Origin of the sequence: Mesorhizobium sp. M4B.F.Ca.ET.214.01.1.1 (assembly GCF_004791545.1) — a bacterium.
GTDB lineage: Bacteria > Pseudomonadota > Alphaproteobacteria > Rhizobiales > Rhizobiaceae > Mesorhizobium > Mesorhizobium abyssinicae.
The window spans coordinates 341,082-451,082 of sequence record NZ_SRUX01000003.1 but is presented as its reverse complement, the minus strand read 5'-3'; the positions used below and the strand labels follow the sequence as shown (position 1 = coordinate 451,082).

The 110,001-nt window shown below is 65.2% G+C and carries 122 protein-coding genes and 1 tRNA gene (2 of these 123 running past the window's edge); 59 read left to right on the top strand and 64 right to left on the bottom strand.

What is annotated here, in order from left to right:
* From EN857_RS08610 to EN857_RS08590, 5 genes are all read left to right on the top strand, one after another.
* On the top strand, positions 1-691 hold the 3' portion of the coding sequence (locus tag EN857_RS08610; protein ID WP_127282389.1) for a nitrite/sulfite reductase. 980 nt of this gene lie to the left of the window's left edge; 691 of the gene's 1,671 nt are visible here — the last part of the coding sequence; its start codon lies off the left edge, out of view; the stop codon is at positions 689-691.
* Entirely contained in the window at positions 666-1,430 is a 765-nt protein-coding gene (locus EN857_RS08605) for a phosphoadenylyl-sulfate reductase (protein ID WP_127282390.1), read from the top strand. The genes EN857_RS08610 and EN857_RS08605 overlap by 26 nt, the downstream gene beginning before the upstream one ends.
* 144 nt (positions 1,431-1,574) lie before the next feature.
* Complete coding sequence (locus EN857_RS08600; protein WP_127282391.1) at positions 1,575-2,108, top strand: DUF934 domain-containing protein; 534 nt, start codon at positions 1,575-1,577, stop codon at positions 2,106-2,108.
* An 88-nt stretch (positions 2,109-2,196) separates the two neighbouring features.
* Entirely contained in the window at positions 2,197-3,804 is a 1,608-nt protein-coding gene (locus EN857_RS08595) for a GMC family oxidoreductase N-terminal domain-containing protein (protein WP_127393247.1), read from the top strand.
* A 190-nt stretch (positions 3,805-3,994) separates the two neighbouring features.
* The gene (locus tag EN857_RS08590; protein ID WP_127393246.1) at positions 3,995-4,615 is read left to right on the top strand and encodes a DJ-1/PfpI family protein; all 621 of its coding nucleotides are present in this window, start codon (positions 3,995-3,997) and stop codon (positions 4,613-4,615) included.
* Positions 4,616-4,710: 95 nt separating this feature from the next.
* Here EN857_RS08590 and EN857_RS08585 read toward each other — a convergent pair whose 3' ends face one another.
* Both EN857_RS08585 and EN857_RS08580 read right to left on the bottom strand, forming a co-directional pair.
* Entirely contained in the window at positions 4,711-5,733 is a 1,023-nt protein-coding gene (locus tag EN857_RS08585; RefSeq protein ID WP_135858298.1) for a fatty acid desaturase, read from the bottom strand.
* Positions 5,734-5,828: 95 nt separating this feature from the next.
* Positions 5,829-6,029 carry a hypothetical protein gene (locus tag EN857_RS08580; protein WP_127282395.1) on the bottom strand — a complete coding sequence of 67 codons (201 nt, stop codon included), beginning with the start codon at positions 6,027-6,029 and terminating at the stop codon, positions 5,829-5,831.
* A 227-nt stretch (positions 6,030-6,256) separates the two neighbouring features.
* Between EN857_RS08580 and grpE the strand changes: the two genes are divergently transcribed.
* The gene (gene grpE / locus EN857_RS08575; protein WP_127282396.1) at positions 6,257-6,892 is read left to right on the top strand and encodes a nucleotide exchange factor GrpE; all 636 of its coding nucleotides are present in this window, start codon (positions 6,257-6,259) and stop codon (positions 6,890-6,892) included.
* Positions 6,893-7,006: 114 nt separating this feature from the next.
* Positions 7,007-7,639, top strand: coding sequence for a trimeric intracellular cation channel family protein (locus EN857_RS08570; protein WP_127282397.1), 633 nt, complete (start codon positions 7,007-7,009; stop codon positions 7,637-7,639).
* A 92-nt stretch (positions 7,640-7,731) separates the two neighbouring features.
* Here EN857_RS08570 and EN857_RS08565 read toward each other — a convergent pair whose 3' ends face one another.
* The 6 genes from EN857_RS08565 to EN857_RS08540 form a co-directional block, all read right to left on the bottom strand.
* Complete coding sequence (locus tag EN857_RS08565) at positions 7,732-8,619, bottom strand: GNAT family N-acetyltransferase (RefSeq protein ID WP_127282398.1); 888 nt, start codon at positions 8,617-8,619, stop codon at positions 7,732-7,734.
* Between the two features lie 181 nt (positions 8,620-8,800).
* The gene (locus EN857_RS08560) at positions 8,801-11,092 is read right to left on the bottom strand and encodes a PAS domain-containing hybrid sensor histidine kinase/response regulator (protein WP_127392464.1); all 2,292 of its coding nucleotides are present in this window, start codon (positions 11,090-11,092) and stop codon (positions 8,801-8,803) included.
* 89 nt (positions 11,093-11,181) lie between these two features.
* The gene (locus tag EN857_RS08555) at positions 11,182-12,171 is read right to left on the bottom strand and encodes an MDR family oxidoreductase (RefSeq protein ID WP_127282400.1); all 990 of its coding nucleotides are present in this window, start codon (positions 12,169-12,171) and stop codon (positions 11,182-11,184) included.
* Between the two features lie 53 nt (positions 12,172-12,224).
* The gene (gene lspA, locus EN857_RS08550) at positions 12,225-12,707 is read right to left on the bottom strand and encodes a signal peptidase II (RefSeq protein WP_127282401.1); all 483 of its coding nucleotides are present in this window, start codon (positions 12,705-12,707) and stop codon (positions 12,225-12,227) included.
* A 68-nt stretch (positions 12,708-12,775) separates the two neighbouring features.
* Positions 12,776-13,624, bottom strand: a complete 849-nt coding sequence (locus EN857_RS08545) for an RNA methyltransferase (RefSeq protein ID WP_127282402.1) — start codon at positions 13,622-13,624, stop codon at positions 12,776-12,778.
* Positions 13,625-14,686, bottom strand: a complete 1,062-nt coding sequence (locus EN857_RS08540; RefSeq protein WP_127309355.1) for a class I SAM-dependent rRNA methyltransferase — start codon at positions 14,684-14,686, stop codon at positions 13,625-13,627.
* 111 nt (positions 14,687-14,797) lie between these two features.
* Here EN857_RS08540 and EN857_RS08535 point away from each other — a divergent pair, with 111 nt between their 5' ends.
* The 4 genes from EN857_RS08535 to EN857_RS08520 all read left to right on the top strand — a co-directional run bounded on the left by EN857_RS08535 (position 14,798) and on the right by EN857_RS08520 (position 16,919).
* Complete coding sequence (locus tag EN857_RS08535) at positions 14,798-15,514, top strand: YafY family protein (RefSeq protein ID WP_135858294.1); 717 nt, start codon at positions 14,798-14,800, stop codon at positions 15,512-15,514.
* A gap of 70 nt (positions 15,515-15,584) precedes the next feature.
* A complete protein-coding gene (locus tag EN857_RS08530; RefSeq protein WP_127309353.1) occupies positions 15,585-15,965 on the top strand; it encodes a VOC family protein in 381 nt (126 codons plus the stop codon).
* Positions 15,962-16,396, top strand: coding sequence for an EVE domain-containing protein (locus EN857_RS08525; RefSeq protein WP_135858291.1), 435 nt, complete (start codon positions 15,962-15,964; stop codon positions 16,394-16,396). Before EN857_RS08530 ends, EN857_RS08525 begins: the two co-directional genes overlap by 4 nt.
* A 94-nt stretch (positions 16,397-16,490) precedes the next feature.
* Entirely contained in the window at positions 16,491-16,919 is a 429-nt protein-coding gene (locus EN857_RS08520) for a VOC family protein (RefSeq protein WP_127309351.1), read from the top strand.
* On the opposite strand, the gene EN857_RS08515 is transcribed toward EN857_RS08520, so the two are convergent.
* From EN857_RS08515 to sppA, 4 genes are all read right to left on the bottom strand, one after another.
* Positions 16,909-17,874, bottom strand: coding sequence for an ornithine cyclodeaminase family protein (locus EN857_RS08515; RefSeq protein WP_127392465.1), 966 nt, complete (start codon positions 17,872-17,874; stop codon positions 16,909-16,911). The genes EN857_RS08520 and EN857_RS08515 overlap by 11 nt on opposite strands.
* A 93-nt stretch (positions 17,875-17,967) precedes the next feature.
* Positions 17,968-18,300, bottom strand: a complete 333-nt coding sequence (locus tag EN857_RS08510) for a DUF1049 domain-containing protein (protein ID WP_127392466.1) — start codon at positions 18,298-18,300, stop codon at positions 17,968-17,970.
* Positions 18,301-18,353: 53 nt separating this feature from the next.
* Positions 18,354-18,638: an integration host factor subunit beta gene (locus tag EN857_RS08505; protein WP_006200394.1), complete on the bottom strand. Its 285-nt coding sequence runs from the start codon at positions 18,636-18,638 to the stop codon at positions 18,354-18,356.
* An 80-nt stretch (positions 18,639-18,718) separates the two neighbouring features.
* Entirely contained in the window at positions 18,719-19,675 is a 957-nt protein-coding gene (gene sppA / locus EN857_RS08500) for a signal peptide peptidase SppA (RefSeq protein WP_127309349.1), read from the bottom strand.
* A 300-nt stretch (positions 19,676-19,975) separates the two neighbouring features.
* On the opposite strand from sppA, the gene lptC reads away from it, so the two are divergent.
* The 6 genes from lptC to ptsN all read left to right on the top strand — a co-directional run bounded on the left by lptC (position 19,976) and on the right by ptsN (position 25,199).
* Positions 19,976-20,689, top strand: a complete 714-nt coding sequence (lptC, locus tag EN857_RS08495) for an LPS export ABC transporter periplasmic protein LptC (RefSeq protein WP_127282411.1) — start codon at positions 19,976-19,978, stop codon at positions 20,687-20,689.
* Positions 20,676-21,260, top strand: a complete 585-nt coding sequence (locus tag EN857_RS08490) for an LptA/OstA family protein (RefSeq protein WP_127282412.1) — start codon at positions 20,676-20,678, stop codon at positions 21,258-21,260. Before lptC ends, EN857_RS08490 begins: the two co-directional genes overlap by 14 nt.
* Positions 21,260-22,078 carry an LPS export ABC transporter ATP-binding protein gene (lptB, locus tag EN857_RS08485; protein ID WP_127309347.1) on the top strand — a complete coding sequence of 273 codons (819 nt, stop codon included), beginning with the start codon at positions 21,260-21,262 and terminating at the stop codon, positions 22,076-22,078. The genes EN857_RS08490 and lptB overlap by 1 nt, the downstream gene beginning before the upstream one ends.
* A gap of 196 nt (positions 22,079-22,274) precedes the next feature.
* The gene (rpoN, locus tag EN857_RS08480) at positions 22,275-23,804 is read left to right on the top strand and encodes an RNA polymerase factor sigma-54 (protein WP_135858288.1); all 1,530 of its coding nucleotides are present in this window, start codon (positions 22,275-22,277) and stop codon (positions 23,802-23,804) included.
* A gap of 284 nt (positions 23,805-24,088) precedes the next feature.
* Complete coding sequence (gene raiA / locus EN857_RS08475) at positions 24,089-24,673, top strand: ribosome-associated translation inhibitor RaiA (protein ID WP_127286970.1); 585 nt, start codon at positions 24,089-24,091, stop codon at positions 24,671-24,673.
* Between the two features lie 61 nt (positions 24,674-24,734).
* Positions 24,735-25,199, top strand: a complete 465-nt coding sequence (gene ptsN / locus EN857_RS08470; RefSeq protein ID WP_006200387.1) for a PTS IIA-like nitrogen regulatory protein PtsN — start codon at positions 24,735-24,737, stop codon at positions 25,197-25,199.
* 75 nt (positions 25,200-25,274) lie between these two features.
* Here the strand turns inward: ptsN and EN857_RS08465 are convergent, their stop codons facing one another.
* Positions 25,275-25,532, bottom strand: coding sequence for a DUF1150 family protein (locus tag EN857_RS08465; RefSeq protein ID WP_127286971.1), 258 nt, complete (start codon positions 25,530-25,532; stop codon positions 25,275-25,277).
* A 166-nt stretch (positions 25,533-25,698) separates the two neighbouring features.
* On the bottom strand, positions 25,699-26,124 hold the full coding sequence (locus EN857_RS08460) for an Hsp20 family protein (protein ID WP_126058304.1): 426 nt from the start codon (positions 26,122-26,124) through the stop codon (positions 25,699-25,701).
* 153 nt (positions 26,125-26,277) lie between these two features.
* Here EN857_RS08460 and EN857_RS08455 point away from each other — a divergent pair, with 153 nt between their 5' ends.
* Positions 26,278-27,219 carry a nucleoside hydrolase gene (locus tag EN857_RS08455; RefSeq protein WP_127392277.1) on the top strand — a complete coding sequence of 314 codons (942 nt, stop codon included), beginning with the start codon at positions 26,278-26,280 and terminating at the stop codon, positions 27,217-27,219.
* A gap of 136 nt (positions 27,220-27,355) precedes the next feature.
* Here the strand turns inward: EN857_RS08455 and EN857_RS08450 are convergent, their stop codons facing one another.
* From EN857_RS08450 to EN857_RS08415, 8 genes are all read right to left on the bottom strand, one after another.
* Positions 27,356-27,970 (bottom strand): LysE family translocator, encoded by a 615-nt coding sequence (locus EN857_RS08450; protein ID WP_127392278.1) that lies wholly within the window; start codon positions 27,968-27,970, stop codon positions 27,356-27,358.
* 104 nt (positions 27,971-28,074) lie between these two features.
* Positions 28,075-29,526 (bottom strand): amidase, encoded by a 1,452-nt coding sequence (locus EN857_RS08445; protein WP_127392279.1) that lies wholly within the window; start codon positions 29,524-29,526, stop codon positions 28,075-28,077.
* 5 nt (positions 29,527-29,531) lie between these two features.
* Positions 29,532-30,434 carry a ribokinase gene (locus EN857_RS08440; protein ID WP_127286386.1) on the bottom strand — a complete coding sequence of 301 codons (903 nt, stop codon included), beginning with the start codon at positions 30,432-30,434 and terminating at the stop codon, positions 29,532-29,534.
* Between the two features lie 90 nt (positions 30,435-30,524).
* On the bottom strand, positions 30,525-31,007 hold the full coding sequence (locus tag EN857_RS08435) for a hypothetical protein (RefSeq protein WP_127392280.1): 483 nt from the start codon (positions 31,005-31,007) through the stop codon (positions 30,525-30,527).
* A complete protein-coding gene (locus EN857_RS08430; RefSeq protein WP_127392281.1) occupies positions 30,982-31,521 on the bottom strand; it encodes a hypothetical protein in 540 nt (179 codons plus the stop codon). The genes EN857_RS08435 and EN857_RS08430 overlap by 26 nt, the downstream gene beginning before the upstream one ends.
* Positions 31,488-31,808 carry a hypothetical protein gene (locus EN857_RS08425; RefSeq protein WP_245478317.1) on the bottom strand — a complete coding sequence of 107 codons (321 nt, stop codon included), beginning with the start codon at positions 31,806-31,808 and terminating at the stop codon, positions 31,488-31,490. The genes EN857_RS08430 and EN857_RS08425 overlap by 34 nt, the downstream gene beginning before the upstream one ends.
* Positions 31,809-31,902: 94 nt before the next feature.
* A complete protein-coding gene (locus EN857_RS08420; protein WP_127286382.1) occupies positions 31,903-32,373 on the bottom strand; it encodes a hypothetical protein in 471 nt (156 codons plus the stop codon).
* 234 nt (positions 32,374-32,607) lie between these two features.
* A complete protein-coding gene (locus EN857_RS08415) occupies positions 32,608-33,495 on the bottom strand; it encodes a methylated-DNA--[protein]-cysteine S-methyltransferase (RefSeq protein WP_127286387.1) in 888 nt (295 codons plus the stop codon).
* 130 nt (positions 33,496-33,625) lie between these two features.
* Here EN857_RS08415 and EN857_RS08410 point away from each other — a divergent pair, with 130 nt between their 5' ends.
* Positions 33,626-34,441, top strand: a complete 816-nt coding sequence (locus EN857_RS08410) for a class I SAM-dependent methyltransferase (protein ID WP_127310573.1) — start codon at positions 33,626-33,628, stop codon at positions 34,439-34,441.
* 3 nt (positions 34,442-34,444) lie between these two features.
* On the opposite strand, the gene EN857_RS08405 is transcribed toward EN857_RS08410, so the two are convergent.
* Positions 34,445-34,939 (bottom strand): DUF2244 domain-containing protein, encoded by a 495-nt coding sequence (locus EN857_RS08405; RefSeq protein ID WP_127286380.1) that lies wholly within the window; start codon positions 34,937-34,939, stop codon positions 34,445-34,447.
* A 22-nt stretch (positions 34,940-34,961) separates the two neighbouring features.
* Between EN857_RS08405 and nth the strand changes: the two genes are divergently transcribed.
* Complete coding sequence (nth, locus tag EN857_RS08400) at positions 34,962-35,771, top strand: endonuclease III (protein WP_127286379.1); 810 nt, start codon at positions 34,962-34,964, stop codon at positions 35,769-35,771.
* On the opposite strand, the gene EN857_RS08395 is transcribed toward nth, so the two are convergent.
* On the bottom strand, positions 35,765-36,214 hold the full coding sequence (locus EN857_RS08395; protein ID WP_127286378.1) for a DUF2214 family protein: 450 nt from the start codon (positions 36,212-36,214) through the stop codon (positions 35,765-35,767). The genes nth and EN857_RS08395 overlap by 7 nt on opposite strands.
* A gap of 209 nt (positions 36,215-36,423) precedes the next feature.
* Between EN857_RS08395 and EN857_RS08390 the strand changes: the two genes are divergently transcribed.
* A complete protein-coding gene (locus EN857_RS08390) occupies positions 36,424-36,963 on the top strand; it encodes a GNAT family N-acetyltransferase (protein WP_127310572.1) in 540 nt (179 codons plus the stop codon).
* Between the two features lie 16 nt (positions 36,964-36,979).
* Here EN857_RS08390 and EN857_RS08385 read toward each other — a convergent pair whose 3' ends face one another.
* On the bottom strand, positions 36,980-39,463 hold the full coding sequence (locus EN857_RS08385; RefSeq protein ID WP_127286136.1) for an EAL domain-containing protein: 2,484 nt from the start codon (positions 39,461-39,463) through the stop codon (positions 36,980-36,982).
* 309 nt (positions 39,464-39,772) lie between these two features.
* Positions 39,773-40,543: an IclR family transcriptional regulator gene (locus EN857_RS08380; protein WP_127391440.1), complete on the bottom strand. Its 771-nt coding sequence runs from the start codon at positions 40,541-40,543 to the stop codon at positions 39,773-39,775.
* A 202-nt stretch (positions 40,544-40,745) separates the two neighbouring features.
* Here EN857_RS08380 and EN857_RS08375 point away from each other — a divergent pair, with 202 nt between their 5' ends.
* From EN857_RS08375 to EN857_RS08355, 5 genes are all read left to right on the top strand, one after another.
* Entirely contained in the window at positions 40,746-41,711 is a 966-nt protein-coding gene (locus EN857_RS08375; protein WP_127286134.1) for a tripartite tricarboxylate transporter substrate-binding protein, read from the top strand.
* Positions 41,712-41,843: 132 nt separating this feature from the next.
* Positions 41,844-42,377, top strand: coding sequence for a tripartite tricarboxylate transporter TctB family protein (locus tag EN857_RS08370; protein WP_127286133.1), 534 nt, complete (start codon positions 41,844-41,846; stop codon positions 42,375-42,377).
* Between the two features lie 4 nt (positions 42,378-42,381).
* Complete coding sequence (locus EN857_RS08365; RefSeq protein WP_127310122.1) at positions 42,382-43,905, top strand: tripartite tricarboxylate transporter permease; 1,524 nt, start codon at positions 42,382-42,384, stop codon at positions 43,903-43,905.
* Between the two features lie 15 nt (positions 43,906-43,920).
* Positions 43,921-45,105: a CoA transferase gene (locus EN857_RS08360; RefSeq protein ID WP_127391439.1), complete on the top strand. Its 1,185-nt coding sequence runs from the start codon at positions 43,921-43,923 to the stop codon at positions 45,103-45,105.
* Positions 45,102-45,950 (top strand): citryl-CoA lyase, encoded by an 849-nt coding sequence (locus EN857_RS08355; protein ID WP_127391438.1) that lies wholly within the window; start codon positions 45,102-45,104, stop codon positions 45,948-45,950. Before EN857_RS08360 ends, EN857_RS08355 begins: the two co-directional genes overlap by 4 nt.
* Before the next feature lie 2 nt (positions 45,951-45,952).
* On the opposite strand, the gene EN857_RS08350 is transcribed toward EN857_RS08355, so the two are convergent.
* The 9 genes from EN857_RS08350 to EN857_RS08310 all read right to left on the bottom strand — a co-directional run bounded on the left by EN857_RS08350 (position 45,953) and on the right by EN857_RS08310 (position 55,282).
* Entirely contained in the window at positions 45,953-46,429 is a 477-nt protein-coding gene (locus EN857_RS08350; protein ID WP_127287138.1) for an NUDIX hydrolase, read from the bottom strand.
* A gap of 134 nt (positions 46,430-46,563) precedes the next feature.
* Complete coding sequence (locus tag EN857_RS08345; RefSeq protein ID WP_127391437.1) at positions 46,564-46,863, bottom strand: hypothetical protein; 300 nt, start codon at positions 46,861-46,863, stop codon at positions 46,564-46,566.
* Positions 46,864-47,069: 206 nt separating this feature from the next.
* Entirely contained in the window at positions 47,070-47,762 is a 693-nt protein-coding gene (locus EN857_RS08340) for a response regulator transcription factor (RefSeq protein ID WP_127287136.1), read from the bottom strand.
* Entirely contained in the window at positions 47,759-50,494 is a 2,736-nt protein-coding gene (locus EN857_RS08335) for a sensor histidine kinase KdpD (RefSeq protein ID WP_128346007.1), read from the bottom strand. The genes EN857_RS08340 and EN857_RS08335 overlap by 4 nt, the downstream gene beginning before the upstream one ends.
* Positions 50,495-50,566: 72 nt before the next feature.
* Entirely contained in the window at positions 50,567-51,136 is a 570-nt protein-coding gene (gene kdpC / locus EN857_RS08330) for a potassium-transporting ATPase subunit KdpC (protein ID WP_128346008.1), read from the bottom strand.
* Positions 51,137-51,147: 11 nt separating this feature from the next.
* Positions 51,148-53,241 carry a potassium-transporting ATPase subunit KdpB gene (kdpB, locus tag EN857_RS08325; RefSeq protein ID WP_127391434.1) on the bottom strand — a complete coding sequence of 698 codons (2,094 nt, stop codon included), beginning with the start codon at positions 53,239-53,241 and terminating at the stop codon, positions 51,148-51,150.
* On the bottom strand, positions 53,238-53,447 hold the full coding sequence (locus EN857_RS08320; RefSeq protein ID WP_127283513.1) for a hypothetical protein: 210 nt from the start codon (positions 53,445-53,447) through the stop codon (positions 53,238-53,240). The genes kdpB and EN857_RS08320 overlap by 4 nt, the downstream gene beginning before the upstream one ends.
* A gap of 7 nt (positions 53,448-53,454) precedes the next feature.
* On the bottom strand, positions 53,455-55,158 hold the full coding sequence (kdpA, locus tag EN857_RS08315; protein ID WP_135858284.1) for a potassium-transporting ATPase subunit KdpA: 1,704 nt from the start codon (positions 55,156-55,158) through the stop codon (positions 53,455-53,457).
* 34 nt (positions 55,159-55,192) lie between these two features.
* On the bottom strand, positions 55,193-55,282 hold the full coding sequence (locus EN857_RS08310; RefSeq protein WP_126058331.1) for a K(+)-transporting ATPase subunit F: 90 nt from the start codon (positions 55,280-55,282) through the stop codon (positions 55,193-55,195).
* A gap of 429 nt (positions 55,283-55,711) precedes the next feature.
* On the opposite strand from EN857_RS08310, the gene EN857_RS08305 reads away from it, so the two are divergent.
* Complete coding sequence (locus EN857_RS08305; RefSeq protein WP_127283515.1) at positions 55,712-57,499, top strand: NAD(P)/FAD-dependent oxidoreductase; 1,788 nt, start codon at positions 55,712-55,714, stop codon at positions 57,497-57,499.
* Between the two features lie 220 nt (positions 57,500-57,719).
* Here the strand turns inward: EN857_RS08305 and EN857_RS08300 are convergent, their stop codons facing one another.
* Positions 57,720-58,943, bottom strand: a complete 1,224-nt coding sequence (locus EN857_RS08300) for an amidohydrolase/deacetylase family metallohydrolase (RefSeq protein WP_127391432.1) — start codon at positions 58,941-58,943, stop codon at positions 57,720-57,722.
* Positions 58,944-58,965: 22 nt separating this feature from the next.
* Positions 58,966-59,331, bottom strand: a complete 366-nt coding sequence (locus EN857_RS08295; protein ID WP_127283517.1) for a RidA family protein — start codon at positions 59,329-59,331, stop codon at positions 58,966-58,968.
* A gap of 190 nt (positions 59,332-59,521) precedes the next feature.
* On the opposite strand from EN857_RS08295, the gene EN857_RS08290 reads away from it, so the two are divergent.
* Entirely contained in the window at positions 59,522-60,007 is a 486-nt protein-coding gene (locus EN857_RS08290) for a hypothetical protein (protein ID WP_127283518.1), read from the top strand.
* 21 nt (positions 60,008-60,028) lie between these two features.
* Here EN857_RS08290 and EN857_RS08285 read toward each other — a convergent pair whose 3' ends face one another.
* From EN857_RS08285 to EN857_RS34645, 3 genes are all read right to left on the bottom strand, one after another.
* The gene (locus tag EN857_RS08285) at positions 60,029-60,217 is read right to left on the bottom strand and encodes a DUF3606 domain-containing protein (protein WP_126058336.1); all 189 of its coding nucleotides are present in this window, start codon (positions 60,215-60,217) and stop codon (positions 60,029-60,031) included.
* A gap of 110 nt (positions 60,218-60,327) precedes the next feature.
* Complete coding sequence (locus tag EN857_RS08280; protein ID WP_127391222.1) at positions 60,328-60,558, bottom strand: hypothetical protein; 231 nt, start codon at positions 60,556-60,558, stop codon at positions 60,328-60,330.
* A 148-nt stretch (positions 60,559-60,706) separates the two neighbouring features.
* Complete coding sequence (locus EN857_RS34645) at positions 60,707-60,880, bottom strand: hypothetical protein (RefSeq protein ID WP_187331323.1); 174 nt, start codon at positions 60,878-60,880, stop codon at positions 60,707-60,709.
* 244 nt (positions 60,881-61,124) lie between these two features.
* Between EN857_RS34645 and EN857_RS08275 the strand changes: the two genes are divergently transcribed.
* Positions 61,125-61,559: a hypothetical protein gene (locus EN857_RS08275; RefSeq protein ID WP_127283530.1), complete on the top strand. Its 435-nt coding sequence runs from the start codon at positions 61,125-61,127 to the stop codon at positions 61,557-61,559.
* Between the two features lie 160 nt (positions 61,560-61,719).
* Here EN857_RS08275 and EN857_RS08270 read toward each other — a convergent pair whose 3' ends face one another.
* The gene (locus EN857_RS08270) at positions 61,720-62,109 is read right to left on the bottom strand and encodes a hypothetical protein (protein WP_245493257.1); all 390 of its coding nucleotides are present in this window, start codon (positions 62,107-62,109) and stop codon (positions 61,720-61,722) included.
* Positions 62,110-62,314: 205 nt separating this feature from the next.
* Between EN857_RS08270 and EN857_RS08265 the strand changes: the two genes are divergently transcribed.
* Entirely contained in the window at positions 62,315-62,752 is a 438-nt protein-coding gene (locus EN857_RS08265; protein WP_127391224.1) for a CBS domain-containing protein, read from the top strand.
* Between the two features lie 29 nt (positions 62,753-62,781).
* Here EN857_RS08265 and EN857_RS08260 read toward each other — a convergent pair whose 3' ends face one another.
* Positions 62,782-63,801, bottom strand: coding sequence for an LLM class flavin-dependent oxidoreductase (locus EN857_RS08260; protein ID WP_127283522.1), 1,020 nt, complete (start codon positions 63,799-63,801; stop codon positions 62,782-62,784).
* Positions 63,802-63,924: 123 nt separating this feature from the next.
* Positions 63,925-65,310 (bottom strand): glycosyl hydrolase, encoded by a 1,386-nt coding sequence (locus EN857_RS08255; protein WP_127391225.1) that lies wholly within the window; start codon positions 65,308-65,310, stop codon positions 63,925-63,927.
* A gap of 586 nt (positions 65,311-65,896) precedes the next feature.
* On the opposite strand from EN857_RS08255, the gene EN857_RS08250 reads away from it, so the two are divergent.
* The 9 genes from EN857_RS08250 (at position 65,897) to EN857_RS08210 (ending at position 73,033) form a co-directional block, all read left to right on the top strand.
* The gene (locus EN857_RS08250) at positions 65,897-67,258 is read left to right on the top strand and encodes a site-specific integrase (RefSeq protein ID WP_127391226.1); all 1,362 of its coding nucleotides are present in this window, start codon (positions 65,897-65,899) and stop codon (positions 67,256-67,258) included.
* A gap of 49 nt (positions 67,259-67,307) precedes the next feature.
* Positions 67,308-68,309 (top strand): hypothetical protein, encoded by a 1,002-nt coding sequence (locus EN857_RS08245; RefSeq protein ID WP_135858281.1) that lies wholly within the window; start codon positions 67,308-67,310, stop codon positions 68,307-68,309.
* Positions 68,310-68,812: 503 nt separating this feature from the next.
* Positions 68,813-69,385: a recombinase family protein gene (locus tag EN857_RS08240; protein WP_127391228.1), complete on the top strand. Its 573-nt coding sequence runs from the start codon at positions 68,813-68,815 to the stop codon at positions 69,383-69,385.
* The gene (locus tag EN857_RS08235) at positions 69,382-69,906 is read left to right on the top strand and encodes a hypothetical protein (protein WP_127391229.1); all 525 of its coding nucleotides are present in this window, start codon (positions 69,382-69,384) and stop codon (positions 69,904-69,906) included. Before EN857_RS08240 ends, EN857_RS08235 begins: the two co-directional genes overlap by 4 nt.
* 247 nt (positions 69,907-70,153) lie before the next feature.
* On the top strand, positions 70,154-70,933 hold the full coding sequence (locus EN857_RS08230; RefSeq protein WP_145971927.1) for a ParB/RepB/Spo0J family partition protein: 780 nt from the start codon (positions 70,154-70,156) through the stop codon (positions 70,931-70,933).
* A 107-nt stretch (positions 70,934-71,040) separates the two neighbouring features.
* Positions 71,041-71,238, top strand: a complete 198-nt coding sequence (locus EN857_RS08225; RefSeq protein WP_127391231.1) for a hypothetical protein — start codon at positions 71,041-71,043, stop codon at positions 71,236-71,238.
* Positions 71,231-71,653, top strand: coding sequence for a hypothetical protein (locus EN857_RS08220; RefSeq protein WP_127391232.1), 423 nt, complete (start codon positions 71,231-71,233; stop codon positions 71,651-71,653). Before EN857_RS08225 ends, EN857_RS08220 begins: the two co-directional genes overlap by 8 nt.
* A gap of 469 nt (positions 71,654-72,122) precedes the next feature.
* Positions 72,123-72,566, top strand: coding sequence for a hypothetical protein (locus EN857_RS08215; RefSeq protein ID WP_127391233.1), 444 nt, complete (start codon positions 72,123-72,125; stop codon positions 72,564-72,566).
* 50 nt (positions 72,567-72,616) lie between these two features.
* Positions 72,617-73,033, top strand: coding sequence for a hypothetical protein (locus EN857_RS08210; protein WP_127391234.1), 417 nt, complete (start codon positions 72,617-72,619; stop codon positions 73,031-73,033).
* A gap of 69 nt (positions 73,034-73,102) precedes the next feature.
* Here EN857_RS08210 and EN857_RS08205 read toward each other — a convergent pair whose 3' ends face one another.
* On the bottom strand, positions 73,103-73,348 hold the full coding sequence (locus tag EN857_RS08205; protein WP_127391235.1) for a hypothetical protein: 246 nt from the start codon (positions 73,346-73,348) through the stop codon (positions 73,103-73,105).
* Positions 73,349-73,594: 246 nt separating this feature from the next.
* Positions 73,595-73,684 (bottom strand) — tRNA-Ser (locus EN857_RS08200).
* 372 nt (positions 73,685-74,056) lie between these two features.
* Between EN857_RS08200 and EN857_RS08195 the strand changes: the two genes are divergently transcribed.
* The 3 genes from EN857_RS08195 to EN857_RS08185 all read left to right on the top strand — a co-directional run bounded on the left by EN857_RS08195 (position 74,057) and on the right by EN857_RS08185 (position 76,423).
* On the top strand, positions 74,057-74,755 hold the full coding sequence (locus EN857_RS08195; RefSeq protein WP_127391236.1) for a hypothetical protein: 699 nt from the start codon (positions 74,057-74,059) through the stop codon (positions 74,753-74,755).
* Positions 74,756-74,878: 123 nt separating this feature from the next.
* Positions 74,879-75,202, top strand: a complete 324-nt coding sequence (locus EN857_RS08190; protein ID WP_127391237.1) for a hypothetical protein — start codon at positions 74,879-74,881, stop codon at positions 75,200-75,202.
* 231 nt (positions 75,203-75,433) lie between these two features.
* A complete protein-coding gene (locus tag EN857_RS08185) occupies positions 75,434-76,423 on the top strand; it encodes a BMP family ABC transporter substrate-binding protein (RefSeq protein ID WP_127283526.1) in 990 nt (329 codons plus the stop codon).
* A 136-nt stretch (positions 76,424-76,559) separates the two neighbouring features.
* Here the strand turns inward: EN857_RS08185 and EN857_RS08180 are convergent, their stop codons facing one another.
* Positions 76,560-76,997, bottom strand: a complete 438-nt coding sequence (locus EN857_RS08180) for a hypothetical protein (RefSeq protein WP_127391238.1) — start codon at positions 76,995-76,997, stop codon at positions 76,560-76,562.
* Positions 76,998-77,012: 15 nt separating this feature from the next.
* Entirely contained in the window at positions 77,013-77,219 is a 207-nt protein-coding gene (locus tag EN857_RS08175) for a SlyX family protein (protein WP_189521638.1), read from the bottom strand.
* Positions 77,220-77,428: 209 nt separating this feature from the next.
* On the opposite strand from EN857_RS08175, the gene EN857_RS08170 reads away from it, so the two are divergent.
* Genes EN857_RS08170 through deoA form a run of 6 tightly spaced genes read left to right on the top strand, consistent with a single transcriptional unit; the run spans position 77,429 to position 83,640 of the window.
* On the top strand, positions 77,429-78,961 hold the full coding sequence (locus tag EN857_RS08170; protein ID WP_127283528.1) for an ABC transporter ATP-binding protein: 1,533 nt from the start codon (positions 77,429-77,431) through the stop codon (positions 78,959-78,961).
* Positions 78,958-80,097, top strand: coding sequence for an ABC transporter permease (locus EN857_RS08165; protein ID WP_135858277.1), 1,140 nt, complete (start codon positions 78,958-78,960; stop codon positions 80,095-80,097). The genes EN857_RS08170 and EN857_RS08165 overlap by 4 nt, the downstream gene beginning before the upstream one ends.
* A gap of 1 nt (position 80,098) precedes the next feature.
* The gene (locus tag EN857_RS08160; protein ID WP_127312239.1) at positions 80,099-81,070 is read left to right on the top strand and encodes an ABC transporter permease; all 972 of its coding nucleotides are present in this window, start codon (positions 80,099-80,101) and stop codon (positions 81,068-81,070) included.
* 55 nt (positions 81,071-81,125) lie between these two features.
* Positions 81,126-81,518, top strand: coding sequence for a cytidine deaminase (gene cdd / locus EN857_RS08155; RefSeq protein WP_127286137.1), 393 nt, complete (start codon positions 81,126-81,128; stop codon positions 81,516-81,518).
* Complete coding sequence (locus EN857_RS08150) at positions 81,515-82,324, top strand: purine-nucleoside phosphorylase (protein WP_127391240.1); 810 nt, start codon at positions 81,515-81,517, stop codon at positions 82,322-82,324. The genes cdd and EN857_RS08150 overlap by 4 nt, the downstream gene beginning before the upstream one ends.
* Positions 82,324-83,640 (top strand): thymidine phosphorylase, encoded by a 1,317-nt coding sequence (gene deoA, locus EN857_RS08145; protein ID WP_128346399.1) that lies wholly within the window; start codon positions 82,324-82,326, stop codon positions 83,638-83,640. Before EN857_RS08150 ends, deoA begins: the two co-directional genes overlap by 1 nt.
* 18 nt (positions 83,641-83,658) lie before the next feature.
* Here deoA and EN857_RS08140 read toward each other — a convergent pair whose 3' ends face one another.
* From EN857_RS08140 to EN857_RS08130, 3 genes are all read right to left on the bottom strand, one after another.
* Complete coding sequence (locus EN857_RS08140) at positions 83,659-84,222, bottom strand: TIGR02281 family clan AA aspartic protease (protein ID WP_127393650.1); 564 nt, start codon at positions 84,220-84,222, stop codon at positions 83,659-83,661.
* Between the two features lie 105 nt (positions 84,223-84,327).
* Positions 84,328-84,957, bottom strand: a complete 630-nt coding sequence (upp, locus tag EN857_RS08135; protein ID WP_126058358.1) for a uracil phosphoribosyltransferase — start codon at positions 84,955-84,957, stop codon at positions 84,328-84,330.
* A 114-nt stretch (positions 84,958-85,071) separates the two neighbouring features.
* A complete protein-coding gene (locus EN857_RS08130) occupies positions 85,072-86,046 on the bottom strand; it encodes an adenosine deaminase (protein WP_127393651.1) in 975 nt (324 codons plus the stop codon).
* A 135-nt stretch (positions 86,047-86,181) separates the two neighbouring features.
* Between EN857_RS08130 and ubiE the strand changes: the two genes are divergently transcribed.
* The 3 genes from ubiE to coaBC all read left to right on the top strand — a co-directional run bounded on the left by ubiE (position 86,182) and on the right by coaBC (position 90,118).
* Positions 86,182-86,958: a bifunctional demethylmenaquinone methyltransferase/2-methoxy-6-polyprenyl-1,4-benzoquinol methylase UbiE gene (ubiE, locus tag EN857_RS08125; RefSeq protein ID WP_127308935.1), complete on the top strand. Its 777-nt coding sequence runs from the start codon at positions 86,182-86,184 to the stop codon at positions 86,956-86,958.
* Between the two features lie 42 nt (positions 86,959-87,000).
* Complete coding sequence (gene ubiB, locus EN857_RS08120; RefSeq protein WP_128346400.1) at positions 87,001-88,575, top strand: 2-polyprenylphenol 6-hydroxylase; 1,575 nt, start codon at positions 87,001-87,003, stop codon at positions 88,573-88,575.
* A 70-nt stretch (positions 88,576-88,645) separates the two neighbouring features.
* The gene (gene coaBC, locus EN857_RS08115; protein ID WP_210214026.1) at positions 88,646-90,118 is read left to right on the top strand and encodes a bifunctional phosphopantothenoylcysteine decarboxylase/phosphopantothenate--cysteine ligase CoaBC; all 1,473 of its coding nucleotides are present in this window, start codon (positions 88,646-88,648) and stop codon (positions 90,116-90,118) included.
* Positions 90,119-90,154: 36 nt separating this feature from the next.
* Here the strand turns inward: coaBC and EN857_RS08110 are convergent, their stop codons facing one another.
* Positions 90,155-91,486 (bottom strand): aspartate aminotransferase family protein, encoded by a 1,332-nt coding sequence (locus EN857_RS08110; protein WP_128346401.1) that lies wholly within the window; start codon positions 91,484-91,486, stop codon positions 90,155-90,157.
* A gap of 96 nt (positions 91,487-91,582) precedes the next feature.
* On the opposite strand from EN857_RS08110, the gene EN857_RS08105 reads away from it, so the two are divergent.
* Positions 91,583-92,425 (top strand): LysR family transcriptional regulator, encoded by an 843-nt coding sequence (locus tag EN857_RS08105; protein ID WP_135858274.1) that lies wholly within the window; start codon positions 91,583-91,585, stop codon positions 92,423-92,425.
* Between the two features lie 30 nt (positions 92,426-92,455).
* On the opposite strand, the gene EN857_RS08100 is transcribed toward EN857_RS08105, so the two are convergent.
* The 7 genes from EN857_RS08100 to EN857_RS08070 all read right to left on the bottom strand — a co-directional run bounded on the left by EN857_RS08100 (position 92,456) and on the right by EN857_RS08070 (position 98,119).
* Entirely contained in the window at positions 92,456-93,904 is a 1,449-nt protein-coding gene (locus tag EN857_RS08100; protein WP_127393778.1) for an MFS transporter, read from the bottom strand.
* A 164-nt stretch (positions 93,905-94,068) separates the two neighbouring features.
* Complete coding sequence (locus EN857_RS08095; RefSeq protein ID WP_127393779.1) at positions 94,069-94,551, bottom strand: DUF992 domain-containing protein; 483 nt, start codon at positions 94,549-94,551, stop codon at positions 94,069-94,071.
* A gap of 73 nt (positions 94,552-94,624) precedes the next feature.
* Positions 94,625-95,098 (bottom strand): DUF992 domain-containing protein, encoded by a 474-nt coding sequence (locus EN857_RS08090; protein WP_127287195.1) that lies wholly within the window; start codon positions 95,096-95,098, stop codon positions 94,625-94,627.
* A gap of 275 nt (positions 95,099-95,373) precedes the next feature.
* Complete coding sequence (locus EN857_RS08085; protein ID WP_127287196.1) at positions 95,374-96,228, bottom strand: tetratricopeptide repeat protein; 855 nt, start codon at positions 96,226-96,228, stop codon at positions 95,374-95,376.
* 195 nt (positions 96,229-96,423) lie between these two features.
* Positions 96,424-96,687, bottom strand: coding sequence for a 30S ribosomal protein S21 (gene rpsU, locus EN857_RS08080; RefSeq protein ID WP_126058367.1), 264 nt, complete (start codon positions 96,685-96,687; stop codon positions 96,424-96,426).
* A gap of 177 nt (positions 96,688-96,864) precedes the next feature.
* On the bottom strand, positions 96,865-97,251 hold the full coding sequence (locus EN857_RS08075; RefSeq protein WP_127308941.1) for an SET domain-containing protein-lysine N-methyltransferase: 387 nt from the start codon (positions 97,249-97,251) through the stop codon (positions 96,865-96,867).
* Positions 97,252-97,360: 109 nt separating this feature from the next.
* Positions 97,361-98,119, bottom strand: a complete 759-nt coding sequence (locus tag EN857_RS08070; protein ID WP_127391340.1) for an SDR family oxidoreductase — start codon at positions 98,117-98,119, stop codon at positions 97,361-97,363.
* Positions 98,120-98,389: 270 nt separating this feature from the next.
* On the opposite strand from EN857_RS08070, the gene EN857_RS08065 reads away from it, so the two are divergent.
* The 5 genes from EN857_RS08065 to EN857_RS08045 all read left to right on the top strand — a co-directional run bounded on the left by EN857_RS08065 (position 98,390) and on the right by EN857_RS08045 (position 103,848).
* A complete protein-coding gene (locus EN857_RS08065) occupies positions 98,390-99,643 on the top strand; it encodes a sarcosine oxidase subunit beta (RefSeq protein WP_127286937.1) in 1,254 nt (417 codons plus the stop codon).
* 63 nt (positions 99,644-99,706) lie between these two features.
* On the top strand, positions 99,707-100,003 hold the full coding sequence (locus tag EN857_RS08060) for a sarcosine oxidase subunit delta (protein ID WP_127286935.1): 297 nt from the start codon (positions 99,707-99,709) through the stop codon (positions 100,001-100,003).
* Complete coding sequence (locus EN857_RS08055) at positions 100,000-102,993, top strand: sarcosine oxidase subunit alpha (RefSeq protein ID WP_127308943.1); 2,994 nt, start codon at positions 100,000-100,002, stop codon at positions 102,991-102,993. Before EN857_RS08060 ends, EN857_RS08055 begins: the two co-directional genes overlap by 4 nt.
* Positions 102,986-103,564, top strand: a complete 579-nt coding sequence (locus EN857_RS08050) for a sarcosine oxidase subunit gamma (RefSeq protein ID WP_127391341.1) — start codon at positions 102,986-102,988, stop codon at positions 103,562-103,564. The genes EN857_RS08055 and EN857_RS08050 overlap by 8 nt, the downstream gene beginning before the upstream one ends.
* A 59-nt stretch (positions 103,565-103,623) precedes the next feature.
* A complete protein-coding gene (locus EN857_RS08045; protein ID WP_127308945.1) occupies positions 103,624-103,848 on the top strand; it encodes a hypothetical protein in 225 nt (74 codons plus the stop codon).
* Positions 103,849-103,917: 69 nt separating this feature from the next.
* Here the strand turns inward: EN857_RS08045 and EN857_RS08040 are convergent, their stop codons facing one another.
* The 6 genes from EN857_RS08040 to EN857_RS08015 form a co-directional block, all read right to left on the bottom strand.
* On the bottom strand, positions 103,918-104,163 hold the full coding sequence (locus EN857_RS08040) for a DUF680 domain-containing protein (protein ID WP_127286101.1): 246 nt from the start codon (positions 104,161-104,163) through the stop codon (positions 103,918-103,920).
* Positions 104,164-104,382: 219 nt separating this feature from the next.
* A complete protein-coding gene (locus tag EN857_RS08035) occupies positions 104,383-105,027 on the bottom strand; it encodes a TetR/AcrR family transcriptional regulator (RefSeq protein WP_127391342.1) in 645 nt (214 codons plus the stop codon).
* A gap of 117 nt (positions 105,028-105,144) precedes the next feature.
* Positions 105,145-105,921 carry an SDR family oxidoreductase gene (locus tag EN857_RS08030; protein ID WP_127391343.1) on the bottom strand — a complete coding sequence of 259 codons (777 nt, stop codon included), beginning with the start codon at positions 105,919-105,921 and terminating at the stop codon, positions 105,145-105,147.
* 18 nt (positions 105,922-105,939) lie between these two features.
* Positions 105,940-106,974, bottom strand: a complete 1,035-nt coding sequence (locus EN857_RS08025) for a phosphotransferase (RefSeq protein WP_127391344.1) — start codon at positions 106,972-106,974, stop codon at positions 105,940-105,942.
* Positions 106,971-107,495, bottom strand: coding sequence for a MaoC family dehydratase (locus EN857_RS08020; protein ID WP_281015710.1), 525 nt, complete (start codon positions 107,493-107,495; stop codon positions 106,971-106,973). The genes EN857_RS08025 and EN857_RS08020 overlap by 4 nt, the downstream gene beginning before the upstream one ends.
* Positions 107,496-108,311 carry an SDR family oxidoreductase gene (locus EN857_RS08015; protein WP_127391345.1) on the bottom strand — a complete coding sequence of 272 codons (816 nt, stop codon included), beginning with the start codon at positions 108,309-108,311 and terminating at the stop codon, positions 107,496-107,498.
* 130 nt (positions 108,312-108,441) lie between these two features.
* On the opposite strand from EN857_RS08015, the gene EN857_RS08010 reads away from it, so the two are divergent.
* Positions 108,442-109,683: an acyl-CoA dehydrogenase family protein gene (locus EN857_RS08010; protein ID WP_127391346.1), complete on the top strand. Its 1,242-nt coding sequence runs from the start codon at positions 108,442-108,444 to the stop codon at positions 109,681-109,683.
* A gap of 50 nt (positions 109,684-109,733) precedes the next feature.
* Positions 109,734-110,001, top strand: the 5' portion of a protein-coding gene (locus EN857_RS08005) for a zinc-binding dehydrogenase (protein ID WP_127391347.1). Its footprint extends 770 nt past the window's final position; only the first 268 of its 1,038 coding nucleotides appear in the window; the start codon lies at positions 109,734-109,736; the stop codon falls past the right edge of the window.

Here is a 110,001-nt window from a genome sequence, read left to right as displayed (position 1 = left end):
GACGCATCGCCATCCCGACTATGCGGCGGTGACGATCTCGCTGAAGGGCATCGGCGAGGTGCCGGGCGACGCCACCGACAGCCAGATGGAGGCGGTCGCCGACATCGCCGAGAAATACGCCTTCGACGAACTGCGCGTCAGCCATGAGCAGAACCTGATCCTGCCGCATGTGGCGCGCGCCGATCTGAAGGCCGTCTACGACGCGCTGGTCGACATCGGCCTCGCCACGGCCAACTCCAATCTGATCAGCGACATCATTTCCTGCCCCGGCCTCGACTATTGCGCGCTGGCCACGGCTCGTTCCATTCCGGTGGCGCAGGAGATCTCGCAGCGCTTCGCTTCGCTGGAACGGCAGCGCGAGATCGGCGAATTAAAGCTGAAGATCTCCGGCTGCATCAATGCCTGCGGCCATCATCATGTCGGCCACATCGGCATTCTCGGCGTCGAGAAGAAGGGCTCCGAGCTTTACCAGGTCACCCTCGGCGGCTCGGCCGACGAGAACACCTCCGTCGGCGAGATCATCGGCCGCGGCTTCTCGTCGGAAGAGATCACCGACGCCATCGAGCAGATCGTCGATACCTATCTCGGCCTTCGGCTCAGTCCCTCGGAACGTTTTATCGACGCCTACCGCAGAGTCGGTCCCGCGCCGTTCAAGGAGGCGCTCTATGCTGGCGAAACCAAGGCCGCTTGACCGGGTCGTTGATGTCGAGGCCGGTGTCGCCGCCGAGGCGGCGGGGCTGGACGCGCTTTACGGTCACCTGAGCCCGATCGAGGTCATCGAGCGCTCGGCGAACGAGCTGTTTCGCGGCGGCATCGCCGCGGTTTCCTCCTTCGGCGCCGATTCCGCCGTGCTGCTGCACATGATCGCCAAGGTCGACCGCGCGCTGCCGGTGATCTTCCTCGACACCGGCAAGCATTTCGAAGAAACGCTCGGCTATCGCGATGCGCTGGTCGCCGATTTCGGCTTCACCGACGTCAGGGTGATCAAGCCGGAAGAGGCCGCGCTCGAGCGGGTCGATCCGACCGGCAGGCTGCACGAGACCAACACCGACGCCTGCTGCAACGTGCGCAAGGTCGAGCCGATGGCACGCGGCGTCGAGCCGTTCCGCGCCTGGTTCACCGGGCGCAAGCGCTTCCAGGCCTCGACGCGCGCGGCGCTTCCGGTCTTCGAGGCGGTCGGCTCGCGCATCCGCATCAATCCGCTGGCGCACTGGACGACGGCGGACCAAGCCGACTACATGCGCGCGCACGCGCTGCGCGAAAATCCGCTCGTCGCCTATGGCTATCTGTCGATCGGGTGCTTCCCGTGCACGCAGCCGGTACAGCCGGGCGAGGACGCGCGCAGCGGCCGCTGGGCCGGGCACGCCAAGACAGAGTGCGGCATCCACCTTTCCGGTTTGGAGAAGTCGCTGACCGACGCATCCCTTTAGGCTATGTTGATATTCAGGTGAGGCCGGCCCGCAATCGCCGGTTTCCTGCGTTTCCGGTGCTCATGCACCAGGGGACGCTCCGCTCCGGCTCGGCCTGACCTGAAACGCGATACATCCTTGGATTTTTGGACTTGGGAATTTTTGATGACTGAACCGACCAAATCGGAAACCCGCCTCTGGACCCCGAACGGTTTCCGCGAGGACGAGTGGATCCAGGCTGAGAGCGCCGAGGCGCTCGCCGGCAACGGCCGCTTCATCCTGCCGCTGCAGGCGTTCCTGGGGCTCGACCTTGAGGTGCGCAAGTCGGCCAGGGAACGCATCGGGGTGCTGCTGCAGCCCGGCGACGAGCTCGACAAAATCGTCGGCCTGCTCGACCAGCTGTCGCTGGTGGCGCTGGCCTTCCCGGCGTTCAATGACGGCCGCTCCTTCTCCAAGGGCGAATTGCTGCGCAGCCGCCATCATTTCGAGGGCGCCGTCCGCGCCACCGGCCAGGTGCTGGTCGACCAGCTGCCACATATGCTGCGGGTCGGCTTCGACGAGTTCGAAATCTCGAACCCGGTGCTTTTGAAGCGGCTGGAGGAAGGCCGCACCGGCGGGCTGGGGCTCTACTACCAGCCGACCGCCGAGTCGGAGGCCAAGGGGCCGAAATATTCCTGGCGGCGCAAACGCGCCGGCTGACCCAGAGGTAACTCGTCGACGTCTTTACAACGCGCGCAAGCAGGCTTTCTCTGACCGCACGGACGGAAACATCCGCCGGGAGGAGACCATGCGCTACGACTATGTCATCGCCGGCGGCGGTTCCGCCGGCTGCACGCTTGCCGCCAGGCTTTCCGAGGATGCATCGAAGACGGTCTGCCTGATCGAAGCGGGCGGCGAAGGCAAGGATCTCCTGATCCGCGCGCCGGCGGGCATCATCGCGCTGCTGCCGGGCAGGCCGAAGATCAACAACTGGGGCTTTGAGACGGTGCCGCAGGAAGGGCTTGGCGGCCGCAAGGGCTACCAGCCGCGCGGCAAGGCGCTGGGCGGCTCAAGCGCCATCAACGCCATGCTCTACACGCGCGGCCATCCTTGCGACTATGACGAATGGGCCGATCTCGGCTGCGACGGCTGGTCGTGGAGCGAGGTGCTGCCCTATTTCCGGCGCGCCGAAGGCAACCAGCGCGGCACCGACGCGCTGCACGGCGGCGACGGACCGCTCAGGGTGGCCGAGCAGCAGGAACCGCGTTCGATCTCGAAAGCCTTCGTCGAGGCCTGTGCCGAAAACCAAATCCGCCGCAACGACGATTTCAACGGGCCCGAGCAGGAAGGGGCGGGGCTCTACCAGGTCACGCAATTCTGGGGCGAGCAACGCAATGGCGAGCGCTGCTCGGCCGCGGCAGCCTATCTGCATCCGGCGATGGGCCGGCCGAACCTCACCGTCATCACCGGCGCGCAGGCGACCGGGGTGGTGCTCGACGGCAAGCGCGCGACGGGGGTGCGCTATCGTGCCGGCAAGAGCGAAGCCGTGGCGGAAGCCAGGCGCGAGGTCATCCTGTGCGGTGGCGCCTTCGGCTCGCCGCAAATGCTGCTGCTTTCCGGCATCGGTCCGGCGGTGGAGCTGGCAGTGCACGGCATTCCGCTCGTCCATGAACTGCCCGGTGTCGGCAAGAACCTGCAGGACCATCTCGATTTCATCCTGGCCTGGAAGTCGCGCGAGACCGAGCTGATGGGCATCGGCCTCCGCGGTCTGCCCGGACTGCTCAGGCACATGCTGCGCTGGCGCAAGGACGGCACCGGCATGATTGCCACGCCCTATGCGGAGGCCGGCGCCTTCCTCAAATCCGACGCGGCGGCCGAGCGGCCCGACCTGCAACTGCATTTCTGCATCGCCATCGTCGACGATCACGGCCGCAAGCTGCATATGGGTTATGGCTTCTCCTGCCATGTCTGCGTGCTGAGGCCGCATTCGCGCGGCGAGGTCGGGCTTACGAGCGCGAACCCGCTGGCGCCGCCGCGCATCGACCCGCGCTTCCTCGAGGACGAGCGCGACGCCGAGCTTCTGCTCCGGGGCGTGCGGATGACGCGCGGCATATTGGAGGCGCCGGCGCTGGCCAAATATCGCCAGAAGGAAATCTACACCGCCGGCGCTGCCAGCGACGCCGAGCTGATGGCGCATATCAGGGCCCGCGCCGACACGATCTATCACCCGGCCGGCACCTGCAAGATGGGCATCGACGAGATGGCGGTCGTCGATCCGCAGTTAAAGGTGCGCGGCTTGCAAGGGCTGCGCGTCGTCGACGCCTCGGTGATGCCGACACTCGTCGGCGGCAACACCAATGCGCCGACGATCATGATCGCCGAGAAGGCGGCGGATATGATCCGGGCGGCAGCCTGACGCCATCTTGGTCAGACCAGCCTGCCCGGTTTTGCTCCGGAAGCCCTGCCTTTATCGCTCGCCGGGCGCCACGGAATCAATCTGGTAGGACCAATCGTGCGATTTGCGCTTCCCCTCCGGCCTGCTTGCCCTTACGATAGGGCTATATTTCGTGCCTCGAAATAAATAGCCAGCTAAGGGAGGAACCGGCATGGCAGGCAAAAAGATTTTGATGCTCGTTGGCGAGTTCAGCGAGGAGTATGAGATTTTCGTCTTCGAACAGGCCATGCATGCGGTTGGCCATACGGTGCATGTCGTCTGCCCCGACAAGAAGGCCGGCGACATCTTGAAGACCTCGCTGCACGATTTCGAAGGCCACCAGACCTACACCGAAAAGCTCGGCCACGACTACATCCTCAACAAGAGCTTCGCCGAGGTGAACCCGGCCGATTACGACGCCGTCTATGCGGCCGGTGGGCGCGGGCCGGAATACATCCGCATCGACAAGCGGGTGCAGGCGCTGGTCAGGCATTTCCACGAGACCGGCAAGCCGATCTTCACCATTTGCCACGGCGTACAGATCCTGATCGCCGTCGATGGCGTGGTGCGCGGCCGCCAGGTCGCGGCGCTGCAATATTGCGAGCCGGAGGTGACGCTGGCCGGCGGCATCTACATCGATGTCGCGCCGACCGGCGCCCATGTCGATGGCAATCTGGTATCGGCCAAGGGCTGGCCTGGCCTTGCAGCGTTCATGCGCGAATGCCTGAAGGTGCTCGGCACCGAGATCCGCGACGGCAAGGCGCTGATGCGCGACGAACGCAAGGCGGCCTGAGCAAGGTTTGAAGAAACCCGCCGCATCCCGGTGCGGCGGGCAATGGATATTGAGCCGCTCTTAAGGCGCGCCGAAACGCCCTTGAGCGGCATGCCTCAAGCGGCAAGCCGCGCTTCGCGGAACGACACCAGCTTGCCGCGGTTTTCGTCCCATAGCGCCAGCTTCACGCAGCGCAGGCTGTCGAGAAGCGTGACGCGGCCGATCCGCCGCAGCTCCGGATAATCCCGCAGCACTTCCGGAAGCCGGTAGCACGGCACCTTGGCGGAGAGGTGGTGGACGTGATGGACGCCGATATTGCCGGTGAACCAGTTCAGCACCGGCGGCAGGTCGTAGTAGGACGATCCATGCAGCGCGGCGCGCTGGAATTCCCAATCGGGATCCTTCGCCCATTCGGTCTCCTCGAACTGATGCTGGACATAGAACAGCCAGACGCCGGCCGAGCCCGCGAGGATCACGATCGGCAGGTGGACGACCAGGAACGCGCCCGGCCCGACAAGCCCGATGAGCGTCACCGCGGCGAGCGCGATGCCGAGATTGGTCGCCATGGATGACACCCACGGCGTCAGGCCGCCGCGCATCATGCCGACCGGCAGCCTCTGCTCGAAGATGAAAAGCCATATCGGGCCGAGACCAAACATCACCAGCGGATGGCGATAGAGGCGATAGGCAAGGCGGCCAGGCCAGGATAGCTGCCGGTATTCGGCGACGGTCAGTGTCCTGATGTCGCCCATGCCGCGCTCGTCGAGATTGCCGGCGCTGGCGTGATGGGTGGCATGGGCGCGCCGCCAGCAATCATAAGGCGTCAGCGTGAGCACGCCGAGGGCGCGGCCGATCCAGTCGTCCGCATAACGATTGGCGAAAAAGGAGCCGTGGCCGCAATCGTGCTGGATCATGAATATCCGCACCAGAAAGCCGGCCGCCGGAACGACGAGGGTCAGCCCCCACCAATGGCCGTAGGAATAGGCGGCAGAAGATAGAGCCCAGAGTGCGACGAAAGGGATGAGGGTTATGGCTAGTTCGATGGCGCTGCGCCGCCGGTCAGGCTTCTTGTAGCGCGCCAGGATCTTCAACCAGGCGCGCTTGCTGTTTGCCGCCGTCTCGGGGGAAATCATGTTCATCAGGGAGCATAGGCAGCGCATCCCGCCCCAGCAAGACGGCGATCACGCGAAATTACTGCGCGTAATTGTCGCGCGATGCCCGCGGTTCGTGCGGCCTACTGGCGACGTTCGCCGTTGGCGGCCCTGGTCTCGATGTCATCGAGCTGGTCGAGCAGGTTGCGGAAATGCTCGGGCGTGTTCGTTTCCAGGCGGAATGACGGCAGCGTGCGCAGGAAGCGCTTCGTCGCTTCGCTGCCAAGCTGTCGTCTGATATCGGCGGCGAGTTCCGCGCGCCGTTCGCCTTTGTTGCCGCTCATTGTCCCAAATCCTGTGTCGGCTTCGAAACTCCCTCAACCCGGCAATGGTTCCCTCGCCGTCGCTTTCTCGCAAGCGAAGCCGGCGATTAAGGTAAAATTTGATTTAATGTCGAACGTTCCCTGGAGACGCCGTGAAACTGCGCTGGGTCGCTTGCCCCTTGATTTTTGGCCCTCAAACCTCGATATCGGGCGCAAATCCAAACCATTCGGAATGACGGGAAACGGCGATGAGCGACCAGGCAAAAGACGAACGCGCGCCCGAGGATATCGAGCCTGCCGAGGCCAGTGGCGAGCGTCCGCAGGGCAGCGTCGACGGCGACTATGAGGCGCTGGTGCGGCTGCTGAAGGAAAACGAGGAACTGAAGGACCGCGCGCTGCGCGTGGCGGCCGAGATGGAGAACCTGCGCCGCCGCACCGCGCGCGACGTGCATGACGCGCGCACCTATGCGGTCGCCAATTTCGCCCGCGACATGCTGTCGGTGTCCGACAATCTGCGCCGCGCGCTGGACGCCATTCCGGCCGAGGCAAAGGCTGGCGGAGATGCCGGCTTCAAGGCGCTGATCGAGGGCGTCGATCTCACCGAGCGCGCCATGCTTTCGGCGCTGGAACGGCATGGGGTGAAGAAGCTTGCGCCGGAGGGCGAGAAGTTCGATCCGAACTTCCATCAGGCGATGTTCGAGGTGCCCAATCCCGACGTTGCCGCCGGCACCGTCGTCCAGGTCGTGCAGCCGGGCTATTCGATCGGCGACCGCGTGCTGAGGCCGGCCATGGTCGGCGTCGCCAAGGGCGGCCCGAAGGCCGCGGCCACCGAGGCGCCGGTCGAGCCCGGCCCGGTGAACGAGCAGGCCGAGAAGGATGCGTAGTTAAGGGAGTAGGGCAGTAAGGGAGTAGGGACAGCGGCGGGACTATTCACGCGGCTTGTGCTATCTAGAGGTCCCTATTCCCCTACTCCCTTACTGCCCTATTCCCTTATTCCCATGAACCTCATCGAGCTTCTCGACTATGCCGGCGTCGCCGTCTTCGCGGCGACAGGGGCGCTTGCCGCTTCGCGCAAGCAACTCGACATCATCGGCTTTCTGTTCCTGGCCTGCGTCACCGGTATCGGCGGCGGCACGCTGCGCGACGTCATCCTCAACCTGCCGGTGTTCTGGGTCGGCAACCGCGATTATGTGCTGATCTGCGTGGTGGTCGCGGTGCTAGTCTTCTTCAGCGCCCATCTGGTCGAATCCCGCTACAAATTGCTGCTCTGGCTCGACGCCATCGGTCTCGCCGCCTTCTCGGTGATGGGCGCCGCCAAGGGCCTCGCCATCACCGGGTCCCCGGTCGTCGCCACCATTACGGGCGTGCTGACCGCAACCTTCGGCGGTATCCTGCGCGATCTTCTGGCGGGCGAGCCATCGGTGCTTCTGCGGCCCGAGATCTACGTCACGGCTGCGCTTGCGGGTGCGGCGCTTTTCACCGTCGGCGATCTTGCCGGCCTGCCGCCATTGGCGGCCGGTCTGGTGGGTTTCGCCGCGGCATTCGCGGTGCGCGGCGGCGCGCTCAAATTCGGCTGGGCCTTCCCGGCCTACAAGAGCAGGCCCGGGCGGCGGCCGGAGGATATTCCGTGATGGAGGGATTAGGGAATAGTCAGTAGTCAGGGGAGCGTGAACGTGATGTCTTCCCCTACTGCCTACTGCCTACTGCCTACTGCCTACTCGCGTCAGGCCGCGAAGCGCTGGCCTTCCCCGCCATAATAGTTGACGTAGCGCGCGCCGATCTCCTTGACCGGCATGACGACGAAGACGTCGACGGTCGAGAATTCGTGATCGATGACGCAGCCGTCGCCGATGCGGGCGCCGACGCGCAGGTAACCCTTGACCAGCGGCGGCATGGACGCGATGGCCGCCTTGGCGTTGACCGCTTCGATCGGCATCAGGTCCATGGAGCAGTAGCGGCCGGCAACCGCCTTGACGTCCCACGCCGAATTGGTGCGGCAGTGATGGGCGAGGTAGGTTAGCGCCTCGGCATGCGCCGCCGGCACGATGCCGTGGAAGGAAGCGCAGCCCGTCATCACGCCAATGCCGTAGTGGTTGATATAGGCCCAGATGCCTTGCCACAGCGCCTCGATGGTGCGCTTGGAGCGGTATTCCTTAAGCACGCAGGAGCGGCCGAGCTCGAGAAAACGCTGGCCGGGATGACGGGCGATCAGATTGGTCAGCTCGAATTCGCCCTCGGAATAGAAGCCGCCAGCCGTCGCCGCGATCTCCTGCCGCAGCAGCCGGTAGGTGCCGACGATGCGGCGGTGCTCAGGGCCGGGAAGCGACGTATCGAACACCAAAAGGTGATCGCAGAGCGGATCGAAACGATCGGCGTCGCGCCGGTCCTGCGCCTGGAACAGGTCCTTCCTGGCGCCAAGCTCGTCATAGAACACCCGGTAGCGGACCTCCTGCGCGGCAGCGATCTCGGCTTCGTTGCGGGCAAGCCGGACTTCGAGATTGCCGATGCGGCCGAGAGGGGCGCCTGTTGCGACGGCATCAGCCGTCCGCGTGGCGAGCAGGGCGCCGCCAGCGTTCGGCCGAGTGTCACATTCCGGCATAACTGTATGCACGAGTGATTCTCCTTCGAGCCATCCCTCTTGGCACGGGGATACGGTGTAGGTGCAACAGGATTGTGACAGTACCGTGATACGGCGCGGCGGGCAATACTTCGTCGGCTGGCGAATGCCCTCAACCGGCTACCTTAACGAAGCAAAGCCAAGCGATCCAAGGGCGATTGGCGGGGCAAAAAAATCAGGCAGCGACCTGCGCCTCGACGGCGCTTACCAGAGCATCCGGATCGAGCGGCTTGGTAACGAAGCCGCTGGCGCCGTGCGCCAGCACCGTATGGCGGGTCTTTTCCTGGCTGTCCGCCGACAGCACCATGATCGGAACCGGCGGCACCGCCAGCGCCTCCTCGTGGCGGCGGATGGCGGCGATGGCATCCAGCCCGTCCATGACCGGCATGTGCAGGTCCATCAGCACAACATCGAAGCGATGCTTCAGGCCGGCATCGGTGACGGCCTCGACGGCGGCCTTGCCGTTGCCGACCACCTTGACGCGGTGCCCGGCCTTCAGAAGTGTGGCGCGGGCGAGCATGGCGTTGATGTCGTTGTCCTCGGCGATAAGCACCGACAGGCCGTGCTCGCCGCGGCGGCCGCCGGCGCGCGCGGGCGGTGCGCCCTGCCTGTCCGTCTGCGGCAGCGCGACGGCGGGCGCATGGCTGGTCAAAAGCACGCGCAGCAGCGTCTCGCCGCGCACCGGCCGCGCCAGGAAGGTGGCATAGCCATTGGCGCGGAATTCGCCGAGCATGCCGCGGTCGGTCGGCGCGATCAGCGTGATCGCCTCGCAATCGGCAAAGCCGCCCTGGCGCAAGCGCTTGAGCAGGCGCCCGTCGCCGTTCTCCATCGCGGCGTCGACCAGAAGCGCATCGCAACCCGCCGCGAAAGGCGTTGCCTGGGCGAGGGTCGTCGCCAGTTCGACGGCGCCGCCATGGGCGCGGATGGTGCGCGCGATGGCGTCGGCCTCGACCGCGTTCTTCGACACGATCACGGCACGCCGGCCGGACAGTATGTCCTGCCGGTTTTGCGGCGGCTCGGTCGCCGCCACCGCCGGAAGCTCGAAGACGAATTCGGATCCCTCGCCGAGCCGGCTCGACACGGAGATCGAGCCGCCCATGGCGGTCACCAGGCGCCTGGAGATGGCAAGGCCGAGGCCGGCGCCGCCATGCACCCGGGTCGAGGTGCCGTCGGATTGCTCGAACTCCTCGAAGATGCGTTCCATGTCCTCTTCGCGCAGTCCCGGACCGGTGTCGGCGACGTTGAAGCAGATGCGGTCGGTGGTTTCGGTGCGCGCCCGCGCGACGCTGAGCAGCACGCCGCCGGTGTCGGTGAACTTGATGGCGTTGCCTATCAGGTTGAGCAGCACCTGGCGCACCCGACCCGGATCGGCGGTGATCATCTGCGGAACGTCGGGCTCGACATGGCAACCAAGGCCGATGCTTTTGGTGAAGGCACGTGACGCCATCAGTTCGATGATGTTGTCGGCGATCTCGCGCACAGATGTCGGCTGCGGCTCGGGGTCGAAGCGGCCGGCCTCGATCTTGGAGTAGTCGAGCAGGTCCTCGATCAGGGCGAGCAGCGCGCTGGCCGAGGTCGAGACCGCGCCCACATAGGTGCGCTGCTCGGGCGACAGATCGGTGTCGACCAGGAGCTTGGCCATGCCCATGATGCCGTTCATCGGCGTGCGGATCTCATGGCTGACGGTGGCGAGGAAGCGCGACTTGGCCTGGCTGGCATATTCGGCGCGCTCGCGGGCGGTGATCAGCGAGGATTCGGCGCGCTTGCGGGCGGTGATGTCGCGCGCGATCGCCCGGTGCGAGACGGCGCCGTTGTCCTTGTCGCGCACCGACAGCTCGATCCAGGAAAACCAGCGCGGACCGCTCGGCGTGCGGATGGCGACGTCGGTGGAGCTCAGACACTCATGATCCGAGAAGGCGGCGTCGGGAACGATGCCGACATCGATGCCAAGCTCCGACAAGCTCTTGCCGGCGAGGTCGCGCTGATCGATGTCCACAAGGTCGGCGAAAACCTTGTTGGCGTAGACGATATGGCCGTCGCGATCGCGATGGACGACGAGGTCGCCGAGCGCGTCGATCAGCCCGCGAAACCGCTCCTCGCTTTCCTGCATCTCCCACATGCGGTCAGCGAGCGTCTCGATCTCGGCGCGGTTGCGGGCGGCGGTCTCGTCGAGCAGGGCCGCGGCGCGGCGTTCGTTGCGCTTGCTGCGCAGATGCATGCCGAGGCCGGCAAGGCCCGTCACCAGCAAACCGAGGGTGACGAAGGTCGGCGCGCCGGTCAGGTGAGCCAGCCCGGCCAACACCGCGATGGCGACGACGGTCAGGAAAGGCAGGCCTTCGGGATTGGCCGGGGGGAGCACGGGCGCCAGCGGCGGCGGGGCGACAAGCTGCCGCTTCGGCGCGTCGGGGCCTTGCCCGCCCACGCCTTCGGCAGTCTGCGCCGCCTTGATGCCGGATTCCGCGATCATGCGGAAAGCCTTGCCACAGAGAGATTATGGAAGGCTGCGGCGGATCGTTCGAATTTTAACAGTCGCGCGGTTTTCGCCCTATCCGCGGCTCACATATCGACCACGACGCGGCCCCTGATCCTGCCGTCGACGATGTCGCGCGCGGCGTCGATTATGCCGTCAAAACCGATGGTCCTGGACAGCGTCGCGAGTTTCCTGTGGTCGAGATCGGTGCCGATGCGGCGCCACGCCTCGAGACGCACCGCCTTCGGCGCCATCACCGAATCGATGCCGAGCAGCGAGACGCCGCGCAGGATGAAGGGAGCGACGCTCGCCGGCAGGTCCATGCCGCCGGCAAGCCCGCAGGCGGCCACAGCTCCGCCATAGGCGGTCATCGACAGTACATTGGCGAGCGTGTGGCTGCCGACCGCATCGACGCCGCCGGCCCAGCGTTCCTTGGCGAGCGGCTTTGCCGGCTGCGTGAGCTCGTCGCGCGAGATCACCTCGGCGGCGCCGAGGTCGATCAGATAGGGGCTTTCGGCATTGCGGCCGGTCGAAGCGATGACATGGTAGCCGAGGCTGGAGAGGATCGAGACCGCGACCGAGCCGACGCCGCCGGCCGCACCGGTCACCACGACCGGGCCGCGATCCGGCACGATGCCATGCCGCTCGAGCGCCATGACGCTGAGCATGGCGGTGTAGCCGGCGGTGCCGACCGCCATCGCATCATGCGGGCTCATGCCCTCCGGCAGCGGCACCAGCCAGTCGCCGTTGACACGGGCGCGGCCGGCAAAGGCGCCGAAATGCGTCTCGCCGACGCCCCAGCCGTTGAGGATGACCTTGTCACCCTTGCGCCAGTCGGCATGCGAGGAGGAGATGACGGTGCCGGCGAAATCGATGCCCGGCACCAGCGGCCAGCGGCGGATGACCGGCGCCTTGCCGGTGATGGCCAGCCCATCCTTGTAGTTCACGGTCGTCGCCTCGACCGCGACGGTGACGTCGCCCTCCATCAGGTCGGCTTCGGTGAGGTCGGTGACGGCGACCGACTGCTTCTTGTCGGCGTCGCGCGAAACGAGGATGGCTTTGAAGGTATCGGACACGTTCTTCTCCCGGCTGTGCGGTGCTCGGACTGTGCGGCGACGGCCGCGCGAGGTCAATCTTGCGAGGTCTTGGGCTGGCGCCGCCAGCCGATCAATTCATCGAAGAGGACCAGCGCGGCGCCGACCGAGATGAAGGCATCCGCCAAATTGAAGACGGCGAAGGACCAGACCGGCGTGTGGAACAAAATGTAGTCGATGACATGGCCGTAGGCGACGCGGTCGATGACATTGCCCACCGCGCCGCCGATGATCAGCGCGAAGCCGGTCCGGGCAACCGCGTGGCCCGCCGGCGTGCGGGTTGCGAGGTAGAGCACGAAGGCGACGACGAGGACGGCAATCACCACCAGGCCGGTATCGCCGAAGGACTGGAACATCGAGAAGGCGATGCCGGTGTTGTAGGTGCGGAACAGCGCCAGGAAGGGCAGGAGATCGACCTTCTCCTGGAAGGTGAGGCCGCTTTTCACCAGGTGCTTGATCCACTGGTCGAGCGCGATGGCGACGACGACCAGCAGGGCGTAGGGGGACCACGACTTCACGGTTTGATGCCCTCTTGTTTGACCATGACCCTGTCCGAATACCGGACGCCATTTCTTGGCATCATGGTCTAGTCCGGGCCCAGCTTCAGCGCGGCGCGCCGGATCTCGAACAGCATGATGCCGGTGGCGACCGCCAGATTGAGTGAATCGGCGCGGCCGGCTTGCGGAATCCTGAGCAGACGGTCGCAGCTCTCGGCCAGGCTGTCGGGCAGGCCCTGCTGCTCGTTGCCCATCAAGAGCAGCACCGGCCCCCTGGTAAAATCGACCGAACGGTAATCGACCGCGCCCTTCAGATGGGTGCCGGCGACGAGGCCCGGAAAGCCCTTGCGCCAGGCCAGAAAAGCCTCCGGCGTCGCCCTGGCGACGGGCACGGCGAAGATCGAGCCCATGGTGGCGCGCACGGTCTCGACGGAAAAGGGATCGGTGGTCTCGCCGACCAGGATGACGCCCTTGGCGCCGACGGCATCGACGGTGCGGATGACGGTGCCGAGATTGCCGGGATCGCGCACCCGGTCGAGCGCCACCCAGACGTCGCCATCCGTGGCGCGAATGTCCCTCAGTGGCAGCACCTTCTGGGCAAAGACGCCGACCACCATTTGCGGGTTGTCGCGGCGGGTGATCGCCGCCAGCACCTTTTCGGAGACTTCGAGCACGGTGCCGCCGGCGGCGACGGTGCGCGCCGCGACCTTCTCCACCGCCGCATTGCCGCGTCCGGCCTTGGCGAAGACCAGCGTGCGGATATGCCAGCCGAGATCGACCGCGTCGATGACCAGCTTCAAGCCTTCGGCCATGAAGGCGTTCTGCTGGTCGCGGAATTTCTTCAGCGCCAGCGCCTTGATGTCCTTGACCAGCGGGTTGGCGAGGCTGGTGACCTCCTTCACCTGGCCGACGGCGCGGGAGCTCTCATAAGCGTTCATTCAGGCCACCCAGCGCGAGAACAGCGAGGTCGACAGCGCGCGGCCGGCGGATTTCTCGCGGATGATCAGCTCGCCCGATTCGACCGTGCCGCCCATGCCGGCGAAGGTGTCGCGCATCAGGGCATGGATGGCGAAGAATGAAGCGCGGATCGAATAGGCGGTCAGCACAACGGCGAGCGGCTTCGGCGTCAGGATTGAGCGGCAGAGGTCGGTCAATCCGGGCAGGTCGTCGAACAATTGCCAGACCTCGCCCTTCGGGCCGCGGCCATAGGCGGGCGGGTCGAACAGGACGATATCGTAGCGGCTGCCGCGGCGCTCCTCGCGCTCGGCGAACTTCACGGCGTCCTCGACGATCCAGCGGATCGGCTTGCTGGCGAGCCCGGCCATCTCCTGGTTTTCCCGGGCCCAGCCGATGGCCTTCTTGGACGCATCGACATGGGTGACCTCGGCGCCGGCGCGGGCTGCCACCAGCGAGGCAAGGCCGGTATAACCGAACAAGTTCAGTACCTTGACCGGCCGTTTGGCGGCCATGATCAGCCCGGCCATGTGATCCCAGTGGGAGGCCTGTTCGGGAAAGACGCCGACATGGCGAAACGAGGTGAAGCGGCCAAGATAGTCGATGCCGTCATGCTTCATCGGCCAGGTTTCGCCGAGCGGCGTTTTCGGGAAGCGCCAGCGGCCGATACCCTCCTCGTCGGTGTCGCCGGTGAAGATGGCGTCGGCGCGCTCCCAGTCCCTGGCCGGCAGCGCCCGCTGCCAGATCGCCTGGCCCTCCGGCCGCACGATGCGATAGGGGCCGTACTGCTCGAGTTTTTGGCCGGCGCCGCTATCCAGCAGAGCGTAGTCGGCATTGGGCGCCACTTCGAGGATCAGTGGCAGCCGCTCGGTCGGCAGCGCGCCCTCGCGGCGCGCAAGGACGCGCGGCGCGGATTTGGGTTCGGGGCGGCCCTGTGGCTCCTGCCTCGTTGCCGCGCCGGCCTCGCGGGGATGCGATTGGGCGGCATTGGCTTTGGCGGGCTGGCGCGGACGGTTGTCGCGGTTTCGATCGCGAAAGGATTTCAAGAACACTCTCCGGAACGGCAGGCCGCTTTTGACATAGGGCCATCGGCGGCGCAACAAAATGGTCCGACGTCCGTGATGGACCTCAGCGGGGGAAACGGGCAAATCTGGGCCATGTCCCGCTCCGAACGCCTGCTCGACCTGATCCAGATCCTGCGCCGCCACCGCCGGCCGGTGAGCGGGCGCACGCTCGCGGGCGAAATGGGCGTCTCGATCCGCACGCTCTACCGCGACATCGCAACGCTGCAGGGGCAGGGCGCGCCGATCGAGGGCGAGGCGGGGCTGGGCTATGTGCTGAAGCCTGGCTTCATGCTGCCGCCGCTGATGTTCACCGACGAGGAGATCGAGGCCGTCGTGCTCGGGTCGCGGTGGGTCGCCAAGCAGCCGGACAAGCGGCTTTCGGCCGCCGCCACCGATGCGCTGGCCAAGATCGCGGCGGTGCTGCCGGATGACCTGCGCGAGGATCTCGACGCCACCGCGCTGCTCGTCGGGCCGGGCGCCGAGGCCACCGAAGGCATCGACCTTGGCCTGGTGCGCCTGGCCATCCGCAACGAACTCAAGCTCGGGTTCCTCTATCGGGATGGCGCAGGCGCCCAGTCCCAGCGCATGGTCTGGCCCTTCGCGATCGGCTTCTTCGACAAGGTGCGGGTGTTGGTCGCCTGGTGCGAGACGCGGCAGGATTTTCGCCATTTCCGCGCCGATCGCATGTCCGGCCTCAACGCCACCGATGTGCGCTATCCGCGCCGGCGCCAGTCGCTGCTCAAGGAGTGGCGGGCAACGCTCGACACGACGCAAGCGGGTCGGGATGCGTCGAAAGGCACCGGCCGCTGATGGCTGCTGCCAGAATCTGACAGTGGTGGTGCGTAAGGTCCTCCAATCGAAGACACGTTGGAGAACAGCAATGGACACCCCCAATTTCGTCATCCTCTATGTCGACAGCCCGGAGCGGAGCGGCGCCTTCTACGCCGCGCTGCTCGGGCGGCAGCCGGTCGAGGCATCGCCGACCTTCGTGCTGTTCGTGCTCGACGGCGGCTTCAAGCTCGGCCTGTGGTCGCGCCATACGGTGGAGCCGGCGGCGGCGGCCGCGGGCGGCGGCGCCGAGATCGTCTTCGCGCAGGACACGCCGGCGGCGGTCGACGCCGCCCACCGGGACTGGGCGGGTCGCGGCCTGAACATCCTGCAGGCGCCGACCGACATGGATTTCGGCCGCACCTTCGTCGCGCTCGATCCCGACAATCATCGGCTGCGCGTCTATTGGCTGAACGACGGGGACCAGGCATGAGCGCGCATTGGATCGCCGTCGCCTCGGCCGCGCATGTCCGGGTCGGCCGCGCGGGCGGCTTCATGCAGGTCAACCACGGCAGACTGGCGCCGTTGCGCCGCATCAGACCCGGCGACGGCATCGCCTACTATTCGCCGAACTCGGTGCTCGGCGAAAGGGACGGCCTGCAGTCGTTCACGGCAATAGGCACCGTGCGTGAAGGCGATCCCTACCAGGGCGAGATGGGCGGCGGCTTCACGCCATTCCGGCGCGATGTCGCCTGGGCGAAGGCGGAGGAAGCGGCGATCAAGCCGCTGCTCGACAGGCTGGACTTCACAGCGGGCAAGACGAACTGGGGCTATCAGCTGCGCTTTGGCCTGTTCGAAATCGACGAACACGATTTTCGGCTGATTGCCGAGGCCATGGGTGCCAAGGCCTCCGAGGCAGCCTGAGTCAGCGGCAGGCTGCTGACACCAGGCTGTCATCAGCCTCGTGCAACAAGCGCATCATCACCTGATCCGCCGCGCTTGCCCCAAGGAGAACATTATGGACTTCGTCTCGATCCGCATCATCACCGACCAGATCAAGCCTCTGGTGGCATTTTACGAGGCGATCACCGGCTTGACGGCGACCTGGTTCACTCCGGATTTCGCCGAACTGGCAACCGCCTCCTGCACGCTGGCGATCGGCAGCACGCGCACCCTGGCGTTGTTCGGAGCGGATGTGGCGGAGCCGGCCGCCAATCGTTCGGCAATCATCGAGTTTCGCGTTGCCGACGTCGACGCGCAATATCGCAGGCTGGCGGAGACCATCGGCGCCTTCGTGCAGACGCCGACGACGATGCCATGGGGAAACCGATCGCTGCTGCTGCGCGATCCCGATGGCAATCTGGTGAATTTGTTCACTCCGGTCAGCGCCGAAGCGATCAGGAAGTTCGATCGCAAGGCTGTGGCGCCGGCAGACGCTATCGCTTGAGCGCCTTGTAGACGGCAATGCCGGCGGCAAGGTCCTCGAGCGCGGCGCCGACCGACTTGAACAGGGTGATCTCGCCGTCGCTTTGCCGCCCGGCCTTCTCGCCGCGCGCCAGCTCATGCAGGTCGGCAATGATGGCATCCGGCTTCAGCACGCCGGCGGCGAGCGGCTGGACAATGTCGCCCGCTTCCTTGGTGGCGCCGGCGCGAGTGTCGACATAGACGCGGGCGCGCCGGATGGCGTCGTCGTCGCTCTCGCGCATCGTCGGCGTGAAGCCGCCTACCAGGTCGACATGAGCGCCCGGCTTCAACAACGCGCCCCTGACCAGCGGCTGGGTGGTTATCGTCGCCGAGGAGACGATATCAGCCTCCGCAAGCTCGGCGTCGAGGTCTTCGGCGACGCTGGCCGGCAGCCCCTCGGCGCGCAAGCCGGCGGCGACCTTTTCGGCATTGGCCGGGGTCCGGTTCCAGATGCGAATGGCAGTGATCGGCCGCACCGCCGAATGCGCCTTGGCAAGGAAGGTCGAAAGCGCCCCGGCGCCGACGATCAGCAGCCGCGAGGCGTCCTTGCGGGCGAGGTAGGAGGCGGCAAGCGCCGAGGCGCAAGCGGTGCGCCATTGCGTCAGCCGCTGGCCGTCGATCAGCGCTTCCGGCTCACCGGTCGTTCCGTCGAGCAGCAGGTAGAGACCCATCACGGCCGGCTTGCCGATGGCGTTGTTGTCGGGCGAGACGGTGACGATCTTGACGCCGATATGGCCACCCGCCGAGGTGCCGGCGGCGTTGAAGTCGGTCCAGGCCGGCATCAACAGCAACGTCGAGGCCTCGCCGTCGGGACGTTCGACGGTGTGATGATGGCGGACCGGCTGCACGGCGCCGTCACGGAAAGCAGTGCGCAGCGTCTCGACCAGCCCGGGAAAGGTCAGCGCCTGGTCGACCTCGGCGGCCGAAATGGTCAGCATGAAAGACTCCGTGCAGTGAGGGCGCCCGCGAAACGGAAACTCTTGCGGCATCCCTGGCGCGCGCCCTGAAGGGTCACGCGGCGTTGCAATGCTTCAGGCCGTCGGCTTCGGCAGGGCCGGGCCCTGCGGCGCCTGCGGCGCGCGGCTGACCGCCTGGCGCAGGTTCTCGGCCTCGACGCCGCGCTGGCGCGCCAGCTTGCGATAACGGCCCTGCTTGACCCAGGTCGCCACGCTGCCGACGATCATGCCGACGGCGAGAGCCAGGAACAGGAAGATGAAAAGCGGCAGCTTCAGCGTCAGCGCCGGATTGCCGGGATTGAACGGGTCGAGCGTGAAGGCGACCGGCTCGCGGTTGGCGACGGCCAGCGCGATCAGGATGATGGCCAGCGGCACGAAGACAACGACGAGCATGAAGCGGTTAAACATCTGATTTCCTGTCGAAAGCAGGCCTGTCGGAAGGCCGGCGCACGAATTCGCGCCTATTTGCCGCCGTTAAGCCTTTCGCGCAATTCCTTGCCGGTCTTGAAGAACGGCACCCACTTCTCCTCGACCTCGACGGATTCGCCGGTGCGCGGGTTGCGGCCGGTGCGGGCGGGACGGTTTTTCACCGAAAAGGCGCCGAAACCGCGCAGCTCGACCCGATTGCCTTCGGCAAGGGCGTCGGTGATCTCGTCGAAGATGGCGCCGACGATGTTTTCGACGTCGCGCAGGAAAAGATGCGGATTGCGTGTGGCAATAATTTGCACAAGCTCGGATTTGATCATGAGAACGGCTCCCCTGAAAGCACTTCAGTCAAATTATGAGGATGATTTTATTTGCTTTTTCGCTCGTCCCAAACGGCTCGTCAAGGGTGCCAGACCGAAACGAGACCGTCAAGAAACAAGCGGTCCGCTCCAATTTCGTGAATGACGTCGCCGCCGGCGTCGGGCAGGCCGAGCGCGCCAGCGATGGTTTTCGCCATTGTCTTTGAGAACAGGAAGCCGCCGTGCCGTTCGGTGTCCTTCCACTCCACAACCTTGAGCTTGGCGTCGACGCCCTTGGTCGCCAGCCAGCCGATCGCCTCGGTCTCGCCGCCGACGGCGTCGATCAGATGGTTGGCGAGCGCCTGCCTGCCGGTGAAGATCGAGCCGTCGGCAAGCGCCAGCGCCTGCTCGTGGGTCATCTTGCGGCGGTCGGCGACGATGCCGACGAACCAGTCATAGCTGTCGAGGATGAGCTTGCGGACCATGGCGCGCTCGTCCTCATTGGTCGGCTTGAAGGGCGAGGGCGAGGCCTTCAGCGGCGAGGATTTCACCTCCTCGAGCTTGATGCCGAGCTTGTCCATCAGGCCGCTGACGTCCGGATACTGGATAAGCACGCCGATCGAGCCGACGATCGAGGATTTGCGCGCGACGATATGGTCGGCGGCGCTCGCAATCATGTAGCCGGCGGACGCGGCGAGCGTGCCGACTTCCGCCACGACGGGCTTGTCGCCGGCGAGCTTGCGCACTTCCTCGAAGATCGATTCACCTCCGACCGTGGTGCCGCCGGGCGAGTCGATCGACAGGATGACGCCCTTCACCCTCGGGGATTCGCGGATGGTCTCCAGCCGCTTGATGAGCTCCTCATCCTCGGTGATGGTGCCTTCGATCCGGACCTTGGCGATATGGTCGACGGCCGAGCCGCTGAAGTCGTCGCGATAGACCCAGGTCGACAGGGCGATCAGCGCGATGGCCGCGACGATGAGCGCGGCAACACGCCAGAACGTCACCTTGCGGCGCAAACGGCGGCGGTCGATCAGGTCATCGGCTCTCATTGCCATGGTCAGCCTCTCGGTCGGTGGGAAGAGTTGCTTTTAAAGCAAGCGTCCGCGCCCGGCTACCGTTTCCTGGCGGGGTTGCGTCAAAGCGTCCGCGCGACGCGAGGCGGTGCTTCATGAAAAATTAACGCCGCTCGTCCGTATCTGCTATGAAGTGCGGAAATTGCGTCGACTTCACTTCCGTTTGTACAACGGCAGCCGTCACATTTTTGCGGTTTTCCTCCGCTTGTGCTTGCTTACGGGGGCCGACATCCCACCTATAGGCGGTGATTTGGCGGGGCAAGGGTTTATTAGAATTTAGTCATGCTAGCGCGATCGAACGAAACGACCAATGCCGAGACGGCTTTGGCGCCAGCGGCGCCAGCCGGCACGCGCGGTGATGCGTTCGACCGCGCGCAGCGGCATTCGCGCCGGGTGCGCGTGCTGAAATTCGCTGTGCCGCTGCTTGCGGCTGGCATCGCCATCGCCTTTCCGGTCTATTCCTATCTTGCCGCCCCGGTGTCGATCTCGGTGCAGGCCGAAGGCAGCGCCTTTGCCGACGGCAAGCTGGTGATGGCCAACCCCAAGCTCAACGGCTTCACCAAGCAAAAGCTGCCCTATTCGCTGACGGCGCTGCGCGCCATCCAGGACGTCGGCAAGCAAGGGATCATCGATCTTGAAGGGATCAACGCCAAATTGCCGTTGACATCGGACAATGTGGCGACCGTCAACGCCACGCGCGGCGTCTACAACCGCGACGGCAACACGATGAGCCTGACCAGCGACATTACGGTGACGACGACCGACGGCATCGAGGCCAAGCTCAAATCGGTCTTCCTCGACATGGGCAAAGGCACTATGAAGACGGATGATCCGGTCGATGTCAGCCGAGGCGGCTCGCGGATCACGGCGGATTCGATGGCGGTCCAGGACAACGGCAAGGTCCTGGTCTTCGAGAGCAAGGTGCGCGTCAACATCGATCCCGCCAGCTTGAAGGCGGCAGAGCAACAGGGCGGAGAATCGAATGCGTCGCAATAGTATGGCACGGCTTTTGAGCGCGGCTTCGGTGCTGCTGCTGCTCGGCGCGTCGCCGTCGCTTGCCCAGTCCGGCACGACCAGCCAGGTCTCGGGCCTCAAGCTTTCCGGCGATCAGCCGATCCAGATCGAGAGCGACAAGCTCGAGGTTCGCCAGGCCGACAGCGTCGCCGTGTTCAGCGGCAATGTCACCGTGACGCAAGGGCCGACCACGCTCAAGGCCGGCAAGATGACGGTCTACTATGTCAAGGATCCCAATGCCGCCAAGGGCGCCGCCGCCGGCGCGTCGGCGATGACCGGCTCGGCCAACATCGACCACCTTGTGGTCGACAACAAGGTCTACATCAAGTCGAACGACCAGATCGCCACCGGCGACAATGGCACGTTCGACATGAAGAGCCAGGTGCTCGTGCTTTCCGGCAAGGAAGTGGTGCTGTCGCAGGGGCCCAACGTGCTCAAGGGCTGCAAGCTCACCGTGCAGATGAAGAGCGGCCTCGCTCAGGTCGACGGCTGTGGCGGGCGCGTCATCATGTCGATGACCCCGCCGCCGAAGTCGGGAGCGCCGAAGCAATAATGGCCGGCGTATCGTCGCTGCTGGCTCGCCTTCCGGGGCGGGCCGCCGGCAAACCAGCGGCGCCGGCTACGGTTTCCGCCGATTCCGCCAAGTTCAAGGGCACCTTGATCGCCAAGGGCCTGACCAAGAGCTACAAGGGCCGCAAGGTCGTCAGCGGCGTGACGCTTGGCGTGCGCGCCGGCGAGGCGGTCGGGCTGCTCGGCCCCAACGGCGCCGGCAAGACGACCTGTTTCTATATGGTGACCGGCCTGGTGCCGGTGGACGAAGGCACGATCGAGATCGACGGCTTCGACGTCACCTCGATGCCGATGTACCGCCGCGCCCGGCTCGGCATCGGCTACCTGCCGCAGGAGGCCTCGATCTTCCGGGGCTTGAGCGTCGAGCAGAACATCCGCGCCGTGCTCGAAGTGGTCGAGAAGAGCCGCAAGGCACGCGAGCGCAGCCTCGACGAGCTGCTCGAGGAATTCCACATCAGCCATCTGCGCAAGGCGCCCTCGCTGTCGCTGTCCGGTGGCGAGAGGCGGCGTCTCGAGATCGCGCGCGCGCTCGCCACGCGCCCGGCCTATATGCTGCTCGACGAGCCTTTCGCCGGCATCGACCCGATCGCGGTGGCCGATATCCAGCAGCTGGTGCGGCACCTGACCGCGCGCGGCATCGGCGTGCTGATCACCGATCACAATGTGCGCGAGACGCTCGGCCTGATCGACCGCGCCTACATCATCCACGCCGGCCAGGTGCTGACGCATGGCCGCGCCGACGAGATCGTCGCCAATGCCGATGTGCGGCGGCTTTATCTCGGCGAGGGTTTTACCCTCTAAACAGGAAATCCAGCTCCCGACGCAATTTTTCGGCGATTTTTGGGATTCTTGTCCGATTTTTGCCTGAAATAACGCTCCGGTAAGCGCGTTTTGCTACCGTTTCCCTTGACAAGCAAAAGCCGGGCCAGTTTGTTTGTCCCGGTCGGAAAAACTCGTTCCGGCATGTCCTGTGCGTAGAGGCGTTTGAAAACCAACCATGGCGCTGGCGGCGAAATTACAGCTACGGCAGTCCCAGTCGCTGGTGATGACGCCGCAACTGATGCAGTCGATCCGGCTGCTGCAGCTCACCCATGTCGAGCTCGAGCGCTTCATTGATGACGAGATCGAGCGCAACCCGCTGCTGGAGCGCGCCGAGCCGCAGGACGACGCGGCGAGCGACCTGGCGCAGAAGAGCGATGCCGCGCCGGAAACCGCCGCCGACGGCGACTGGTTCGAAGCCGAGACCGAATGGAGCGCCGAAGCGATCTCGGACAAGCTCGATTCCTCGCTGGAGAATCTCTTTCCCGACGATCCCGGCACCAGCGAGCGGCTCGGTCCGGGTCTCAGCGCGCAATGGAAATCGGCTTCCGGCAGCGGCATGGGCGCGTCCTCGCCCGAAGGTTTCGATGTCGGCGACATGGCCGCCAGCGCGATCACGCTGCGCGAACATGTCGGCGAGCAGATCGCGCTCGCCTTCGCCGACCCGGCGGCGCGGCTGATTGCCGGGGAGCTTGCCGATGGCCTCGATGAAGCCGGCTATCTGCGCGCCGACATGGCCGAGATCGCGGCTCGCCTCGGCGCCAGCGAAGCGGCGGTGGCCAAGGTGCTGGTGATCTGCCAGACGTTCGAACCCGCCGGCCTGTTTGCCCGCGACCTCGCCGAATGCCTGTCGCTGCAGCTTGCCGTGCGCGACCGGCTCGATCCGGCGATGCGGGCGCTGGTCGCCAACCTCGAGCTGCTGGCGCGGCGCGATTTCCAGACGCTGAAGCGGATCTGCGGGGTCGACGAGGAGGATCTGCTCGACATGCTGGCCGAGATCCGGGCCCTCGATCCGCGGCCCGGAATGGCGTTTTCGGGCGGCGCCAGCGACGCCATCGTCGCCGATGTCGAGGTGCGTGCCGCCAACGACGGCAGCTGGGCAGTCGAGCTCAATGCCGAGACGCTGCCGCGCGTCCTGGTCGACAATGTCTATTTCGCCAGGGTTTCGGGCCACGCGAAGGACCAGGCGGAGAAGGACTTCCTGGCCGAGTGCCTGCAGAGCGCCAACTGGCTGACGCGCAGCCTCGACCAGCGGGCCAAGACCATCCTCAAGGTCGCTTCGGAGATCGTTCGCCAGCAGGACGCCTTCCTGGTCCATGGCGTGCGCCACCTCAAGCCGCTCAATCTGCGTACGGTGGCCGATGCCATCGGCATGCACGAATCGACGGTGAGCCGGGTCACGGCCAACAAATACATGCTGACGCCGCGCGGCGTGTTCGAACTGCGCTATTTCTTCACCGCTTCCATCGCCTCGGCGGGCGGCGGCGAGGCGCATTCCTCGGAAGCGGTGCGCGACCGCATCAAGCAATTGATCGATGAGGAAAAGCCTGTCGACGTGCTCTCCGACGACGCCATCGTCGACATGCTGCGGGAAAGCGGCGTCGACATCGCCCGCCGTACAGTCGCCAAATACCGGGAAGGCATGAATATTCCCTCCTCGGTGCAGCGGCGGCGTGAAAAGCGCGCTATCGCCAGCGCCGGGCGCTGACCGCACCGTCAAACGGCCGCGGCGCGGATTTCCACAGTTTTCGAGCTTCATTGACAAGCCGCAATGAAGTGTCTAGAAGCCCGCCCGCATGAGGCGGGCCTGAAACCCGCAAGCGGATGGGTCCGTCACAGCGAAGGCCTCGCGACGGCCAGAAGGCAACTTGTGATCAACCGGAAAGTTCGGATTTAAAATCGGCGCGAGCGCCGCCGCAAAGCTTGTGCGCGCGGACCACGAGTATAAACTCGGGACAGTTTGAAGCCTGAGTAGGGAAGGTCAGTTTTCAGATGAAACTGCGCATTTCGGGAAAACACATGGACATCGGCGATGCGTTCCGTACGCGCATCAACGACCGTGTCGGCGAGGCGATCGGGAAATATTTCGATCGCGGTTTTTCAGGGCATGTCACGGTCATCAAATCGGGGTCGCGCTTTTCGGCCGACTGCATGATCCGGCTCGATTCCGGCGCCTCATTGCAGGCGACGGGCGACGCACAGGACCCCACGCTTGCCTTCGAGGCGGCGGCTGATCGCCTCGAAACCCGCCTGCGGCGCTACAAGCGCCGCCTGAAATCGCACAACTCCGGCAACGGCAATGGCGAGCCAACCGACATCGCCTATACGGTGATGGCGCCTCTCGCCGACGACGACGAGGAGATTCCGGAGAATTTCGCTCCGGCGGTCGTCGCCGAGTCGACCATGACGCTGCGCACCATGTCGGTGGCGTCCGCCGTCATCGAACTCGACACCAAGGACAGCCCGGTCTTCGTGTTCCGCAACGCCGGGAACGAGCATCTCAACATCGTCTACCGCCGGCCGGATGGGAACATCGGCTGGATCGACCCGTCCACGACCAAAGTCGCACAGGGATAGCAGCCAGCCGCGCGAGGGGGCGAGGACTGGCTGCGGCGGGCGAACAAGGGATTTTTCAGGCATGGATCTTAGCGATCTGATCAACGTTCCGGCGATCATGCCGGCGTTGAAGGCGAACTCCAAGAAACAGCTGCTGCAATTGCTGTCTGAGAGGGCGGCGGCGATTTCGGGCATTCCGGAGCGGGAGGTGTTCGACACCATCCTGCAGCGCGAGCGGCTGGGTTCGACCGGAGTCGGCAACGGCATCGCCATTCCGCATGGCAAGCTCGCCGGGGTGAAGCGGATCGCCGGCGTCTTCGCCCGGCTGGAAACGCCGGTCGATTTCGAGGCGCTGGACGACCAGCCGGTCGACCTGGTGTTCCTGCTGCTTGCACCGGAGGGTGCTGGCGCCGACCATCTCAAGGCGTTGTCGCGCATCGCGCGCGTGCTGCGCGACGCCGACACCGTGGCCAAGATCAGGGGTACGCGCGATGCGGTGGCGATCCACGCGCTGTTGTCGGACACGCAGGCCTCGCACGCGGCCTGAAGCTCTTTTCGGGATTAAAACCTTCGGAGGGCCGCCAAAAGCGACCCTTTCCATTTGGACCCTGACAGACCGCCGTCAGTGAATGGCGACGGTGGTCAGGTCGTTCTCCAGCGCGCCAGCCAGCGCCCGGTCGCGGGCGTCGGACAGCAGGATCGGCTGGCCATTGGCCGCAAACAGCGCCCACAGCTCCATGCCGGGCGCGATTTCGTCGAGGCCGGGGAAGCGGCCGCGCAAATCGTCGCTCGAGACTTTCCGGAGATAGGCGACCGAGCCTTCGCCGAGATGGGCGAATTCGCCGCTGGTCATGGTCGAGGTTTCGTCGGTTCTGGTCATTTCAAGCCTCCTTGACGCGAGGACGCCGTCCAAGGCCGCCCCGCATGAGAGCCATTAGAGCGCCGTGCGTCCAGTTGGACGCACAAAGGACGCTCTAACTTCAAGTCTGCTGCATCGTGCTTTCGGAAAATCGATTCCGATTTTCCGGCCGATGCAGCGGTAAAGATCAGTCTTTCACCGATATGTTTATTTTCCGTACCAGCCGCTCGACCTCCGGCCGATCGAGATCGATCGACAACAGGCCGTTCTTCAGCTCCGCCGCGATCACCCGCATGCCGTCGGCCAGCACGAAACAGCGCTGGAACTGGCGCGCGGCAATGCCGCGGTGAAGGAATTCGCGCTCGGTATCGTCGGTCTGACGGCCGCGCACGATCAACTGGTTCTCCTCCGTCGTGACATCGAGGTCGCTTTCGGCGAAGCCGGCGACGGCGAGCGTGATGCGCAGCCTTTCGGCCATGCCGTCGGCGCCGCTGAGGCGCTCGATGTTGTAAGGAGGATAGCTGTCACCGGACTTCGCCAGACGCTCGAGCGTCTTTTCCATGGTGTCGAAGCCCAGGAGAAGCGGGCTCGAAAAGGGCGTCATTCGGCTCATGTTACAGTGTCCTCTGGAGAGCGACATAAACTGGAAAAACCCGGATGGCATTTTTCCCGATTGTCTTGATATGGTCCGCCGCGCGGACAAGTTCAAGCCATCACAAACCCCGCCCCAAAACCCCGCCCAAAAAGACTCCCAGAAGGAATTGAAATGCCGCAGTCACGCAAGATCATCATCGACACGGATCCCGGCCAGGACGATGCCGTCGCCATTTTGCTGGCGCTCGGCAGCGCCGAGCTGGAGATCGTCGGCATCACCGCCGTTGCCGGCAACGTGCCGCTGAATCTGACCGAGAAGAACGCCCGCAAGATCTGCGAGCTGGCCGGCCGGCCCGATATCAAGGTCTATGCCGGCGCCATCCGGCCGCTGGCGCGCCAGCTCGTCACCGCCGAGGAAGTGCATGGCAAGACCGGCCTCAACGGCCCGCAACTGCCCGATCCGACGATGCCGCTGCAGGATCAGTACGCCGTCGATTTCATCGTCGAGACGCTGATGAGCGAAGACAGCGGCACGATCACGCTCTGCCCGCTCGGACCGCTCACCAACATCGCGCTGGCGCTGATCCGCGAGCCGCGGATCGCGCCGCGCATCAAGGAAATCGTGCTGATGGGCGGCGGTTTCTTCGAGGGCGGCAACGTCACCCCGACCGCCGAATTCAACATCTATGTCGACCCGCACGCCGCCGACGTCGTCTTCAAATCCGGCGTTCCGATCGTGATGATGCCGCTCGACGTCACCCACAAGGCATTGACCACGGCCAAGCGCACGCAGGCTTTCCGCGACCTCGGCACCAGGGTGGGCATCGCCACGTCGGAGATGCTGGAGTTCTTCGAGCGTTTCGACGAGGAGAAGTACGGCACCGATGGCGGGCCGCTGCACGATCCGTGCGTGATCGCCTATCTCATCAAGCCCGAGCTGTTCAAGGGCCGCAATTGCAATGTCAGCGTCGAGACCTCTTCCGAGCTCACCATGGGCATGACGGTGATCGACTGGTGGGGCGTGACCAAGCGGGAAACGAACGCCATGGTGATGCGCGACATCGACCATGACGCGTTTTTCGCGCTGCTGGTCGAGAGGCTGGGGCGGCTCTGAAAGCTTCCTTCTCCCCGTTTAGGTGGATGAGGGGCGGCGCGAATGTCGGTGTTTTGCCAGCAATCCTGGCGCTGCCCTTCACCCGATCGCTTGGCGACCACCCTCTCCCCGTAAACGGGGCGAGGGAAGGTAGGCGCTACTTCGCCTTCGAGAACGCCAGCCAGAGGCCGCCGCCGACCAGGAAGCTGCCGCTGATGCGGGACATCAGCTTGATGCGGCTGGCCGACAGCAGCCGGCCGGCGCGGCCGGCGGCAAGCGCGTAGGTGGAATCCGACATCGCGGCGAAGACCATCGCGGTGAGACCCATCACCACGATCTGCAGCGTGTAGTTGCCCTGGGGCGCGATGAACTGCGGGAAGAAGGCGCCGAAGAACACCAGCGTCTTCGGATTGCTGATCGCCACCAGGAAACCCTGTAGGAAGAAGCCGCCGCGCGGCTTCCTGGCCGAGCCGTCGGGGTTCAGCGTGCCTTTCGAACGGAACATCTGCACGCCCATCCAGATCAGATAGGCGGCGCCGATCAGCCTGACCCATTCGAACCAGTGCCCCATGCCGGCGATCAGCGTGTTGAGGCCGATGCCGACGATGGCGATCATGATGGCGAGGCCGGCCTGGGTGCCGGCGACATTGGCAAGGCCGGCACGCGAGCCGTGGCGGATGCTGTTGGCGATGATCAGCGTGACGGTCGGGCCGGGCACCAGGACGATGACGATGCAGGCGACGACGTAGGTGGCGTAGAGTTCCAGCGACATGGTCTTCCCTCAAGCAGGATGGCGCCGATCCGGCGGCGGCCGAACGCGATCAATGCACGGCGCCGAGGCCGGCGCAAGCGCCAGCCTGCCGCCACAGGCGGTCCTCAGCTTGCCCCTGCCTGCCAGGGCAAGGTCGCCTCGTAGGCCGCGCCGGCCCGTAGCACAGCGAGGTCACAGCGTGGCGTCCCGATCAGTTGCATGCCCATCGGCCGGCCCTTGCCGTCGAAGCCAACGGGTACGTTGAGCGCCGGACAGCCGCCGAGCGTGGCGAAGGCGGAGACCTGCATCCAGCGATGGTAGCTGTCCATGGCGTGCCCGGCCACTTCGCGCGGCCAGCGGGTGGCGACCTCGAAGGGAAAGACCTGCGCGGTGGGCAGCGCGACGAGGTCGAAGCGATCGAAGATCGACAGCAGCGTCCGGTGCCAGGACGAGCGCCGTACCGTGGCGGCATGGATCTCGGGCGCGGTGAGGCGCATCGCCTGCTCCACTTCCCACACGGCCTCCGGCTTCAGCAGTTTGCGCCTGGCCGGATCGTCGTAGTGGACCTTGAGCGCGCAGCCGCTGCTCGCCTGGCGCAGCGTGACGAAGGCCTGCCACAGCGCCTCGAAATCGACATCCGGCACCAGCGCTTCGCTGTGGAACGACGCGTCGGCGAAGCGGACGAGCGCGGCCTGGCAAAGGTCGAGGATGCCAGGCTCCATCGGCAGATGGTCGCCGAGATCGCCGAGCCAGGCAATGCGGCCGCCAGTCGCCTTCGTCGACAATCCGTCGAGGAAGGAACCCGGCTTGTCGTGCGACAGTGGGGCGCGCGGATGATGGCCGGCCTGTTCGTCGAGCAGCAGGGCGATGTCGCGGACGCTGCGGCCCATTGGCCCTTCGACGCCCATCTGGGCATGGAAGACATCGATGTCCGGCCCGGCCGGGACCAGTCCCTGCGAAGGGCGGAAGCCGTAGACGTTGTTGTAGGCGGCAGGGTTGCGCAACGAGCCGCCGAAGTCGCTGCCGTCGGCGACCGGCAGCATGTCGAGCGCCAGCGCCACCGCAGCGCCGCCGCTCGAGCCGCCGGCGGTGAGAAGCGGATCGAAGGCGTTGAGCGTCGGGCCGAACACGCTGTTGTAGGTGTTGGAGCCAAGTCCGAATTCGGGAACGTTGGTCTTGCCGATGATGATGGCGCCCGCCTTGCGGACGCGCTCGACGAAGAAATCGTCCTCGCCGGGGACAAAGTCGGCGAAGATCGGCGAGCCGAAAGTGGTCCTCAGGCCCTTGGTCAGCGCCAGGTCCTTGATAGCAATGGGCAGACCGAACAGCGATCCCGCCTTGCCGGCGAGGGCCAGATGGGCGTCGGCCCTGTCGGCATCGGCGAGGATATCGGCGCGGTCGCGCAGCGACACGATGGCATTGACCAGCGGGTTCACCGCCTCGATGCGGTCGAGGAAGGCGGTGACCACCTCGCGCACCGACAGGCGGCGCTCACGGACTGCGCCGGCCAGCTCCACGGCGGACAGCCGGCAGATATCGCCCGCGGGCGGGACGGCATGTCTGGTCGCCGGACGCATGGCCGTCACCCGGCGGCCGACAAGGCGGCGTCGACGTCCTTCGCCAGCGGTATCGCCGGCTGGGCGCCGGGCTTCAGGCAAGCGAGCGAGCCGGCGGCGGCGGCGCGGACGAGCGCCTGTTCGAGTGGCAGGCCCGACGACAGGCCGGCACCGAAATAGCCGCAAAACGTGTCGCCGGCGCCGACCGTATCGACCGGAGTGATCTTCAACGCCGGCACGGTCAGGAAGGTGTCGGGCGTCGCGGCGAGCACGCCGTCGCCACCGAGGGTGACGACAATGGCGCGTCCGGTCTTGCCGGCATAGTCGCGCATCCGCGCCGGGCGGTCGCGGCCGCTGAGCGACAGCGCCTCGCCGTAGAGATCGAATTCGGTCTCGTTGGCGACGGCATAGTCGGCCTTGCCCAGAAGCTCGGACGCCTCGGGGCGGAACGGCGCGGTGTTGAGCACGCTGACGGCGCCGGCCGCCCGCGCCGCCTCCAGCGCGGCGTCAACGGTCTGCAAGGGGATCTCGTGCTGCAGCAGCACGACGTCGCCCTTCTTGAGCTGTGCCTTGGCGATATCGCCTGGCAGCACCGAATCATTGGCGCCCGGGACCACGGCGATGACGTTTTCGCCGTCGGCGCCGACCAGGATCAGCGCCGTGCCGGTCGAGGCGAAGCTCTCGCCTATGCCGGAGAGATCGACCTTGCCAGTGAGCAAAGCCAGCGCCTCGGCGGCGAAGCTATCCTTGCCGACGGCGCCGACCATCCTCACCTTGGCGCCGGCGCGCGCGGCGGCCAGCGCCTGGTTGGCACCCTTGCCGCCGGGCGCGGTGGCGAAAGCGGAACCGCGCACCGTCTCGCCAGGCGCTGGCAAGCGGTCGACATTGGCGATGAGGTCGAGGTTGATCGAGCCGACTACGATAATCAAGAAGTGCCTCCTGCTTAATGGGCGGGAAGCTAGCCCGTAAGAGTGCCGGTTGCCAGCCCATTGAGCAGTTCCGCGCGAGCCGCCACGCTTTCATTCGCAGCGCACGGTGACCGTGCCCTGGTAGCTGCCGGCGGGAAAGATGCCCGGCGATTTGGTGGCGGTGAGGTCGACCTGCATGGTGTGGGTGCCGTTGATTACACGCTGCGGCGAACTGCCGGGAATATCCGTGCCCGAGCCGTCGAGACGGAAGACCGTGGCGAAAGTGACGTTGGTGTCGCCACCGCTTGGAGCGGAGGTGAAGGCGATCGGCGCCGGCGCCGAAACAGAAAAGCAGTCGATCAGGTTGAGGATCGTGCACAGCAGCGAGCTTGCGGTGATGGTGGCGCCGGCGCTCGACCCGCCCGCCTGCTTGGAGCCGAAGATGTTGATGGCGGGATTCGGCTTCATCGTTCCGGAGGCGCCGATCACAATCGTGCAGGTGCCAACGACCGCCGCCTGGGTCGGAAGGCAGAGGCCGGCAAGTGCTGCCATCGCCAGCAGGGCGCGGCTATTTCTTCTTCCTTTTCCTGCCATCGCCGTTTGTCCCTCTGATGCTCCAGCCTTCGTTGGCCCATCCGGCCGATGCGGCCGCGGGAGCGCGAGCGGCCGTCGGAGGGGCGGCAGGCACGCTTGCCGTCGTCTGGCCGTCGGTGCCGAGGCCCATCTTGAGCAGCTTAAGCTCCAGTTGCAGGCGCTCGACCTCGAGCTCGTAGAGGCGGCTACAATCGACGCGCTTCGGCGTCCGCCCGATCGGCACCACCACGCGGCCATAGGTGGCGAGGTCGCTGTTCGACTGGCTGCTGTTGTTGCCTCTGATGACGCCGACATCGAGATAGGCGCCGCTGCCGGAAACCGAAGAGCGGCAGGTGGTGCCGTCGGAAGCGTGAACCTCGTCCTGGCCCTGGGGCAGAGTGACGCCGGGCAGGGTGAAGCCCGTCTGGTTCTGGTTCAGGTTCAGTATGTCCTCGGCAAACCCCTGACTCACGACCGCCAAGGCGGGCAGCAAGGCAAGGGTCAGGACCTGCGATGTCCGAAGAACTTTCCGCATATCTGTGCCCTTATCTGCGTCTGCTCGCTTGGAAAGGGGATACTCTCGGTACAGATACGCACTTTACGCTCGGTTGCGCCGTCGAACGGCACGACCACCAGGACCGGACGCGATGCCTGGCCGGCCAAAAGGAAGGCGCTCGGCGTGATCCTGGCGGCGACCGGCTGGAAATCCTGGTCGTAGACATGAACCTCGACGCGAATGCGCTGGTCATACGGGTTGCCCGGGAAGACCCGGACGGCGAAGGCATCGGTGAACGACCTCACCTCGCCGCGCATCGGCGTCATCGACTGGCCCGTCGCGGCGATGGGAGACAGCACGGCGGCCAACGCCGCCGCCAGAGTTCCAATCTTTCTCAAAGATCGCTCCTTTCGCGAGAGGCTATTCGCAGCGCAATGTCACGGTCGCCTGGTAGTTGCCGGCGGAGAAGCGGTTTGAGCCGCCCTTGGTGCCAGCAAGGTTGACGGCGACCGTCGATGTGCCGGGTACCGTCAGCGCGGTCGCCGTTCCGGTTTCGGCAATCGTCTGCGCGCCGGAGGTGGCGAAGGTCGGGGTCCATGTGGTGGCCGTGACATCCGAGGCCGGCACGGTGGTGGTCGTAACCGGGTCGACGCTGAGCGTGACGCCGCCCGTGGTGTCGACCTGGGCGCTGCCGGCTGAACCGCCGGCATTGTGGGAGCTCAGCGACTGAAGGTTGGTGCTGACGGTCATCGTGCCGTTGGAATTGATCGTGATCGTGCAGGTCGCGGTGATCGTGCCGTTGAACAACACGTTTCCGGTGGCGGCCGATGCGGTCTGGTCGATACAGGCGACCAGCAGTGCCGCACCGATGACGGCGCGAAAGAACTTCATCGAGACCCTCCTATCAAGCCGGCTGGTCCGACTTAATGCAAAGGTATCTTCGCTTTATCGTGGTTAATTTAGGGTAAACTTAAGGGGCGTGACTTGCCTGCAAAGAGAAAAACCGGCGAAACCACAGGTTGTCGCCGGTTGTATCGCTTACTGTTGCAGGACAATAAGTGTAAGAATACTTGCTTATACTTCGATCTGCGGTTTTGTGCAACAATCACCGAAAAAATCGATGTTTCAAGACCCGACCTGTCCCGCCTCCCAGCCGAGGATGGCGCGCTTGCGCGTCAGGCCCCAGTGATAGCCAGTCAACGCCCCGGATTTGCCGAGCGCGCGATGGCAGGGCACGACGAAGGACATCGGATTGGCGCCGACAGCCGCGCCAACCGCGCGGCTCGCGCTCGGCGCGCCGATGCTGGCGGCGATCGAGGAGTAGGTGCAGGCCTTGCCCATCGGAATGCGCAGCAGGGCTTCCCAGACACGCAGCTGGAAGTCGGTGCCGATCATCACCACGCGCAGCGGCTGGTCGGCGCGCCACAGCCTCGGATCGAAGATGCGCGCGGCATAGGGCGCGGTGGCGCTCATGTCCTCGACATAAGTCGCGTTCGGCCAGCGCCCCGACATGTCGGCGAAGGCCGCCCGCTCGCCGCCGGCATCATTGAAGGCAAGGCCGGCAAGGCCGCGGTCGGTGACCATGATCAGCGCGATGCCGAAGGGCGAGATGTGATAGCCGTAGCGGATGGTGAGGCCGGCGCCGCGCGTCTTATAGTCGCCCGGCGACATCGCCTCATGGGTAACGAAGAGGTCGTGCAGCCGGCCGGGGCCGGACATGCCGAGCTCGAACGACGTCTCGAGCAGCGGCATGCCGGAATCAAGCAGCCGGCGCGCGTGGTCGAGCGTGACCGCCTGCAGGAAGGCCTTGGGCGACAGGCCGGCCCAGCGGGTGAACAGCTTCTGCAACCCGGTCGGCGTCTCGCCGACCTCCTCGGCCAGAACCTCGAGCGAGGGCTGGTCGCGATAGTCGAGGCTGATCTTCTCGATGGCGCGGCGCACGACCTCGTAATCGCTGCCTTCGGGGGTGATGTCGTTCTGAAGGATCGCGGTCGGTTTCATCTGCGCATTCATGGTCATCTGGGCGTTCATGGCAATATCTCCTTGAGCGCGAATATCGTTGTTCCCGCCCTCTGCCACCACCCGAAACTTGCCTTCCAGCAACCGGCGCCCAGATAGAACTGGCTCAGTGAAAGGAAAGCCCATGGCCGGCGAGAAAGTCCATCTCACCCGGGAAAAGGAAACCCTGCTCATCACCGTCTACGGCAAGGCGCTGGAAAGCCGGAGGCCGGATTCGCTGTTGCAAGATCGCTTCGCGGATGAGGCCGTTCGCCGAATCGACTATGACTTCGCGAGGCTTAAGGTCGACGACAATCTCGCCGTCAGCCTGGCAATCCGGGCGAAGGCGCTGGACGACTGGACGTCGGCCTTCCTGGCCATGCACCCCAACGCCATCGTGCTGCATCTCGGCTGCGGGCTCGACACACGGGTGTTCCGCATCGATCCGCCGCCAGGCGTCGACTGGTTCGACGTAGACTATCCCAAGGTCATCGAGCTCAGGCGCAAGCTTTTTCCGCCGCGCGACCACACCCATTTGATCGCTTCGTCGGTTACCGAGCCCGGCTGGCTCGATGCTGTGCCGGGCAATCGGCCGGCAATGATCGTTGCGGAGGGGCTCACGCCCTATCTCGCCGCCGACGAGGGTCCAAAATTGTTTGCGCGGCTTGTGTCGCATCTGGCCGGTGGCGAGCTTGTCTGCGACGCCTACAGCGATCTCGGTCTGAAATTCGTGCGTTCCAGCCCGACGTTCCGAGCTACCGGGGCCGAGCTTCACTGGGCGATCAACGACCCGCGCGAGCTGGAGCAGGCTGCGCCTGGCCTGCGGTTGGTGGAGGAAACCTCCGCCTACAAACCCGAACATGCCGCGCGCGTGAGCTGGTTCGCGGGCCTGATCTTCCGCCTTTGGAGCCACATCCCGGCCCTTCGCAAGGTGGGCCGGTTGCTGCGGTTCCAATTTTGACGATCAGCGCGCCCTGGCGGTGGCGAGCGCGCGCGAAAAGGCGGCGGCAAAACTTTCGCGGGAAGCGGGGTCGAGGAAGGACCCGATCGACACGATCTGCCCCTGCGCTTCCACTGCCATCCTGGTAATGCCGATCTCGGCATGGCGGGCGATCGAGAAGCGGGCCCAGAATGGATTGAAGCGGTGCGCTTCCGATTTGCCGGAGGGCGCGGTCTTGCGGATGTCGAGGGTGGTGCGCGACACCGACACCTCCTCGCGGGCGCGGGCGGCGCGGTAGTTGACGCGGAAGGCGATGTAGACGGCGATCACGTCGAGCCCGAAGAAGCCGAACACCGGCCAGGCGCCGCGCGACAGGAAGAACGCGCCGGTGACCAGCCAGCCGAACGACAACGCGGCCATCAGGACGAAGAAGCCGGTGCGGCCGAGCGAGCGGTGCGGTGTCAGCAAGGCATGGAAGAAGGGTTCGTCGGCCTGGAAAGAGGCGTTTGTGTCGCTCATGGCTGGATATTATAGGAAGGGAATGGCAAGCCCCAAGACGAAAAAATCCCCGATGGCCAAAAATGCACTGCCGCCCGGCCGGCGCGACGGCTCGAACGCCAAGCCGCGGCCGCGGCCGGCACGATCACGGCCGCTCTACAGCCCGGCCGAGGTGCATGAGATCTTCCGGCGGTTTTCGGTGCAGCGGCCGGAGCCGAAGGGCGAACTCGAGCATGTCAACGCCTTCACCTTGCTGGTCGCCGTGGTGCTTTCGGCGCAAGCGACCGATGCCGGCGTCAACAAGGCGACGCGGGCGCTGTTCAAGGTCGCCGACACGCCGCAGAAGATGCTGGCGCTGGGCGAGGCAAAGGTCGGCGACTACATCCGCACCATCGGACTCTGGCGCAACAAGGCCAAGAACGTGATCGCGCTGTCCAAGGCGCTGATCGACGAGCATGGCGGCGAAGTGCCAGACGACCGCGACCAGCTGGTCAGGCTGCCGGGGGTCGGGCGCAAGACCGCCAATGTCGTGCTCAACATGGCCTTCGGCCAGCACACGATGGCGGTCGACACGCATATCTTGCGCATCGGCAACCGGTTGGGGCTGGCGCCCGGCAAGACGCCTGAGCAGGTCGAGCAGGGGCTGCTGAAGATCATTCCGGAAGAATATATGCGCCATGCGCATCACTGGCTGATCCTGCACGGCCGCTATGTCTGCAAGGCGCGCAAGCCGGACTGCCCGGCCTGCGTCATCGCCGATCTGTGCAAAGCGGCCGAGAAAACGTCCGAGATACCAGCGCCGCTGGTGCCGATCGCGCCGCTGGCGGAGAGCGTCGCCGTGGAGGCTCAGTAGCCGCGCGCCATCGCCGCGGCGAAGACCGGGATCAGCAGGAAGATGAAGGCTTCGGCGCGGACATAGGTCTTCACCGAGGCGAGCTCGGCCGCCGGCACCTGAAAGCCGGGAGTGGCGCCGGCCTGCCGGTTCCAGGAGATGAAGCGGATGGTCGGGACGATCGACAAAAGGCCGACGATGACGAAGGCCGTCATCTTTGCCCAGAACATCCAGTTGTAGATGTAGAACTCCCAGCCCTTGAGGCCATAGAAGACACGGCCGGCGCCGACGATGACGATCAGCGCGGCGATGATGCCGTAATGGCGGTCGATGCCGACAAGGCGCTTCAGCGTCGCGGCGGGCAAGTCGCCGCGGATCAGCACGAATTCGGCGCCGATGATGCCGGCCAGCGAAAACACCAGCAGATGATGGATGATGGCCAGCACGAGGTCGGTGGTATCCATGCTTTTCCTCTGGTTGGATGATGCGTGGGCTGAATCAGATTCCCGCGAAGACTAGCATCGCCGGACAGAATTCCCAGACATGGCCGGCAGCTAGCTGCTCTGGTGTGATGGGACGTTCTGGTCTGGAGGATGATCCGGACCGCCGTGGCCCTTGTTCGGTGCGGGAGGTTTGCTAGGCGCCTGCTTGACGTTCAAGCGAGGCAAGTTTTATGGGCAGTCCAAAGGCAACCGGCGTCCCGGTCATCGAAACGGCGCGGACCATCCTGCGGGCGCACCGGCTGGACGATTTCGACGCCTACGTCGCCATGTGGGCCGATCCCGCCGTCACCCGCTTCATCGGCGGCAAGCCGCGGACGCGCGAGGAAAGCTGGATGCGCTTCCTGCGTCATGCCGGCCTGTGGTCGCTGCTCGGCTACGGTTTCTGGGCGATCGAGGAGAAGGCGACCGGCCGCTTCATCGGCGAGGCCGGCTTTCACGATCTGAAGCGCGCCATCGAGCCCTCGATCGAGGGCGTGCCGGAAGCTGGCTGGGCGCTGGCTCCGGAAGCGCAGGGCCGGGGACTGGCCAGCGAAGTGGTACAGCGGGCTCTCGCCTGGGGCGACGTGACGTTCTCGCCGGCCAGAACAGTCTGCATCATCGATCCGGAAAACACCGCCTCGCTCAATGTCGCGGCCAAATGCGGCTACACGGAAATCCTGCGTACCACCTATCACGACAACGCGACGATCCTGCTGGAACGGCATCCCTGAGCCAGCCCAGCCATCCTCAGCCGGCCATGCGCAGCTTGCGCGCGAGAGCGCTGTCCGGACCGTCGTCGGGGGCAGCGCGCGAGCCCGGACTCAGCAGCTTCGTCGTTGCGTTGAAGGGTTGCGGCCGGGCGATCGCATAGCCCTGGCCATAGTCGACGCCGATCGACTTCAGGGCCTCGATGATGCTCTCGCTTTCAACGAACTCGGCAATCGTGCGCTTGCCCATCACCTTGCCGATATGATGGATCATCTCGACCATGGCCCGGTCGATGCGGTCCTCCAGCATGTCCTTGACGAAGCTGCCGTCGATTTTCAGATAGTCGACAGGCAGGTGTTTCAGATAGGCGAAGGACGACATGCCGGAGCCGAAGTCGTCGAGGGCGAAGCGGCATCCCAACTCGCGCAACTGGGCAATGAAGCGCATCGCGTTGGCGAGATCGGCAATGGCGCTGGTCTCGGTGATCTCCAGGCAGACCATGTTCGGCGGAATGCCGAAGACGCCGAACTGTTCGCGCAGGAAGTCGAGGAACGTCTCGTCGCCGAAGCTCGCCCCCGAGAGATTGATGGCACAGGTGGCGATCGGAGCGGCCGTTGGGTTGGCAAGGCGCGCGGCCAGAACGGCGAATGCGCCGCGCACGACCCAGCGGTCGATCGCCGGCATCAGCCCATAGCGCTCGGCCGCCGGGATGAAGCTGGCCGGCGAGACGATGGAGCCGTCCTCATCCGTCAGCCGCAGCAGGATTTCGATATGTGCGCCGGCTTCGGCCACGGCATCATTGAGCGGCCAGATCTCCTGGCAATGGAGCCTGAAGCGATTTTCCTCCAGGGCAGCGTGCAGGCGCTGGACCCAGGCCATCTCGGTGAAGCGTTCGCGCAGGGCGGTGTCGCTGTCGCTGTGCAGCTGAACCCGGTTGCGGCCCTTCTCTTTGGCCATGTAACAGGCGACGTCGGCGGCCTGCAGGGTCTCCTCGAGCGTGACTTCGGCATCGGTGATCTGCACCACGCCGATGCTGACAGTGATGACGAAGGGCCGCCCATTCCAGGAGAAATGCAGATCCTGCACGGTCGCCCGCAGCCGTTCGGCGATATCGGCGGCGACATCCGCGCTGCAGTCGAAGAGCAGCACGCCGAACTCGTCGCCGCCGAGCCTGGCCAGGATGTCGCCCGCGCGCAGCTCATTGCCGAGCAGGACCGAAACCTGGCGCAGCAACTGGTCGCCGGCGGCGTGGCCGCATGTATCGTTGACGAGCTTGAACTGATCGAGATCGAGATACATCAGCGCGTGCTGGCCTGGCCGGCTGTGCAAGTCCGCCGCCGTTCTTTGCAGGCGGTTCTCGAAGTCGCGGCGGTTGGCAAGCCCAGTCAGCGCGTCGTGCGATGCCTGCCATGAGAGCCGCTCGATATAGTCCTGTTCGCGCGTCATGTCGTGGACCGCGAGCACGGCGCCGACCAGCCTGCCCGCGACCGACAGCGGCGCGCCGGTCAAGGCGACGGGAACGACCGAGCCGTCAGCGCGCTTGAGCAGCCATGGTCGGGCGTTGGCGGGCTGCGGCTCGCCGGCCAGCAGGCGCTCCATCCACCGTGTCTCCTCGACGCCCGTTTCCTTGTCGATGAGCCTGAACAGCGATGCGATCGGCTTGCCCTTTTCCGCATCGAACTGGCGCGCCAACAGACGCTCGGCAACGGCGTTCATATAGTCCAGCCGCCCGTCGGCAGTCGTGCTGATGACGGCCTGGCCGATCGAGGCGAGCGTGATTTGGGCCCGTTCGCGTTCGGCGTTGAGCGCGTTCTGAAAGGCCTGACGCTGCGCCAGCAGCTTGCGCGTGCGCCACACGGCAAGCAGGATCAGCAAGGCCGCCGTGGCCAGGTTGGCCAGCGTCAATGCCAGCTTGATGAAACGCGAACCTTCACCCAGGCTGTCGGAGAATGCCTTGGAAAGGGGGCCGATCTCATCGTTGAGCCGGTGGATCTCTGCCTTCCAGGCGCCGATCTGCGCCGCCGATGCCGGTCCTTCCTCGATCTTGCGGTGGATGGCGTTGCCGAGCTCGTCGAGCGCCAGGATCATGACGTCTGCCGCCGCCCAGCGCTGGATGGCCACATCGAGGTAGCTGACATCGCGGAAGTTGCGGAACAGCCAGATCATCCCGGTGACATCGTCGGCGTGATTTCCGCCTTGCAGGAAACCGGCGCGCGCCGCGTCGGTGTCAGGCTCGGCTTGCTCGAGCGCCAGCCGCGCCGCGTGGTCGGCCAGCGGAACGGCGATCGCGTCGCGATATTCGTTGAAGAAGCCCGTTTTGCCGGTATCGACATAGAGGCTGAGGAAATAGATGGCCTCTTTCTGTCCCTTCGACCAATGGCTTTCGCCGCCAACGTAGGCGCGAACGGCCGAAAGCGTATAGAGGCTGCCGCTGGCGACGAGAGCCTGGATCAGGACCACGAGTATGAATGGCCAGACCAGTCCGACAAGACGCGGACTGGCAAGCGTCGCTGACAGCCTCATCAAGCTTCCATGGAAATTGCCATGGCTCCCCGTGAATCCGCCGGTCCGACCGATCAGTCATGGGTCGGACGAAACCTCTCGCCCTCATGTCGCAGCTCGTTATGCGACAACAGCTCGACTAGCATGTCGGCCTTAACAGCCAATAAACTTGTCCAGTATTTTAGCTCGACACAAGGCGTCTTCTTCCGCGGCGAGCTTACGCCGGGGTATAGGATCGGATTTTAGGAAAATATTATTGGGGCTCGACTGCTTCCAATTTGCCCGAATGCCAATGTCCGGCAAGTCGCGGCCGAAGCCTGTGAACATAATTCAGATAGATTCCAGTGCTTTGCCGGCGCTGGCCGCTTTCACGCTTGCCCGTTCGAGCATCGAGGCGTCTTCGCCGAAGGCGCGGGTGGCGCGGGCGGCGGCCTCGAGCAGGGGCGCGGTCATGCGCCGCAGAAAGGCCGCGTCCACGCGCGTTCTCGGCCCGGCCAGGGTGAGCGCGCCGAGAAGGGTCCGTCCGGGGCCGAAGACAGGCGCCGAGACGCCAGCCGTCTCGGGATCGCGATCGCCCACCGACAAGTGATGATAGTCTTCGCGGATGGTCTCATAGGGCTCGCCCGGCTCGCCCGAAAATGCCGCGAGCACGCGGCCGCCGGAGCCGGCCAGCAAGGGCAGCACGTCGCCCTCGCGGATCGTGTAGCGGATCGGATGCTTGGACTCGACGCGGTAGAGGCAGGTACGGACGTCGCCGGAGCGGACATAGAAGGCGACGCTTTCCCAACTCCGCTCGGACAGGTCGCGCATGATCGGCAGCAGGACATCCATCGCCACCACCGAGCGCTGGTAGATCGCGCCAAGCCTGAAGGTGGCCGGCCCGATGCGATAGCGCCCGTCGTCCAGGCGTTCCAGCAATTGCCCGCGCATCAGCGAGTTGGCGAGCCTCAGTATGGTGCTCTTGTAGAGGCCGGTGCGGGTCGCGATCTCGGCCAGGCCGAGCGAGCGGTCAGCGGGGGTGAATGCGTCGAGGATGGCGATGGCGCGGTCGAGCGCGGCAACGCCTTCGGCCGACGCCGGGCTGGCAGGTGTATTTTTCATCCCGATGATGATTTCATGTTGGTCGCCCCGTCCAGGCCAAGCCCGGATGAGGCGATTTTGTCGTGGCAAAATCGTTCTGTCCAGTAGAATGCCATTCCCGTTGACAGAACGCAGTCACAAATGCTTGAACTCGAAGGCGGGTCTGAATTCAGGCCACGTCTTGGCAGGCACCGGAGGAGGTGTCGTGATTTGGAGGAATCCCATGCTGAACAGACGCAGATTCTTGACGAGCACCGCGGCCGGCTTCGCGGCACTGCACTTCACGCCCGCCTTCGCGCAGGACGCGCCGCAGCTCCAGATCTTCGTGCCGGCCGCGCCCGGCGGCGGCTGGGACCAGACGGCACGCACGATCGACCAGGTGCTGCGCTCTGAAAAGCTGATCTCGGGCTCGCAGATCACCAATGTCGGCGGTGCCGGCGGCACGGTCGGCCTGCCGCAATTCGTCAACCAGTGGAATGGCAAGGCCAATTCGCTGATGGTGGCCGGCATGGTCATGGTCGGCGCCATCATCGCCAACAAGTCGGCCAACAACCTGACAGAGGTGATCCCGATCGCCCGCCTCACCGGCGAGTTCGAAGCGCTGGTGGTGCCGGCGGCGTCGCCGTTCAAGACCGCCGCCGACTTCGTCGCCGCGCTCAAGGCCGATCCGACCCAGGTTCCGGTGGCCGGAGGCTCGGCCGGCGGTTCGGACCATATTTTGTTCGGGCTGATCGCCAAGTCGGCCGGCGTGCCGGCGACCAATCTCTCCTATGTGCCGTTCGCCGGCGGCGGCGAGGCGCTGTCGGCGCTGCTCGGCAACCAGGTGGCGGCCGGCATTTCCGGCTATGGCGAGTTCTCCGAGCAGATCAAGGCGGGAGCGCTCAGGCTGCTCGCCATCTCCGCCGACAAACGCCAGGAGGGCATCGACGCGCCGACGCTGAAGGAGGCCGGCATCGATGTCGAATTGTTCAACTGGCGTGGCGTCTTCGCCCCGCCCGGCGTGTCCGATGCCGACAAGGCAGCGCTCATCAAGCTGGTCGAGACCATGGCCAAGAGCGAGGCCTGGGCGACCGAGTGCAAGAACCGCAACTGGACGCCGATCCTGCTCACCGGCGACGACTATGCCAAGTTCGTCACCGAGGACACCGCCCGCATCGGCGCCATCCTCAAGGATCTCGGCCTCGCCTGATGCCTTCCCGGAGCGGGGCGGCCCGCGCCGCCCCGCCTCGACGCTCGCCAAGCGCATGGACATGAACTCCGTCGCGGGTGAGACTGCGGTCAGGACCGGCCGTGGGATGCCGGTCATCCAGGGAGGACATTCATGAGCACCAGCGACCAGCAGGCGCCGCCGCGCTTCGCCATACCCGAATTGTTGATCGGCGTCGGGCTCTTGGCCTGCGCCGCGGCCGTGGCCTGGCAGACACTGGCGATCCCGGTGTCGCCGCTCTATTCCAAAGTCGGTCCCAGGGTGTTCCCTTATATCACCATGGCCGGCATGGTGGTGCTGTCGTTGCTGCTCATCGTCGCGGCGCTCCGGGGCGGCTGGCAGCCGGACGAGGAGAAGGAGACGCCGACCGACTGGAAGTCGATGGGCTTCGTGGTGGCCGGCCTCGTCGCCAACCTTACGCTCATCCATCCGCTCGGCTTCACCGCCGCATCGGTGATCATGTTCGTGCTGGTCTGCTACGGCTTCGGCAGCCGCCGCCCGCTGCGCGACGTGCTGCTCGGGCTGATCCTGGCGCTCGCGGCCTATTTCGGCTTCGCTAAGGCGCTTGGCGTCAACATCGGCGCCGGCTTCGTCGAAAACCAGCTGAACACGGTGATCAACGCCGTCATCGCCATGGTCAGGGGCTGACGCGATGGACACGCTCAACCAACTCGCACACGGCTTCTCGGTAGCCTTCACGCCGGCCAATCTTTTGTGGTGCCTGGTCGGCACGACGCTCGGAACGGCGATCGGCGTGCTGCCCGGCCTCGGGCCGGCGCTGACCATCGCGCTGCTTTTGCCGATCACCTACCAGGTGGCGCCGGAAGCCTCCTTCATCCTGTTCGCCGGCATCTATTACGGCGCCATGTATGGCGGCTCGACGACGTCGATCCTGCTCAACACGCCGGGCGAAAGCGCCACCATCGTCACCGCCCTGGAAGGCAACCGGATGGCGCGTTCGGGCCGCGGCGGCGCCGCTCTCGCCACCTCGGCGATCGGCTCGTTCGTCGCCGGCACGATCGGCACGCTGGGCGTCGCCTTCCTGGCCCCGATCGTGGTCAAGTTCGCATTGGCCTTCGGCCCGGCCGAGTATTTCTCGCTGATGGTGCTCGCCTTCATCACCGTCTCGGCGGTGCTGGGCTCGTCCTCGGTGCGCGGTCTCACCAGCCTGTTCGCCGGCTTCGTCATCGGCATGATCGGCGTCGACCTGCAAACCGGGCAGCCGCGCTTCACCTTCGGCATGGGCGAACTGCTCGACGGCGTCGACGTCATCATCGTCGCGGTCGGCCTGTTCGCGGTCGGCGAGACGCTCTACATGGCCTCGCGCCGCTATGCCGGCAAGGACGAGATCGTGCCGCTCAAGGGCTCGCTCTACATGACCGCGGCCGAATGGGGACGCTCGTGGAAGGCATGGCTGCGCGGGGCCCTGATCGGCTTCCCGATCGGCGCCATGCCGGCCGGCGGCGCCGAGATCCCGACCTTCCTCTCCTATGCGATCGAGAAGAAGCTGTCGAAGCACAAGGAGGAGTTCGGCACGGTCGGCGCCATCGAGGGCGTCGCCGGCCCGGAAGCCGCCAACAACGCCTCCGCCGCCGGCGTGCTGGTGCCGATGCTCACGCTTGGACTGCCGACCTCGGCCACCGCCGCGATCATGCTGTCGGCCTTCCAAAGCTACGGCATCAACCCCGGGCCGCTGCTCTTGACGACACAGGCCAATCTCGTCTGGGGCCTGATCGCCAGCCTGTTCATCGCCAACGTCATCCTCGTCATCCTCAACCTGCCGCTGATCGGCCTGTGGGTGCGGCTCTTGAAGATCCCGGCGCCGCAGCTCTATGCCGGCATCCTGGTGTTCGCCACCGTCGGCACCTATGGCATCTCGCAGTCGCCGGTCGATCTCGTCATCCTCTATCTTCTGGGGGCGGCCGGCTTCCTGATGCGGCGCTTCGATTTCCCGACCGCGCCGGTCATCATCGGCATGATCCTCGGGCCGCTGGCCGAGACGCAGTTCCGCCGCGCGATGACGATCGCCAACGGCGACTGGACGGTATTCTACCGGCATCCGCTGTCGCTGACGCTGCTGACGCTCGCCTTCATCGGTCTCGTCGGGCCGCATATCTGGGCCTGGGTCGAGCACCGGCGCAGGCGCGGACCGGAGCACGTGCCCGGCGATGCCTGATCGATCTGGAGCATCATGACCGACCTGCTTTCCGGCATCCGCGTCCTCGATCTGACCAATGTGCTGGCCGGCCCTTATTGCGCCTACCAGCTGGCGCTGCTCGGCGCCGACGTCATTAAGGTCGAGGCGCCGAATGGCGGGGATCTGGCGCGCCAGCTCGGCGCTTCGGCAACGCTCAACCAGGCCGGCATGGGCGCCTCTTTCCTGGCGCAGAACGCCGGCAAACGATCGGTCGTGCTCGATCTCAAGCAGGAGGCCGATCGCGACCGCTTCCTCGACCTGGTCGCGTCCGCCGACGCGCTGGTGGAAAACTTCCGGCCGGGCGTGATGGACAGGCTTGGGCTCGGCTATGCCAGCCTGAAGGCTATCCGCCCGGGTCTCGTCTACTGCGCCATATCGGGCTTCGGCCAGAGCGGACCGATGCGCGACAATCCCGCCTATGACCAGATCATCCAGGGCCTGTCGGGCATCATGAGCATCACCGGCACGCCGGAAACGGCGCCGCTGCGTGTCGGCTATCCGGTCGCCGACACCCTCGGCGGGCTGGTCGGCGCCTTCGCCATTGCTGCGGCCCTGGTCAAGCAGAAGACGAGCGGCGAGGGGGCATTCCTCGACGTGTCGATGTTAGAATGCACGCTTTCGGCGCTCGGCTGGCCGGTGTCCAACTATCTGACCGCCGGCGTCGAGCCGCGGCCGATGGGCAATGAGAACATGACGGCCGCACCGTCGGGCGCGTTCCGCACCGGCGAGGGGCTGCTCAACATCGCCGCCAACAAGCAGGAGCAGTTCGTCACGCTTTCCCAACTGATCAGACGGCCCGAACTGGCATCGGATCCGCGCTTTGCCGAGCGCGAGGCGCGCAAGCAGAACCGCGCCGCGCTGAAGGCGCTGATCGAGGATGCGCTGGCGGGCGCCTCGGCCGCCGCCTGGGAGGAAAAGCTCAACCGCGCCGGCGTGCCGGCCGGGCGGGTGCTGACGATCCCGCAGGTGCTCGACGAGCGCCAGGTGACCGAGCGCGGCATGACGACCCGCTTCGAAGGCGTGCCCGGCATGGACCGGCCGCTGACGGTGGTGCGCGGCGGCTTCATGGTCGACGGCGCGGCACCGCTGCCGGCCGGGCCGCCGCCGGCGCTGGGCGAGCATATGGACGAGGTGTTTGCGACGCTGCCGGCGCGCGACAAGACAAGAGCGCCGGCATGAGCGAGGACAAAAAGACCGGCCGCGCGCGCGGCGAGGATTGGTGGCGGACCGGCATCATCGAGATGAGCCCCGGCGTGATCCGGCTGCGCGGCTACGAGATCCAGGACCTTATCGGTCGCGTCAGCTTTCCAGCCATGATCTGGCTGATGCTGCGCGGCGAATTGCCCAGCGAGGACCAGGCGGCGCTGCTTGGCATCGCGCTGGGTGCCGCCGTCGACCACGGGCCGCAGGCGCCGTCGATCGCCATCGCCCGCATGGCGGCGACCTGCGGCGTCGGCATCAACAATGCGATGGCTTCGGCCATCAACGTGCTGGGCGACGTGCATGGCGGCGCCGGCGAGCAGGCGCTTTCCTTCTACGGCGACGTCGCCGCGGCGATGGACCAGGGCACGACGCTGGCCGATGCGGTGGCGGCGCGGCTCGATCGGTTTTTCGCCGAAGACAGGGGCTATGTGCCGGGTCTCGGCCATCGCTTCCATCCGGTTGATCCGCGCGCGCCGCGGCTCATCGAACTGACCCGCGATTTCGCGGCGCGCGGCGTGGTCGGCGGTCGCTTCGCCGACATCGCAGAGGCCATCGAGGCCGAGGTGGCGCGGCGCAAGGGCAAGCGCATCCCGCTCAACATCGACGGCGCGACGGCGGTGATCTATGGCGAGCTCGGCTTCCCGCCACCGCTGACGCGCGGCCTTTTCGTGCTGTCGCGCTCGGTCGGCGTCCTGGCGCATGCCTGGGAGCAGTCGCAGGAAACCGAGCGCAACAAGGGGCCGCTGCCGCGGGAATGGCTGTGGGCCTATACGGGTACTCCGGTACGACCGTTTCCCGGGCGCGAGGATGAGAGCAGCTGATCTCAAATCGCGTCGGGAGGCTCGGTCTGGGGGACAGTCAAATCCCTCAGCAGCGTCGACAGATCCGGCTCGTCGATAAGCAGCGCCGCATCGGCTGGGGCAAGCCATGCCCGCTGCCGCGTGCCCGCTTCCATCCAGCGGGGCAACTCCTCCGTCACGTTCAGCAGGTAGACGACGACGTCGACGCGGACGAAGCGGCTTGCCAGGCGTTTCCAGTAGGAATAGGTGCCGGCCGGCTGTTTCAGGATGTCACCGAGGACGCCGGCTTCTTCCCGCGCCTCGATCATGGCCGCCTTGCGCCCGCTCTTGCCTTTCATTGGCCAGCCTTTTGGCACGATGAAGCGCCTGGTCGTGCGCGACGTCACCAGCATCACCTCGATGTCGCCGCCGGCGTCCAGCCGAAAGGGGATGGCCGCCACCTGGCGGATCCGTTCCCCCTTCTTTGCCTTGCGTACCGCTGTCTTCTTGGTCGCTGCCATTCCCAGAATCCGGCCGGATCGCGCCCCTGCCCAGAAGGGAGGGCGCCATGCCGCAAAACCTCAAAACCGCCGGCAATGCAACGTGGCATTTTCCGGCAGGTAAGTCGGCTAAATAAATCGAAAATGCCGGCTTGTCAGCGGCACGACGTCAAAATTGCATTGCCCAGCACCTGACAGCCCGGCTTGACGACCGGCACCTGCGGACGAGGCTGCGGCACAATCTGGCGGTCCAGCTCGCGATTTAGCTGCTGCTGTTGCTGGAACTGCTGCCGCAGCATCCTGTTCTGCAGCTGCAGCAGTTCGTTCTGCTGGACCAGAACATTGCGATTTGTTGGGATAATCACCTGCGCCAAGGCATGGGGAGCCACCGCCGGCACGATCGCCGTCGCCAGCATTGCCGACATCAGAACCGTCGTTGGACGAAGCTGCGGCATCGATCCGCTCCCGCGTTAAAATCTACCATCCATATAGGGCATTTGACAGGCGGTGCCATGGTCGATGGGCGGCCACGCCGAATTTGATTGGTTCATCCGCCACGAATCTGCCCACCAACCTGGCATTGCCCTTGATGGCGGAGCTGTCGGCGGACTGAGTGCCTTCTTTGGCCGACCGGGACGATCGGCAGTGCCGATCGCCCGTATCAGTCCACCTCGCGCAGGCGGTAGCCGACGCCGGTCTCGGTGGTGATGTAGCGCGGCTGATCGGGGGTCTTCTCGATCTTCTGCCGGAGCTGGCGAACGTAGACCCTGAGATATTGCACGTCGGTGGAGTCGCCCCAGACCTGCTTCAGCAGGAAATGATGGGTGAGCACCTTGCCGGCGTGCTGCACCAGGATGCGCAAGATGTCGTATTCCTTGGGCGAGAGTTTTACCTCCTTGCCCTCGACCGTGACGATGCGCTTGACCAGGTCGACGGTCAGGTCGCCGGTGTGGAACACCGGCTTCTCGCCCTGCTGCTGGAACTTGTGGCGCAGCGCCACGCGGATGCGGGCGACGAGCTCGTTCATGCCGAACGGCTTGGTGACGTAGTCGTCGGCGCCGAGCTCCAGCGCCGAGACGATGCCGGCCTCGTCGGTACGGCTGGAGAGGATGACGACGGGAATGTCGAGACCCTCGCCCCGCCATTTGCCGAGCAATTCATGACCGGTCATGCCGGGCAGGCCGAGATCGAGCAGGATCAGGTCCGGCTTCTCCGTCGCCACCAGCTCGATGGCTGCCTTCGCGTTGGGTGCTTCGGAGACGGCATAGCCCTGGCTGCCCAGACCGACGCGCAGCAATTTGCGGATCGGCGGCTCGTCATCGACGACCAGTATGGTGACGTTCTGATTGGTCATGCCGGATCACCGTTGCTCTGATCGTCCGTACTGGCGCGGCGCATGCCGGGCACATCGGCCGGCACCGGCATGCGGATGGTGAAGATCGCGCCGGCGCGGTCGGTGCGGTTTGCCGCGGTGATCGTGCCTCCCATCGCCTCGATGAAGCCGCGGCTGATCGACAGGCCGAGCCCGGTGCCGGCGCGCACCTGATCGCGCTTGCGCACCCGGTAGAAGGTGTCGAAGATCCGTTCAAGATCATCGGGCGGGATGCCCGGTCCTTCGTCCATGATCTGCAGGATGACGGAGCCGTTGTCGACCCAGCCCTGCAGCCGGATGGTGGAGCCGGGCGGGGCATATTTCGCGGCGTTGTCGAGGAGATTGAACAGCGCCTGCTCGAACAGCACCGGATCGAGCCTGAGCATCGGCAAGTCGGCGGGGATGTCGATCTCGGTCTTGTGCTCCTCGGTGATCTTGCGTGCGCGGAGCAGGGCGGAGCCGACACTATCGCCGACAAAGTGCAGTGCGTGGTTCGGCTCCATTGCGCCGGATTCGATCTTGGTCATGTCGAGCAGGTTGGCGATGAAGCGGTTCAGCCGCTCCGATTCGTCGAGCACCGTCGACAACAGCTCGGCACGGTCCGTTTCGGGCAGCGCCGCCGCGAATTCCCTCAGCGTGCCGGCCGCGCCCATGATGGCGGCGAGCGGGGTCTTCAGATCATGCGAGATCGAGGTGAGCAGCGCCGAGCGCAAGCGGTCGGCCTCGGCGGCGAGCTTGGCACGGTCGACGTCGGCGGCGAGCTGGATGCGCTCGATGGCGACCGCCGCCTGGTCGGCAAGCGCATCGAGCAGGCGCTGCTGCTCGGGCGTCAGCAGCGGTCCCTGCCTGTCGTCGTCGAGGCCGACGACGCCGATCGCCGTGCGGCCAGTTCTCAGAGGAAGGTAGAGGCGTTTCGCGCCGGGCAGCGTGTCGGCGCCACGGCCGGCGGCGCGGTTATGCTCCCAGGCCCAGCGGGCGGCCGCGATGTCGGCCTCGGCCAGCGTGTCGTCGGGCGGATAGCCAGCCTTGACGGTGATGGTGCCGTTCTCGGGGAGGAGCAGGACGACGCGCAGCTTCAGCATCAGCGCGATCTGGAAGGCGGTCGCCCACAACACGTCGTCCAGCGTGCCGGCGCCGGCGAGCTTCCGTGAAAACTGATAGAGGTCCTCCGTGGCGCGCGCCCGCGAGCGGGCGGCGATCGCCTGGCGCTGCACGCGCGCGGTCAGATTGCTGGCGATGACGGCGACGACGAGAAAAACGGCAAGCGCGACAATGCTCTCCGGGTCGCGGATCGTCAGCGTGTAGCGCGGTTCGAGGAAGAAATAGTTGAAGGCGAGCGCGCTAACCAGGCAGGCGTAGAGTGCCGGCCAGAGCCCGCCGGTCACGGCCGATGCAAGCACCGCCACGAGAAAGACGATGGCGAGATTGCGGACGTCGAGAAACTGGTCGAGGACCGCGCCGAAGGCGAGCGAGCCGGCGACATAGGCCGTGGCAAACAGATAGGGCCAGATCTCGAAGGGCTTCTGCTCGGCTGCCGTGCCGACAGTCTTCGCCACCGCCTCGCTGGCCTGCTCCGTTCCCGAAATGACGTGGACGCTGATGTCGCCAGCATCGCGGATGAGATCGTAGGTGAGCGAGCCTTCGATCAATTCCCGCCAGCGCGAGCGGGTCGGCCTGCCGATGACGATATGGGTGAAGTTGTTCGCCTTGGCATGGCGAACAATGTCCTGCGCGATGTACTGGCCCGGAATGGTGGTGACCTCGGCGCCGAGCTGCTCGGCGAGGCGCAGGTTCGCCGCCAGCCGGTCCTTGTGGTCTTCGCTCATGCCGGCCGAGCGCGGCGTGTCGACATGCAGCGCCGTCCAGGGGGCGCGCAGCCGGTCGGCCAGCCGGCGCGCATAGCGGATGCGGGCAGCGCCGCCAGGGCGCGCATCGACGCAGACGAGCACCCTTTCGCCCGCCGCCCACGGCCCCGGGATGGCGTGCGACTGCATGTGGTTCAGCAATTGCTCGTCGACGCGCTGGGCGGTGCGGCGCAGCGCCAGCTCGCGCAGCGCCGTCAGATTGCCCGGCGAGAAATAGTTCTCGATGGCGCGCTGGGCGGTGTTGGGGAAATAGACCTTGCCTTCCTCCAGCCGCTTGATCAGGTCGTCCGGCGTGAGATCGATGATCTCGATGTCGTCGGCCTGGTCGATGACGGAATCGGGGACCGTCTCGCGGACCCTGACGCGGGTGATCTGCGCCACGACATCGTTCAGGCTTTCGACATGCTGGATGTTGAGCGTGGTGTAGACGTCGATGCCGTGCGTCAGGATCTCCTGGACGTCGAGATAGCGCTTGGGATGGCGGCTGCCGGGAGCGTTGGTGTGGGCGAGCTCGTCGACGAGTACCAGGGCCGGGCGGCGGACAAGGATGGCGTCGAGGTCCATCTCGTCGAGGACGCGCCCCTTGTAGTCGACCTGGCGGCGCGGGATCAGCTCATAGCCTTCGACCAGCGCCAGGGTTTCCTTGCGGCCGTGCGTCTCGACGATGCCGATCACCACGTCCACGCCGTCGGCCAGCCGGGCGCGGCCGGCCATCAGCATCTCGTAGGTCTTGCCGACGCCGGGCGCGGCGCCGAGGAAAATCCGCAGGCGGCCGCGCTCCTCCCGCTCCGCCTGCTCGAGCAGCGCGTCGGGAGAGGGTCTGGTCTCGTTGCTTCTGGCGTCCGGCATCTGATCCTGGGTCTGGCACCGATCCTAAACATGGGTGGCGCCGGGTAGGCTGTCGATCCCCGGCGCCACCATTCACGGATTCGTGGCGTCGTCCAGCGCGAGGTTGAGCGCCAGCACGTTGACCACCGGCTCGCCCAGCACGCCGAGCTCGCGGTCCTCGACGTGACTTTCGACAAGCGCCTTGAGCTTGGCTTCGCTGATCTCCCTTGCCTTGGCGACGCGGGCAACCTGGAAATAGGCGGCCTCGGGGCTGATGTGCGGATCGAGCCCGCTGCCCGAGGTCGTCACCAGATCCATCGGCACCGGCTGGCCCGGGTTTTCCGCCTTCAGCTTGTCGGCATCGCCCTTGATGCGGTCGACCAGCTTGGGGTTGGTCGGGCCGAGGTTGGAGCCGCCGGAGGCGGTGGCGTTGTAGCCGTCGCCGGCGGCGGAGGGGCGGCCGTGGAAATAGCGGTCGCTGGCAAAGGCCTGGCCGATCAGTTCGGAGCCGATAACCTTGCCGTCCTTCGCGACCAGGCTGCCATTGGCCTGGCGCGGAAACAGCGCCTGGGCGATCCCGGTCATGCCGATCGGGTAGACCAGGCCGGTGAGGATGGTGAAGAAGACGACCATGACGATCGCGGGTCTGATTTGCTTGAGCATGGGGATGGTCCTTATGCGAGGCCGAGCGCGGTGACGGCCATGTCGATCGCCTTGATGCCGACGAAGGGGACGATGACGCCGCCAAGGCCGTAGACGAGGAGATTGCGGCTGAGCAGCGCGCCGGCGCCGATGGCGCGGTATTTGACGCCCCTCAACGACAGCGGGATCAGGGCGATGATGATCAGCGCGTTGAAGATGATGGCCGACAGGATGGCGCTCTGCGGCGTCGCCAGATGCATGATGTTGAGCGCCTGCAGCGGGCCGGCGGTCTGGCCCGGCGCGACGTAGAAGACGGCGAACATCGCCGGGATGATGGCGAAGTATTTTGCGACGTCGTTGGCGATCGAGAAGGTGGTCAGCGAGCCGCGCGTCATCAGCAGCGCCTTGCCGATCTCGACGATCTCGATCAGCTTGGTCGGGTCGGAATCCAGGTCCACCATGTTGCCCGCTTCGCGCGCGGCCACCGTGCCGGTGTTCATGGCGACGCCGACATCGGCCTGGGCGAGTGCCGGCGCGTCGTTGGTGCCGTCGCCGCACATGGCGACCAGCTTGCCCTTGCCCTGCTCGTCGCGGATCAGCTTCAGCTTGTCCTCGGGCGTCGCCTGGGCGAGGAAGTCGTCGACGCCTGCCTCCGCCGCGATCGCCGCCGCCGTCATCGGGTTGTCGCCGGTGATCATCACGGTGCGGATGCCCATCTTGCGCAATTCGGCGAAACGCTCGCGGATGCCGCCCTTGACGATGTCCTTCAGGTGGACGATGCCGAGCAGGCGTCCGTCGCGCTCGACCGCCAGCGGCGTGCCGCCGGACTTGGCGACCTCGTCGGCGATCGCCTGCAGATCCCTGATCGTTTCAGTGCCCGGCCGCGTTGCATGGCTGGCTGATGTCAGCTGGTTGACATGGGCGAGCACGGAATCGACCGCGCCCTTGCGCACCGACGAACCGTCTATGTCGACGCCGCTCATGCGGGTCTGCGCGGTGAAGGGCACGAAAGTTGCATGCAATGTCGCCATGTCGCGGGCGCGGATGGCGTATTTCTCCTTGGCCAGCACGACGATCGAGCGGCCCTCCGGCGTCTCGTCGGCCAGCGAGGCGAGCTGCGCGGCGTCGGCCAGCTCCTGCTCGGTGACGCCCTTGACCGGACGGAACTCCGTCGCCTGGCGGTTGCCCAGCGTGATCGTGCCGGTCTTGTCGAGGAGCAGCGTGTCGACGTCGCCGGCGGCCTCGACGGCGCGGCCGGACATGGCCAGCACGTTGAAGCGCACCAGGCGGTCCATGCCGGCGATGCCGATGGCTGAGAGCAGCGCGCCGATCGTCGTCGGGATCAGCGTCACGAAGAGCGCGACCAGCACCGTCACCGGTATGTAGCCACCCGAATAGGAGGCGAAGCTCGGAATGGTGGCGGTGGCCAGCACGAAGATCAGCGTCATGCCGACGAGCAGGATGTTGAGTGCGATCTCGTTCGGCGTCTTCTGGCGTTCTGCGCCCTCGACCAGCGAGATCATGCGGTCGAGGAAGGTATGGCCGGAGGCTGCGGTGATGCGCACGCGGATCCAGTCCGACAGCACCTGCGTGCCGCCGGTGACGGCCGAGCGGTCGCCGCCGGATTCGCGGATGACCGGTGCGGATTCGCCGGTGATCGCCGCTTCGTTTACGGAGGCGACGCCTTCGATCACCTCGCCGTCGGAGGGGATGATGTCGCCGGCCTCGACCAGCACGATGTCGCCGACCTTGAGGCTGGTGCCGGGCACCAGCTTGAACTTGGCGCGGTCCTCGCCGGCGAGCAGCTTGGCCTGGGTCTCGGTGCGCGCCTTGCGTAGCGAGTCGGCCTGCGCCTTGCCGCGGCCTTCGGCGACGGCTTCGGCGAAGTTGGCGAACAGCACGGTGAACCACAGCCAGATGATGATCTGCAGTGTGAAGCCGCGATCGCCGCCGCCGGTGAGCAGGTCCCTGACGAACAGCACGGTGGTGAGCAGCGAGACGACGGCGACGACGAACATCACCGGGTTCCTGACCAGCGTGCGCGGGTCGAGCTTCCGGAAGGCGCCGCCCATGGCGGGCCACAGGATGCGGGCATCGATGATGCTGGCGGATTTGGACTGGCTCATTTTGAGGCTCCAGTATCGATGGTGTTGGACGACGCCGAGCGGTCGGATGCCGAAAAGGGCGGCCCGTAGACCAGCAGCCAGATCACGATCATGACCACTGCCAGGCCGAGGAAGGTGGATATGGTCGGGAAGGGACGGGGAGTTGCCTCCCCCTCATTTTCAGCTCGGGGCCTGACCTTGCGACGCATGTAGGTGAACCAGGACATGGTGGTTTCAGAAGGTCTGCCCATGGATCATGGCCAGGTGCTCGACGATCGGTCCGATCGCCAGCGCCGGGAAGAAGGTGAGGCCGACGACGATCAGGATGACGCCGACCAGCAGGCCGACGAACAGCGGGCCGTCGGTGGGGAAGGTGCCGGCCGACGCGGGCACCGTCTTCTTTGCCACCAGCGAGCCGGCGATGGCCAGCGCCGGGATGATGACCAGGAAGCGGCCCATCAGCATGCCGATGCCGAGCGTGATGTTGTACCAGGGCGTGTTGCCGGTGAGGCCGCCAAAGGCCGAGCCGTTGTTGGCAGCGGCGGACGTGTAGGCGTAGAGGACCTCGGAGAAGCCGTGCGGACCGCCATTGCCCATCGAGGCGACGGCGCTCGGCAGCACGACTGCGATGGCCGTGAAGATCAGCATCGCCAGCGGCAGGCAGAGGATGGCGAGCATCGCCATCTTGACCTCCTTGGCCTCGATCTTCTTGCCGAGATATTCAGGCGTGCGGCCGACCATCAGGCCGGCGACGAAGACGGTGACGACGATGAACATCAGGATGCCGTAGAAGCCGGCGCCGACGCCGCCGACGATGACCTCGCCGAGCTGCATGTTGAGGATCGGGATCAGGCCGCCGATGGCGGTGAAGGAGTCATGCATGGCGTTGACCGCGCCGCAGGAGGCGGCCGTGGTGATGACGGCAAACAGCGCCGACGCCGCGATGCCGAAGCGCGTCTCCTTGCCTTCCATATTGCCGCCGTCGATGCCGAGCGCATGGACCAGCGGATTGCCCGATGCTTCCGCCCAGTAGCAGACGGCGACTCCGGCGACGAACAGCGCGCCCATGGCGGCGAGGATCGCCCAGCCCTGGCGCTGGTTGCCGACCATGCGGCCGAAGACGTTGGTCAGCGCCGCGCCCAACGCGAAGATGGTCACCATCTGGATCAGGTTGGAGATCGCGTCGGGGTTCTCGAAAGGATGCGCGGCGTTGGCGTTGAAGAAGCCGCCGCCATTGGTGCCGAGCATCTTGATGGCGACTTGCGAGGCGACGGGGCCGAGGGCGAGCGTCTGCCTGGCGCCCTCGAGCGTGGTGGCGTCGACATAGGGGCCAAGCGTCTGCGGCATGCCCAGCCAGACATAGACGAGGGTGAGCGGGACGCAGAGCGGCAGCAGGATGTAGAGCGTGCAGCGGGTCACATCGACCCAGAAACTGCCGATCGACTTTGACGAGGCGCGGGCGAAGCCGCGCATCAGCGCCACCGCGATCGCGATGCCGACGGCCGCCGAGACGAAGTTCTGCACGGTAAGGCCGACCACCTGCACCAGGTAGGACATGGTGCTTTCGCCGCCATAGTTCTGCCAGTTGGTGTTGGTGACGAAGCTGGCGGCGGTGTTGAAGGCGAGGTTTTGCTCGACGGCCGTCATGCCGGCGGGGTTGTAGGGCAGCACGCCCTGCAGCCGCTGAAGGGCATAAAGCAGCAGGAAGCTCGCCAGGCTGAAGACCATGATGCCGGCCGCATAGGTGGTCCAGTGCCGCTCCTCGCGCTCGCTGGTTCCCGAAATGCGATAGAGCCCGCGTTCGACCGGGCCGAAGACCGGCGATAGCAAGGTGCGCTCGCCATTGAAGACCCGGTACATGTAGCCGCCGAGCGGCTTCACCAGCAAAACGACGATCCCGCAATAGACGAGGATCTGTATCCAACCGTTGAGAGTCATGAGAATAGCTTTCCGTGCCTTGCGCCAGATGCGGTCAGAAGCGTTCCGGGCGAACGAGGGCGTATGTCAGGTAGACGAGCAGGAACAAGGTCACGCCACCCCCGAGGAAATAGTCGAGAAGCATTTTCGGACCTTTCGCTCAGAGAATGTCGCAGGCTTTGATGTAGGCGAAGGATAGGGCGAAGAACAAAACGCCTATCCCGATAACGATGACGTCCATCGCGCGTGGTCCTTATTTCCGGTTGGCTTCGGCCTGCCCGCGGTCGGCAGGGTCAGAGCGGCACAAGACACCGCCGCGACTGCAATGCGGAAGCCGCTACGGGGTGCTTGCCCCCGGGAATATGGATCGGAAGGCCATAAAGGTTCGAGACGGGGCGGACAGGAAAGAAATAGGAATCCCATAAAGATTTCGGACCGACAGGCGGCACTGCCTCTCACTGTCCCGCGGGGCACTTGCAGGCTGGCCCCGCCGGATTATCAATAGTCTCGAGGCACATTCTGCGTGGCCCCAGGCTTGGCGGCGCGCGGTCGATATTCCGAGGAAGGACAAGAAATGCTCGACATCGCACCATCGCAGCAGGCGGCCACCTGGCTCGGTTCCTTCGCCCGCACGCTCGAAGCCGGCGACATCGAGGCGGTGGCCAATCTGTTCGTCGAGGACTGCTACTGGCGCGACCTGCTCACCTTCACATGGAACATCAAGACCATGGAGGGCCGGGCGGCGATCCGCGACATGCTGGAGGCGACGCTCGCGACGGCACGGCCGTCGCGATGGAGCCTCACCGGCGACGCGAGCGTCGACGATGGCATCATCGAGGCCTGGTTCAGCTTCGAGACGGTCGTTGCCAGGGGCGAGGGCATCCTGCGCCTCAAGGATGGTCGCTGCCGGAGCCTGTTCACGGCGATGAGCGAACTCAAGGGGTTCGAGGAGCAAAGGGGTCCGGCGCGGCCGCTCGGCATCCGCCACAAGGCCGATCCCGATCGCGAGACCTGGGCGGAGGCGCGGGCACGCGAGGCACGCGACCTCGGTGTCAGGGAGCAGCCCTATTGCCTTGTCATCGGCGGCGGCCAGGGCGGCATCATGCTGGGCGCCAGGCTGAGGCAGCTCGGCGTTCCCGCGCTCATCATCGAGAGGAATGCGCGCGCCGGCGATTCCTGGCGCAACCGCTATCGCTCGCTCGTGCTGCACGATCCGGTCTGGTACGACCATCTGCCCTACATTCCGTTCCCGGAGAACTGGCCGGTGTTCACGCCCAAGGACAAGATGGGCGACTGGCTGGAAATGTATGCCCGGGTGATGGAGCTCAACTACTGGGTCGCCACCAAATGCGTCAGCGCCGCCTATGACGAGGCCGAACAGGTCTGGACGGTCGTCGTCGACCGCGTCGGCCAGCGCATCACGCTGAAGCCCAAGCACATCGTCTTCGCCACCGGCGCCTACGGGCCGCCGCGGCGGATCGACCTGCCGGGCGCCGAGGCCTTCAAGGGCGAGGTCCTGCATTCCAGCCAGTATGCCAGCGGCGAGAAGTTCCGCGGCAAGCGGGTCGCGGTCATCGGCGCCGCAAGCTCGGGCCATGATGTCAGCGTCGACCTCTGGGAGAGCGGCGCCAAGGTGACCATGGTCCAGCGCTCGCCGACCACGGTGGTGAAGTCCGACACGCTGATGGAGGTCGGCTTCGAGATTTTTTCCGAGAAGGCACTGGCGCGCGGCATCACCACCGACAAGGCCGACATGATCGTCGCCTCGACGCCGTTCGCGCTGGTGCCCAAGGGCCAGCGGGCGCTGTACGACGTCATCCGGAAACGCGACGCGGACTTTTACGACCGCCTTCAAGCCTCGGGCTTCGCCATCGACTTCGGCGAGGACGAGACCGGCCTGCTGATGAAGGCCTATCGCACCGGCTCGGGCTTCTACATCGATGTCGGCGCCTGCGAGTTGATCCTGAACGGCGAGATCGCGGTCAAGAGCGGCGTCGGCATCAAGTCGCTGACACCGAGCGGCATTCTGTTCGAGGACGGCAGCGAGCTTGCCGTCGATGCAATCGTCTGCAGCACCGGCTTCCAATCGATGAACGAGACGGTGGCGCAGATCGTTTCGCGCGAGGTCGCCGACAAGGTCGGTCCGTGCTGGGGCCTGGGCTCCGGTGTCAAGGGCGACCCCGGACCGTGGCAAGGCGAGTTGCGCAACATGTGGAAGCCGACGGCGCAGGAGGCGCTATGGTTCCACGGCGGCAATCTCGCGCTGTCGCGGTTTTATTCGAAGTTCGTGGCGATGCAGATCAAGGCGCGGATGGAGGGGATTGCGACGCCGGTTTATGGCGAGCCGAGCAACGCCGGGTAAGGTCGACCCCCACTCCGTCGATCTTCGCTCGCCACCTCTCCCCCGATCGACGGGGGAGGGGAAAGGCGCGAATTCGCCAACCCTGGCGCGCCCTTCCTCTCCCTCCGGAGGGGGGAGAGGTGGCGCTGCGAAGCAGCGACGGAGTGGGGGAAGCCATTCGCCAAACGTGCCGCCACCGCAACCCGGGCATCTCCCCTCACGTGGGGGGGAGATTGGCCAATCACTTTCCAAAATGCCTGGCCGCTACTTCCACATGCGTGTGACCCGCATGCGGCTCGAAGCGTTCGGTCTCATTTTGGTCGCCGGCGTCGTTCGGCCACCATGTGCCGCCGATGACGATGCCTTCTGAGACCAGCCGCTGATCGGCGACCAGCGCGGCGCCGACCGCGTCGACGAAGGTGAAGCGGCCCGCTTGCTGTCGCAGAACCGCGACGTCGCCGATGCCGCCGACCTTGAGCGTGCCAAGCTCCGGCCTGGCGATCGCCTCGGCCGGCCGCTGCGTCGCTGCGCGCAGAACCTCGACCAGCGGCATGCCGAGCGCCATCAGCTTCGACATGCAGACGACGATGTCGAAGGCGGGGCCGTCGACGCAGTAGAGATGCACGTCGCTCGAGATGACGTCAGGCGCAAGTCCCTCGCCGAGCATCGCCTTCGCGACTTCGAAGTCGAAGGAGCCCATTCCGTGGCCGATGTCGAAGATGACGCCGCGCTCGCGCGCCAGCCGCATGTCCGGGCGCACCGCGCCCGAGGCGAACACCGGCGCGTTGGGAAATGGGCGGAAGCAGTGGGTGAGGATGTCGCCCCGGCGCAGCCGCGGCAGCACTTCGGAGCGGCCGGGCGGCGGCTCGTCAATATGCGCCATCAACGGCAGGCCGGCCTGATCGGCCGCTTCCAGCGCCAGGTCGACCGGAGCGATGCCGCTGGTGCCTCCGGCATGCTTGCCGGAGCGGACCTTGACGCCGACGACGACATCGGCGTGCTCGCGCACCGCGGCCACCGTCTCGCGTGGCTCGCAGAGCCGCAGATCGCTGCACTCGCCGACGGAGACCGTCTGCGCGAAGCCGAAGATGCCGGCGAAGGAGATGTTGACGTAGGCGAGGATGCGGACCCTCGAGCGCTCGATGACGTGACGGCGGAAGCCGAGGAAATTGCCGGCGCCGGCGCTGCCGGCGTCGATGAAGGTGGTGGTGCCGCTCTTCGCCGCCAGCCGGTCGGCGTCGACACCGAGCGAGGTGCCGCCCCAATAGACGTGGCTGTGCAGGTCGATCAGTCCCGGCGTGACGAGGCAATCCCGCGCATCGATGACCTGCGTTGCGTGCTCGGCATCGATGGCGGCCTCGATCGCGGCGACATGGCCATCGGCGATGGCAAGGTCGCGCGGCGCATCGAGCCCGGAAGCGGGATCGATGACACGGCCGCCCTTAATCAGGAGATCGAATTGCATCGGCTGGCCTCTTGCTTGTCTATCAGAGCGGTCGGTAGGCGACCGCCTCGACCTCGATCTTGATGTCGATCATCAGTCGCGACTCGACCGTGGTGCGGGCCGGCGGATCCTTGGGGAAATGCCTGGCATAGACGGTGTTGAAGGTGCCGAAGTCGCGCGCGTCCTCCAGCCACACGGTCGTCTTGACGACATCGTCCATGGTGCAGCCGGCAAGCGCCAGGGCCGCCTTGATGTTCTGAAGCACCTGCTCGGTCTGCTCGACGATGCCACCCTTGACCACCATGCCGTCGCTGCCGACCGGCACCTGGCCCGAGACATAGACGAAATCGCCGGCGCGGACGGCTGGCGAAAGCGGCACATGGGACGTTCCGAAACACTGCTTGGGCAAGGAATAGCCTCCTGTTCAGACATGGCAGGACGGTTGCTGGTCCCGCCGCTGCCGACCCTCTACCCCTATCGACGCGATCCTCCTAGTGCCCGCTGTTGGAAAGCAACATTCTTAGCGATGGATGTTGCTTTCTTACAGGCAGGCCAGCATCTTGCGCCGCCATGCCGGCCGCGACCCAGGAGAGAGAAAAATGACCTTCGACAAGAACCCGTTTCCGGCCGGCGACGCCGATCGCCACGCGCTGTGGGAAATGCTGGTGCGGCGCGATATCGATGCCTTTCTCTCGCAGGACTGGTCGATGGTCGAGGACGATTTCGTCGCCGAAAGTTTCTTCGGCATGCATGCCCATTTCCTCAACGACGCGGACGCCTGGCGGCTGCAGTTTCCGACGCTTGTCGCCTATCGCGACGAATGGCTGCGCCAGGCGAAGGAGACCGCGGCGACGGCATTCGCCGAGCCGCTGCGCGAGGCGCTGTTCCGCGTCACCAACATGCGCGACATCGACGTCGACGGCGATCGCGCGGTGCTGCACAAGAAGTTCAACGGTTCGGTCACCAAGGCGGACGGCAGCGTCGACAGGCTGAAATGGCAGACGCTCTATTTCTGCTCGAAGGCGGGCGGCCGCTGGAAGATAACGGGTTTTGTCGGCTACATGCCGCATCCGCTGGGAAGCTAGGCTTCAGCTGAAGCCTTCGGCCTACTGCCCTTTGATGCTCTCGGCGATTTCGTGCAGCACCTTGCGGTCAGTGCCGTGCCGCTTGATGAGCGTGCGGGCCTGTTCCGGCGTGATGCCGGCTTCCTCGGCGAAATGCCTGACCTCGTAGTCCTCGTCGCCGGCCACTTGCGAACGGTCGCGGTTGTCGGTCTTCGTCTTGTCGTCGGCCATGACTGCGTTCCTCGTTCAACACGAGATAACGAAGAGGGTCGGGTGGGGTTCCCGGACCCTGGGATTCAACGCGAGCGCACGGATGCGCAAGGAGCAAGCAGGCTCGGGCCTTAATGTGTCCGGTGGTCGAAAACCACGCCCATGGTCTTACCAATTGCCGCCATCACGATCAGCTCGACCAGATGGTCGTCGCTGTCGTCGCAAGCCGGACCGATGCGACGGATGGCGTCGATCGCCGCCCGGGTCGATACGGTATCGCCGGCGCGGAATCTCGAAAGCGCAGAGGAAACAAGTTCTTCTGCCGTCGGGTCGATGGCTGCCACTTTTGGCACGATGGTCATTGGCCTCCTCCTGCCATGAACCCTCACACGGACAATGATACGCCAAAGGCCGGCCGGCGCCAGCGAAATGGTGGTCCGACCAGTGTCACTGGCGACAGCCTGCCGCCATTGCCTACCCTGTCCTCGATGATCCGCGACTACGCCGCTGTCACGAGCAACCGATGGTGTGCTTGGGCGGCGCGTCGTTTTCGTCCGGGTTGGGAACCGGGTCTTCGTCCGGAAGCCGCTCCGGTTCCGGCTCACGCATCGGCTCCGGTTCGGGAAGCGGCGGCGGCGTTGGCATCGGAGTGGGCGTGGGATCGGGATTGGGAAGAATTGCCATCGTGTGTTGTCCCTGCGCTCGGTGTCTCAGGCGCGTTCGTTCAGGCTCGACGTTCGGGTGATGCGGGCAGAACGGCTGCGCCCCGCGCATGGTTCCGACTGACCTCTGCGCGCCGGCCGCGGCATGCGGTCACGCCGCCCCCGAAAATGATTCACGACGCGGCCCGTTCCGGGTCTTGCCGACCATCGGCGGCGCCATAATTCCACTTCAGGGGTTGGGTCATCTGCTGAAACAGGAGGCGGCCGTGAAACACCAAACCGTGGACCAACTCAATGCCGTTGCCGACGTTCATGCCGAAGCAACGTCTCTCTTCGCAACCCGAGCCCAACGCCTCGAACGCTGGGCGAAACTACTGGAACAAAATCTCGATCGGCGCCTCGTGGCGCTCACGGGCACCGAGTACACGGCGCCCGACCTGCGTGACAAAATGCGCTGCGCCGGATCTCCGATCGATGTCGCCTTCGAGGATCCGATCTTTCGCGCGCAAGGCCTGGCCGATGACACTTACGGCGAAGCCAGGCGCTTCTTCGAGCTGAGCGACTGGCAGCTGCACGAGATCGTCTGCCATTGCCATGTCGGCGCGTCGTTGCCGGCCAGATGGACTGCCTCCCGCGTGCGCGCGGCAATCTCTCCCGGATCGGGCGTCTTCGCCTGGCTGAGAGCCTTGTTCATCCACTGACAGGGTGGTGAGGCCGCCGACTTGAAGCGGCTCCGGTTCGACCTCGAACCGGACCGCTTTCATCGTGGATGGAGCGAGGTTCAGACCGAAAGGGTCCTGCGCGGCCGGGCGCCCTTGCAGCCAAGCGAGTGACGATCGGGTCCGTCGCCCGGCGCGCCGGTCACGTCGTTGTCTGGATGATCAGCGTCAGCGTGCCGTCGCCGTCGATGTTGGCCGCGACGACTTGCGAGGAGTTGAGCCCGTTGGCCTGCAACACGGACAATGCCTGCGGCGAGGCATCGACGGAACGCTGCAGCTCCAGCAGCTCGTCGGCGCTGGTCTCGGTGATCACGGCTTCCGCCTGCTGCTTGAGTTCCGCCGGCAGGTCCTCCACCGCGACGAGGGCGATGTTGGTGAAATCCTGTCCGGAGAGGTTCTGGTCGGGCGCCGGCTGATCCGGCAGCGGCTGCTGGGCCGGGGGCAGGTTCTGGGGAAGCTGCGGGTCGGCAAGTTGCGCCGAGGCCGGCTGGGACAGGGCGAGCGCAGAGAGCGCGACGATCGCCGTCAACATCCGCATCGTCTTTCCTTCCGTTCTTTTGGGGTGGTGTCCTTGCGACACAACCAATCCGCGGACCGATGGTTCCCGAATGAGCACGGCACCAGAGCGGGGCCGCCACCCGGCGGCGTCATCAAGCCGCGATGGAACGTTTCGGACAGGCGTTCATTTTTCCAGATCACCCCATCGGCGAGGGGCGCTGCAACGTGAGGAGAGAACCATGAAAATCAGGGATTGCATGACGCAGGCCGTTCGGGTCGCCAGTCCCGACCAGACCTTGCGGGACGCGGCTCGGGCCATGGCCGATCTCGACGCCGGTGTGTTGCCCGTCGGCGAGAACGACCGGCTGGTCGGGATGATCACCGATCGCGACATTGCCGTACGCGGCGTCGCGGAAGGCAAAGGCCCGGATACGAAGATCAGTGAGGTGATGAGCGCGGAGGTGAAATATTGCTTCGACGACCAGGAAGTGGACGACATCCTGCGCAACATGGGTGACCTGAAGCTGCGGCGGATGCCGGTCCTCAGCCGCGAGCACCGGCTGGTCGGCATCATTTCGCTCGGCGACCTCGCCACCAACAGCAACGCGGCATGGGCCGGCGAGGCGCTTGGCGGCATTTCGCAGCCAGGCGGCGAGCATTCACAGACCGCGCACTGACGGATCACGCCAGCGCGTCCAGCGAGCCCTCAGCGCCAGCCGAGGGCTGGCGCGACGAATTTGAGGATCGCCTCGATCACATGCGCATTGTAGGCGACGCCGAGCTGGTTGGGCACGGTGAGAAGCAGCGTGTCGGCCTCGGCGATCGCCTCGTCCGCCTTTAGTTGTTCGATGAGCACGTCCGGCTCGGCGGCATAGGTGCGGCCGAAGACGGCGCGCTTTTCGGGCTCGATATAGCCGAAATGATCCTCGCCCTCGCTGTTGCCGAAATAGGCGCGGTCCATGTCGTTGACCAGCGCGAAGATGCTGCGGCTGACCGAGACGCGCGGCTCGCGGCTATGGCCGGCCTCGGCCCATGCCTTGCGGAAGGCACGGATCTGCTCGGCCTGCTGGATATGCAGCGGCTGGCCGCCCTCGTCGAACTTCAGCGTCGAGCTCTGCAGGTTCATGCCAAGCTTGGCCGCCCATTCCGCCGTGGCGTTGGTGGCCGCACCCCACCAGATCCTGTCGCGCAGGCCCTCGGACAAAGGTTCCAGGCGCAGCAGGCCGGGCGGGTTGGGGAACATCGGCCGCGGATTGGGCTGGGCGAAGCCGTGGCCGCGCAGCACCTCGAGGAAGACCTCGGCGTGGCGGCGGGCCATGTCGGCGTCGCTCTTGCCCTCCTCGGGCACGTAGCCGAAATAGCGCCAGCCATCGATCACCTGCTCCGGCGAGCCGCGGCTGATGCCGAGCTGCAGCCGGCCGCCGGCGATCAGATCGGCGGCACCCGCGTCCTCGACCATGTAGAGCGGGTTCTCGTAGCGCATGTCGATGACCGCAGTGCCGAGCTCGATACGGCTGGTTTTGGCGCCGGCAGCGGCCAGCAGCGGGAAGGGCGAGGCGAGCTGGCGGGCAAAATGGTGGACGCGGAAATAGGCGCCATCGGCGCCCAGCTCCTCGGCGGCGACCGCAAGGTCGATCGACTGCAGCAGCGCATCGGCCGCCGAGCGCGTCCCCGACTGCGGCGACGGCGACCAATGCCCGAACGACAGAAAGCCAATTTTCTTCATGGGATTACCGGATGCGGGTGGAGGATTGGGCGGGAGCAATCGCATATAGGGTTTCACGCGGTATCGCCGCAAGGTGGCCGCTGGTTCATTCGCAAGCGCGTGACGCTCGCACAGACGGCCCCATCATTGCATGCTGGGTGAAAGCGCGATGACAATCGGATGGTCGCTGAGCGTAATTTCGAGCGAACGCACGTTGCTCAGTGTTTGGACAGGCTCAACGCCAATTGTTGGATCGTAGGTCGTCACCGACGCGCGTGTGTCGCCAAACTGGAGCGTCACATAGTCCTGACCGCTCAATCGTTCGTCCCACACGATAAGTTGGAATGTGCCGTCGCTGTGTTGCAGGAGCAGCTCGTGCACGGTCTCGGGTTGGTCCGCGATCGTGAAGTCGAGCTGGCCGGGTTTGGCGAGGGTACCTTTGTCCGCCAAAATCGTCGTAAGGTTGTGAAGGTAGATCGCGGCCTTGCGGGGTGAATAATCGGGTTTGAAGAAGCCGAAGGATTGGTTGCCCTCTTCGTCGGTACGGTCCCGCAACAGATAGACCGATGTATAGGCGTAGCCGCGCTTGAACTGCGCGAGGTACATGCTCATCAAATTCAAGCCATGCATTTGTTCGGTGACGCTACCTCCGATCGCAACCCCGGTCTCGGTCGTGACACGCGGCAGCGTATTGAGTTGCTCCTGGGTGTAGCCCTGAAATCCTCTGCCCCAGGTGACGCCGAAATTGCCGAATAGCCCGTCCACTCTGGATGCGGCGGTTGGATCCGCAGCGTGCCACGTCTTGTTGTCCGCCGGATATGGCGAATGCGAGTGATAGATGTAGTTGTGCAAATTGGCGTAGTCGGCATACTTCGTGCCGTCTGGCATCCGGGTTTGGGCGTCGGGCGGGATCGTAAGGAACTGAAGGCCGACATTGTCTCGCTGCGCGCCGGGTTCCGATATCGACCAGACGGGATATTTCGCGAGCATCGGATCACTTTTGACGGCCTGGTAAAGATCGCGCTGAAGCTTTGCTACGGCCATCCACGAAGCCTCAGTACCGCCGCCGTTCTCTCCCTGATAGGTGACGCCCCAGTTGTTCGGCTCGTTGTTGCCCTCGAACGCGAGCAGCGCGCCGGCTTCGGCAAGCACTCTGCCTGTTTCGACCAGCTTCTTCACATCGGTCCCACCACTGACCAATCCCCAATTCAGACGCGCGCCGGTTTCGCGATGCAGATCAAGAAAGGTCTGGATGGTTGTGGGACCCTCGTCGCTCAAACCTTCTATTCCCGCCCTGACCCACCGAAAGCCGCAATAGCGGACCATTTCGATAGTCCTGGCCAACGGCTGGCCTCGATCGGGGAATGTGCTGACGACGCCGATGCTATTGAGAAAGTCGTTCGTCGCAACGGCGGTCTTGGGCGCTGCAAGCGAATGGTGGGGCGATACCGGCACCACAGCCAGCGCCAACCACACGCCGACGAGGGAGCGAAGCATTTTTGAAGGGATGATCATCGCCTGGGACTTCAAGCCTCTCCGGGAAGAGCAGGGGTCTGCGCGCGTGCGCTGCTCCCGCCGTCGCTGGTACACCCGCAGTCGGGTGCCGGACCTAAAGCTTGAACCAGCCAGTGCTGGAGGTCCCGCGCCAGCGAAGTTACAGCCGCATCAGGAGTTCCTCAATTAAGGCTAAGTGCGGGTGGCCGTCATCCTTTTTGGGGGCGTGACCGGCCCGCGGTGCCATCTGACAGCCAGGCTTTGCGAGGCGGCCAAAGAGGTGATGATCGAGGTGGCAGCGGCCCACGAGGGAAGTGGCAATTTCGGTGGTGGAGAAATGACGCCGCCGGTCCAAGGCGGTGGTTTCACACTTTCGCCGTGCGCCAGCCGGCCGATCCCGCTTCCGGTCGCGAACAGAACCATTGCTCGCCACGGGCCGGGTTTGTGGGGGCGCCGGCTTTTGGCGGCTTTCCCCAAAATGTTTGTTTTTCAGGTCTTTAGTGGCCTACGGCAGTGATGGCGGAGAGAGCGGGATTAGACGCCAAAGGGCCCTATGCCCTTGAAATCGTTGATTGTGCTTGGTAATCGCCCCTTGGAGTTGGTCTAAGTGGATGGTCTAAGCATGGCAGGTTTCAAGGGCAGAGCGCGGCGGCACCTCTCGCTGAGGGGGCGAACGTGGTGGTTCAAGATGGCGATACCGGAGGCGGCTCGCCATGAGTTCAAGCGCCGCACGGCCATCGTGGAAAGCCTCGAAACCGGGGACATCCGGGTTGCAATGGAAAGGCGAGACGCGAGAGAGCGGACAGCCCTCGACCTATTCAAGGCCATCAAGGCCGGGGAAGCGGTGACACCGGAGCAGATCGACGCGACCTCGCGGGGTGCCATCGTTCGGGAAGCGATCAAAGCCCTTCAAGATGCAGGCGATACCGACGCGCTGCACGACGCTGTAAGCGCCGCCGAGGACGAGCGTGACCATTACCGAGGCAAGGAACGGAAGCTGTTTGACACTGCGGTGTCTGGGAAGGTGCCCGTCGATCAGCACCTTGAGGCGTATCTGAAAGAGGCAAAGCTCGCCGACAAGACGACCGCTGAGTGGCGGGGACTGGTCAAGCGGTTTGCCCGATGGTGCGCCGAGAAGACCCTCAGGCTGGCCGACATCGACCGTAGGAACGCAGGCAAGTACGTCTCGGAGGAAATCGCAGAGATGCACCCGAAGACCGCCAAGAAGCACCTTTCGGCGGTGCGGGGTTATTGGGACTATCTGGCGCGGCGGGGCCTCGTTGACACCGAGCAGAGCGGCAACCCATGGGACCGCCAGCTACAGCCCCAGCGGCGCAAGAAGGGCTCTGCCGAGGCCACGCAGGGGGAACGACCATTCATCCCGAGGGAATTGAACGCGGTGCTGTATGGGCAGCAGCTCGACAGCGGCGACAGGATAGAGGCGGGGCAGTTCGACCACCAGCTACAGGACGCGGCATTGGTCGGGGCGCTGTCTGGAATGCGCCTGGAGGAGATCGTGACGCTTCGGGTAGGGCAATGCGCAGGCGGTTGGTTCGACATACGGGACGCGAAGACACAGGCTGGCATACGGCGGGTGCCGATACACTCGGGGCTGGTCAAGCTGGTAGGGCGACGGACTAAGGGCAAGAAGCCCGGTGACTGGCTGTTCCATGAATTGGCCAACGAACGGGACGCGGCGGCGGTGACGACCAAACGGTTCACGCGCTACCGGGTGGCTTGTGGTGTTGACGACAAGCGGGACGGTAGGCGCAGGAGCTTGGTCAACTTCCATTCGTTCCGGCGCTGGTTCGTCTCTCAGGCGGAACAGGCGGGCATACCTGAGACGACCGTGGCGGCTGTTGTCGGGCACGTCGAGGGGCGCAAGTCGATCACCTTCGGGGTTTACTCTGGAGGACCGAGTGATGCGCAGAAGGTGGCATGTGTGAAGGCCGTGAAGTTGCCGCAGCCGCCACTTGCGGGTTGACGCCAAACCTGAGCAGACTTGTGGCAGCAAACGAGGAACAAACGCGCTGATGTTGCCCGCAACCGAGGAGGAGAAAGCCGACGTCGTCAGGTACTTACTGTCACAATCGCCAGCCCGCACGAAGGTGACATTCCTTCAGAAGGTTTATTCCGAGGCGCTGATCGGCCACCGGCACGATGTGTGGGATGTTCATACGGGCAAGGGCCGTTGGTGGGTGATTACCAATCCGACAAATCTTTATTCGCAAGAACAGTTCCCAAACATGGACCTTGCGGTGACATTTCACATGGGCCTCTGCTTGCGTATCCCGCGCACCCAACAACAGCGCAAGTCCGATAGACGCATCATCCCGTTTGGGAGTGTCTTCACACATCTGGTTGAGGCCACAGATGCACTGGGGCAGGCCCAGAATGTGCCTGACTATCAAGCCATAGGGATGCGAGCGCGCGAGGCTCTTCTCGCGTTCATCCGCGCCGCTCAAGACATTACAGAGTGGACCATGGAGCCGGCCCCGAAACGCGCCGACTTTCGCGCTTGGACTGACTTAATCTGCAATACAGCATTAGGCGGAAGTGCGCAGCAGGAACGCCGACACCTATTTAAGGCGATGCTGACAGAGGCATGGGTGTTCTCGAACTGGCTGACCCACGCCCACTCGGCCACATGGCACGACGCAGAAGCGGCGATTGCGGCGGTCGAGCATGCTCTGGGTCTGGCGTCCTCGTTGGTACTCCGCCACGCAAGGGAGGTGCCTGAACAGTGTCCCGAATGCGGCTCGCCTCATCTATCTCCGCAGGAAGGGTGGCGGGAGGATTTGCCGGAGATCGCGTGGGAACGCCCCGTATGCGGTGACTGTGGCTGGATGGGAAAGGGCGTTCCGATAGGGCCTCGTGACGGTGAGACGGATGAATTGTTCATTCGTGAAGGTGCAGATGAAGGGGACGATTGCGTGATCATGACAGTCCCCTTGGTTGCGCTGAAGAAGCCGGGCGAGGGCGTGAAGCCCGCCAGACGGGGCCGAAATGTTGGGCGGAAAAATCCGCGTGGGTGATCAGATAACTGGCTCGCGCGAGGACCCCCGTGCCCCCCCTCTCCGTCGCCACGCATAGCGCTTCAAGCACTCGCTTGTCTCCCAATCGTGCTTTTGCCGACATTGCCAATGGGCTACGTTTCTGTCTGCCATCACCGAAGGGATCGTAAGATGCAGAGCAGCATACTCATGGAAATTCGTGACAACATTTTCCTTATAATCGCATTCGCTATTGGCTTTGCTGTACCTGTCGTCAGCATGTTCAAGCCGTGGAAAGGAGGATTGTGGAACTATCCATCTGATCCAAAAGAACAAAGACGGCTCGCGTGGAGCGTTTTTGCATCGTTAGTTGCGATGTGTTTTATGGCTTTGCATATTTATTCTAGGCGTTGAAAACAGACGCGGCGGCGCAGCCCATCATTTCGCGTGAACAAAGGTAATCCTTACCTCACATCGCGGTTGACATGTGAACTTCGTGTGAGGTAAGTCGTGTGAACATTGGCTCTAAGGAGATAGTTCACACCATGGCAATCATCGGATACGCCCGCGTCAGCACGACCGACCAGAACACGGCAGTCCAGATCGACCAGTTGAAGGCGGCAGGGGTGACCGACGACCACCTCTTTGAAGACCGGCTGTCGGGACTTGACGACAAGAGACCTAAGCTCGCTGAGATGCTGCGGCACGCCCGCAAGGGTGACACGGTGGTGGTGACGAAGGTTGACCGGCTGGCACGGTCGGCGGCACATCTGCACCAGATCGTGGACGACCTCGACAAGCGAGGTGTTGGGTTCCGGGTTCTGAACGACCCGTCGCTGGACACGACCAAGCCGCACGGCAAGCTGATGTTTGGCATCCTCGCCAGCATTGCAGAGTTTGAGACCGCCCTCAGGAAGGAGCGGCAGATGGAAGGCATCGCCAAGGCGAAGGCTCGGGGTGACCACCTCGGGAGGCCAAAGACGGTGACTTCCGAGGTTGAACAGAAGGTGCGCGACATGCGGGCCGTTGGGGCGTCCCTGAGGGCCATTGCGGCTGCTGTTGGGTACTCCACCGCTACCGTGCAAAGCGTTCTCAAAGGAGATGAGACAACAGGATGAAGAAGGGTAGGAAGTTCCTTGGTGGCAAGACCGGGCGCTATGAGGGCGCTGGACCGAAGCGGTATCAAGGGGGCTGGGAGCATGACGGCCTGAGCTTCGCGGAAGTGGTCAAGGTCAAGTTCCCGAAGACGGGAGAGGAAAGTCGCGCGGTGAGACGCGAGCGGATACGGAAGGCGCTCCGATACTGGGCGCGCGGGCAGCTTCGGGCTTGGACCGCTGACTGGGAAGTCTACAAACCGATGGTGGCCGAGATTGACGCGATGGTGAAGGCCAGACGGTCGGTGGGAGCCGTCCAGGCCATGGTGATGGAGCGAGTGACGGCACGGAGCTTCGTGGTTGGGACCTCCGAATACCAGAAGTGGGACGGAAGACAGCCGGGGATGGCCGATAGCATTGAACAAATAGAGGACCATTTCAAACCAGTGGAAAGGCCAGATGATGGAGAGCGCGTTCGGAAGAGCGAGAAGGAACTCTTCGATGAACTTCAGGCCATCTTGAGGGATGCTCCGAGGGGCCGGTAGAGGTTACTTGGTCGGATAAGGCCCACCTGTTCGGACGACAACACCCTCTCCTCACGGCTTCTCACCTACCGATCTGTCCGGCGTTCTCCCGCTGCCTGCCCTGTTCCATTCCGGGGGCCGTGGCGCGCGGTGGCTGTGGCCGGTCGGTAGATGTGAGGCCGTGTGTGCCCCTATCTGTCCTCCCCTTTTGGACTGGACGGTTCAGGGTCGCGGGTTCCCTCATACAACAACAATCTGAAAGGTGAACATGATCACAGGAGCGGCTGAGGCATTGGCCGGCCTTATAGAACTATCAGCGTCCCGCCAGGACAACCTCAGCAGGCCCGACAGATTGCCGCTTGTGAGCGTGAGGGTGCTGCCAGACCTATTCCAGCCACGCGGCGGGATGGATGAGCGGCACCTATCCGACCTTGTGAAGCTCCTCAGGAGCCGGAAGGACCTCGACCCCGTGACCGTGATGGTTGTCGGGGACAGCTACGTCTTGATCGACGGGCACCACCGGCACGAAGCGTACCAGCGGACGGGCAACGACAGCATCCCCACGGTCTATTTCGAGGGGACCCCTGAGGAGGCCGTGCTGGAGGCCGGGAAGGCGAACGCCAAAGCCAAGCTACCGATGTCCTCCCGTGAGCGGCAAGACTTCGCGTGGCGGCTTGTCGTGCTGGATCGGTACAGCAAGGCGAAGGTGGCAGACGCGTCGGGAACGTCGACGTCACAGGTGGCCACCATGAGGAAGGCCAAGAGGGTACTGGGGGTGGACGCCGGGAACTTCGAGACGTGGTTCAAGGCAAGGAAAGCAGCTGAAGGAAAGGACATGGACGGGGCGGACGAATTTGACCCTGAAGAGTGGAAGCAACAGGTAGCAGATCGGTTTGCGGATACGCTTGCGAGAACCTTCTCGGGGCGGCTGTCCGACGACCCTGAGATTGCCGCTATGGCCCTTGCGGCGTACTTCGGCAGGCGGCTTCCCGAGGTGGTCGGGGAACTTCAAGGCTTCCTGCCCGAGGTGGCCGACGAGGAGTTCTGAGGACCCTCAGGTGTACAACCACTACGGTGTACGAATTGTACAGGCTGGGACCCAAAGAGGCCCGGCGACAACATCAACGCAACAGCAGAGAAGCAGAGGAATTTGAGATGCAGGACGAAGCGACGCGCCGGAAATGGCGTGAGTACAAGAGCAAGTGGCGCGCGGAGAACCCGGAGCGCAACAGGGAACTCGACAGCCGGGCCTATCACCGAAACCGCGAGACCATCAACCGGAAGCGCAAGGAGGTGCGGAAGCTGTTCGCGGAGTGGCGGCAGTCGTTGAAGGTGATGCCGGTCAATGACTGACCGTTACATCGAGATCATCCCCACAATCCGTGTGATCGAGACCGACCGCGAATGGATTGTCCAGGCGGTCGAGACGAAACGAACCCGTAGGCGCGGCGCTCAGTCGACCGGCGAATGGACCGACCGCGCATACCTCACCAGTCGGACGATGCTGAACGGCGAACTTAAACGCCTTGTTGGCAACGGTGCGATGAAGGCGGGCCTTGTTGGGCACGTCAGCCAAGCGGTTCTGGACTGGCTCGACAGCCTGCCGGATCGGCACCCGTCGCGCGAGGTCCCCACGGTGTTGGACATGCTGGAGGCGTCGACAGCGGGCAGCGAGCATGGTGAGACTTTCCATGACCATCTGCCGCTCATCGTGAGGCATGGGCCGCTGAGGTGGCGCAACGACCGGAATGCCCGCTTTGACCCTTGACGAAATCAGGCGGCGTGACTGGGTCGCGACTTATCCGGCGAGGGCCGCAGCCCTTGCCCTGATCGAGTGGTTGAACGCCGATGACTGGGAAATCTCATCGGAGCTTGACCGGAGGCTGCCGGGCATCGGCATCGACTGGACGAGCAGTTTTTCCGTGGCAGCCGAGCGGTGCTTTGAGGTCTATGGCTTCCCTGAATTGGGTGCTGTAGCGGTTGCCCGGAGAGTTGCCGAGGTGTGGATGCGGCCCACCCGCTCAGCGCCACAGGAAGGGGTCACCGGAGGCAGCACCAGCCTTTCCCGTCCAGCCACCCCAGCCGCCCCTTGCGCGCGTTCTGAGAGCCCTGAGGCGTTGACCTACGGGTTCCAGCCTCGGCGCTGACTGCGTCAACCACCACCGCCATCACAAGCAGACCAAGCCTCGGGGCAATTCCGCTCCGGGGATCACATCAACGTTGAAGGATCAAACGAAATGACCGACTACATCGACAACCCGAACAAGTACCAGACCGACAACACGCCCGTGGCGCAGGCCATGATGAGGGCGCGGGAAGCACAAGCCGAAGCCGACAGGGCAAAGCAAGGTGCGCTGGCTGCCGAGGCCGCAGAGCGGGCGAAGCAGGACGAAATTGACCGTGCGGTCGAACTCTCGATGTCCCGCATGAACCAGCAGCTTCAGGCCCAGCGCATGGGTGTGAAGACCCAAGGAGCGATCCGGTCTCAGGATGTCGGGGTTGTGCCACCCATGGCAGAGGTCGAGAAGACCACGGTCAAGGTTCTTGGCGGTATCGAGGTCAGCTTTAGTCAAGCGAAGGACATGGCCGAGACGGGGCAGATTACGCAGGCCGAGTTCAACAAGGCCGTGGTCGATGGTCTGGCTGTTCGGGGCTACGCAGCACCGAAGTCTTTCGCCTGACCACGGAGGCCGAGAGTGACGAGGGGGCTTCGGCCCCTGAGTTGCCTGCCGTGGACGACAAGACCGAAGAGGAGGAACAGACCGACGACGAGAAGGAAGACAAGCAGCATGCCGAGTTTGTGCGCATGGCGGACCAGAGCCTTGACCGCTTCAGGGACACTCATAGCGAACCCCAGCAGCAATTCATTGTGGACGCCTTCGTGGAGACGGGAGAGATACCAACCGGGGAAGCCTTCGGGATCGAGGAGGTGGAAGCGGCTGTGGTCGAGACTGCATTCACTCAGCACCTCGACCGCAACGTTCTGCGGCAGCATGGGCTGACGCTGGCGACCTACTTCGAGCATGTCGACGAGGCCGACTACCCAGCGCTGCGCAAGGCTGCGGTCAAGGGTGAATGGCACGTCTTCCACAGGCATGCTCAAGCCATAGCAGCGGCCCGTAAGGACGGCACAGCTTTCGCCGATTGACGACCTTCCTGCCCCCGATGCATCGCCCCAAGAGGTGTGTCGGGGGTGGGGTCTTTGTGGCATCCGTCCCTATTGCACGAACCCCTGTTCCGCCATGCAGCCCTTGAAGGTGCTGCTCGACGCCATCGCTCCGGCAATCCAGAGCCGTCCAGCCATCACCTGCGTTTCGCTTGCGCGACCATTGCAAATCGCCTTGGCCCTTTCGAAGCGGCTGTCTTTTGTTGTGGCCTTAACCTCACGCCACTGCCCCGACGACGTCGTGTTGTTGCACCCGACGAGCGCCAAGCCGAGCGCGGCTATGAACATGGACCGCATTCATCCCTCCCGGTTTGGCGCAGCATGCTGGAAGTTGAAAATGAGGGCAATGGGTCGATCCGTTGCGATACCCATGGCAGGCGCCAACGGTGTATTGAAGATGTGGGAGCATGGCGCGCAGCGAAGCGCGCTAATCGGGGCGTATGAGGAATGATGCCAGATTGGTCTAAGTGATTGGTCTAAGTCTCAGGCGATCATTCACCTAAGATGCTGATTTTGCTTACTAAATCGCCTCATTGTGAGGAATGGCGGAGAGAGCGGGATTCGAACCCGCGTTACGGTTTCCCGTAAACACACTTTCCAGGCGTGCGCCTTCAACCACTCGGCCACCTCTCCGTCCTTGCATGGCGCGCCGGCCGGTTTTGCCGCGCGGGTTGGGGATATGCGGTCCCTTGGGAATTTTTCGGGCGGTATTTCCGCACCTCGAGCGCCGTCAACCGGCGGGCACTCTTTCCCCGCACCTGCAGCGTCGAAGCAGCAGGCGCGGGGCTCATCTAGTCGATCCCGGAGCGAATGCCAAGCCATAATGGCGCTTTGTCGGCTTTGCCGCATAAGGGATCGCTCGCGAGGCCCCGGCCGCGGCTTCGCTAGGCTCCCGGCGGGCCGAATGATGTGCACAGGCCGGGTGTCACAGCCTGTCGTTGCTTGACTTCGCCATCCGTCCGCTGTCCTTGTCGATACAAGGCTTTGCGGGGGCTCAGTCCGGAGATGACTTCGACCAACCAGGAGCCGGCGGCGCGGCCGGATAGCGGGCTGTCCTACGTGCCCGTGGCGTGGCTCGTCATCGTCATGGCCATGTCGGTCTACGGCCTGATGTCGACATGGCGGCTGATCGGCGAACCCAGCCTGCCGGAAAGCGTCTTCTTCCTCATCTATGGCGGCCTGATCGCGGGCATCGTCACCATATTGTGGGGCCTTTACCTGCTCGGCCTCGCCTTCAACCGCTCGGCGCGCTTCCCGCGCCATTTCGCCATCTGGCAGGTCGCGACCATCCTATGGCTCTTGGCGCGGCAGGCCTATGTGCTGCTCACGCCCGACTTCGTCTTCTCGGCGAGGAGCCTCGTCTTCACCGCGGGCGAGATCGCCATCGGCGCGCTTTGCCTCTATCTGCTGCGGCGCGGGGCCGGCGCCGATGCGGTCTATGCCAATGCGGAAACCGAAAGGCCGTCGGTGCTGGTTTCCGTGGTCGCGGCCTTGCTCGGCATCGTCCTTGGCGCGGCGATCGGCGCCTGCGCCGGCTTTGCCGCCGGCTCGCTGATCGCGGATGCCACCGATATGAGCTGCTTCGAGGGCGCCTGCGGCTATTTCGCCGTGTTCATCGGGCTGGCCGGCCTGATCGCCGGCGCCATCGCCGGCGGGCTGTTCGCGGTCTGGCGCGTCAACCGCAAACGCAAGCCGGCGGCATAGCTCAAATTCGCGTGTCGCGATTGCCGGCAAGGCGCGCACGCTCTATCTCTGCGACGGGGAAGGGACGATGCCCGAGGCTCTCGCGATGGGCTTGGCACCTCGTCCCGAGGGAGGATGGTCTCGATGCTACGCTTCATCTTTCGTCTCGCGGCGATGGTCGCGCTTTCGGTTTCGGTGATCATGGCAGTGGTCGACGCGACGCGCTCGGTGGCGGCCTCGGCGCTGGTCATGACGCCGCTCAACACGAGCTGGCTGGCGGTATCGCCAGACACCCGCGCGGCCTTCGAGACCTACGTGCGCGACAAGGCCAGCCCGCTGCTGTGGGATGGCGTCATCGCCTGGGTGCTCGCCCAGCCCGGTTTCGCGGTGTTCGCTGTCGTGGCCTTCCTGTTCTACGCCATCGGCTACCGGCGGCAGCGGCGGGGCGGCGAGTTCGCCGCCACCTGACGTCGTCCGCGCCGGCCCCAAGGGCAGCCGAAGAACGGATGATGCGCCGCGCCGCATGCCGGCGGCATGCTTTTCCAAAAGGTCAAAATTCCGCGTGAATTTTGTTTCGGGCCGTGCCAGATTGGCCGCGAGCGGGAGGGGCATACTTCCTGCCAGACGCCGTCTGCCCGCCGGAGAACCGGGCTGTCAGGCGGTGCGTAACGGAAAAATAACCGACAGGGTGTGGATCACATGAAACGTATCGTTCTTGGCCTTCTGGCCGCAACCGCAATGGTTCTTCCGGCTTTCGCCGCGGATATCCAGCCGGCGATCCTCTACGATCTCGGCGGCAAGTTCGACAAGTCGTTCAACGAGGCATCCTTTAACGGCGCCGAGAAGTTCAAGACCGAGACCGGCATCGCCTATGTGGAATTCGAGGTCTCGAACGCCACCCAGCGCGAGCAGGCACTGCGCCGCTTCGCCGAGGACGGCCGCAATCCGATCGTCATGGCCGGCTTCTCCTGGGCGGACGCGCTGGACAAGATCGCCACCGAATTCCCCGACACCAAGTTTGCCATCATCGACATGGTCGTCGACAAGCCCAACGTCCGCTCCGTCGTCTACAAGGAGCAGGAAGGCTCCTACCTCGTCGGCGTGATGGCGGCGATGGCCTCGAAGTCCAAGAAGGTCGGCTTCATCGGCGGCATGGACATCCCGCTGATCCGCAAGTTCGGCTGCGGCTATGTGGGCGGCGCCAAGTCGGCCGGCGCGACCGATGTCATCCAGAACATGACCGGCGACACGCCCGCCGCCTGGAACGATCCGGCCAAGGGCGGCGAGATCGCCAAGACGCAGATCGACCAGGGCGCCGATGTGATCTACGCCGCGGCCGGCGGCACCGGCGTCGGCGTGCTGCAGGCGGCGGCCGATTCCGGAAAGCTCGGCATCGGCGTCGATTCCAACCAGAACGGGCTGCAGCCCGGCAAGGTGCTGACCTCGATGGTCAAGCGCGTCGACGTCGCCGTCTATAACACCTTCATGGATGCCAAGAACGACAAGTTCACCGCCGGCATCAACGACCTCGGCCTCAAGGAAGGCGGCGTCGACTACGCCATGGACGATAACAACAAGGCGCTCGTCGACGATGCCATGAAGACGGCGGTCGAAAAGGCCAAGGCCGACATCATCGCCGGCACCGTCAAGGTGCACGACTACATGTCGGACAACGCCTGCCCGTATTGATCGGCAGCGGTATTCAGTAGAGTGAACCGCCGGGTGAAAACCCGGCGGTTTCTTTTTTGCCGCCGTCGGCGTCCTAAGTGATTGTTTTGACTAAATTCCGGACGGAAAACCGTTTCACACTTTTCCTGGAGTTGCTCTAGGGCACAAGCATGCCGTCGGCCGACCATGCACCGGTGAGATAGCCGAGCGCGAAGGCGGCCACCAGCGCCAAGGCGATGGCAAATCCGCGCCGGCCGCCAAGGGCGTGCAGGCCGACGCCGTAGGGCGGGCGCTCCAGCCTGCGGATCATCGTTGGCCCCGCTTCCTCGCCGCTGTCGCCGCCACCAACGCCGGCAAGCCGCATCTGCGGCAATTCGGCGATGCGCCGGGTGACCAGGTCCCAGCGCTTGTCGGTCGCGCCGTCTGCCGGCGCGGCGGGGTCGAAGGCGCGCATGCGCTCGGCCAGGCGCAGCACCGCGTCGCGGAAGGCGGGGTCGATTTCCAAATCGCGTTCGGCGCGCCGGCGCTCGACGTCGTTCATCAGGCCGAAGACATAGTCGCCGGCGCGGGCGATGCGGTCGCTTTCACTGGCCATGCGGCTGTCCCTCCCTCACCAATGCGGCGGCTTGGTGACCGGCACGTCGGACGCGGCCTGCTCCTCCAGGGCCAGGAAGCGGTCGGTAAGCGCGCTGAGCTTGCGTTCCATCCGCTCGATCACCTTCCACTGCTCGGCGATCTGGCCTGACAGTTCCTCGATGGTCTTTTCCCGCTCGGCGGCGCGGATTTCCAGCGTCGTCAGCCGGTCGGCAGGCATGATCATTTCAAAACCCCGGTCTGTTGCGCTCACAGGCGATGCGTCCGTCGCGTTCCCCACATTAGCGAATGTGAAGGTCCCGGCCACCTTCGAAATTGACAAGCACGCGGGGATTTGTCGAGAGTGGACAACCCCCCGGCCGATTGGCACGGGCGGGGCAGCATGCTAGGCGTTTTGACCAAGCGATAAAAAATAAGAGTGGGACAGGCTGCATGGCGCAAGCCGCAATCGAACTGATCGGCATCAACAAGAGTTTTGGCGCCGTGCGCGCCAACCGCGACATCAATCTGGAGGTCGCGCGCGGCACCATCCACGGCATCGTCGGCGAGAACGGCGCCGGCAAGTCGACGCTGATGTCGATCCTCTACGGTTTCTACCAGGCCGACAGCGGCGAGATCCGCGTCGGCGGCCAGCCGGCGTCGATCAAGACGCCGAACGACGCCATCGCGCTCGGCATCGGCATGGTGCACCAGCATTTCATGCTGGTCGACAATTTCTCGGTGCTGGAGAACGTCATCCTCGGCGCCGAGAGCGATGCGCTCTTGAAGCGCAGCATCGCCAAGGCGCGTTCCGAGCTGGAACGGCTGGAGCGCGAATACGGGCTGGAGGTCGATCCCGATGCGATCATCGAAGAACTGCCCGTCGGCCTGCAGCAGCGCGTCGAAATCCTCAAGGCGCTCTATCGCGGCGCCGAGATCCTGATCCTCGACGAGCCGACCGGCGTCTTGACGCCGGCGGAGGCCGACCACCTGTTCCGCATCCTCAAGCAGCTGAAGGAGCAGGGCAAGACGGTGGTGCTGATCACCCACAAGCTGCGCGAGATCATGGCCATCACCGACACCGTCTCGGTGATGCGCCAGGGCACGATGGTGGCGACCAGGGTGACGAAGGAGACTACGGTCGGCGAACTCGCCGAACTGATGGTCGGACGCCGCGTGCTGCTCAGGGTCGAGAAGGGCGAGGCGGAAGCCGGCGCCGTGAAGCTCGCGGTCAAGAACCTGACGGTGAAGGACCAGCGCGGCGTCACCATGGTCGACGACATTTCCTTCGACCTGCGCGCCGGCGAGATCGTCGGCATCGCCGGCGTGGCCGGCAACGGACAATCCGAACTGCTCGAGGCGATTTCCGGCATCCGCCACGCCGTCTCCGGCTCGGTCATGCTCGACGGCAAGCCGATCGACCTGACCGGCAAGGCGGATCCCGGCGAACTGCGCGACCGCGGCCTCGCCCACGTGCCGGAGGACCGCCACCATGTCGGGCTGGTGCTCGCCTTCGAGGAGAACGAGAACTCGATCCTCGGCTACCACGACGACGAACGCTATCTGAAGGGGCCGCTGCTCGACATCGACGCCATCCGCAACGACGCCAAGGACAAGATCGCCAAATACGACATCCGTCCCGCCGACTGCCGGCTGAAGACGGCCAATTTCTCCGGCGGCAACCAGCAGAAGATCGTGCTGGCCAGGGAGATGGAGCAGGATCCGGGCGTGCTGATCGTCGGCCAGCCGACGCGCGGCGTCGATGTCGGCGCCATCGAATTCATCCACAAGCGGCTGATCGCCATGCGCGACCAGGGCAAGGCGGTGCTGGTGGTGTCGGTCGAGCTCGACGAGATCCGTTCGCTGTCCGACCGCATCCTGGTGATGTTCGCCGGCCGCATCGTCGGCGAGCGCGGTCCGGAAGCGACAGAAGGGGAACTCGGCCTGCTGATGGCCGGCGTCGAGCAGCGGGAGGCCGCGCAATGAGCACGCCTTACGCAAAACTTCCGGCCTGGGCCGACTACGGCCTGATCCCGGTGATCAACCTGTTCGTTGCCTTCGTCGTCGCCGGCTTCGTGGTGGTCCTGGTTGGGGAGAATCCGTTCCGCGCCGCGGTCATCCTGGTGCAAGGCGCCTTCGGCAAGGGGACGGGTATCGCGTTCACGCTGTTCTACGCCACCACCTTCATCTTCAGCGGGCTGTCGGTGGCGGTCGCGGCGCATTGCGGCCTGTTCAACATCGGCGGCGAGGGCCAGGGCTACATTGCCGGGCTCGGCATCGGCGTCGTGTGCCTCGCCTTCGACAGCGTGCTGCCATGGTGGCTGACCTTTCCGCTGGCGATCGTTGCCGCCGGGGCGATGGGGGCGCTGTGGGCGCTGATCCCGGCCTATCTGCAGGCCAGGCGCGGCTCGCACATCGTCATCACCACCATCATGTTCAACTTCATCGCCGCCAGCGTCATGGTCTATGCCCTGGTCGGCTTCCTTAAGCCGCTCGGCTCGATGGCGCCGCAGACGCGCACCTTCCTCGACGGCGCGCAATTGCCGAAGCTCAACTGGGTGATCGAGCTGTTCGGCGCCAAGATCCGCTCGGCGCCGCTCAACGTCTGCTTCCTCCTGGCGCTGCTGATGGCATTCCTGGTCTGGCTGCTGATCTGGCGCACCAGGCTCGGCTACGAGATGCGCACCTATGGCCACAGCGCCAAGGCGGCACGCTATGCCGGCATCTCGGAAACGCGCATCGTCATCATCGCGATGATGATCTCGGGCGCGCTGGCCGGCATGATGGCGCTCAACCCGACGATGGGCGACCAGCACAATGTCGCGCTCGATTTCGTCTCCGGCGCCGGTTTCGTCGGCATCGCGGTGGCGCTGATGGGGCGCCTGCATCCGGTCGGCATCGTGCTGGCGGCGATCCTGTTCGGCATGCTCTACCAGGGCGGCGCCGAACTTGCCTTCGAGATGCCGGCGATTTCCCGCGACATGATCGTCATCATCCAGGGCCTGGTCATCCTGTTCGCCGGCGCGCTCGAACACATGTTCCGGCCCTACATCCAGGCGCTGTTCGCGTCGATCAGTCCGAAGACGGTCGGCATCGAAGCGGTCAAGGGGAAGGGCGCCTGAGATGGATTTCTTCATCGCCATTGTGCAGATACTCGACTCGACCATCCGCCTGTCGGTGCCGCTGTTGCTGGCCTGCCTCGCCGGCCTCTATTCGGAGCGCGCCGGCGTCTTCGATATCGGGCTCGAGGGCAAGATGCTGGTCGGCGCCTTCGCTGGTGCTGCCGCCGCCTCGGTGCTGCATTCGGCCCTGCTCGGTCTCGGCACGGCCATCCTGATCTCGGTCGCCTTCGCCATGGTGCACGGCTTTGCCTCGATCACCCATCGCGGCAACCAGATCGTGTCCGGCGTGGCGATCAATTTCATCGCCGCCGGCTCCACCATCATGCTCGGCCAGCACTGGTTCCAGCAGGGCGGGCGGACGCCGGCGCTGGCGCCGGGCGAGCGGTTCGAGGCGATCACCTGGCCCGGCGCCGACGCGCTGCGTGACGTGCCGATCATCGGGCCGATCTATTCGGAACTGATCTCCGGCCACTCGATACTGGTCTATTTCGCGTTCCTGATGGTGCCGTTCGCCTGGTGGGTGCTCTACCGCACCCGCTTCGGCCTCAGGCTGCGCGCCGTCGGCGAGAACCCGGCCGCCGTCGACACGGCCGGCATCTCGGTCGCCTGGCTGCGCTACCGGGCGCTGATCTGCACCGGCATCCTCACCGGGGTTGCCGGCGCCTATCTGTCGATGGTGCAGAATGGCGGCTTCGTGAAGGACATGACCGCCGGCAAGGGCTACATCGCGCTGGCGGCATTGATCTTCGCCAAATGGAAGCCGGTCAACGCCATGTTCGCCTGCCTTTTGTTCGGCTTCCTCGATGCGCTGTCGATCCGCCTGCAAGGGACGCCGCTGCCGGTCATCGGCAAGGTGCCGGTGCAATTCATGCAGGCGCTGCCCTATGTGCTCACCGTGATCCTGCTTGCCGGCTTCATCGGCAAGGCGATCCCGCCGCGCGCCGGCGGCGTGCCCTATGTCAAGGAACGCTGAGGCAAACGCGGAAGCGAACCGGCTTTTGGACAAGATCGTGGGAGAGAAGAACTGAATGTCGCATGATCTGTTCGAGGCGGCCAAGGCTGCGATGGCCAAGGCCTATGCGCCCTATTCGAAATTTCCGGTGGGCGCCGCATTGCGCACCGAGGACGGGCGTATCTTTGCCGGCGCCAACATCGAGGTGGCCTCCTATCCCGAGGGCTGGTGCGCCGAAACAACGGCGCTCGGCCACTACATCATGGGCGGCGGCGGCAGGATCACCGAGATCGCGGTCCTTGCCGAGCGCATGGCCAAATGCTCGCCCTGCGGCGGTTGCCGGCAGCGGCTGGCGGAGTTCTGCCGGCCGGAGACGAAACTCTATCTTTGCGACAATGGCGGCGTGGTCGAGACGGTGACCATGGGCGATATGCTGCCTTACGGCTTCAGGGGCGACATACTGAAATGATGGAAAAGGCGCTCGATCATCTCGTCGAACGGCTGGACGGGCTGGCGCCCACGGTCGCGCTGGTGCTGGGTTCGGGCCTTGGCGGCCTCGTCGACAAGGTCGAGGACGCCAGGCGCATTTCCTATGCCGAACTGCCGGGCTTCCCGAGAAGCGGCGTCAGCGGCCATGCGGGTGAGGTGGTGGCGGGGCATTTCGCCGGCACGCCGGTGCTGATGCTGTCCGGCCGCGCGCATTATTACGAGCACGGCGTTGCCGCGGCGATGCGCCCGGCGCTGGAGGTGCTGGCCGGCATCGGCATCTCGCAGCTCATCCTGACCAATGCCGCCGGCTCGGTCGATCCGGAGATGGGGCCGGGTTCGGTGATGCTGATCACCGACCACATCAATTTCTCGGGCTCCAATCCGCTGATCGGAGAGCCCAGCGATCGCCGCTTCGTCGGCCTCACCGAGGCTTATAATGCGGGCCTGCGCAAGGCGATCGAGAAGGCGGCCAAGGCGACCGGCACCAAGCTGCATCAGGGCGTCTATATGTGGTTCTCCGGCCCTTGCTTCGAGACGCCGGCGGAGATCCGCATGGCGCGCATCATGGGCGCCAATGCGGTCGGCATGTCGACGGTGCCGGAGGTCATCCTCGCCCGCTTCCTGGGCTTGCGCGTCGCCGCCTGCTCGGTCGTCACCAACCTCGCCGCCGGCATGACAGGTGCGGAGCTCTCGCATCAGGAGACCAAGGACATGGCGCCCATCGGCGGGGCGCGGCTGGCGGCGATCCTCGAACGCGTGTTCCGCGACGGGCTGCCGGAGAGCTGATGCTTCCGCAGGAAATCATCCGCCGCAAGCGTGACGGCCACCGGCTTTCGGCACCTGAGATCGCGGCCTTCATCGAAGGGCTGACCGCTGGTACCGTCACGGAAGGCCAGGTCGGCGCCTTCGCCATGGCGGTGTTCTTCAACGGCATGAGCCGCGAGGAAGCGGTGGCGCTGACCGTCGCCATGCGCGATTCCGGCGACGTGCTCGACTGGTCCGACCTGCCCGGCCCGGTCACCGACAAGCATTCGACGGGCGGCGTCGGCGACAATGTCTCGCTGATGCTGGCGCCGATCGTCTCCGCCTGCGGCGCCTATGTGCCGATGATCTCCGGCCGCGGCCTCGGCCATACCGGCGGCACGCTGGACAAGATGGACGCCATCCCCGGCTACATCAGCCAGCCGGACGTGGCGCGCCTGCGCAAGACGGTGCTCGAGACCGGCTGCGCCATTATCGGCCAGACCGCCGACCTGGCGCCCGCCGACCGCCGCTTCTACGCCATCCGCGACGTCACCGGCACGGTGGAATCGGTGCCGCTGATCACCGCCTCGATCCTGTCGAAGAAGCTCGCCGCCGGACTTGGCTCGCTGGTGCTCGACGTCAAGGTCGGCAACGGCGCCTTCATGGAGAAGTCGCGCGATGCGACGGCGCTTGCCAGCAGCCTGGTCGAGGTCGCCAACGGCGCCGGGCTGAAGACCTCGGCGCTGGTCACCGGCATGAACGAGCCGCTGGCATCGGCCGCCGGCAACGCCGTCGAGGTGCGCAACGCGGTCGATTTCCTCACCGGTCGTTTCCGCGACAAGCGGCTGGAGGATGTGACGCTGGCGCTCGCCGCCGAGATGCTGCAGTCGGCCGGGCTGGCCGCGTCCAACCAGGACGGTATAAGGCGCGCCACCGAGACGCTTGCCGGCGGCCGCGCGGCTGCCGTCTTCCAGCGCATGGTGGCAGCGCTCGGCGGCCCCGCCGATTTCATCGACAGGCCGGAAAAATATCTGCCGAAAGCGCCGGTAGAACTCGCCGTGAAGGCGTCTGGAAACGGCTTCGTCAGCGGCATCGCGACGCGCGAGATCGGACTTGCGGTGGTCGGCCTCGGCGGCGGGCGGACGCGGCCTGAAGACAGGATCGATCACGCGGTCGGCATTACCAGGCTGTCGCCGGTCGGCGCGGAAGTGCGGGCGGGTGAGCCGCTGGCGCTGGTCCATGCGCGCACCGACGCGGATGCCGAGACAGCGGCTGCGGCCGTGCTTGCGGCCTACACGATCGGGACGTCGAAGCCGGCGGCGGAAAAGACCGTCATCCGGCGCGTGCTGCCGCGCTGACCATCCGGTCCGGCACCCCTACTGGACCAGCAACAGCGCCCCGTTCTCGACCTGATATTTCTGCAGCCGCTGCAGGAAGCTCATGCCGATCAGGTTGGTCTGCAGCGCCCGGTCGTCGAGCACCACCGCCTGGATATTGTCGACCGAGATCTTGCCGATCTGCAAGCGGTCGACCGTCACCACGGCGGCCTTGATCGAGCCATTGGCAGTGTTGACCTCGTGGATGAAATCCGACGGGCTGAGCGAGATGCCGACGCGGCGCGCCGTGGACGTGTTGATGGCGACCAGCGTCGCGCCGGTGTCGATCATGCCGTCGACCTGGCGGCCGTTGACCTTGAACGCAGAGCTGAAGTGTCCGCGCGCGTCGGCGTTGACCACCACCTTGCGGCCGAGCGGCAGCGGCGCGGCAGGCTTGTCCGGAACCGCGGCGAGGTTCAGGGCCGGCTGCGGCTCGGTCGCCGGCCTGGAGGCTGCCGTCGGTTTGAACAGCCCATCGAGCATCTGCGGGTTCGACTGATAGATGATCGGGATCGATGCCGATGTTCCGGCAAAGACGCCAAGGAAGAGGAGCTTGCGCAGCATGGGACCGGCCTGTGTGAAGGCCGATCCTTAACCCCGACATGGTGTTTTCGACTTTAACGTCGGCCGAAACCGCGGCTTTGCGTAAACGGGTGGTAAACAGCGGGCCTATTTGGTGCCGTACATGCGGTCGCCGGCGTCGCCAAGGCCGGGCATGATATAGCCCTTGTCGTTCAACTGGCGGTCGATCGAGGCGGTGAAGACGGGCACGTCGGGATGCGCCTTGGTGAAGCGCTCGATGCCCTCGGGCGCCGCCAGCAGGCACAGGAAGCGGATGTTGGTGGCGCCGCGCCCCTTCAGCTTGTCGATCGCCGCGATCGCCGAATTGGCGGTGGCGAGCATCGGATCGACGACGATCACCAGCCGGTCGGCGAGGTCGCTCGGCGCCTTGAAGAAATATTCGACCGCCTCCAGCGTGTCATGGTCGCGGTAGAGCCCGATATGGGCGACACGCGCCGCCGGCACCAGATCTAGCAGGCCTTCGAGCAGGCCGTTGCCGGCGCGCAGCACCGAGGCGAAGACCAGCTTCTTGCCCTCCAGTGTCGGCGCCTCCATCGTCTCGATGGGCGTCTCGATCTCGGTCGTCGTCAGCTCGAGATTGCGTGTGACCTCGTAGCCCAGAAGCAGCGAGATCTCGCGCAGCAGCCTGCGGAAGCCGGCGGTCGACGTCTCCTTCTTGCGCATGATGGTCAGCTTGTGCTGGACAAGCGGGTGGTCGACGACGGTGACGCCCTGCATGGTGCTCTCCTGGAATTCCGGCAATCCGAAAGACCCTAGCGACAATGCGGCGGCCAAGGAACCGCTTGGCCGTCACCGATCACAGTTTTTGCCGGAAATTTGCCTGTAAAGCAGTCAGCGCCCGGCGCCGTTCAGCCGGGCGAGAAGCGCTGCTTTCGTCTTGCGGTCGACGAAGGCGGCCTCGATCGCCGTCCTGGTGATGGCGACAAGCGCCTTGTCCTTGATCCCGAAATGCTCGGTGGCGATGTCGTATTCGCGCTGCAGCGAGGTCCAGAAATAGGGCGGATCGTCGGAGTTGAGCGTCACCTTGCAACCCGCCGCCAGCAGCGCCGGGAACGGATGGTCGGCGAAACTGTCGAACACCTTGAGCGCGATGTTGGAGCCCGGGCAGCATTCGAGCACCACGCCTTCGTCGGCGATGCGCCGGACGAGGTCGGGATTCTCGATGGCGCGCACGCCATGGCCGATGCGGGACGGCCGGATGTGGTCGAGCGCGGCCTTGACACTCTCCCAGCCCATCAGTTCGCCTGCATGGATGGTGATGCCGAGGCCGGCCTCGCGGGCGATCTCGAAGGCGCGGACATAGTCCTCGAAATCGCCGATGCGCTCGTCGCCGGCGACGCCGAAGCCGGTCACCAGCGGGTGGCCGCAGCGGGCGGCGAAGCGCGCCGCCTGCTCGATCGACTCGACGCCGACATGGCGCGCGCCGGTGACGATCATGCGGCCCTCGATCCCGGTCTTGGCCTTGGCGCGCGCCATGCCTTCGCCGAGCGCGTCGGTATAGGCCTTGGGCGACAGGCCGGCCTTTTTTGCGTGATCCGGCGAGGTGAAGACCTCGGAATAGATGGCGCCGTCGCGGGCGAGGCTGGTGAGATAGTGGTCTGCCAGCCGCGCATAGTCCTCCTCGGTGCGGAACAGGTCGGAGGCGAAATCGTAAGCCGCGAGGAAGGAGGTGAAATCATGCCAGACGAAGGCGCCGTCCTTGATGTAGGGCGACGTGTCCTTGCCGTATTTGCGCGCCTGGCTGATGACGAGCTCGGGCGCTGCTGCCCCTTCGATGTGGCAGTGCAGTTCCGCTTTCAGAGGCATACAGTCATCCCGTCAAGTTCGGTCCAGGTCAATAAGCCCACCACCTGGAAGCGCGGCCGAACACCGCGCCTTAAACAATAGCGCCCGCACCAGTGATCGGCTATGGTCCCGCCGGTTTTATGACGGATCAAAATAATGTCAGGTGAGAGAACCACGGCCGCGGGCGGCATGGAAACCTCCTATGGTTTCAAGCGGGTAGGGGCCGGTGACAAGCAGTCCCTGGTCAACGACGTTTTCCACAAGGTCGCCAATCGCTATGACCTGATGAACGACCTGATGTCGGGCGGGCTGCACCGGTTGTGGAAGGACGCCATGGTGACATGGCTCAACCCGCCGAAACGGCCGGGCTGGAAAGTGCTCGATGTCGCCGGCGGCACCGGCGACATCGCCTTCCGCATCATCGAGGCGAGCGATCGCCACGCGCACGCCACGGTGCTCGACATCAACGGCTCGATGCTCGACGTCGGCCGCGACCGCGCCGAGACGAAAGGCCTCAGCGAAAACGCCGATTTCGTCGAGGCCAATGCCGAGGAACTGCCCTTCGCCGACAATGTTTTCGACGCCTATACGATCGCCTTCGGCATCCGCAACGTGCCGCGTATCGACGTGGCGCTCTCCGAGGCCTTCCGCGTGCTGAAACGAGGCGGGCGTTTGCTGTGTCTCGAATTTTCCGAGGTCGAGATGCCGTTGCTCGACAAGGCCTACGAAGCCTGGTCGTTCAACGCCATCCCGAAGATCGGCCAGGCGGTCACCGGCGACGGCGAACCCTATTCCTACCTGGTCGAATCGATCCGCAAATTTCCGAACCAGGCGAATTTCGCTTCCATGATCACCCGGGCGGGCTTCGACCGCGTCTCCTTCCGCAACTATTCCGGCGGCATCGCCGCACTGCATTCGGGCTGGAAGCTTTGAGGCAGGAAACCTTGAGGCAGGCCAGACGATGAGCAGCGTCCGATGAGCAGCGTCGGCGCCGCCTTTCGGCTCGCAAGGGCCGGCTGGGTGCTGGTCCGCGAGGGCGTCGTCTCGGCGCTGCCGGGCGAGGAGCTTTCCGGCCTGCCGAAATTCGGCTGGCGCATGGCGCGGCTGTTCACCCGCCGCAGCGCGCTTGCCTACAAGCGCGGCGACCGGCTGGCCAAGGCGGTGGTGCGGCTGGGGCCATCCTACGTCAAGCTCGGCCAGTTCCTGGCGACACGGCCCGATGTCGTCGGCAACGACATGGCGCTCGACCTCGCGCTTCTCCAGGACAAGATGCATACGTTCCCGCAGGCCGAGGCGATCGCCGCCATCGAGTCCTCGCTCGGGCGCAAGATCGGCGATCTCTACGCCAGCTTCGACGGCGCCGTCGCCGCCGCCTCGATCGCCCAGGTGCACAACGCCGAGACGGTGAAGGAAGGGGTTGCTACCCGGGTGGCGGTGAAGGTCATCCGGCCTGGCGTGCGGCGGCGCTTCTTCCACGATCTCGAAAGCTATTTCCTCGCCGCCCGCCTGCAGGAAAAATACATCCCCTCGTCGCGCCGCCTGCGGCCGGTCGAGGTAACCGAGACGCTGGCGCAGACCACCAAGATCGAGATGGATCTCAGGCTCGAGGCGGCGGCGCTGTCCGAGCTCGGCGAGAACACCAAGGACGATCCGGGCTTCCGCGTGCCCTCGGTCGACTGGGAGCGGACCGGCCGCGACGTCTTGACCATGGAGTGGGTCGACGGCGTCAAGATGAACGACATTGCCGGCCTCGTGGAGGCAGGTCACGATCTCAAGGCGATCGCCACCAACCTCATCCAGTCGTTCCTGCGCCATACGCTGCGCGACGGCTTCTTCCATGCCGACATGCATCCGGGCAATCTGTTCGTCGAGGCCAACGGTACCATCGTCGCCGTCGATCTCGGCATTGCCGGCCGGCTCGGCAAGAAGGAGCGCCGCTTCCTCGCCGAGATACTCTACGGCTTCATCGTGCGCGACTACCAGCGCGTCGCCGAGGTGCATTTCGAGGCCGGTTATGTGCCGCGCCAGCACAATGTCTCGGCCTTCGCGCAAGCGATCCGCGCCATCGGCGAGCCGATCCACGGCCAGCCGGCGGAAACCATCTCGATGGCCAAGCTGTTGACGCTGCTGTTCGAGGTCACCGAACTGTTCGACATGGCGACCCGGCCCGAGCTGATCCTGCTGCAGAAGACCATGGTGGTGGTCGAGGGCGTCGCCCGCACGCTCGATCCGGCCTTCAACATGTGGAAGACATCCGAGCCGGTGGTGGGCGACTGGATCGCCGGCAATCTCGGCCCGCGCGGCCTTCTTGTCGATGCGCGCGACGGCACCAGGGCGCTGCTGGCGCTGGCCCGCCAGGCGCCCGACATCGCCGCCCGCACCGAGCGGCTGTCGCGCGAGATCGACCTGATGGCCGAGCACGGGCTGCGCTTCGACGAGGCGACGGCACGCGCCATCGGCAAGGCCGAGGCACGCCATACCCGCTCAGGCCGCGTGGCCCTGTGGGTGATCGCGCTGACGCTGCTCTACATCGTGTGGAAGCTCGCCTAGCGGTCTGGTTGCCCTCTCTTGATTGCATTGCTATCATTGCAACCAGAGATGCCAAGCAGAGTGCAATCACATGGCCAGCATCACCATTCGCAATCTTGACGACGAAATCAAGGACCTGCTGCGCCGGCTGGCGGCCGAAAACGACCGCTCGATGGAGGAGCAGGCGCGGGTGATGCTTCGGGCCTCGGTCGAAGGTCAAGTCGGATCCGCCGGTCGCCTCGACCAGATCGAGAAGACGCTGCACGAACTGGCAGGCTCGCGCCAGCAGGCGACGCCCATTGTCGCCGCATCAGGCAAGGCTGCCCTGCGAGGCAGCCTCTCCGGCAAGCGCATCCTGCTCATCATCGGCGGCGGCATTGCCGCCTACAAGGCGCTCGACCTGATCCGCCGCCTGCGCGAGCGCGGTGCGGCGGTGCGGGTGGTGATGACGGCGGCGGCGCAGGAGTTCGTCACCACGCTTTCGGCCGGCGCGCTTTCGGCCGACCATGTCTTCACCGAACTGTTCGACCGCAATGACGAGCATGATGTCGGCCATATCCGCCTGTCGCGCGAGGCCGACCTGCTGGTGGTGGCGCCGGCCACCGCCGATCTGATGGCGAAGCTTGCCAACGGCCATGCCAATGATCTCGCCTCGACGGTGCTTCTCGCCACCGACAAGAAGGTGCTGATGGCGCCGGCGATGAACCCGAAAATGTGGTCGCATCCGGCGACCCGCCGCAACCGGGCGACCCTGCAAAAAGACGGCGTTGTCTTCGTCGGCCCGGCCAAAGGCGAGATGGCCGAGAGCAACGAGGCGGGCGAGGGCCGCATGGCCGAACCGCTGGAGATCGCAGCCGCGATCGAGGCGCTGCTCGACGAGAGGCCGAAGCCGCTGGCGGGCCGCAGGATCATCGTCACCTCGGGGCCGACGCATGAGCCGATCGACCCGGTGCGCTACATCGCCAACCGCTCGTCCGGCAAGCAGGGTCACGCCATTGCGGCGGCGTTGGCGAAGCTCGGCGCCGATGTGCGGCTGGTCTCCGGTCCGGTCACCATCGCCGATCCGGCCGGCGTCATCACTACCCATGTCGAGACCGCAGCCGAGATGAAGGGCGCAGTCGAAAGCCTTTTGCCGGCGGATGCGGCGGTGTTCGTCGCCGCCGTCGCCGACTGGCGCACGGCGAACGCCGCCGGCGAGAAGATCAAGAAGATGGCCGGCGAGGGACCGCCTTCGCTGCAGATGGTCGAGAACCCGGACATTCTGGCCGGCGTCGGTCATCACAAACAGCGGCCGGGGCTGGTTGTCGGCTTTGCCGCCGAGACGCAGGATCTGATCAGCAACGCCGAGGCCAAGCTGAAGAAGAAGGGCGCCGATTTCATCGTCGCCAACGACGTCTCGCATGAAAGCGGCATCGGCCCGTCCGGCGTGATGGGCGGCGACCGCAACAAGGTGCGGATCGTCTCGAAGGCAGGCGTCGAGGAATGGCCCGAGATGGGCAAGGACGAGGTGGCGGCACGGCTCGCCGCACTCATTGCCGAGCGGCTGAAGACCATCGTTGTCTGAACGCCCCGCCGCCGAAGACGGCCGGCCCGGCTAATTTCACTCGGCGGCGATGCCTGTAAGGCTCGCGTTGGCGGCTAGTCCGGCTTCGATGGACTCCGAAATGATCCTCAGGCCGAGACCCAGGTCCTCCTCGGAGATGGTCAAAGGAGGGGCTATGCGGAAGACGCCGCCCATCCCGGGAAGCTTGACGATGTTCATGCTCAGGCCGCGCCGGAACGCTTCCGCCGCGATTGCGGCACCCAACTCGTGATTGGGCACCTTGCCGTCCTTGACGATCTCGACCCCGAGCAGCAGGCCGCGACCGCGCACGTCGCCGACACATTCATATCGCTGCTTCAGCCGCGACAGCCCTTCGAACAGTTTCGCTCCGAGGCGCTGGGCCCGGTCGACGAGCTTTTCCTCTTCCACCACATCGAGCACCGCAACGCCGACGGCCGCCGGCAGCGGGTCGGAGACATGCGTGGTATAGAACAGGAAGCCCTTGTCGTGCGCCGCTTCCTCGATTTCAGCCGTCGTCATCACCGCCGACAGAGGAAGCCCGGCGCCGATGGTCTTGGACAGCGTGAGGATGTCCGGGGTGACGCCATCTTTTTGGAAAGCGAACATGTCTCCCGTGCGGCCGATGCCGGTCTGCGCTTCATCGAGGATCAGCAGCATTCCGCGCTCGCGGCATTTCTGATGGAGTGCCGCCAGATAGCCTTGCGGCAATTCCAGAATGCCGCCGCTCGACAGGATCGGCTCGGCGACAAAGGCCGCCAGGCTCCCGGTCGACTGGCTGTCGATCATATCGAACGCATCGTTCAGCTCGGTCAGCCAGTCCAATGAACCGTCGGCATTCCTGAAGCGCGGCCGGAAGCTGTTGGGCGCGGGAATCGCAAGAGATCCAACCGCCGCGGGCCCATATCCCTTGCGGCCGGCGCTGTAGGTCGCCGACGCGGCGGCACCGGTCATCCCGTGCCAACTCTTCGAGAAGGCGACGATCTCGTGCTTGCCGGTCACCAGCTTGGCCATCCGGATGGCTGCTTCGTTGGACTCGGCGCCGGTCGAGAGCAGCAGCACCCTGTCGAGGCCGGGCGCCAGCGCGGCGAGACGTTCGGCAAGCTCGACCACCGGGCGGGACAGCATGCCGCTGAAAAGATGCGCGGCCCTTTCCACCTGGCGGCTGACCGTCGAGACGATCCTGGGGTGAGCATGCCCGAGCAGGGCGCTCATCTGTCCGGAGGTGAAGTCGAGGATGGGCCTGTCGTCGGCATCGTAGACGAAGGAGCCAGCGGCGCGCTCGATGATGGCGGGCTCGAAGCTGCCGCCATAGCGGATCAGGTGCTTGCGCGCCGAATCCCAAAACCCAGGCTCCAAGTTTTTCGACATCTCTCAACTCCAGCAAGCGTTGCGCCAACAATCTAGCGGCTGGCGCGGATGCAGTAAAATTGATAGTTGTCGGATTCTGATATCAATGGATTTGATATGCTCGATCTCAAGCTGCTGGCGACATTCGTGCGCGCGGCGCATTCGGGAACCCTCAGTGCGGTGGCGGTACAGGTCGGACGCACGCAGTCGGCCGTGACAATGCAGGTGCAGCGGCTCGAGGAAGCCCTCGGCCAGAGCCTGTTTCATCGCAGCGGCAGCGGGGTGCGGCTCACCGGCAGCGGCGAGCGCTTCCTGGCCTATGCCGAGCGCATCCTCAAAATCCATGACGAGGCGATCTCGGCGCTGTCCGACAAAGGCCTGCACGGTTCGATTATTTTCGGCAGTCCCGAGGACTATCTGAGCGCGTTCTTTCCCGCGCTCCTGAAGGGCTTCGGAACCATGTATCCCGATGTCGAAATCAAGGTGGTTTCGGCGCCCACCGTCGAATTGCGGACGCTTCTCAACGCGCGCCAGATCGACCTGGCGCTTGTCTCCAGTCCGAACGCAAGCGACGCGCATGTGCGCACCGAAGCGCTCGTATGGGTGGGCAGCAAGCCGGCGCTGGACCTCTACGATTTTGGCGACATCGTGCCGCTGGCGTTGTCGGCGTCGAATGCCGTCGACCATAAGGCGGCTTGCGAGGCCATGGCGCGCGCCGGACTGCGCTACAAAATATCCTATGCCAGCAACAGCCTTGCCGGGCTGATCGCCGTGGCGCGGTCGGGCCTGGCAATCAGCGTGATGACCGAGGATGCGGTGCCGTCGGACCTCCATATTCTGGGCGCGCCGCTTCCTCGCTTGCCCCAGCTTGGCATTCTGGTCGCCTTTGCCGACACCGAGCGATCACCCGCGGTCGAGGCCTTCGCCGATCACATCCGAGCCGTTCTGCCGTCCCTGTGAGAACTTCCGCTCTCCGATTGTCTCCCGAGGTCAGCCCGTCGCTTCCTGTGGATGCGCGGTTGGCATAGCGATCCTGATGGCCGCCAGGCAGCCGAGAATGCCGAGCGGCACGAAAGCGAGGAACAGCCAGCCGGCGACGTTCGCCGCCGCGTCGCGGTTCAGGCCTTCGGAAAAGCCGCTGGCATTGGCGATGATGCCGGCGAGCGCCGCCCCCACCGCATAGCCGATGCGCTGCATGGTCGGCACCGCGGCGGAGGCGATGGTCTGCTCGCCGTCACGGGCCGAGGCGACGATGACGCGGGTGAGGAACGGCCAGGACACGCCGAAGCCGCCGCCCTGCAGCAGAGCGCAGAGCAGGATCAACGGAATCGAGCCGCTCGGGATTGCATAGGCAAGCCCGGCGAGGCCGGCCGCGATCATCAGCGCGCCCACCACGATGATAAGTCGCTCGCGCTCCAGCGGCGCATTGGCGACGAGGATCGCAAGGATCGACCAGGCAATCGATTCGGCAGCGATGATGTAGCCGGTGGTCAGGATCGGGATGCCGTGCAGCGTGGTCAAAAGCAGCGGCCCATAGATGGCGAAGGAACAGGTTGCCACCGAGAAGGCGGCCACCATGGTCATGCCGCTGCCGACCGGCGAGCGCCAGGAAAACAGCCGCGACGGAAACAGCCGCGAGTCCGGCTTCAGCGCATCGATGCGGAAGAATAGCACGAGGCCGATCAACCCCAGCCCAAGCAGCAGCGAGGAGCGCAGCAGGGCGACATCGACGCCGGCGCTGGCGATCAGCACGACGCTGACGGCAAGGCAGCCGAGCGCTGCATAAGGGAAGGGCGGCGCCGTGCCCTTGTCCACCTGCGGCCTGGTCGCCTGCGGCGTGTCGAGCACGATGAAGCTTGCCAGCGCCATGGCGGTGCCGCCGACGGTGAAGATGCCGAAGGCCCAGCGCCACGACAGAAGCTCGGCCATGATGGCGCCAAGCATCGGGCCGCTGAAGGCGGCAACACCCCAGATCGCCGACATGATGCCGAAAAGCTGCGGCCAAATGTTGCGCGGGAACAGCCGCTCGACCGAGACGAAGGCCAGCGACACCAGCGCACCGCCGCCCAGCCCCTCGACCAGCCGTCCGGCAAGGAAGAGCGGCATTGAGGGTGCGGTGGCGCAGATCAGCGCGCCGGCCGCATAGAGCAAGGCGGCAACCATCATGTTGGTGCGCAGCGCCACATAACTCACCAGCCTTCCGGCGGCAGCACCGGCGACGATGGCGCCAAGCTCGTAGATCGCCAGCGACCAGCCGACCAATTGCACGCCGGCCAGCTCGCCGACCATCGCCGGCATCACCGTCGCCACCATCGTCTCGTTGGTGGCGTGCAACAGAATGCCGAGGCTGATGAAGCAAAAGCGCGCCAGGTCGCCGCTCGCCCACAATGCCCGCCAGTCCACCTTGCCGCCCGCCTTGTTGCCGCTTGCCGCCGTCACGTCGATCTCCTGCTTGCCATTCGCAGCCTCATCCGCAACGCGAAAGGGCGCCAGATCCAGTTCGGCTGAGCTTGTAGAACCTCAAGCGCGGTTGAGCTCAAGAGGCCTTTTCAGGAATGTATGGCGAACGCCGCGACGCTTGAAGACCGGCTTTTGATGAGCTGTCAGTTGGCGGTGCTGCGCAGCTGGAACTGGCTGACGCCGATGGCGATGTTGATGCCGGTCTGCGTCTGCAAGCTGAGAGGCTGCAGCGTGAAGGCCTGTTCGGAGCCGCCGACGAGTAGATTGGCGCCGGCGCCGACCGCCGCCGTCAACTCGGCGCTGGCGCCGACATAGTCGCCGGCAAGGGCGCCCGGCGCATAGATGTTCTTCAGCGGCGTCAGCACCAGCCACTGCATGACACTCTGTTTGGTGGTGCCGATGTCCAGCCCGTATTTGTTGACGGCGCCGAAATAGGCCTCCGGCGCGAAAGTCTTGTCGGCGGGCGTGAAGGTGCAGCTCAGGTCCTTGCTCGAGCCGAAGACAAAGCCGGTGCCGCCGCCGATGGCGCAATCGAGCACGCCAAGCTCGACGCCGCCGCTCTGCGCATCGGCCTGTCCCGCGCAGGCGGTAGCGATCAGAGCAGCGGCAATGATGGTTCTTGGCATGGCGGTCCCCCCAAAAGCATGCGGCGCGAAACAGTAACCTGTTCCGCGCCGCGCGTAAGGGAGCAAATGCGCCTTATTTGAAGGAGTGGATCAGCTCCAGCGAGGTGACCGCCACCGCCAGGTTGACGCCAGTCTGCGCCTGAACGCTGAGCGGCTCGAGCATGAAGGCGCCACCCAGCCCGCCGACCAGGAGATTGGCGCCGCCGCCGGTCACGACACTCGCCTCGGCGTTGACGCCATAATAGCTGCCGGCAAGGTCGCCCTCGTCATGGCTTCGGGTGGCGGCCAGAACCGCCCATGCCAGCTGGCCCTGATGCGTCTGGCCGACATCGATGCCGAGCTTGGAGATCATTCCCGTGTACTGCTCGGCCGGCCCATGATGATACGGGCGGAAGGTGCAGGACACGCCCTTGTTCGAGGTGATGACATAGCCGACGCCGCCGTCGATGGTGCAATCAAGCGTGCCAAGCCGGAGCGTGCCGGCGTTGACGGGGAACGCGAGGACCGTGGTGGCGAGCGCGGCGGCATAGGCAAGTGTCTTGATCATTGGAAAGGTCCTTTCGCAAATTTGGCCCCGGTTAACGGTCGAGGTGCGTGGAGCGTTCCGCCGAAAACTTGGCGCGAACATGGCAAGGGTTAACGCTTTGCCCTCGCTGTCAGCATGGGTGACAGCGGTTCGTCGTCGGACACGGCCGGCGGATTTTCCAAGCATCTGCGACTGAGGATCGGTTCTTTTGGGCGGAAGGCCTCGTTGGCGACCAGGCCTTCCAGCCATGCGGGATCGACCCTATCGACAGGGCGTCGCGCGGCGCGCCGGCTGTATCAGCTGGCGCTGGCGGTGTTGGTGCGCGACAGGCCGTCCTTGGCCGGCTGGTAGTTCGGATCGAGATGAACCGCCTCGCGGTAGGACTTCGCCGCCCGCGCCTTGTCGCCGCGCCGCTCGTAGATCAGCGCCTGGTTGGCCCAGGCCTCGGCGTTCTTGCCGTCGAGCTTGATGGCCATGTTGAAGTCGGAGAAGGCGTTGTCCTCGTCGCCCGTCGCCAGATAGGAGAGGCCGCGGCCGTTGTAGGGCTCGGCGGCGTCCGGCGCCAGCGAGATGGCGGTCGAGAAATCCTCGATGGCGAATTTGTGCTGACCCTGGCTCTGATAGATCAGGCCGCGATTGTGGTAGGCGCGGGCATCGGTCGTATCGAGCTGGATCGCCTTCTGGAAATCGTTGAAGGCGTCCTGGGTGCGGCCCGCCTTGCGGTAGAGATTGCCGCGGCCGATAAAGGCGGCGTCGTAATTGGCGTTGATCTGGATCGAACGGTTGTAGTCGGCGAGCGCGGCCTCCTGGTTGCCGAGGAAGCGCTGGATGAGCGCGCGGTTCGAATAGGCCTGGTAGAAATTCGGGTTGAGCTGGATGGCGGTGTCGAAGTCCTTCAGCGCCGCCTGGTACTGGCCGCCGCGGCCATAGGCCGAACCGCGCACATTGTAGCCTTCCGGATCCTGCGGATTGCGCTGGATCACCGCCGACAGCGAGGAGATGTTCTCGGTCGAGCCCTGCGCCTTGTCGATGTTGTTGAATTCGCCGGTCGGGGCCGTCTGGCATGCGGCAAGCGCCAGGCCCGAGAGCAGGGCCGCCGTCAGGGCGAAGCCGCGCATTGCGGTTCTGCGCTCCACGGAAATTGAATTCATCTCTGCTTTGTCCTCACTGCCCGCCGCGCCGTCAGGTCCGTTCCCTCTCCGAACCGGGTCAAACTTCATCACAAAGTGTCAGAGCATCCGTTGTGCGTCCAAGCAGGCGCACGTCGCTCTAAGCAAAAGGGTGGCGGCGATTCCGCATCGCGCCACCCTTGGGTATCCTTCGAAAAGGACGAAAAATTGGCGGTATCAGCGCGGCGAACGCGCAGCACCCGCAGCGCCAGCCGGAGCCGGACGCGGCGTCATCGGCAGCAGGCCTTCGCGCTGGGCGCGCTTGCGGGCCAGCTTGCGGGCGCGGCGCACGGCCTCGGCCTTTTCGCGGGCGCGCTTCTCGGAAGGCTTCTCGTAGTGACCGCGCATCTTCATTTCGCGGAAAATGCCTTCGCGCTGCATCTTTTTCTTCAGCGCGCGGAGCGCCTGGTCAACATTGTTGTCGCGGACGAGTACCTGCACGTGCAATCCTGTCTTTCGGGTTTGAAATCAACAGGCAAGCGGCCATAGCCACTATGCCTCCGCGGCAGGTTGCACCGCGAATTGTGGCGGCTGATAGCAGAATCAGGCCGTCCTGTCCACTGCCGAATGCAATCGAGCGGCGAAATCGCAACCCGCCGCTGCCGGTCGGACGTCCCGCTACGCGGTCGCCAGGTGCAGGCGGGCGAAATCCTCGAAGAATTCGCCGTAGTCGCAGGTGATCTCCTCGCCCGCCGCGATGTCGCGGGTCGCGGTCGCCCCGCCATACTGCGAGAAATCCGTGTTCGGCCGCTCGGCATGGTTCATGAAGCGGCCATTGTCGACCTCGTAGACCATGAAGCCCGGCCGGTCGGGGCTCGGATAGGCGTAGCGGTCGAGCAGCTCCTTCAGATGCGGCGGCGCCGCCTCGTATTTCTCCATCGGGATCAGCCGGTCGAAATCCGGATCGAGGCGCCAGATCGAGGCGCCCTTGCGGATCGGCTCGGCGGCGAAAACGCCGACACCTTCGATGGCGCTCTGGGCGACGTAGGTCCTGATCAGCAGCATCTCTTACCGTCCGTTATCGACGGGAAACGGAATCGTCAAATCGGAGCGAAATGCAAGGCCGCTTCGTGAGATTTTCGGCTGGCGGGCAGTGCTGTGGCCGCCTATCCCTTCACGTCCGGTTGATCGAGACGCCGCCATCGGCAAACAGTGCGGTGCCGGTGGTGAAGCTCGATGCGTCCGAGGCGAGATAAAGCGCCGAGCGGGCGATCTCTTCCGGCTGCGCCACACGCTTCAACGCATGAAGATTTTCGACGAACGTCCGCGATTCTGGGGTCTTGAATGTCGCCGCCGGCGTGTCGGTGCCGCCCGGCAACAAAGCGTTGACGCGCAAGCCCTGCGGTCCGTATTCGGCCGCAAGCACCTGTGTCAAACCGATCAACCCGGCCTTGCTTGCCGCGTAGCTCGTCATGCCGGGCATGCCGACGGTGTGGCCGACAAAGGTGGAGGTGAAGATCAGCGAGCCGCCGCCGCGCTTGATCATCGCCGGTACCTGGTATTTCGCGCCGAGAAACGCGCTGGTCAGGTTGGTATCGAGCGTCTCGCGCCAGCCATCGAGCGACAGCTCGGAAATCGATCCCATCTGCCCGACGGCGCCGACATTGTTGAAGGCGATGTCGAGGCCACCGAACGTTTCGACCGCGAGATCGACAAGGGCCTTGGCATAGGCCTCGTCGCGGACGTCGCCGGCAAGCGCGACTGCGCTTCCGCCGGCCTCCTCGATCTCGTCGGCCAAGAGGTCGAGCTCTGCCTTGCGCCGGGCTGCGATGACCAGACTGGCGCCCTCTGCGGCGAACAGCTTTGCCGTGGCGCGGCCGATGCCGGAACTGGCGCCGGTGACGATGGCGACCTTGTCTGTCAGTGCGAACATCTTCTGAGCATCCTTCTTTCGTGCCGGCCTTGCCAGCGATTGGACGCTTGGTCGCAAATGGCGGCGGTCCGGGCCACCCGAAAGCTGCATTGAGGTTTGTGCCGCGTGGCTTGGTTGCTCGCCTGTGGATGCCACGGCGCAAAACGGCAAGCGCCGTCGCAAACAGCGCAAGGATGGCTGCGCGGTTTCGCTAGTGATACTCCTCGCGTGCCGAGGCGGGGATGCCCGGCCGCAAAATTCCGCGAAAGCTACTGGCGCGAGGCCTGGAACGTGAAGAAATATTCGGTATTCGCCATCGCCCGCGAGGCCATGCGCGGCCACAAGGGCTGGGAAGAGCAATGGTCTTCGCCGGAGCCGAAGAAGGAATACGACGTCATCATCGTCGGCGCCGGCGGCCATGGCTTGGCGACCGCCTACTATCTGGCCACCGTGCACGGTATCACCAATGTCGCGGTGCTGGAGAAGGGCTGGCTCGGCGGCGGCAACACCGGCCGCAACACCACCATCATCCGCTCCAACTATCTCTATGACGAGAGCGCCGGCATCTATGACCATGCGCTGAAGCTGTGGGATGGGCTCTCGCAGGAGCTCAACTACAACGTCATGTACTCGGCGCGCGGCGTCATGATGCTCGCCCACAATGTGCACGACATCCAGGTGCTGAAGCGCCACGTGCACGCCAACCGTCTCAACGGCATCGACAATGAATGGCTGACGCCGGAGCAGGCGAAGGAATTCTGCCCGCCGCTCAACATCTCCAAGGATGCGCGCTACCCCGTCGTGGGTGCGGCCTTGCAGCGGCGCGGCGGCACGGCGCGCCACGACGCGGTCGCCTGGGGCTATGCCCGTGGCGCCTCGGCGCGCGGCGTCCACATCATCCAGAACTGCGAGGTGACCGGCGTCAAGCGTGCGGCCAATGGCGCGGTCACGGGCGTCGACACGACGCGCGGCTTCATCGGCGCCAAGAAGGTCGGCGTGGTCGCCGCCGGCCATTCCTCGGTGATCATGAACATGGCCGGCGTGCGCATGCCGCTGGAGAGCTACCCGCTGCAGGCGCTGGTGTCGGAGCCGGTCAAGCCGGTGGTGCCTTGCGTGATCATGTCGAACACGGTGCACGCCTATATCTCGCAGTCCGACAAGGGCGAGCTGGTCATCGGCGCCGGCACCGACCAGTACGTCTCCTATTCGCAGACCGGCGGCCTGCACATATTGCAGCACACGCTCGACGCCATCTGCGAGATGTTCCCGATCTTCACGCGCATGAAGATGCTGCGCTCCTGGGGCGGCATCGTCGACGTCACGCCCGACCGCTCGCCGATCCTGGCCAAGACGCCGGTCAAGGGCCTCTATGTCAATTGCGGCTGGGGCACCGGCGGCTTCAAGGCCACACCGGGCTCGGGCCACGTCTTTGCCCACACCATCGCCAAGGACGATCCGCACCCGATCAACGCGCCCTTCACCATCGAGCGCTTCCGCACCGGCCGCCTGATCGACGAGGCGGCAGCGGCGGCGGTGGCGCATTGATGGCTGCCGAAAGGCTTTGCGACCAACCGGCCACCGGCCACGGCGAATTGTAGGAACCAACAAATGCTTCTCATCCGCTGCCCCTATTGCGAGGAAGAGCGCCCGGAACTCGAGTTCCGCAACGCCGGCGAGGCGCATATCGCGCGCTCGACCAACATTGCCGGCGAGAGCGACGACGATTTCGAGAAGTTCTTCTTCATCCGCTCGAACCCCAAGGGGGTGATCTATGAGCGCTGGCGCCACATGCATGGCTGCGCGCGCTTCTTCAACGCCGTGCGCGACACCGTCACCGACAAGTTCATCATGACCTACAAGGCCGGCGAGCCGAAGCCTGCGAAGCTGCCGGGAGCCTCGAAATGAGCATCTCTTTCCGCATTTCCGGCGCCGGCCGCCTCAAGCAGGCGAAGACCGCCCGCTTCAGCTTCGACGGCCAGGCCTATACCGGCGTCGAGGGCGACACGCTGGCCTCGGCGCTGCTCGCCAACGGCGTCCATCTCGTCGGCCGTTCGTTCAAGTACCATCGGCCGCGCGGCTTCCTGTCGGCCGGCGCGGAGGAGCCCAACGCGCTGGTGCAGATCGTGCGCGACGATGCACGTAAGACGCCGAATGTGCGGGCGACCGTGCAGGAGCTCTATGACGGGCTCACCGCCAACTCGCAGAATCGCTGGCCGTCGCTCGCCTTCGACGTCGGCGCGGTCAACGACATTGCCTCGCCGCTGTTCTCGGCCGGCTTCTACTACAAGACCTTCATGTGGCCGAAGGCGGCCTGGAAGAGCCTCTACGAACCGAAGATCCGCGCCGCGGCAGGCCTCGGCGTGTCGCCGGACAAGCCTGATCCCGACCACTACGGCGCGCGCTATGCCCATTGCGAGGTGCTGGTGCTGGGCGGCGGCGCTGCCGGCATCGCCGCGGCGCTCGCCGCGGCCGAGACCGGCGTCAGGGTGATCCTCGCCGACGAGCAGGCCGAATTCGGCGGCAGCCTGCGCTTCGAGGCCGGCGCCAGGATCGACGGCGAGGACGGCTTTGCCTGGGCGCAAGCTGCGATCGCCAGGCTCAAGGCAATGGACAACGTCCGGTTGCTGACGCGCACGACTGCTTTCGGCTATTACGCGCAGAATTTCGTCGGCCTGGTCGAGCGCGTCAGCGACCATTTGCAGAACCCCGGCCGCGAACTGGCGCGCGAGCGCCTCTGGCAAGTCCGCGCCAGCCGAGTCGTGCTGGCGACCGGCGCCATCGAACGGCACATGGTGTTCGCCGACAACGACCGTCCGGGCGTCATGCTGGCCTCGGCCGCGCGCACCTATCTCAACCATTACGGCGTCGCCGTCGGCAGGAATGTCGGCGTCTACACGGCAAACGATTCCGCCTATGCGGCGGCGATCGACCTGAAGAAGGCCGGCGTCAACATCGCGGCAATCGTCGACCTGCGCGACAACCCGACCGGACCGGTGATCGACGAGGCGAGAGGACTGGGCATCGAGATCAATTTCGGCCGCGCCGTTGTTCGCGCCGGCGGCAAGCTGCGCGTGTCGTCGATGACGGTGCAGCCGAAGAATGGCGGCGGCGAGCGCACCATCCCGGTCGACGCGATCCTGATGTCGGCCGGCTGGACGCCGTCGGTGCATCTGTTCTCGCAGTCGCGCGGCAAGGTCGCCTTCAACGAGGAGACGCGGCGCTTCGTGCCGGGAACCTACGCGCAGGACTGCGTTTCGGTCGGCGCCTGCAACGGCACGGATGGCCTCGACGCGACGGTCGACGAGGCCTATGCGGCGGGCGCCAAGGCGGCGAAGGAGGCCGGCGGCAAGGCGGGTAAAGGCGCCAAGCCGAAGGTCGATGCCAGCGAGAGCTGGTCGCGCGGCATGCTGGGCGCCGCGCCCGGCGCCGGACAGGGCACGACGGTCAAGGCCTTCGTCGATTTCCAGAACGACGTCACCGCCAAGGACATCCGCCAGGCGGTGCACGAAGGCATGCACTCGATCGAGCATGTCAAGCGCTTCACCACCAACGGCATGGCGACCGACCAGGGCAAGACGTCCAACATGCACGGCCTGGCGATCGCCGCCGAGACGCTCGGCAAGCCGATCCCGCAGGTCGGCCTCACCACCTTCCGCGCGCCCTATACGCCGGTCACCTTTGGATCGATCGTCGGCCATGCGCGCGGTGCGTTGTTCGACCCGACGCGTCGGACGGCGATCCATCCCTGGGCCGCGGCGCAAGGGGCGGTGTTCGAGGATGTCGGCCAGTGGAAGCGCGCCTGGTATTTCCCCCGGGGAGCCGAGGACATGCACGCAGCCGTGGACCGCGAATGCGTCACCGTGCGCAAGACGGCCGGCCTGTTCGACGCCTCGACGCTGGGCAAGATCGAGGTGGTCGGGCCGGACGCGGCCAAGTTCATGGAACTGCTCTACACCAATCCGTGGGAGAAGCTGGAGCCCGGCCGCTGCCGCTATGGCATCATGCTGCGCGAGGACGGCTTCATCTATGATGACGGCGTCGTCGGCAGGCTGGCGCCGGACCGCTTCCATGTGACGACGACGACGGGCGGCGCTCCGCGCGTCATGCACCATATGGAGGACTATCTCCAGACCGAGTTCCCGCATCTCAATGTCTGGCTGACCTCGATCACCGAGCAGTGGGCGGTCATCGCCGTGCAAGGGCCGAAGTCGCGCGACATTATCGCGCCGCTGGTCGAAGGCATCGACATGTCGGACGAGGCGCTGCCGCATATGTCGGTGCGCGAAGGCAAGATCTGCGGCGTGCCGACGCGGCTGTTCCGCATGTCGTTCACCGGCGAGCGCGGCTTCGAGGTCAACGTGCCGGCCGACTACGGCCAGGCCGTCTGGGAGGCGCTGTGGGCCGAGGGCCAGAAGCATGGCGCCTGCGCCTACGGCACCGAGTCCATGCACGTGCTGCGCGCCGAGAAGGGCTACATCATCGTCGGCCAGGATACCGACGGCACGGTGACGCCGAACGATGCAGCCCTCGACTGGGCGGTCGGCAAGAAGAAGCCCGACTTCGTCGGCATCCGTGGCATGGCCCGGCCGGATTTGGTCGCCAAGGGTCGCAAGCAGCTTGTCGGCCTCAAGACTAAGGACCCCAAGGTGGTGCTGGAAGAGGGCGCGCAGATCGTCGAGGATCCTGGCCAAGCGATCCCGATGAAGATGATCGGCCACGTCACCTCCAGCTACTGGTCGGAGAATTGCGGCCGTTCGATCGCGCTGGCGCTGGTCGCCGGCGGACGCGACCGCATGGGCAAGACGCTCTATGTGCCGATGCCGAACGGGACGATCGAGGTGGAAGTCACCGGCATGGTGTTCTTCGACGAGAAGGGGGAGCGCCTCAATGGCTAAGGCTGCCGCAAAGACAACCGCTGCCGGCTCGTCGGCCGAGCGCCGTCCGGCGCTGGCCGGGCGCACGATAGAGGCGAAGGGCGTCACGCTCGCCGTGCTGGCGCCGGCCGAGCGCATTTCGGTACGCGCGCCGGAGGCTTCGCTGACCGCGCTTTCGAAGGCGCTCGGCGTGAGCTTGCCGACAAAGCCGAAGACCTCGGCGGCCAAGGCCGGGCGCACGGCGCTCTGGCTCGGACCGGACGAATGGCTGGTGATCGACGAGGCGGGCAAGGATCCGCTCGCCGACTGCGCCAAGGTGACGGCGCTGCATTCGGCGGTTGACATCTCGCACCGCAACGTCGCGTTTTCCGTCACCGGCCCGGCGGCCGCCGTGACCGTCAACTCCGGCTGCCCGCAGGATCTCTCTCTTGACGCGTTCCCGGTCGGGGCGGCTTCGCGCACCATCCTCGGCAAGGCCGAGATCGTGCTGCTGCGCACGGCGGCGGATGCCTTCCGGGTCGAATGCTGGCGTTCGTTCTCGGACTATGTCTTTACTCTGCTGTCGGAAGCGGCGAGCGACGCGGCGGCGTGAGGACAGGAACCATCGCCACGCCACGCCGTTTTGCGGCAGCGTGTCGAGGGAGAATGCCGATGCCGTCGAAATCCGCGCCGAAGCCACCGCCAAGGAAGACGGCGGCCGTCCGCTCGCTCGAGCACGAACGAACACACGAGGTCGAGGAAGAGGAACTCGAGGAAGGTCTCGAGGACACGTTCCCGGCCAGCGATCCGGTGTCGATCACCTCGACCTCCATTCCGGGCGGCCCCGCAAGACCTGGCAAGGCCAAGACGGTGCCGGGGCGCAAGCCACGCAGGTAAGAAGGCCAGCAAAAAGGGCGGTCAGGATATCCTGCCGCCCTTTGAGTATTTCGTGGCGTTCGAACCGCCTTAGAACGTGCTGGGCACGATCCACGGATCGATTTCGATGCCCAGACGCTGGCCCTTGGCGGCGTCGGTCTTGGTCGTCGCGCCGGTCTTTTCGACCGAGCCGGTCGTGCCGCAATCGAGCTTCACATTGGCGTTGGTCTGGACGCAAGCCGCGGCAGGAGCCTGCTTGGCCTGATGGCTGGTGCCGGCGAAAGCGGCGCCCGAGAAAGCCAGGACGGTAGCGAGAGCGAGGATTGTCTTTTTCATCATCTTTCTCCGGTCAATCTTGTTCGTACATGTACGATATGGCGTACATATACGTCCGGAGGAGTGGGAGTTCAAGTGAGAAATTGTACATGTACGGTCAAATTTTCTGAAAATACGAAAATGTCGCACTGCGCGACGCTCGGCCAGATCGGACGGTAAAAGCCGGGGGTTCGCTCCTGCGCAATTCCGGCCCAAAACCGCTGGGCGGAATTGCTCCAGTCAGCAGTTGACTGGCGTCTCGGTCAGCGGCGGCACGTCCTGCGTCGAAAGCGAGGCAAGCGTGAAATCGCACATCCGCTTCACGAAGGCCTGCGGGTCACCGAACGGATAGAACGGAAAGGTGATCAAGAGCGAGATCGTGCCGTGGCCGACCGCCCACAGCATGGTGGCGATGGCGCGCGGGTCGCCCTTGAGCTTGCCGGCGGCGACGCAGGCCTCGACCCTGCTGATCAGCACCTTCATCGCCGGATTGCCCTCTTCCATGTCCTCGTAACTGCGGCCTTCCGGCAGCCGGGTCTTTTCGGTCATGAAAACGGTGCGGTATTCGTTGGGATTGCCCAGGCCGAAGGCGGCGTACTCGGTCATCACCGCCTGCAGGGCCTCGATCGGATCGTCGGCGGGGTGCGCCTCGATCCGCCGCGCCAGCGTCTCGAAGGCGTCCTCGGCCAGCGCGAACAGGATGTCCTGCTTGTCGGCGAAGTAGGAATAGACCGACATCGGCGCGTAGCCGACCCGCTTGGCCAGCTTGCGGATGGTCAGGCCCTCATAGCCTTCTTCCTGAACGAGCTTGTGGGCCGCTTCGACCAGTTCGGAGCGCAGCTCTGCTTTCTGTTTTTCGCGGCGTGTCTGGACGCTCAACGGCAAGGTTTGCCTGCCTTCGTTGGTTGGTTGCCTTGTTAAATTATATACGCTGTACGGAAACGAACAAGTGCGTGGCAGGTTCCCCAACGTCCGCCCTAACCCTTTGTTCCAACGCAATTCCTAGATGGCGCCGATGCCGCCGTCGAGCGCCAGCGCATGGCCGGTCATGAAGGAGTTGGCGGGATCGGCAAGAAACAGGATCCCCGTCGTGATCTCGTCAACCTCGCCGACCCGCTTCATCGGCACGCCGCGCGTGAGTTCGGCAATCGCCTCGGCTTCCGGGGAGCCGCTGGCGCGGACGAAGCCGTCCACCATCGCGGTCCTGGTATGCGCGGGACAGACTGCGTTGATGCGCACGCCCTTGGTGGCATATTCGGCAGCGGCCGAGCGCGTCAGCCCGACAACGCCATGCTTGGCGGCGGCATAGACCGACAGCTTGGGCGCGCCGGACAGGCCGGCGACAGAGGCGACGTTGACGATGACGCCGCCCTTGCCGCTTGCCTTGAACTGCCGTTCCATCTGCGGGATCTGGTGCTTCATGGCGTAGAAGACGCCGAGCAGGTCGACCTCCAGCACCCGGCGCGCCTCGTCCGACGCCACCTGCGGCAGGCGCACGAAGGAATGGACGATGCCGGCATTGTTGACGGCAATATCGAGCCGGCCGTACTTCTCCACCGCCAGCGCGACGAGATCCTCGGAGAGTTTCTCGTCGGCGATGTTGCCGGGGAGGATTGTCGACTCGACATCAAGCGTCGCGGCGAAATCGCGTAGCGCAGCCTCGTCGAGATCGGAAAGAACCAGCCGCGCACCTTCGGCGGCGAAGGCGTTTGCCGCGCCGCGGCCGAGGCCGCCGGTCGCACCGGTGATCAGCACCGTCGCTCCATCGAAACGGCCCATCGCTCAGTTCTCCCATTGTCAAATCTTGTTGTCGATCAGGTCCACGGCGAGCGCGGCAAGCAGTTTTACCGCCTCGCCATAGGTCCTGGCCTTTTCCGGATTGGAGGCGTTGCCGTCCAGCGCGCGGCGGTAGACGCCCTGGCAGATCGCCGCCAGCCGGAAGAAGGAGAAGGCGAGGAAAAAGCTCCAGTTGCCGATGCCGGCAAGGCCGCGGCGGCGGCAATAGGCGTTGACATAGGCTTCTTCCGAGGGCAGGCCGAGGGCTGCGCGGTCGACCCCGCCGAGGCCGCGAAAGCCCGATGCATGCGGCAGGCGCCATTGCATGCATTGATAGGCGATGTCGGCGAAGGGGTGGCCGAGCGTCGACAGCTCCCAGTCGAGCACCGCAATCACTTGCGGCTCGCTGGCTGCGAAGATCATGTTGTCCAGCCGGTAGTCGCCATGCACCAGCGAGACCCGGCCATCATCGGCCGGCATGTGCGTCTCCAGCCAGGCGATCAGCCGATCCATGTCCGCCACCATGCCCGTTTCGGAGGCGCGGTACTGGCTGGTCCAGCGGCCGAACTGGCGTTCGAAATAGCTGCCGGACTTGCCGAAATCCACAAGCCCGACAGCTTCGACGTCGACATCGTGCAAGGCGGCCAGCGTTGCGTTCATGGCGTCGTAGATGGCGGCGCGATCCTCGTTCCCGGATGCATCCGGCAGCGACGGGTCCCAGAAGATGCGGCCGTCGAGGAACTCCATGAGGTAGAACATGCGGCCGATGGGCGATTCCTCGCCTGACAGATGCAGCATGCGCGGCACCGGCACGGCGGTGGCGGCAAGCGCCTTCATCACCCGGAACTCGCGATCGACCTGGTGCGCTGATTTCAGCAACTGGCCCGGCGGCTTGGCGCGCAGTACGTAGCGGCCGCTTGCCGCGGTCAGAAGATAGGTCGGGTTCGATTGTCCGGATTTGAACTTCTCGATGGCGGAAAGCCCGCCAAAACCCGGGATATGCGCCTCGAGATAGGGCGCAAGCGCCGCCTGATCGAGCGCGTTCAGGTCGTTCATGCGGTCTCGGGCTGGCGCTCGATTAGCGTCAGGGTCAGCCAGCGCGCGGTCAGCGCCGGCTTCTTCGAGCCCTCGATCTCGATGGTCACGTCATGCGCCGTCTGCACCCAGCCCGAGGGCCTGACCTTGACGTCGGCGAGCACGAAACGGGTGCGGATGCGCGCGCCGGTCTTTACCGGCGCCAAAAAGCGCAGCGAATCGAAGCCGTGGTTGACGCCCATCTTGCTGTTTTCGAGCGGCGGCATGGTCTCGAAGGTCATCGCCGAGAGCAGCGACAGCGACAGGAAGCCATGCGCGATGGTGCCGCCGAACGGCGTCTCGCGGCTGGCGCGGTCTGGGTCGCAGTGGATGAACTGGTGGTCGTCGGTGGCGTCGGCGAACTGGTCGATCATGCGCTGCGTGACCACACGCCAGGGCGACACGCCGACTTCCTTGCCGACGCTGGCCAGAAGCACATCGAGACTGATCGGTTCCACGCTGATGTCCTCCACTTCACCCCCGCCGGCGTTCCGGTCGGACATTCATTCCTTGAACAGGGTCAGCCCATGCTGCACCGACTGGCCGCCGTCGATCGGCAGGATGGCGCCGGTGACGTAGCTGCCCGCACGGCTGCACAAATAGAGCGTTGCGCCGGCAATGTCATCCGGCATGCCGATGCGGCCGATCGGAACATGGCCGCCGACATGTTTCGCCTGTTCCTCGGTTCCGGTCGCAAAGGCAGTCATCCGGCTCTGGAAGGGACCGGGGGCGAAGGCGTTGACGGTGATGCGGCGGGCGGCGAACTCGATCGCCAGCGTGCGCGTCAGGTGATGAACCGCGGCCTTGGAGGCGGTGTATGAATAGGCATCATCGGCAAGCGGCTGCGTGCCCATCACCGAACCCAGATTGATCACCCGGGCCGGATCCGCCTCGCTGGCGGCGGCGTCGAGCAGTGGCAGCAGCTCGCGCGTCAGATGGAAGACGGCGGTGACGTTGACGCCGAACACCTTGGCCCACGCGTGGTAGGGGAACTCTTCCAGCGGCGCGCCCCAGGAGATGCCGGCATTGTTGACCAGAATGTGCAGCCGCTCCGTCCGCGCCTTTACCTCGGCGACGAGCGCGGCGATGCCGGCCTCGCTGGAGACGTCGCCGGCAAAGCCCTCGGCATGCCCCGGGCCGCCGAGGGCGTTGAGTTCGTCCGCGACCTTGATGCAGTCCTCGCCCTTGCGGGAGGCGATCATGACGCTGGCGCCGGCCCTGACCAGGGCGGTCGCCGCCATGCGGCCGATGCCGGTCGCGGCACCCGTGACCAGCGCGGTCTTGCCGGCGACCGAGAACAGCTCGTCCAGATAGCTCATGGCGCTCCTCCGCAATCTCGCCGCAGGCCGAGGCCAGGGGACTCGCCTGGGGACTCGCGTTGACAAGGCTAGCCGAAGTACGGTCATCCTTGCCACGGGTAAAGAGGCATCTCCGAAAGGACCGGAAGCGATGGCGGATATGAATCTCGGCATGACCGAGCGACTGAAGCCGATCCACGCGCGCGTCGCGGCGATGGTGCGCGACGAGATCGCGCCGCTCGGCGAGGAGTTCCTGGCCGAGATCGGCAAGGGCGGCGACCGCTGGGTCTACACGGCGCGGCAGACCGAAATCCTCGAGGGCCTCAAGAAGACCGCCCGGGAACGCGGGCTGTGGAACTTCTGGCTGACCGGTTCCGAGCGCGGCTATGGCCTCTCCACGGTCGAATACGCCTATCTGGCGGAGGAGATGGGCAAGGCGCATCTGGGAGCCGAGACCTTCAACTGCTCGGCGCCCGACACCGGCAATATGGAGGTGCTGGAGCGCTACGGCTCGGCGGAGCACAAGCAACAATGGCTGGAGCCGCTGCTCGACGGCAGGATCCGCTCGGCCTATCTGATGACCGAGCCGGACGTCGCCTCCTCCGACGCCACCAACATTTCGATGCGCTGCGAGCGGCGCGGCGACGATTATGTGCTCAACGGCGAGAAATGGTGGGCGTCCGGCGCCGGCGATCCGCGCTGCGCCATCTACATCGTGATGGTCAGGACAGGCTCCGGCGACGATCCGCGTCATCGCCAGCATTCGATGATCCTGGTGCCTTCCGATGCGAAGGGCGTGACCAAGCTCAGGGCCATGCAGGTCTATGGCGACGACGATGCGCCGCACGGCCACATGCATCTCAGGTTCGACAATGTGGTCGTGCCGGCGTCGAACCTGATCCTCGGCGAGGGCAGGGGCTTCGAGATCGCGCAGGGGCGGCTGGGACCGGGCCGCATCCATCACTGCATGCGCGCCATCGGCCAGGCCGAGATGGCGCTGGAGATGCTGTGCCAGCGCTCGGTGCGCCGCGAGGCCTTCGGCCAGCCCCTGGCGAAACTCGGCGCCAATTTCGACACCATCGCCGAATGCCGCATGGAGATCGAGATGGCGAGACTGCTCTGCCTCAAGGCGGCATGGATGATCGACCAGGGCGACGCCCGCGCCGCCGCGCCCTGGATCAGCCAGATCAAGGTCGTGGCGCCGCGCGTCGCGCTCAAGGTCACCGACGAGGCGGTGCAGATGTTCGGCGCGCAAGGCATCAGCCAGGACACGCCGCTGGCGCGCTCGTGGACGCATCTGCGCACGCTGCGCCTCGCCGACGGGCCCGACGCCGTGCACCGCCGGCAGGTGGCGCGAACCGAGCTGAAGAAATACACGCAGGAGAAGGTCTGAGCGCGAGGCTTGGCCAGTCACTGCTCTGCGACAAGCAAGGAGTATCCCCGATGACCCTCCCATCCGAAATGAAGGCGCTGCTGCTGACCGGCGACGGCTACACCAAGACGCCATCGGGCAGCGCGCTTGAGACGATGGACCCCTATCTCGAGCAAGGCACGATCGCGGTGCCGACACCCGGACCGAGCCAGGTGCTGATCAAGGTCAGCCTGGCCTCGATCAACCCGTCCGACGTCGCCTTCATCAAGGGCCAGTACGGCCAGCCGCGGGTCAAGGGTCGGCCGGCCGGCTTCGAGGGCGTCGGCATCGTGGCCGCGA

Coding starts and splice junctions, on each gene's coding strand:
- EN857_RS08310 (WP_126058331.1), bottom strand. CDS start 55,282: ATGCTTCTCGACTATTTCCTCGGGGGTGGCGTGACCTTGTTCCTGCTC.
- EN857_RS08320 (WP_127283513.1), bottom strand. CDS start 53,447: ATGTCCTGGTTCACCTACATGCGTCGCAAGGTCAGGCCCCGAGCTGAA.
- EN857_RS08170 (WP_127283528.1), top strand. CDS start 77,429: ATGGCGCAAGCCGCAATCGAACTGATCGGCATCAACAAGAGTTTTGGC.
- EN857_RS08585 (WP_135858298.1), bottom strand. CDS start 5,733: ATGAACATGATTTCCCCCGAGACGGCGGCAAACAGCAAGCGCGCCTGG.
- EN857_RS08445 (WP_127392279.1), bottom strand. CDS start 29,526: ATGCGTCCGGCGACCAGACATGCCGTCCCGCCCGCGGGCGATATCTGC.
- EN857_RS08240 (WP_127391228.1), top strand. CDS start 68,813: ATGGCAATCATCGGATACGCCCGCGTCAGCACGACCGACCAGAACACG.
- EN857_RS08405 (WP_127286380.1), bottom strand. CDS start 34,939: ATGAGCGACACAAACGCCTCTTTCCAGGCCGACGAACCCTTCTTCCAT.
- raiA (WP_127286970.1), top strand. CDS start 24,089: ATGAAACTGCGCATTTCGGGAAAACACATGGACATCGGCGATGCGTTC.
- EN857_RS08165 (WP_135858277.1), top strand. CDS start 78,958: ATGAGCACGCCTTACGCAAAACTTCCGGCCTGGGCCGACTACGGCCTG.
- EN857_RS08525 (WP_135858291.1), top strand. CDS start 15,962: ATGAGCGCGCATTGGATCGCCGTCGCCTCGGCCGCGCATGTCCGGGTC.
- EN857_RS08270 (WP_245493257.1), bottom strand. CDS start 62,109: ATGTTGACGGCGATCGTCGCGCTCTCTGCGCTCGCCCTGTCCCAGCCG.
- EN857_RS08010 (WP_127391346.1), top strand. CDS start 108,442: ATGGCGGATATGAATCTCGGCATGACCGAGCGACTGAAGCCGATCCAC.
- EN857_RS08235 (WP_127391229.1), top strand. CDS start 69,382: ATGAAGAAGGGTAGGAAGTTCCTTGGTGGCAAGACCGGGCGCTATGAG.
- EN857_RS08530 (WP_127309353.1), top strand. CDS start 15,585: ATGGACACCCCCAATTTCGTCATCCTCTATGTCGACAGCCCGGAGCGG.
- EN857_RS08300 (WP_127391432.1), bottom strand. CDS start 58,943: ATGCAATTCGATCTCCTGATTAAGGGCGGCCGTGTCATCGATCCCGCT.
- EN857_RS08390 (WP_127310572.1), top strand. CDS start 36,424: ATGGGCAGTCCAAAGGCAACCGGCGTCCCGGTCATCGAAACGGCGCGG.
- EN857_RS08305 (WP_127283515.1), top strand. CDS start 55,712: ATGCTCGACATCGCACCATCGCAGCAGGCGGCCACCTGGCTCGGTTCC.
- EN857_RS08510 (WP_127392466.1), bottom strand. CDS start 18,300: ATGTTTAACCGCTTCATGCTCGTCGTTGTCTTCGTGCCGCTGGCCATC.
- EN857_RS08360 (WP_127391439.1), top strand. CDS start 43,921: ATGACCGACCTGCTTTCCGGCATCCGCGTCCTCGATCTGACCAATGTG.
- kdpA (WP_135858284.1), bottom strand. CDS start 55,158: ATGACTCTCAACGGTTGGATACAGATCCTCGTCTATTGCGGGATCGTC.
- EN857_RS08395 (WP_127286378.1), bottom strand. CDS start 36,214: ATGGATACCACCGACCTCGTGCTGGCCATCATCCATCATCTGCTGGTG.
- EN857_RS08075 (WP_127308941.1), bottom strand. CDS start 97,251: ATGCTGCTGATCAGGACCTACGTCGCCCAGAGCGCCATCGAAGGTGTC.
- EN857_RS08385 (WP_127286136.1), bottom strand. CDS start 39,463: ATGAGGCTGTCAGCGACGCTTGCCAGTCCGCGTCTTGTCGGACTGGTC.
- EN857_RS08195 (WP_127391236.1), top strand. CDS start 74,057: ATGACTTCGACCAACCAGGAGCCGGCGGCGCGGCCGGATAGCGGGCTG.
- EN857_RS08370 (WP_127286133.1), top strand. CDS start 41,844: ATGAGCACCAGCGACCAGCAGGCGCCGCCGCGCTTCGCCATACCCGAA.
- EN857_RS08250 (WP_127391226.1), top strand. CDS start 65,897: ATGGCAGGTTTCAAGGGCAGAGCGCGGCGGCACCTCTCGCTGAGGGGG.
- lptC (WP_127282411.1), top strand. CDS start 19,976: ATGCTAGCGCGATCGAACGAAACGACCAATGCCGAGACGGCTTTGGCG.
- EN857_RS08535 (WP_135858294.1), top strand. CDS start 14,798: ATGTCCCGCTCCGAACGCCTGCTCGACCTGATCCAGATCCTGCGCCGC.
- EN857_RS08420 (WP_127286382.1), bottom strand. CDS start 32,373: ATGAAGTTCTTTCGCGCCGTCATCGGTGCGGCACTGCTGGTCGCCTGT.
- EN857_RS08095 (WP_127393779.1), bottom strand. CDS start 94,551: ATGCCAAGAACCATCATTGCCGCTGCTCTGATCGCTACCGCCTGCGCG.
- EN857_RS08375 (WP_127286134.1), top strand. CDS start 40,746: ATGCTGAACAGACGCAGATTCTTGACGAGCACCGCGGCCGGCTTCGCG.
- EN857_RS08105 (WP_135858274.1), top strand. CDS start 91,583: ATGCTCGATCTCAAGCTGCTGGCGACATTCGTGCGCGCGGCGCATTCG.
- EN857_RS34645 (WP_187331323.1), bottom strand. CDS start 60,880: ATGGCAATTCTTCCCAATCCCGATCCCACGCCCACTCCGATGCCAACG.
- EN857_RS08580 (WP_127282395.1), bottom strand. CDS start 6,029: ATGAGCGGCAACAAAGGCGAACGGCGCGCGGAACTCGCCGCCGATATC.
- EN857_RS08130 (WP_127393651.1), bottom strand. CDS start 86,046: ATGCCTCTGAAAGCGGAACTGCACTGCCACATCGAAGGGGCAGCAGCG.
- upp (WP_126058358.1), bottom strand. CDS start 84,957: ATGCAGGGCGTCACCGTCGTCGACCACCCGCTTGTCCAGCACAAGCTG.
- EN857_RS08230 (WP_145971927.1), top strand. CDS start 70,154: ATGATCACAGGAGCGGCTGAGGCATTGGCCGGCCTTATAGAACTATCA.
- EN857_RS08600 (WP_127282391.1), top strand. CDS start 1,575: ATGACTGAACCGACCAAATCGGAAACCCGCCTCTGGACCCCGAACGGT.
- rpoN (WP_135858288.1), top strand. CDS start 22,275: ATGGCGCTGGCGGCGAAATTACAGCTACGGCAGTCCCAGTCGCTGGTG.
- EN857_RS08030 (WP_127391343.1), bottom strand. CDS start 105,921: ATGGGCCGTTTCGATGGAGCGACGGTGCTGATCACCGGTGCGACCGGC.
- EN857_RS08260 (WP_127283522.1), bottom strand. CDS start 63,801: ATGAAGAAAATTGGCTTTCTGTCGTTCGGGCATTGGTCGCCGTCGCCG.
- lptB (WP_127309347.1), top strand. CDS start 21,260: ATGGCCGGCGTATCGTCGCTGCTGGCTCGCCTTCCGGGGCGGGCCGCC.
- EN857_RS08340 (WP_127287136.1), bottom strand. CDS start 47,762: ATGACCAATCAGAACGTCACCATACTGGTCGTCGATGACGAGCCGCCG.
- EN857_RS08380 (WP_127391440.1), bottom strand. CDS start 40,543: ATGAAAAATACACCTGCCAGCCCGGCGTCGGCCGAAGGCGTTGCCGCG.
- EN857_RS08345 (WP_127391437.1), bottom strand. CDS start 46,863: ATGCCGCAGCTTCGTCCAACGACGGTTCTGATGTCGGCAATGCTGGCG.
- EN857_RS08570 (WP_127282397.1), top strand. CDS start 7,007: ATGAACCTCATCGAGCTTCTCGACTATGCCGGCGTCGCCGTCTTCGCG.
- EN857_RS08220 (WP_127391232.1), top strand. CDS start 71,231: ATGACTGACCGTTACATCGAGATCATCCCCACAATCCGTGTGATCGAG.
- ubiE (WP_127308935.1), top strand. CDS start 86,182: ATGTCAGGTGAGAGAACCACGGCCGCGGGCGGCATGGAAACCTCCTAT.
- EN857_RS08090 (WP_127287195.1), bottom strand. CDS start 95,098: ATGATCAAGACACTTGCCTATGCCGCCGCGCTCGCCACCACGGTCCTC.
- EN857_RS08545 (WP_127282402.1), bottom strand. CDS start 13,624: ATGAACGCTTATGAGAGCTCCCGCGCCGTCGGCCAGGTGAAGGAGGTC.
- EN857_RS08365 (WP_127310122.1), top strand. CDS start 42,382: ATGGACACGCTCAACCAACTCGCACACGGCTTCTCGGTAGCCTTCACG.
- EN857_RS08040 (WP_127286101.1), bottom strand. CDS start 104,163: ATGAAAAAGACAATCCTCGCTCTCGCTACCGTCCTGGCTTTCTCGGGC.
- nth (WP_127286379.1), top strand. CDS start 34,962: ATGGCAAGCCCCAAGACGAAAAAATCCCCGATGGCCAAAAATGCACTG.
- EN857_RS08335 (WP_128346007.1), bottom strand. CDS start 50,494: ATGCCGGACGCCAGAAGCAACGAGACCAGACCCTCTCCCGACGCGCTG.
- EN857_RS08110 (WP_128346401.1), bottom strand. CDS start 91,486: ATGTCGAAAAACTTGGAGCCTGGGTTTTGGGATTCGGCGCGCAAGCAC.
- EN857_RS08180 (WP_127391238.1), bottom strand. CDS start 76,997: ATGGCCAGTGAAAGCGACCGCATCGCCCGCGCCGGCGACTATGTCTTC.
- EN857_RS08455 (WP_127392277.1), top strand. CDS start 26,278: ATGCCGCAGTCACGCAAGATCATCATCGACACGGATCCCGGCCAGGAC.
- deoA (WP_128346399.1), top strand. CDS start 82,324: ATGCTTCCGCAGGAAATCATCCGCCGCAAGCGTGACGGCCACCGGCTT.
- EN857_RS08265 (WP_127391224.1), top strand. CDS start 62,315: ATGAAAATCAGGGATTGCATGACGCAGGCCGTTCGGGTCGCCAGTCCC.
- EN857_RS08595 (WP_127393247.1), top strand. CDS start 2,197: ATGCGCTACGACTATGTCATCGCCGGCGGCGGTTCCGCCGGCTGCACG.
- EN857_RS08450 (WP_127392278.1), bottom strand. CDS start 27,970: ATGTCGCTGGAACTCTACGCCACCTACGTCGTCGCCTGCATCGTCATC.
- EN857_RS08590 (WP_127393246.1), top strand. CDS start 3,995: ATGGCAGGCAAAAAGATTTTGATGCTCGTTGGCGAGTTCAGCGAGGAG.
- EN857_RS08290 (WP_127283518.1), top strand. CDS start 59,522: ATGACCTTCGACAAGAACCCGTTTCCGGCCGGCGACGCCGATCGCCAC.
- EN857_RS08060 (WP_127286935.1), top strand. CDS start 99,707: ATGCTTCTCATCCGCTGCCCCTATTGCGAGGAAGAGCGCCCGGAACTC.
- EN857_RS08160 (WP_127312239.1), top strand. CDS start 80,099: ATGGATTTCTTCATCGCCATTGTGCAGATACTCGACTCGACCATCCGC.
- sppA (WP_127309349.1), bottom strand. CDS start 19,675: ATGGCAATGAGAGCCGATGACCTGATCGACCGCCGCCGTTTGCGCCGC.
- EN857_RS08285 (WP_126058336.1), bottom strand. CDS start 60,217: ATGGCCGACGACAAGACGAAGACCGACAACCGCGACCGTTCGCAAGTG.
- coaBC (WP_210214026.1), top strand. CDS start 88,646: ATGGCCAGCATCACCATTCGCAATCTTGACGACGAAATCAAGGACCTG.
- ptsN (WP_006200387.1), top strand. CDS start 24,735: ATGGATCTTAGCGATCTGATCAACGTTCCGGCGATCATGCCGGCGTTG.
- EN857_RS08435 (WP_127392280.1), bottom strand. CDS start 31,007: ATGGCAGGAAAAGGAAGAAGAAATAGCCGCGCCCTGCTGGCGATGGCA.
- EN857_RS08140 (WP_127393650.1), bottom strand. CDS start 84,222: ATGCTGCGCAAGCTCCTCTTCCTTGGCGTCTTTGCCGGAACATCGGCA.
- EN857_RS08215 (WP_127391233.1), top strand. CDS start 72,123: ATGACCGACTACATCGACAACCCGAACAAGTACCAGACCGACAACACG.
- EN857_RS08410 (WP_127310573.1), top strand. CDS start 33,626: ATGGCCGGCGAGAAAGTCCATCTCACCCGGGAAAAGGAAACCCTGCTC.
- EN857_RS08430 (WP_127392281.1), bottom strand. CDS start 31,521: ATGCGGAAAGTTCTTCGGACATCGCAGGTCCTGACCCTTGCCTTGCTG.
- EN857_RS08505 (WP_006200394.1), bottom strand. CDS start 18,638: ATGATCAAATCCGAGCTTGTGCAAATTATTGCCACACGCAATCCGCAT.
- EN857_RS08490 (WP_127282412.1), top strand. CDS start 20,676: ATGCGTCGCAATAGTATGGCACGGCTTTTGAGCGCGGCTTCGGTGCTG.
- ubiB (WP_128346400.1), top strand. CDS start 87,001: ATGAGCAGCGTCGGCGCCGCCTTTCGGCTCGCAAGGGCCGGCTGGGTG.
- EN857_RS08085 (WP_127287196.1), bottom strand. CDS start 96,228: ATGAATTCAATTTCCGTGGAGCGCAGAACCGCAATGCGCGGCTTCGCC.
- EN857_RS08025 (WP_127391344.1), bottom strand. CDS start 106,974: ATGAACGACCTGAACGCGCTCGATCAGGCGGCGCTTGCGCCCTATCTC.
- EN857_RS08190 (WP_127391237.1), top strand. CDS start 74,879: ATGCTACGCTTCATCTTTCGTCTCGCGGCGATGGTCGCGCTTTCGGTT.
- EN857_RS08415 (WP_127286387.1), bottom strand. CDS start 33,495: ATGAATGCGCAGATGAAACCGACCGCGATCCTTCAGAACGACATCACC.
- EN857_RS08045 (WP_127308945.1), top strand. CDS start 103,624: ATGCCGTCGAAATCCGCGCCGAAGCCACCGCCAAGGAAGACGGCGGCC.
- EN857_RS08150 (WP_127391240.1), top strand. CDS start 81,515: ATGATGGAAAAGGCGCTCGATCATCTCGTCGAACGGCTGGACGGGCTG.
- EN857_RS08070 (WP_127391340.1), bottom strand. CDS start 98,119: ATGTTCGCACTGACAGACAAGGTCGCCATCGTCACCGGCGCCAGTTCC.
- EN857_RS08225 (WP_127391231.1), top strand. CDS start 71,041: ATGCAGGACGAAGCGACGCGCCGGAAATGGCGTGAGTACAAGAGCAAG.
- EN857_RS08245 (WP_135858281.1), top strand. CDS start 67,308: ATGTTGCCCGCAACCGAGGAGGAGAAAGCCGACGTCGTCAGGTACTTA.
- grpE (WP_127282396.1), top strand. CDS start 6,257: ATGAGCGACCAGGCAAAAGACGAACGCGCGCCCGAGGATATCGAGCCT.
- EN857_RS08280 (WP_127391222.1), bottom strand. CDS start 60,558: ATGACCATCGTGCCAAAAGTGGCAGCCATCGACCCGACGGCAGAAGAA.
- EN857_RS08515 (WP_127392465.1), bottom strand. CDS start 17,874: ATGCTGACCATTTCGGCCGCCGAGGTCGACCAGGCGCTGACCTTTCCC.
- EN857_RS08015 (WP_127391345.1), bottom strand. CDS start 108,311: ATGAGCTATCTGGACGAGCTGTTCTCGGTCGCCGGCAAGACCGCGCTG.
- EN857_RS08055 (WP_127308943.1), top strand. CDS start 100,000: ATGAGCATCTCTTTCCGCATTTCCGGCGCCGGCCGCCTCAAGCAGGCG.
- EN857_RS08355 (WP_127391438.1), top strand. CDS start 45,102: ATGAGCGAGGACAAAAAGACCGGCCGCGCGCGCGGCGAGGATTGGTGG.
- EN857_RS08050 (WP_127391341.1), top strand. CDS start 102,986: ATGGCTAAGGCTGCCGCAAAGACAACCGCTGCCGGCTCGTCGGCCGAG.
- EN857_RS08350 (WP_127287138.1), bottom strand. CDS start 46,429: ATGGCAGCGACCAAGAAGACAGCGGTACGCAAGGCAAAGAAGGGGGAA.
- EN857_RS08465 (WP_127286971.1), bottom strand. CDS start 25,532: ATGACCAGAACCGACGAAACCTCGACCATGACCAGCGGCGAATTCGCC.
- EN857_RS08185 (WP_127283526.1), top strand. CDS start 75,434: ATGAAACGTATCGTTCTTGGCCTTCTGGCCGCAACCGCAATGGTTCTT.
- EN857_RS08520 (WP_127309351.1), top strand. CDS start 16,491: ATGGACTTCGTCTCGATCCGCATCATCACCGACCAGATCAAGCCTCTG.
- EN857_RS08425 (WP_245478317.1), bottom strand. CDS start 31,808: ATGACGCCGATGCGCGGCGAGGTGAGGTCGTTCACCGATGCCTTCGCC.
- kdpC (WP_128346008.1), bottom strand. CDS start 51,136: ATGCTCAAGCAAATCAGACCCGCGATCGTCATGGTCGTCTTCTTCACC.
- kdpB (WP_127391434.1), bottom strand. CDS start 53,241: ATGAGCCAGTCCAAATCCGCCAGCATCATCGATGCCCGCATCCTGTGG.
- EN857_RS08605 (WP_127282390.1), top strand. CDS start 666: ATGCTGGCGAAACCAAGGCCGCTTGACCGGGTCGTTGATGTCGAGGCC.
- cdd (WP_127286137.1), top strand. CDS start 81,126: ATGTCGCATGATCTGTTCGAGGCGGCCAAGGCTGCGATGGCCAAGGCC.
- EN857_RS08205 (WP_127391235.1), bottom strand. CDS start 73,348: ATGCGGTCCATGTTCATAGCCGCGCTCGGCTTGGCGCTCGTCGGGTGC.
- EN857_RS08560 (WP_127392464.1), bottom strand. CDS start 11,092: ATGATCGCGGAATCCGGCATCAAGGCGGCGCAGACTGCCGAAGGCGTG.
- EN857_RS08460 (WP_126058304.1), bottom strand. CDS start 26,124: ATGAGCCGAATGACGCCCTTTTCGAGCCCGCTTCTCCTGGGCTTCGAC.
- EN857_RS08020 (WP_281015710.1), bottom strand. CDS start 107,495: ATGTCCGACCGGAACGCCGGCGGGGGTGAAGTGGAGGACATCAGCGTG.